This is a genomic window from Flavobacterium sp. LHD-85 (assembly GCF_030929595.1).
Classification (GTDB): domain Bacteria; phylum Bacteroidota; class Bacteroidia; order Flavobacteriales; family Flavobacteriaceae; genus Flavobacterium.
The window spans coordinates 230,685-346,027 of the sequence record NZ_JAVFVR010000004.1 but is presented as its reverse complement, the minus strand read 5'-3'; the positions used below and the strand labels follow the sequence as shown (position 1 = coordinate 346,027).

The window sequence follows — 115,343 nt, the reverse complement described above, 5'->3', positions numbered from 1 at the left end:
AAAATGTAGGTACAGACAGCCGTATGTACGCATTTATGCTTGAACAGGGAGTTCCCGTATCTCAAGCGCAGGATTTTGTTTCGGGAATGCCAACGTATTGGGGAGATCAGCCAATTGTTTCAGCACCAGCTTATATTGGAGCAGTAGTTTTCTTTTTGGCAGTTTTAGCTTTATTTATAGACGAAGGAAAAATTAAATATGTTTTTCTTACTGGAGCACTTTTTACTTTAGTGCTTTCTTGGGGGAAAAACTTCTCTTTATTGACAGACTTTTTTATTGAATATGTTCCGCTTTACGATAAATTTAGAGCTGTATCTTCAATTCAGGTTATATTAGAATTATGTTTCCCTGTTTTAGCTGTTATGGGATTACAATCATTTTTTAAAGCTAAAGACGAGCCGAAATTACAGCAGAAAGCATTAGTGCAGACAGGAGTTTTTGGTCTAGGAGTACTTGTTATTCTTTTAATAGCAAAAAGCTTTTTCCATTTTACAGGAATGAACGATAATGTTTATTTGGAAAGCTACGGCCCAGGATTTGTTGATGCTTTAAGAGAAGACAGAATGACCATGTACTATGCAGATTTGCTAAGATCTGGATTCTTAATTATAGTGACATTTGTGGTTCTTTGGATGTTTGTAAAAAACAAATTCTCTCAAACTACAACTTTAATTGTAGTTGGAATCGTAATGATTTTTGATTTGTTTTTTGTGGATAAAAAATACGTTTCTGCAAAAGATTTTGTAAGTCCGGTTCAAATTGCGGCTCCGTTCCAAGAAACGCAGGCAGATGCACAAATTTTAAAAGATACTTCTGTTTACCGTGTATTTGATCTGCAAGGACAATTGCAAGGAAGATCTTCTTATTTCCATAAAACAATTGGAGGTTATAGTGCTGTACGACCAAGAAGAATGCAGCAATTGTATGATTATCAAATTGCTAAAAATAATTTAGAAGTGCTTAATATGCTTAATGTTAAGTATGTGATTCAAGTGGATAAAGACGGAAACCCAATTCCTGCTGTTAATCCAGATGCTAATGGAAATGCGTGGTTTGTGGGTGCAGTAAAACTGGTAAACAAACCAGACGATGTAATGAAAGCGTTGAATACTTTGGATACTAAAAAAGTAGCCGTTTTCAATGTTCACGAACATGAAAGTAAATTCCAAAATGCGAGATTAAAGAAAGCTTTCGATACAACAGGAACTATCAAAGTTGTTACTTACAAGCCAAATTATATCAAATACAAATCAGAAAATAATGGAGATGGTTTAGCTGTTTTCTCTGAAATGTATTATAAAAATGGTTGGAACGCTTATATTGACGGTAAACTAACAGATCATTTCCCAGTTGATTATGTTTTAAGAGCAATGGAAATTCCTGCTGGAAAACATACTATAGAATTCAAATTTGAACCTCAGATTATTAAAACAGGAGGTACAATTACTTTAATAAGTTCAATTGGAATGTTGTTGCTTTTGGTTGGAGGGATTTATTTTGAGAATCGAAAAGCTAAAAAAGAGTAATTGCGATATAATTGGTCAATTATATATTGGTAAATCGTTTTGTATCTTTGTGTTAGTTTATTTTAAAAATTAAAGTGATGAAGAATATTGTGTTTAATTTTGGTGACCCAAAAGAATTGGAAGCTAAGAGAATAGCAGAAATTAAATCACTTTCTTATTTAGAAAGATTGGAGCGATTAATGGCTTTGATAGAAGTTTCTTACGCATTAAAAACAGCCAAAATTATTAAATCTAAAAAACGATGAATGAGCAAATAGTTGCCATTTGGAATAGTTTTTTTGAGAACAAGGTTAAGTATATAACTATTGGTGGATTTGCTGTTAATATATATGGATACAATAGAAGTACTGGAGATATTGATATCTATTTAGAAGACACAATAGAGAATAGAATTAATTTAAGAAAAGCATTAAAGTCAATAAATTTGGGTGACTTCGAAACTATCGAAACGATGCAATTTATACCAGGCTGGACCGATTTCACTTTAAGTTATGGTTTAAGGCTTGATATTATGACTGCTGTAAAAGGTTTAGAAGATAAATCTTTTTCTTCTTTGTTAGAAGATGCCACGATCGTAATGATTGGAGAAACCCCAGTTTATTTTATTGATTATGAAAGTTTAATTGTTGCTAAAAAAGCTTCTAATCGCGCTAAGGATATTCTGGATATTGAAGAATTAGGAAAATTAAATAACGAAAATGAAGAAAACTCTTAATTCAATTTCGAGGTTATTTTAAAGAAATTAATAAAAATTGGAACAAAAAAAACTTTTAATAATTACCTATTACTTTCCGCCTGCGGGTGGGCCAGGTGTACAGCGCTGGCTAAAATTTGTAAAATACCTTCCTGAATTTGATGTTCAGCCAATAGTTTACGTTCCAGAAAACCCGACTTATCCAATTGTTGATGAAGGTTTGGTAAGTGAAATATCAGATAAAGTAATTGTTTTAAAGAATAAAATTTGGGAGCCTTACCAATTGGCTTCCATTTTTTCGAAGAATAAAACTAAGAAAATTAGTTCTGGCATTTTTCCGCAAAAGAAAAAACAGACTTTTTTGGATAAGACATTTCTTTGGGTTCGTGGAAATCTTTTTATTCCAGATGCTCGTGTTTTTTGGGTAAAACCATCAGTTTCTTATTTAGAAAAATACATTCAAGAAAATAATATTGATACGATTGTAACTTCTGGGCCACCACATAGTTTGCACTTAATTGGTCTTGAATTACAGCAGAAATTAAAAGTAAAATGGTTTGCCGATTTTCGTGATCCATGGACAACTATTGGTTATCACAAAGCACTTCGTTTGTCTTCTTATGCTGAGAAAAAACATAAGAGCTTAGAGCATAAAGTGCTTAATGCTGCAGACGAAATTATTGTAACAAGCAAAACTACAAAAGCCGAATTTGAGGCGATTACCAATAAGCCAATTACAGTAATTACAAATGGTTACGATGTTGAAACTGTCGAGAAACAGACTTTAGATGCTAAATTCACTTTAGCTCACATTGGCTCATTCTTATCAGATAGAAACCCGCCATTTTTATGGGAAGTTTTAGTTGAATTGCTGCAAGAAGTTCCAGAATTTAAGACTCATTTAGAAATAAAATTAATTGGAGCAGTAAGTCAAGAAGTTTTAGATGCTATTCAAGAACATCAATTAAAAGAGTATTTGAATTTAGTGGGTTATGTTTCTCACAAAGAAGCTGTGGCGCATCAAAGAAAATCTCAGGTTTTGCTTTTAATAGAAATTAATTCTGAAGACACGAAAAGCATTATTCCAGGAAAATTGTTCGAGTATATGGTATCAAACCGTCCAATAATCGCGATTGGTCCTCAAGGTTCTGACTTTGCCGATATTGTTACACAGACCAATACTGGAGTATTTTTTGATTATTCTGAAAAAGCGAAATTAAAAAGTGTAATTTTGGACTTTTTTAATCAGTTTTTGGAAGGGAAATTACAATCGCATGGGATTGGTTTACAGCAATATTCTAGAAAAAACCTAACCAAACAATTAGCACAGCTGATTAAAGGATAATCATTAAAAACAAAATACAATCTAAACTCAAGAAATGGGTATTGTCTTAAATCAGTCTTTTAAAAACACTATAATTACATACATTGGTTTTGGTATCGGAGCCATTAATACATTATATCTTTATCCTGTTTTTCTTGGAGCAACTTATTATGCATTAACAAATTACATTACTTCTGCGGCAAACGTAATCATGCCTTTGTTTGCAATTGGAATGCAAAATACCCTTGTAAAATTTTATTCGCAATATAAAACAGAAGAAGAAAGAGAGCAGTTTTTGTCCTTTACGGCGCTGTTTCCCATTTTGATGTGTATTCCGTTAGGACTTATCGGAATCTTCTTTTACGATGACATAACCGATTTTGTTTCTAAAGAAAACCCAGTTGTTCGTGAGTTCATGCTTCTTATTCCGTTTATTGGAATCTGTATGGCTTATTTTGAAATTTTTTATGCCTGGGCGAGAGTGCATATGCATTCCGTTTTTGGGAACTTTATCAAAGAAGTTGGTTTAAGGCTGCTTTCTACATTCGCCTTAATTGGATTGTATTTCAATTGGATCAGTTTGGTTCAGTTTGTTTATGTTACTGCAGGGATTTATTTCTTAGCTTTTATCGTAACCATGTTTTATGCATTTTATATCAAAAAGCCTAATTTCCAGATTACAATACCAGAAAATGTAAAAAGTGTAATGGAGTATACTTTTTATATTATCTTATCAGGAAGCGTTGCCAATTTGCTTTTGGATGGTGATAAGCTGATGTTGAATCAATACATGAAGATTGAGAATATCGCTTATTATTCTGTGGCAACGTATATTGCTTTGGTTATTTCTGTGCCGAGCCGTGCAATGCATCAAATCGTGTATCCAATTACAGCTAAATTAATGCATGAAAACAAACATGACGAATTAAATCAGCTATACAAAAAAACATCGATCAATCTACAGATTGTCGGTGGATTTGTAATGCTATGTATTTTTGTGAATATCAGACAATTATATGAATTGGTTCCGAAGGAATATAGTGGCGGTATCTCAGTTGTATTTATGATTGGGCTTTCTAAATATTTTGATCTGATTTTAGGGAATAATAACGCCATTATTTTCAATACCAAATATTACCGAATGGTATTATATTTAGGACTAATGTTGGTTGTTTTAACCGTGATTTTAAATATGCTGTTCATTCCTGATTTTGGAATTATGGGGTCAGCATTTGCAACACTTTTATCTATTACGTTATACAGTTTGGCAAAATTGCTTTTTGTGGTTAAGAAACTTGATTTGTATCCTTTTACCAAACAGACGATTCATTCGATGATTCTGACATTTGCATTGTTTTTACTATTTTATTTCTGGGAATTTCCATTTTTCCAGTTAATCAGTATTGCTTTAAAATCGATATTAGTAACCATTTTATATTTGTATTTGAACTATAAATTCAAGATTTCGTCAGATATCAATAATGTTATTGATTCCATTTTCAAAAAAATAGGTTTTAAAATTTGATCTGATTTTTCTGTAAAATAGAAAGTAATTTAAAAATCATAGCTTTTTTGTTTTTATATTTGTTAGAAAGGATAACTAATTTTTTTCTTATAGAATATGAAAATAAAAGTACTTAGGTTATTAGCTTTCTTTTTTGTCTTGTTTTCTTTTTCGGTAATTGCTCAGAAAAATAATCTGAAAAGCCCTGAAAAAGAACCTTCAGCAGTAAAATTAAAAGGGTATCCGGTAACTCCTTTTAAAGACACACTTTTTTTGGTTTACCACAATGTGGGATCTTTTTCTGCAAAAGAACGAGCAGAATACATTACCAATAAAATTAAGAGACTTTATAATGAATCTTTTTTTGAAAAAGATTCCATTAAAATTATTCCTTCAGATGCTTCTATGGATATTGTTTACCAAGACGATTTGGTGGTGATGTCTGTTTTTGATGCCGATGCAAAAGCTGAAAATAGCACCGTAAGTGCTATTGCAAATCGTAATTTATCTAAAATTAAAAGCGCGATAGCCTATCAGAATGAAAATTATTCGCAATTGCCAAAACGAATAGGATATACAGCATTATTGGTTCTTATAATTGGCTTGATCTTATTCTTGACGGCAAAAATATTTAATTTCATAAAAAACTATGTTGTAAAAAATCGAGCAAAGTATTTTAAAGGAGTACATTATAATTCCATAAAAATATTGTCTCCAGAGAAACAGCTGGTTTTATTGCTTCGAATCTTTGGTGTTATAAAAATAATAGCGCTTATTTTAATCGTGTATCTTTCGCTGCCTGTTTTATTCAGCATTTTTCCAGCGACAAAAGAGTATACAACAACCTTGCTTAGATGGATTTTAACGCCTGCAAAATCTGCTTTTATGGGATTTGTTGGTTTTCTTCCGAGTTTGTTTACCATAATTGTAATCATCATCATTTTTAAATATTCGCTCAAAATAATTAAGTTTTTCTTTTATGAAATAAAATCAGAGAACATTAAGATTAACGGTTTCTACAGCGATTGGGCATTGCCAACTTTCAATGTTATTCGTCTTTTGATGTACGCCTTCATGCTCGTGATTATTTTTCCGTATTTGCCAGGTTCAGATTCACCGATTTTTAAAGGAGTTTCGGTATTTGTAGGGGTTTTGTTTTCACTCGGTTCTTCTAATGCAATTGCCAATATGGTGGCAGGTTTGGTTATTACCTATATGCGTCCGTTTAAGATTGGAGATTATATAAAAATTGGTGATGTAAGCGGAGAAGTAATTGAAAAAACAGCTTTGGTTACCAGAATCAGAACTCCAAAATTTGAAGATATTACAATTCCAAATGCTACCGTTTTGTCGAGTACTTCTACAAATTATTCGGCAAACACAAATCAGTCGACCAACGGATTATTAATTCATACCACAGTAACAATTGGATATGATGTGCCTTGGAAAGACATTCATGCCGCTTTGATTGATGCAGCTTTAAAGACTGAAATGACAGAAAAAGAACCTAAACCGTTTGTGCTTCAAACTAGTTTGGACGATTTTTATGTTTCGTATCAAATCAATGTTTATACTAAAGAACCAACGAAACAGCCTAGGATTTATTCTTCGCTTCATCAGAATATTCAAGATTCTTTTAATGCCGCAGGTATCGAGATCATGTCGCCACATTACAGTGCTTTACGAGAGGGAAACACCACGACTATTCCGCCAAATTATCTGAAAGAAGATTACGAGGCGCCTGTCTTTAATATTAAAAACAAAGGTTAAATAATTGATAACGAGTGATTAAATTTAAAACTTTAACACTTGAATACTTTGTAATTAATTTTATAAAAATTAACTTTATCCTGAATGTTTAGCAGTACTTTACTCAAAATGCAGTTTTTTTTCTAACTAAACGATTAAATGCAGGCATTTTTTTAATTTTTTAGAACTAAATAATTTTGCAGTAAATTACGATAAAAGTGTAACCAGAATTAATTGTAGATTAGTAATTATGAAGTACAATCATCTCAGCCATGAACAAAGCATGCAAGTATTTTCTAATATGATATCAAACAAAGTTCATAACGGATTTACTTTGGAAGAAAGGAATGATGAGCTTCTTTTTGCAGTCTTATCTAAAGGCGGAAAAGTGGTGAATCATAGTTTAAATTTTTTGATTTTCTGTTTAACTCTAGGTCTGTGGTCGTTTGCATGGCTTTATCTTACTTTTGAGGCTTCAAAACAGAAAAAGATTTTAGTAGCTATTGACGAAGATGGTCTTCCCTTTGAGGAAAGATGTTTAGTAGCTTAAGAACAGTAAAAAAGAGAAATAAAATATAAAGCCATAAATACAAACTAATCAATTGTATCTATGGCTTTGTTATTTGTAAAACAGGTTGGGTTACAATTTGTCTCTTAAATAAACCCCCGTTACAGATTCTTTTACTTTTACAATGTCTTCTGGAGTTCCAGATGCCAATAAATGACCTCCGTTTTCTCCACCTTCAGGCCCTAAATCAAGAATCCAGTCGGCACATTTTATTAAATCCAGATTATGTTCGATTACAATTATCGAATGTCCTTTTTCTATTAAAGCATCAAACGAAGCCAAAAGTTTTTTAATGTCATGAAAATGAAGACCAGTTGTAGGTTCGTCAAAAACAAATAAGGCTTTATCTTTTGTGGCGCCTTTTACTAGAAAAGAAGCCAATTTTATACGCTGAGCTTCTCCTCCAGAAAGAGTAGAAGAAGATTGTCCTAATTGAACATATCCTAAACCAACATCCTGTAAAGGCTGTAATTTTTGAGTGATTTTGGCTTGCTTGTTTTTTTCGAAAAAAGCAATCGCATCATCAATGGTCATCGTAAGAATGTCGTTGATGTTTTGATTGTCAAAAGTAACTTCTAGAATCTCTTTTTTAAATCGTTTTCCTCCGCAGGTTTCGCAAGGCAGTGAAACATCGGCCATGAAAACCATTTCGACATTGATAGAGCCTTCTCCTTTACAAGTTTCGCAACGTCCTCCATCAACATTAAAAGAAAAATGCTTGGCTTGATAGCCTCTTATTTTTGATAATTTTTCTTTGGCATACAAATCACGAATGTCATCGTAAGCTTTAATATACGTCACTGGATTTGATCTCGAACTTCTTCCGATCGGATTTTGGTCGACGTACTCAATATGCTTAATCTGCGAAAATGATCCTGAAATCTCGGTAAATTGCCCTGCTTTTTCAGCAGCGCTTTCCAGTTTTTTCTGAACAGCAGGAAATAAAATTTTCTTTATTAAAGTACTTTTTCCACTTCCAGATACTCCTGTTATAACTGTTAGGACATCTAAAGGAAAAGTAACATTGATATTTTTTAAGTTGTTTTCGCGTGCACCAATAATATCAATATGATTTTTGTATTTTCTTCTTCTTTTAGGAACAGAAATTTCTAAATCGCCATTAAGATATTTTGCTGTCAAAGAATCTGACTTTAGGATTTCATCATAAGTGCCTTGTGCAACCAATTTTCCTCCAAAAGTTCCAGCTTCTGGACCAATATCGATAATCATATCGGCAGCTTTCATAATGTCTTCATCATGTTCGACTACAATTACAGTGTTGCCAAGATCTCGAAGAGAAAGCAATACTTTGATTAATCTTTCAGAATCTTTAGGATGCAGACCAATACTTGGTTCATCTAGAATATACATCGATCCAACTAAACTACTACCAAGAGAAGTAGCCAAGTTAATTCGCTGCGATTCACCTCCAGAAAGAGTTGCAGAATTTCTATTTAAAGTAAGATAGTCTAAACCAACTTCAGATAGAAAAGACAAACGATTATTAATTTCGATCATTAATCGTTTTCCAATTTGCTGCTCGTATTGATTTAATTCGATGTTTTTGAAGAAAGTTACCAAATGTTTAATTGGTAGATCAACTAAATCAGAAACTGTTTTTCCATTGATTTTTACATAAGAGGCTTCTTCGCGCAGACGTTTGCCTTTACATGCATGGCATTTGGTTTTACCGCGGTAACGTGATAACATTACACGATTTTGAATCTTATAGTTTTTTTCTTCAAGTTCCCTAAAGAAATCATTAAGCCCTTGAAAATATTGATTTCCAGTCCAAATTAAATCTTTTTGTTCATCGGTTAATTGGAAATAAGGCTTATGAATCGGAAAATCAAATTTATAGGCATGTTTTACCAATTCATCTTTATACCAGCTCATGCTGTCGCCGCGCCAAGGATAAATGGCGCTTTCATAAATAGACAAAGCAGTGTTTGGAACCACAAGGTCGGCATCAATACCGATTATATTTCCATAACCTTCACAAACAGGGCAAGCTCCGTACGGATTATTAAAACTGAATAAATGAACGTTTGGCTCTAGAAAAGTTATTCCGTCAAGCTCAAAATTATTCGAATAAGAAAATCTTTTTTCTGCATTTAATTCTTGTAAATAACAGATTCCTTTTCCTTCAAAAAAAGCAGTCTGAACGGCATCTGCCAGACGATTGTAAAACTCTTCTTCTTCCTTTACAACGATACGATCAATAATTAGAAGAATATCTTTATTATCAAATTGATGCAAATCTGAAGCTGAAAATTCATCTAAACGAACCATTTCGTTATCAACCAAAATACGAGCAAAACCTTGCTGTAAAAGTACTTTTAGTTTGTCTTCAAGCTGCCTTCCTTCTTCAAGATGAATAGGAGCAAGCAACAGCCATCTGCTATCAAGAGGAAGACTCTTAACATCAGAAATAACATCTGTAACCGTATTTTTTTTGACTTCCTGTCCAGAAATAGGAGAGTAAGTGCGTCCAATTCTGGCAAACAAAAGTTTGATATAGTCATAAATTTCTGTAGAAGTTCCGACAGTCGAACGGGCATTGGTCGTATTTACTTTTTGCTCAATAGCAATTGCAGGAGCAATACCTTTAATATATTCTACTTTTGGTTTGTCTAAACGGCCTAAAAACTGACGCGCATAAGACGACAGACTTTCTACATAACGTCTTTGTCCTTCGGCATATAAAGTGTCAAAAGCTAAGCTCGATTTTCCTGATCCTGAAAGACCTGTAATAACAACCAGTTTATTTCTCGGAATAACCACATCTACATTTTTTAGATTATGTACCTGCGCTCCTTTAATTATAATATTTGATTTTGGATCTATTTTAGAAAGGTCAATTTGCATAAAAAAGTCAATTTTTACAAAAGTAATCAATTTTGGATTGGATTTAGTTAAGGATTTAGTTCCAAATCTTAACTATTTTATCATAATTAAAATGTTTTCAGATCAATTTTTTTAGCCCCAAAAAATCTGTTTTGAATATGAAAAGATGTAGTTTAAAGGCTTTTTTAGAAAAATATCGATTAATTGTCAATTTATTTCAAGAAAAATTGTAATTTAAATTCAGATTTAAAGAAAGAAGTACATATTATCTCGTTAATTGTAAGGGATTTACGTGTGTTTTTAAACATTTTTTGCAAACTTCTGTTTTACAGATTTTTAGCTGTTTTCGGGTAAATTTTATGTTTATTACACATTAATAAAAGTTTTACTAATAATAATTAATGATTTTATTTGCTTTTTAAAACTAAAATTTGTTAAATTTGGTCGCAATATTAACATAACTTAAAAAAGATACGCCTATATAAAAAAACTACTTTTTAGAAAATACTCCAAATTTTAAAATTAAAACTAAAAAAAAGTAGTTATTATGGCTGATCTGCATACTCCAGACGCTCTATTAGTAAAAAATTATGTTGACGGTAGTGAAGCTGCACTTGCAACATTAATAAAAAGGCACGAGTCTAAGATATATGGATTTATATATTCTAAGATTGCTGATAGAGATATTTCAAATGATATTTTTCAAGACACATTTATTAAAGTAATCAAAACTTTAAAAAGTAATTCTTATAACGAAGAAGGGAAATTTTTGCCTTGGGTAATGCGTATTTCTCATAACTTAATTGTAGATCATTTTCGCAAAACAAAGAAAATGCCCATGTACAGAGAAACCGAAGAGTTTTCTATTTTCTCTATCATGTCTGACGATGCATTGACAATTGAGGGCAAAATGATTGTAGATCAAGTAGAGCTTGATTTAAAAAAGTTAATAGAGGAACTTCCAGATGATCAGAAGGAAGTATTGGTAATGCGTATGTATCAAGATATGAGTTTCAAAGAAATCTCAGAGATAACAGGCGTTAGCATCAATACAGCACTTGGAAGAATGCGTTATGCACTAATGAATTTGAGAAAAATTATAGATAAACATCAAATTATTTTAACCAACTAATACTATTTTGATAATAACCTCGTTATATTAGTATAAAACATTCTGATAGTATGGGGAAAATTTACTCAAAAAAAGCATTAGCTTCTAAAAATCTTAAACCTAAAAAAGAAGTCGTTTCTTTTTTATTGAATTATTCGAAAGCCTTGACTGTTGTTAAGATAGACGATAAAAATTTTGAGATTATAGCTAACTAAACAGCCCACTGCTCCTGTCGGATGTTTATTAAAATAAACCAAATGGTCGTTTTGGTTTAAGAGCTCACTGTTTGTATGTTTTATATGCAAGTAGTGAGTTTTTTTTATTTCATTTTTTTTGATAAGAGAAAATATAAGGTTTTTACATCATTTTTTTGCTTGTTTTGTTAAAATTTAATGTTTTGATGGAAATTTATGTGTTTGTTTAGTTTTTAATTCTATTTTAGTTAAAAAACTAATTTTTTATTCGTTAAAAATGCTTTTGATGAGTGTTATTCGTATTTAAAAGTTGTTTGAGCTAGGAATTAGAAAATAATATATTAAAAATTAAATATTTAACCCAAAAACAAATCGTTTATGAAGAAAAACTACCCTGCTTTATTTTGTTAAGTTTGATGCTCATTTGATTTTTGAGAAAATATTTGGACCAGCAAATGTTTGCTCACAAAATGGTAATGGATAATTTTTAAACCAGTTTAATTATCTCTTTTACTATGCCTCAAAAGAACTAAGAAAATCATTTAATCACCAAAACTTAACCGCAAAAATGAAAGAGAACATTAAGATGTTGTCATGTTTATTACTGATTAGCATTGGCGTATTTGCCCAAAAAGACAAAATTAAAGAAGCGCAGTCTTTATTTGATAAAGGAAATAGCCAAGATGCTTTGGCAATTTTAACAAAAACAGAATACCTTATTCTTAACGCATCAGATGAAGATAAGTCTGATTACTATTTCTTAAAAGGAAATGTCTTAAAAGATTTAGCTGTAAAAAACATAGATGCGGCCAATAATTTTACTTTGGCATCGCAATCGTATCAAGATGTGTTTTTATACGAGAACGAATCAGGAAAATTTAAATGGACTGTAAAAGCAAATATGGCTTTAAAAGATATGAAAGCCAGCCTTGTAAATGGCGCAATGGCAGATTTTAAAGCCGGAAATTACAAAGAAAGTGCAGAAAAAAGTTATAAAGTGTATCTGTTTGATAAAAAGGATACTTTGAACTTGTACAATGCTGCTTCTTCATCTATAAATGCTAAAGATTACAATGCCGCTGTGACTTATTATGAGCTTTTGAGGAAAATTAATTTTTCTGGAAAGGGAGTTTTGTACTATGCGACAAACAAGAAAACCAAAGAAGAAGATGTTTTTATATCTCCAAAAGCTAGAGAATCGGCTATAGAGCAAGGTCTTTACGAAAAACCAAGAACAGAATCTGTGCCTTCTAAAAAGATAGAAGTAAATAATAACTTGGCTTATGCATACCTTGAAAAAAAGGATTACACTAAAGCCGAATCTATTTACAATTATGTTTTAGAATTAGATCCAAATTATATCGATGCTTATATTAATTTGGCATACTTAAAATTGCAAATTAAGAAAGACTTGGCCGATGAAATATCTTCATTAGGGACAACTCCGGCCGAAATGCAGAAATATGACAAACTTAATGCTAGAAAAGACGATATTACAAGAAGTGCAATTCCGTATTTGAAGAAAGTGCTTGCTATTGAACCAAAAAATCAAGATGCAACCAAAACATTATTAGGTGTTTATAGATCGCTTGATATGAATGCAGAATATAACGCTTTAAAAGCGGGAATGTAAATAAATTAGGTAATTAGGAAATTTGATAATTAAAAAAATTGATAATTGGAAAATTTCTACAGATTCCGAACACATTGCCTAGTTTTCTAATTGGCACATTATAGCACAAAGATCTTTAATCTTTGTGCTTTATTTTTTTGATGCTGTTTTTTCCAATTCAGCAATTAGTGATTTCTTTCCAACAGTTTTGGTAATAATGTCTTTTTCAAGATTCCATCCGCGAGCTGGAGAATATTCTCGTCCGTACCAAATAATCTGCAAATGCAGGTCATTCCATAATTCTCTTGGGAATAATCTTTTTGCATCTTTCTCAGTCTGCGCTACATTTTTTCCGTTTGATAAATTCCATCTGTACATCAATCTGTGAATGTGTGTGTCTACAGGAAAAGCAGGAACACCAAAAGCTTGCGACATTACTACACTTGCTGTTTTGTGACCGACAGCAGGTAAAGCTTCAAGCGCTTCAAAACTCTGCGGAACTTCGCCATTGTGTTTTTCAATCAAAATTTCAGATAAACCATGAATTCCTTTCGATTTCATTGGAGATAAACCGCACGGACGAATAATTTCCTTGATTTCCTCCACCGACATTTTAACCATATCATACGGATTATCAGCCTTTGCAAACAAAAGTGGTGTGATCTGATTCACGCGAACATCTGTACATTGCGCTGATAATAAAACAGCGATCAAAAGTGTATAAGGATCTTTATGGTCAAGAGGAACTGGTATAGTTGGGTAGAGTTCTTTTAAGGTGTCAATAACAAATTGTACGCGAGCTTCTTTGTTCATTTCGGTGATTTTAATGTCTGTAAAAATAAAGAATTATTAGTTATAAGTTATCTTTGTTAAATCTAAAATCAACATTCTAAAATAAAAGATATGACAACATTAAAAGCAGGAGATAAGGCACCAAATTTTTCAGGAACAGACCAAGATGGAAAAACACATAAACTATCAGACTATGCTGGAAAAAAACTGGTTGTTTTCTTTTATCCAAAAGCAAGCACTCCAGGGTGTACGGCTGAGGCGTGTGATTTGAGAGACAATTTTCATCGTTTTCAGGCTAATAATTATGAGCTTCTGGGAGTAAGTGCTGATAGTGCAAAAGCACAAGTTAAGTTTAAAGAAAAATACGAATTACCTTTCCCGTTAATTGCAGATGAAGACAAATCGGTTATTAATGCATTTGGAGTTTGGGGACCAAAGAAATTTATGGGAAGAGAATACGACGGAATTCATAGAACGACTTTCGTAATTAATGAAAAAGGAATTATCGAAGAAGTAATCGAAAAAGTAAAAACTAAAGAACACGCTTCTCAGATTTTGAAATAGTTTTTTTGTTTCAAGTTTCAGGTTTCAAGTTTCAAGTTGCCTGTTGGGATTTAATTTTAACGTAAAGTTCGCAAAGTTTTTTCGTAAAGCTCGCAGAGAAATTATAGAAAGCTTTGTAAAAGTTTTTTAAGTCCTCAAAGTAGTATAATCTATAAGCTTTGAGGACTTTAAAAAAAAACTTTGCGAACTTTGCGGTAATAAAAATACCCGCTCCAACAATAACCTGAAACCTGAAACAAGCAAAACCTGAAACAAAAAAAAAGTCCCAATAAAGGGACTTTTTTTTTTATTATGTATTTTGTTCTAATTCTTTCTGTGGATGATATCCAAAAAGATGATGTTCTTTAATGATTTCTGGAATACCAGGAGGAAGCATTGGTTCCCATCCTGTTTTACCTTGATTGATCATTTTTAGAATTTCTCTAGAGAAAACATCTAGGATATTTGGATCGTAATCTTCAATATCAACCACTTTTCCGTTGAATTTAAAGAATTTGTATAATTCTTTCATTCTAGGATGAACCTTTAAGTTGTTTGAGTTCATTAATGAGCCATCTTCATCTAACATTGGATATAAGAACACTTTCATATCGCGATAGAATAATTTTCCGAAAGCTTCTAGAATTCCACCGCTTAAATGACGGTAGTATTTCTCGTCAAAAATATCCACAAGGTTATTTACCCCCATTGCCAATCCCATACGGGCTTTGGTGTAATTTGCGAAGTATTCTACAACTTTATAATATTCTTGGAAATTCGAAATCATAACAGTTTGGCCAAGAGAACAAAGTAATTCTGCTCTGTCCATAAAGTCACGTTCGTCAATTTCACCATCAGAGCGTAAATTCGAAAGTGTAATTTCAAAAATTACCAACGTATTGTTTTTTTCAACCTTGTTTTCTTTGAGAAACATTTCTAAAGATTTCTCATACATGTCCATATTTACCTTAGTAACTGGACGGAAACTTCCTCTTAAAGCTAAAAGGTTCTTTTTGTATAAGATAGCAGCTGGCAGAATGTTCTTTCCTTCAGGGTTAAACATTACGGCATCTGTCATTCCGTTTTTAACCAATTGCAAACTCATCAAACGGTTGTCTACATCAGCAAAACGTGGTCCAGAAAAGTTAATGGTGTCAATCTCTAATTGATCTTTATCTAAGTGATCGTATAAGTAACGAAGTAATCGTTTTGGATCGTTGTATTTATAAAAAGCACCGTAAATTAAGTTTACCCCTAAAATACCCAGTGTCTCTTGTTGTAATCTTGCGTCGGTCTCTTTAAAACGAATATGCAGAATAATTTCGTTGTAAGCTTCGTCTGGTTCAATTTGGTATCGAATTCCAACCCAGCCATGACCTTTAAATTGTTTGGCAAAATCTATTGTGGCAACAGTGTTGGCGTAACTAAAAAAAAGTTTTGTAGGATGTTTTTCACGGCTTAATCGCTCTTCAATGATTTGCCCTTCGTGAGTAAGCATTTTTTTTAATCGCTCTTCGGTAACATATCTTCCGTCACTTTCCGTTCCATAAATGGCATCGCTAAAATCTTTATCATAGGCAGACATCGCTTTTGCAATAGTTCCCGACGAGCCTCCAGATCTGAAAAAGTGCCTAACGGTCTCTTGTCCAGCGCCAATCTCAGCAAATGTTCCGTAAATATTCTCGTTTAAATTAATGCGTAACGCTTTGTCTTTTATAGAAGGAATCTGTTCGATGACCTTGTCACCTTTGAGTTTTATTTCTGTACCCATTTTGTTTTAAATAGATTTGTTACAAAGTTAGTAAATTAGCAGTCTAATGAAAGAGAAATAATCCTATTTTTGTAAAAAAATTAAGTTCAATTGAAGGTTTATTTTTTAGGTACAGGTACTTCTCAAGGCATTCCAATTATTGGAATCGATCATCCAGTTTGTAAAAGCACTGATGCTAAGGATAAAAGGCTTCGTGTGTCCATTTGGATAACATGGGATGATCATTCTTATGTTATAGATTGTGGACCCGATTTTAGACAGCAAATGCTTTCTTGCGGATGCCGAAAACTAGATGCGATTCTTTTTACTCACGAACATGCTGATCATACTGCTGGTTTGGATGATATACGTCCGTTTAATTTCCGACAAGGAGAAATTCCAATTTATGGGCATAAACGTGTTCTAGATAATTTAAGACGCCGTTTCGATTATGTTTTTGAAACCGTAAATAAATATCCAGGAGCTCCAAGCGTAAAAACAATCGAAGTGCAGAACAATGCGCCTTTTGCTGTTGGTGATAAAATGGCTATTCCGATAAATGCTATGCATGGTGATCTGCAGGTTTTTGGATATCGAATAGATGATTTTGCCTATTTGACAGATGTGAAAACAATCGAACAAGAAGAAGTTGAAAAACTGAAAGGAATAAAAGTTCTGGTAGTAAATGCTTTGCGTGTCGAACCTCATGACACTCATTTTAATCTGCAAGAAGCACTTGATTTTATTAATCTCGTTAAGCCTGAAAGAGCTTATTTAACTCACATCAGCCATGTTTTAGGTTTTCATGAAGAAGTGCAGCAACAGCTTCCTGAAAATGTTTTCTTGGCATACGATAATTTAGAAATTACAATTTAATTATACCACACAATGAAAAAATCTTTAATGCTTTATCTTTTTATTCTTGCGATTTTAATGAATGTGTTTACCTATGCATTTTACAGCGGAGAAGTAAAATTTGGACAAGCACGATATGATAAAACAACTAAGAAATTAAGAGACAGCATTAGCCTTATGAAAAATAAATTGGCAGAAGCGGACTATTTTTCTTTAGAACACAATGAAAATGCACAAAATTACTTTGATAACAGTGCTTCTGGAGGAAAAGTAATTTTGTATGAAAAACTAATTCCGGTTGTAACTGAAAAACTATTAGATTTCAATTCAAATCCAAAAGGGAACCCTTATACAGGACAAGATCAGATTGGTCCAAACAAATTTATCATCAATAAAGTAAAAATCTTAAACCACCGTTGGATCATTGCAGATTATAGCAATGGTGAATTATGGGGAGAAGTCTTGTTAAAATACTTTGTTGATAACGATGATAATATTACCTTTGAAGTAAATCAAACTTGGTTATATCAAAAATAGGATTTTATAATCCTATTTTTTTTGACCTTTAAATAAATTTAGGATTATGAAAAAGATGTTTTTGTTTTTGATTATGGCAAGTGCAATTTCTTGCGGAAAAAAAGTTTCTCAAGAAAGTACAAGTACAGCTCCGAAGGAACCTAAAAAGGAAGCTGTAGTTGGAGGAGATTCAGATTCTCATGGCTGTAAAGGTTCAGCAGGATACACTTGGTCAGTTTTGAAAAAAGAATGTATTCGAGTTTTTGAAAACAGCACAAGATTAAACCATGCTGAAGATGGAAAAACGTATTCTACGGTTTCCTATGTAATCTTTGACGGAAACAAAGCAGAGCTTTTCTTAGATACTCAAAAAGAATCCATCATTTTAGAAAGAAAATCTGAAGGAGATTCTTGGGTTAACGGCGATTGGCAATTAATTCCTTGGAAAGGATATGTTCTGAAAAAAGCAGGGAAGATTCTTTATACGGGAGAATAAAGTTTACAGTCACAGTCTCAGTTTTCACTTAGAACTTTGTCATTTTTTTTGCTATTCAAAACTGAAAACTGCGACTGCGACTGAATACTAAATAATCTCTTTAATAAACTCAGAATCTACTACCTGGGCAAATTCTTCATTTAAACTTGCTAAAGCAGTCTGATGTATTAATTCAGCAGAGAAATCTTCTCCGTTTAAACCTTTTTTATTGAAAGTTGCTGTTGCATCTGAAACTAGATAAACTGTATAGCCAAAATTTCCAGCCATTCTTGTTGTGGTAGAAACACAGTGATCTGTAGTTAAACCAACAATTACCAGATGAGTGATTTTGGCAGTATCAAGAAGCTCTTTTAAATTGGTTCCAATAAAAGCACTATTGACATTCTTTTTGATTATTGTTTCGCCTTCGAGAGGTTTCACAACATCTTGAAATTCATTTCCTGGATTTGTTTCGTTTAGAATCGAATTCGGATTTGAAGAGCAATGCTGTACATGAAAAATAGGCAGATTTTTACTTCTCCAAATTTTCAAAAGTTCTCCAGCTTTTTCTTCTGCCGTAACATTATTGCGGTCTCCACCCCAGTAGGCAACATCATGAAAACCTTTCTGAATATCAATTAAAATTAATGCAGGATTATTAAGTTTTGTTGAGTTCATTTATAAAGTATTGTAGTTATAAAAGAGTGAAATTTATTTATCTAAACCGATCGTTAAGTCTTTTAGTTCTATTTGAAATTTGACTGTAGCTTTTAGTGCTGTAAAAACTTTTATTACTGTTTCCAATGTTACATTTCCGGCATTTTTTTCAAGTTTAGATATCTGTGCTTTTTGAACGCCAATAAGTTTTCCTAATTCTTCTTGGGTTAAATTACGCTCTTTACGAGTTTGTTTAATGGCATTTCCAATTAAATCCATTTGTAAATCATGTTCAAATTGATCTCTTGCAGGAGTTCCAGTTTTGCCAATGATCTCATCTGTTACTTGATTTAAAGTATATGTTTTCATGTTTTTAAATTGAATCTTTATCTTTAAAATATTCGAATCTCAGTTCTTGCGCTTTTGATATTTCTTTCTCAGGTACTTTGCGTTGCTTTTTTATAAAGCCGTGCGTAGAAATTACTAGAGTGTTTTGGACATTGGTTTTGTCCCAAAACGCTAATAAGCGATAATGATTTCCTTGATATAAAGTTCGAAACTCCCAAATGTCATTGTTTAACTTTTTAAAAAGTTCAGGGTCATTTTTTGTTTGCGATTTTCGAATGTTATAAAGTATTTTTTCTGAATGTTTTGGTTTTATTTCTTTTAAAAAGTCAAAGACTTCTTGCAGAAAGATTACATCAAAATTTTTTTCCATTCTTTTACTATTACAAAAATACCCAAAAGTTTCCTTTTGAAGAAACTTTTGGGTATTTAATTATTTTTAATCTCTGTTAGTAAACTAGGTTTAGTTTGTTAAGACTAAAATACAATATATATTTTGCAAAAGATTAAAAAAAATAGGTTTTTTCTTTCTTTTTAAAGAATTATAAAGCTAACCAATTCTTAAAATCAAAGAAATTCTGAGGAGCAACTCCATGCCCAACAGGATATTCCTTATAAGTAAGCGGAATATTTAGTTTTTCTAAAGCAGCTGGTGTTTTTCTTGCCCATTCAATTGGGATAACTTGATCTACAGTTCCGTGTGAAGCGAAAAATTTTAAGTTTTTGAAATCATTGTTTTTAAAACCTTCTTTGATGATTTCTTCATTAAAATAACCGCTCATGGCAACCACTCGCTGAATTTTTTCAGGATAAGAAAGTGCTGTTGCATAACTTAAAATAGATCCTTGGCTAAATCCGATTAATGTAACGTTGTTAGCATCAATTGGATAATTTGCTACTAATTCATCAATAAACGTTGCAATTATATCTCTAGAAGTTCTAGCTTGTTCGTTGTCTGAAAATTTATTCTGATCAGCATCAAAGTTAATGGCGTACCAAGCGTAAGCGCCATATTGCAAATCGTAAGGAGCTCTCGCAGAAATGATGTAATAATTATCTGGAAGTTCAGAAGCAAAAGAGAATAAATCGGCTTCGTTACTGCCGTATCCGTGCAATAAAAGCAATAACGGATTTTTATCTAAAATTACTTTAGGTTCTCTTATTTTATATTCTAAAGATAGATTCATTTTTTAATTATGAATTGTAAGTTGTGAATTGTAAATTTTTAGTCTCAGTCTCAGTCGCGGTTTTCAGTTCTTAACTTTGACAAAGTTTTGACGTTTTTTAGTTTGGAATTTGGTACTTAAAAATTGGGATTTTAAAAATTTATCCAATTTTACGGAACCATTTTTGAAATAAATTTCCAACTAAAGGAATTGGCCTCATTTGTCCTTGGATAGCATTAAAAATACCAAAAGTCCATAGAATTGAAATACAGATCCACATTGGGAAAGTAATTAAAAAACTATCAAAATTACTGATGATTGCTCCTAAAGAAATAAAGGTTAAGGATAGTCCTAAAGATTGACGGATATGAAAAGAAGCAAAACTGTTTTTGTTCTCTGAATTCATACTCATGGCGATTAAAACACCAATGATAAGAATATAACTGGTAATGGCAATTGGTTTTCCTTCTTCGATTGAATTATTCATTTTATTATTTTGTAACTAATTGATTTTGATTTAAAATTCCGTAAACAGAACCTTTAAGCTCGGTCCCTAAGAAAGCAGAATTTTTAGATTTTGAAAGAATATTTTCTTTTGTAAAAATTGATTTTCCTTCTGTTGTAAACAAAGTTAGATTAGCTTTTGTACCTTCCTCGATTGTGTAGTTTTCAAGACCAAAAACAGTTCTTGCAGCTGTTAATTTTGCTACAATCGTTTCTGCAGGTAAAACCGTTAACAAAGCTCCGAAAGCACTTTCTAAACCAATAGTTCCGTTTTTGGCCGTATCAAATTCCATTTTTTTGAATTCAATATCAATAGGGTTGTGGTCAGAAGTAATCATGTCGATAGTTCCGTCAGCAATTCCGTTAAGTAAAGCTTGTCTGTCAACTTCTGTTCTTAACGGTGGCGTCACTTTAAAACGAGTATCAAAACCGTCCAGTTTTTCATCCGTTAAAACCAAATGATGGACAGAAGCACTTGCAGTAACTTTTAAACCTTTTGCTTTAGCTTCTCTAATCAATTCAACCGATTTTGCAGTAGAAATTGTTGGAATATGAAGTTTTCCACCAGTATATTCTAACAAAAATAGGTTTCTTGAAATCTGAAGTTCTTCGGCTAGATTCGGAATTCCTTTTAATCCTAATCTGGTAGAAACAATTCCTTCGTTTGCAACACCATTTCCTTTAATGTTTGGGTCTTGCGAATATGCAATTACCAATCCGTCGAAGTCTTGTACATATTGCAAAGCAATTTTCAGGATGTTAGCATTATCGATGCTTTTGTTGTAATCTCCAAAAGCGATTGCACCAGCATTTTTCATGTCAAAAAGCTCTGCCATGTCTTTCCCTTCACTAGCTTTAGTTAAAGCACCGATTGGAAAAATCTCTGTTGCAGAACTATTTGCTTTATTTTTTACAAAATTAACCTGAGATTGATTGTCAATAATTGGTAACGAATTTGGCTGTAATGCGATGGCTGTAAAGCCACTTTTTGCTGCCACATTCAATCCGTTTGCTATGGTTTCTCTGTCTTCATAACCTGGCTCTCCAAGAGAAACACTACTGTCAAACCAGCCTTGAGAAACATGAAGACCATCAAATCGTACGACTTCTGCATCGTCGTTTGGAAGCGAAACGCCTATTTTTTCTATTAAACCATCTGCAATTAAAAGATCAACGGTCTGATTGTGAAACGGACTTTTTGAGTCGATAATTTTGGCGCTTTTGATGATTATTTTCATATGTAGATATTTTTTTGTCGTAAAATGATTTTTGTAAAAAGTAAAATGCCTTTAAAACAAACGCGAATTCTATTTCACAAATTTTATAATTGCCATTTCTAATGCTAAAAATAACAGTGCAAAGATAACAAACCATTTCCAAATTTGGCTGTCTGTTCGTTCTGTTTGTAGTGTGTTAAAAATAGTTGAAATGGTATCGGCAGTTTTAAAATCAGAAACCACATTGGTGTTTACCTGGCTCAAATCGCTTTCGGTTCTTTTGTAATTAAAGCTGATGTTTTCTATCCATTCTTTTTTGTCAAAAACACTATAATTTCCAGCTGTTTCAGGAAAATCATTAAACGTTAATTTGACTTTATTGTTCAAAATCTGCTGAATCGGAATAAATGAATCGTCTGTTCCTTTTACTTCCAAAATGGCGTCTTTCGTCAATAAAACATCAACAAAATAAGGCTGATTGTTTCCCATTATCAAAGCATTTACACCAGTTTTCTGGTTGTTTTGAGCAATTTTATAAAATAATGGAACAATTAAAGGAGATTGCTGAAAATTAGAGTTCGCGCTATTAATTGGAGCAGTAAAGACAGTTATTCCAGAAACCTGATTCTGAACAGCAGTTACAAATGCAGTCTGATCTTCAAACGAAAGAACGGCTGGATACGAACTCGAAACGGCAAACGAACTGTTTACTTTCGGATATTGGAAATTCGTGATTTTGTTTTCGAAAACGCCTGAAAATAAAGGATGATCAAAATTAATTTTAGTGATTAGTTTAGCGTTGGTTTCTAAATTTCCGAATTGGATTTTTCCAAAATTCCCCAATAATGCATTTAAGCTCGAAAGAGATGTTTTCTCAGACGGAATCACGACCAAATTTCCTCCTTTAGAAACAAAAGCTTTCAAAGTGGTTTGCAATGCTTGCGGAATATCAACCAATTCATTTAAAATAATAGTGTTTTGTTTTTCTAAACTATTATAATCTAAAGCGCTGATTGGATAATTGTTGTAATTGAATTCTGCAGAGGTATAAATTCGAGACAAGAAATTACTTTTTTCAGGTTCACCAATGCTGATAACGTTTGTTTTTTTGTTTTTTGAAATGCTGAAAAACAGTTTATTATCATAAGTTAAACCGTTGTCTTCAATTGCCACATATCCATGGAAAGCTTCTTTAGGAATAGTGAAATTGATTTTCTTTTTCTTGGTGTCAAAATTGACAATGGTCTTAGCAATCAATTTGTTTTGATTGTAAAGCGCTGTAGAAACCGGTTTAAAATCTTCGCCATAGGCCGATAGATTAATTCCGATTTCATAAAAGTTTTCTAAAGTCTGATTAATGTAAACGCTGTCAATTGAAACATTGTTTTTCTGTTCTGCTTCTGGAACGATGAAGTATGGTTTTTCGTCAAAATCTATAGTTGCAATAGCAGCTTCTTTTAAACCAACGGCATCTGTAATAATCACAATATCTTTTTTATGAGCCGATTTGTGCGCTTTTATTTTAGCTGCAATTGCTGAAAGGTCAAAAGGAGAAGCACTGTATTTTAAGTTTTGTAAAGCACTTTTAGATGATTTAATATCGGTATTCCAGAAATTTTCGGTGTTGGTTAAAAGCGAAAATTGTGTGTTTTCTGGAGTGTTTTCAAGCAATTCCTGAACGGCTCTTTTTAATAATTCTCCCTTTTTACCTTTTGCCTGCATGCTGAAAGAATTGTCCAATACAATATACATCTCATTTGACGCGTTCTTACTGTCGGCAGCTTCAAAAAAAGGTTGGGCAAATGCGATAATGGCACAGGTAAGCAATAATAAACGTGTCGCTAATAATAGGCGTTTTTTGATTTTGGAACTCTTACGAGTCTGAATTGCAAGTTCTTTTAAGAATCGAACGTTGGTGAAATAGGAAGTTTTAAATCGTCTTAATTGAAATAAGTGAACCAAAATTGGAACGATCAATAAAAACAGAAAGTATAGAATTTCGGGATGTTTAAAATGCATTCTGGCTTCGATTTACTTCACTACGTTTTGTTTTTCGCGAAGATGCAGGTCAAAAATACAAATTAAAATTATTAAACCATATAAGTAGGAGAATTATGAATTGTAAATTATAAATTGAAAATGTATTAATGGACAATCAGGTAGTGGAAAAATATCAAAAAATGTAACTTTTGTAATTTCTTTGTAACTTAGAAGCTCCTTCAAACAGATATTATTACTTATTTTAGCTAATTCAAAAAACAAAAATAGACTATGAAAAAAATATACCTAGTATTATTTTCAGCTTTATCATTAACCGCGGTTAAAGCTCAAAACAAATTCAATTTACTGGTAGGAACTTATACCAATACTTGCCAAAGCAACGGTATTTATGTATATGAATTTGATGCTTCTACAGGCGATTATAAATTAAAGAGTTCTTCAGAGAGTGTTGTCAGTCCGAGTTATTTGTCGGTTTCTGCAGATAATAAATTTATTTATGCTGTAAATGAAAATGGCACCCAAAGTACAGTAAGTTCTTTTTCATATGATTCGCAAACGGGCAAGATCAGCCTTATAAATAAAAATGATGCTTTAGGAGCAGATCCTTGCCATTTAATTAATGATGATAAAAATGTAATTGCTGCCAATTATTCTGGTGGAAGTATCGTTGTTTTTAAGAAAAATCCAGATGGCAGTATTACAGAAAAACAACAGCTTATTCAGCATGAAGGAAAAGGGCCAAATGTAGCGCGTCAGGAAAAAGCGCATGTGCATATGGTTATGTTTTCTCCAGACAAAAAGTTTGTATTGTCAAATGATTTAGGCTTAGATAAAGTGTTTATCTATAAATATAACCCAACTTCAAAAAATGAAATTCTGACTTTAAAAGGAAGTGTTGATGTAAAACCTGGAAGCGGGCCAAGACATTTAACTTTCAGTAAAGACGGAAAATTTGTGTATTTGGTTCAGGAATTGGATGGAACTTTAACAACACTTAGTTGGGATAAAACAGGAAGTTTAAAAGTAGTTGCTGAAACAAGCATTCTTCCAAAAGATTTTAAGGGAGGAACAGGAGCAGCAGCAATCAAACTTTCGCCAGACGGAAACTTTTTATATGTTACTGATCGAGTAGATGCCAATGCTATTTCAGTTTACAAAATTCTTAAAACAGGAGCTTTGGAATTGGTAGAACAGCAAAGCACTTTAGGAAAAGGGCCGCGTGATTTTGCTATTGATCCAACAGGAAATTACCTTTTAGTAGGACATCAATATACTAATGATATCGTTATTTTTAAAAGAGATAACGCAACAGGAAAGATTGTAGATACTGGTAGAAGAATACAAATGTGTTCGCCAGTGGGACTAGTTTTTACCAAAATTTAGTAAAAAAAGATTCTAAGGTTCTGAGATGCTAAGCTTCTAAGCTTAAAAAAGGGTAAAGATTCAAAGAATCTTTACCCTTTTTTAGTGTTTTATAAAAACTTAGAAGCTTAGCAACTTAGAAGCTTAGCATCTAAAAAAAACTTATTTTTTCTTTTTCTTCTCGTTTCTTGTCTTCAACATATTTCTGTTGACAGAACCATGAGTTTTCTTTTTGGTTTTTGAAGGACCACCAAGATTAACTTTTTTGTTCTTTTTAGATTTTTCATGAAAAGCTCCATCACCTTCTAGTTTTACTTTTTTCATTAAAAACTTTCTTGGCAATTTGTCTTTTTCAGCTTCGATTAGTTTTTCTGAGATTTCAACTTCTTCAGGGAAATCAGCAATATCAAGTTCCTGATCCATTAAAAGTTCTGTTGCAATTTTGAATTCTTCTTCTCTTGGAGTAACAAAACTAATTGCTGTTCCCGTTGCATCTGCACGACCTGTACGACCAATTCTGTGCATGTAAAGCTCAGGTTCTTCTGGAAGTTCAAAGTTTATTACGTGTGTAATGTTAGAAATATCCAAACCTCTTGCCATAACGTCTGTTGTAATTAAACCGCGAAGATTTCCTTCTTGAAATTCGGCCATTGTATTCAAACGGTAATTTTGAGATTTGTTGGAGTGAATAACCCCAAATTGTCCGTCAAAAAGCTCATCAATGCGATTGAAAAGCATATCTGAAATCTTTTTGTTGTTCACGAAAACCAGAATACGACTCATGCTTTCATCGGTTTCCAATAAATGTTTCAGTAAATTTACTTTTGTATTGAAATTCGGGACATTATAGGTAATCTGCGTAATTTTTTCAAGAGGAGTTCCTGATGGTGCCAAAGTAACTTCTTCAGGAAAATCAAAATAATCATTTAAAAGATCATCCACTTCATCTGTCATCGTTGCCGAGAACAAAATGTTTTGACGCTTGGTTTTCATCATCGCAAAAAGCGAAGTCAGCTGTGGTCTGAAACCTAAATTCAGCATTTCGTCAAACTCGTCAATAACCAGTTTTTGCGTTTCATCAAAACGAACTACAGCATCAAGAGCCAAATCCATTGTACGTCCAGGAGTTCCAACTAAAATATCAACACCTTCGTAAACGGCTTTTTTCTGTGTATTGATGTTTACACCTCCATAAATTCCAAGGGTTTTAACCGACATGTGTGTAGTCAGTTTTTCTACTTCTTCAACCACTTGAACTACTAATTCGCGGGTTGGAACTAGAATTACAATCTTTGGAGTATTGGTATGTGTAAATTTGTACAGCTTTAAAAGAGGCAATAAATAAGCAAATGTTTTACCGGTTCCGGTTTGCGCAATTCCCATCATATCACGTCCAGACATGATTACAGAAAAAGATTTTTCCTGAATAGGAGTAGGCGTAACAAATCCTAATTCGTCAACTGCTTTTTGTAATGATTTTGGAAGATTAAATTTTTCGAAAGTGCTCATTTGCTTTAAATTTTGTGCAAATGTACGTTAAATTCATGGTTTTTTGTTGAATTTGTAATTTTTGATGTCGCATTACCACTTTGAATGTCACTCTGAGCGAAGTCGAAGAGCGTAACGATTGGAACTTGGGCTTCGACTTCGCTCAGCCTGACAGGTGTATATTTTTAGATTTTAAAAAAATTAAAACCCTTCAAAAACTCCTAATCCAAACAAAGCAAAATCATATTTTACAGGATCTTTTGCATCCATTTCTCTTAATTTGGTATCTAATTCCAATAAAGCTTTTGCATCATTCTGCTTTCGCGAAAGAATGCCAAGTTTGCGGGCAACATTTCCTGAATGAACGTCAAGAGGACAAGATAAAACAGATGGTGAAATGCTTTTCCAAATTCCTAAATCGACTCCTTTAGCGTCTTGGCGTACCATCCAGCGCAGGTACATGTTGATTCTCTTCGCAGCTGAATTATTTAACGGATCTGAAATGTGTTTCTGAGTTCGAGCTAAATGATCTGTTTCGAAGAATACTTTTTTGAATTCGCTGATACTTTTCTGCAAACTGTCTTTTTCCTGATTTTTAGCAAAAACAGATTCTAGTCCGTTGTGGTTTTGGTAGATGTGTTTTAAGCCTTTTATAAAGCCTGCAAAATCATGTCCGTTGAAAGTTCTGTGTACAAAAGTTTCAAGTCTTGCCAAGTCTTCGTCAGAATGTGACATAACGAAATCGTAAGGTGTGTTGCCCATTAATTCCATCATTTTATGCGAATTTTTTATAATCATTTTGCGGTTTCCCCAAGCAATAGACGCACTCAGAAAACCTGCGATTTCGATATCTTCTTTTTGGGTAAAGAGATGCGGAATCTGAACAGGATCGCTTTCTATAAAATCCTGATTGTTATATTGAATGACTTTTTCGTCTAGAAATTCTTTGAGTTCTTTTTGGTTCATTTTGAAGCGAATGCTTAATTACTAATCTGACCGTCAACCATAACTAATTTTCTATCAGCCATGTTTGCTAATTCTTCGTTATGAGTTACAATAACAAAAGTCTGCCCAAATTCGTCTCGAAGCTGAAAAAATAATTGATGCAGATTTTCGGCAGAATGTGTGTCTAAGTTTCCAGAAGGTTCATCGGCAAAAATGACATCTGGTTTATTGATTAAAGCTCTTGCGACGGCAACACGCTGTTGTTCTCCGCCCGAAAGCTCGCTAGGTTTATGATTGATTCTATGCGAAAGTCCTAGATAAGAAAGAAGCTTTTTTGCTTCTTCTTCTGTTTCTGCTGTTTTTTTGCCTGCAATATGAGCTGGAATACAAACGTTTTCTAAGGCAGTAAACTCAGGTAAAAGCTGATGAAATTGAAAAATGAATCCTAGATTTAAGTTTCTAAAGTCGGATAAAACTTTGTCTTGTCTGCTTTTCTTTTTAAAGTAACGGTTGTAGTAAAACAGTAATAAAAGAGTTGGAGTGAGTATTACTGCCCATGTACCGTAGCCGAAAATATCGTTTTCTATTTTACTTTTAAAAAACAGCACAAAGACAGCCAGCAAAATGAAATAAAGGGCTCCTAACCAAGTAATGATTTTGAATGCTTTTTCCTGATTAGAGCTTTCGTTTTTGATGTTTTGCAACTCCAAAACATTTTTGCCGTTAATGGTCAAAGATGAATCTGGATTATGGTCCGGTTTATCTAAAGTTCCTAAAATTTGTAATAATGTTGTTTTACCAGCGCCTGAAGCGCCTACTATAGAAACAATTTCACCTTTTTTAATATGTAGATCGACTCCTTTTAAAACTTCAAGTTTGTCGTAGAATTTATGTATGTTTTTTGCGTGTATCATGTACAGAAACTGTTTTTACAAAGAAACGAAGATTATGGTCAAAATCAAATTCCAATTTATAAAATCCCAAATTCCAAAAGAGAAAAAAGGGATTTTAGAAAATCTAGAAAAAATCGGTACATAAATTGATATGGGAATGTTGGAAATTAAATTTAGTAATGAAATAATATAATTTCATGAATTATCTTTAATTTCGATTAACTTAAAAGTGAATGTGTTATGCAAGATTTAGAAGCTGCAGAAGATGATAGAATGTCAAAACTGCTTATTGGATTGGTTTTGGACGGAATTGGCATGATTTCTTTCTCGATTCCGTTTCTGGGAGAGTTTTCGGATGTGGTCTGGGCGCCGATAGCTGCAATAATTATGGCAAGAATGTATAAAGGAAGAGTAGGGAAAGTTGCTGGGGTTTTGACATTTCTGGAAGAGATTATTCCTTTTACAGATGTTATTCCTTCGTTTACCTTAACATGGATTTATACTTATTTTTTTGCAGAAAGAAATAAATAGCTTAAAGTTTAAGAAAATGAAAAGGTCTTTTCAATCACAGAAAAGACCTTTTTTTTGTTTTATTGAATGATAACTTTTTTGAGGTATAATATTTTTTTTGTGTCAGGATCTGTCACTTTTAAAATATAAATACCTTTTTCAGTTATGGAGATATTTTCTTGTGTTTGTCCGCTTATTGTACGTTTTTGAACTTCTCGACCAAAAATATTGTAAATTCTAAGTTCGGCTTGCTCTACATCAACATCAAGTAAAATGGAAAAATTTCCTGTGTTTGGCACTGGCCATACTTTGAAGTTGTCAATTAGTTCCTTAATAGTTTCGTTTATTGGCGAAGTTGTATAACCGCTAAGTATATTTACTTTTCGAGTCATTGTTCCTCCTTCAGCATCTGTAACTGTAAATTTAAAAGAGCATAAACCTTTTGCATTTGGCTTAAATTCTACCGTATTTCCAGACAGCGTTGCATTTCCGTTTACAACTTGGGATAACGAATACGATACTCCGTTTGTAAAACCTCGTGATAATTTCTGAATGTCAATGTAGGTTTTGTTTCCTAAAACAGCGTCATAATGAGGTTCAGACATCCATTGTAGATATTTATCCAGATTGGTGTAGCCATCTAAATCTGGATCAGCATTGGCATCTGAGAAATCTCCAATTGCAGAGTTTACATTTGTTCCAATGATATTTTCCCACCAGTTTGGCAGTCCATCTTGATCGGTATCCCAATTTTGATGTCTTACTACGGCTGGATAACTTTCAAAACCTCCTACATCGGCTTCGTTATCAGGGAATCCAGGTTTTCCTGTTACACTTCCAACTGCAGAATAGGTTCCGTTTAATGTCTCTGAAATGATTCGCTGGTCATGATCATCAAATTCAGGCTGTGTGCATCCAACATCAGAAAGAACAATTTTATAAGCATTTTTTGCAGACTGAGTTGTTACATAAGAAGGGAAAAATGGTGTGTTTACAAAGTTGTCATAAGGAACCGTGTTCCCAGAAGCTTTTCTGCCTAGTGTCTGATTATTTTCATCGAAATAGCCGGGCATTACATTTCCGTTAAAATAGCATCGCTGCATTCCAGTTCCGACACCTTCATTTTGCTGATTAAAAGCAACAAATATTTTTGATCCAGCTCCCGGTTTATAATAGTTGTTTACGAAGTTAACTTCTTTTGTTCCTCCGTCAGTTGTTCTTCCTCCCCAGTTGTAAACGACATTATTGGTAATGTCCATTCGTCCTGTATAAGCGCCACTTCCGTCCAATCCACCGCCTAGACTCCAGTTGCGGCCATAACAATGTGCTAATAGATTATGGTGGAAACTTCCAATATCACCGCCAATTGTGGCAGCATAACCGTGTTCTGTTCCTGCTGGGTAATTTTGATGGTTTGCGGCGTTTAGAGCTTCAGAAATAAGAGTTCTCTGAAGTGTTATATTTTTTCCAGATCTTGAACTGAAAGATTCGTCAATAGTCCAGCTGATAGAACAGTGGTCAATAATGCTATTGTCAGCACCTGTAAGTCCCATTCCGTCATAAGTAGGTCCAGCGCCAACTCTAACTCTTAGATTTTGTACAACGGCATCATTTCCTGTTACGCCAAAAGGAGCAGAACGAATGCAGATTCCTTTTCCAGGAGCTGTTTGTCCAGCAACAGTTACATAAGGCTGGCTTAAAACCAGACGAGATTGCAATTGAATCACTCCAGAAGTATTAAAAACAATGGTTCTCGGGCCTATATCATTTGTAACGGCTTCACGGAAACTTCCCGGGCCACTGTCGTTTAGATTGGTAACGGCAACTACTTTTCCTCCGCGCCCTCCACGTGCAAAACGGCCATATCCTTCAGCTTCAGGAAAAGCAAGTTGTGCAGGACGAAAACGCCAAACATTTCCTTTTTCAACCCCGTTTGCTAAAACTTCATCAATACGCCAGTAATAGGTTGCACCAGTATACAATCCGTTTACTTGATAAGAATTGCTGGCTAAAGCTTGATTTCCTTTAAATTCTGGAGAAGATGTTGTCGCATTGTCAACAGCTGTTTGGTCTGTTCCAAAATAGATATTATGAGAAACAGCATTTGCTGCGGCTGCCCATTGCAGTAATTTTCCACCAGAGGTTAATTCAACATGTTCGTCATTTTGTTTTGGACTTGGATTTGTAGCCTGATAAAAAATATTAGGGGTGTTTAATTCAAAACCATTAAAAATGAAATTTTTGATATTTTCTGTTCCTGAAGTTTTGGCTGCCATTAAAATGACAACATCAGTTCCTGCTGTAGCTTGAAATTTTAAATAAGCTGATTTGGCATCTGCGGTTTTGGTTGCTCGTACGGAAGGAATCAAATTGTCTACTACAAGATTTCCGTTGACAGAAATGTCGATTGGACTAAAGGTATTGGTTGTTGGACTATCGACATTATTAAAAAAAGCTAATACGGTATGTTCACCTGTTGCTAAACCGCTTATTTTAAGTTCGATTTGCGCACCAAGATTTGCAGTTGTGCCTTTTACGGTAAGTCCGTCGCAGACTAATCGCGCATAATAAGGAGCCTGAATTCCTGCTTTGTACCAATTGGTTCCCAGGTTATCTCCATTGTTTCCAACACGAGTAATGGTAAAGGTAACTCCATTTTCGGTATAAGTGCTGGTGTTGCCAGAAGCGATTACCCAAGCGGTATAATCGGGGTCGTTTACTTCTGCTTTAGGTCTTCCTGATTGATCAAAATCAATTTTTACAATCGGATTTTGGGCAAAAATCTTGTTTACCGGCGTAATAAGGCAGATTGCTGCCACTACTACGGATAGTTTTAAGTAATTTTTCAGCATGTCAAATTGTGGTTTGGTTAGTAAGTAATAATTTTGTCGAATAAATTAAACGGCTGATTACCAATTAATAATGATTGATTTCGACTATTGTAAAGTTTGTTATTACTTAAAACAAAACTATCCTGCACAATGCTGTTCTGCTTAATGTATTATCGTTAAATATGATTAAAATAATTGTATTCTCTTTTTTTATACTAACATTTTTTGGCGCTCGACATCTAATAAATGCGGGGATTGATCGCTATGAAATTTATAAAGTGTAATTGATTGAATAAATTGAAAAGAAATTTAAAAAAAATGAATAAAGGAAAATCTTAACCAGAACGGTTTTTGAAAATTAAAACAGAAGAAGAAGGGAGTTAATCTTTAAACAAAAAACCAAGTCCCATATTTTTAAGCATTTTCTTTTCGAAGTTCCAAAAGAATTTAAACTGCCCAAAAATAGTCCCGATAGCAACCAATAAAACCTGATAGATTGGGAAGATAACAATAAGACGAATAAGTGTAAACCAGCCACCAAAATCTTCTTTAGTAATTCCAAGCCAAACGCAGAAAGGTTTAGACAGCCACGCAGATGCCGATCCTGTGATGGCAAAAACGATAATTATAATTATGGCTTGTAAGTTGGAGGTAATTCCCCAGCGTTTTTTTAATCTGTTCATTGCTATTTGTAATGATTACAAATATAGTATATTATCTTGAAGGAACGTTACCCCAAAGCTTTTGTTTGTAAGTATTTTGGAAATAAATCATGTAATTGTAAATTAGGTAATTTACTTCATAGCCGTAATGAATGTCAGGGCGGTAGTCAATTGACATTTCGTACAAATTTGGATTGTAACGCTGTGGCTGTGAAAAACGATTATTCCATTCTGTAACGTACAAATAGTTTTTGTTTTCAAGATATTGCAATGAATAATAGTTTCTTGGATAAGCGCGAGAAGCAAGCCAAGTTGAGAATCCATTGTCGATTATAATAACTTCGTATTCCAATGAATCATTTGCAATTCTAACGGTATCGCTTATTTTTTTATTTGACGCAGATGCAGTATCTGTGCTCGCAATATTCTGAGAAGCAGAAGAGCATGCAATAATAGTAAGTAAAACAATTAATATGGAAATGCATTTTTTCATAGCATAAAATTACGATATTTTTTCTAGGTTCAGGGGGGCAAAGGTTCAAAGTAACAAAGGTTTAACATTCTTTTGAAGGTTCTAAGTTGCTAAGCTTCTTAGCTTTCTTTTTGGTTGTGTGCATAAAAGTAAAAAGCTGTTTGCGAAGCAAACAGCTTTAAAAACTTAGTAACTTAGAAGCTTAGAATCTTAGTGTCTTTTATTTACTTGCTCCCAAACAGTTTTCCAATAAAACCTGCAATTCCTCCTTTGCTTTTGGTAACTACAAGAACATCAGCGACATCAACTTTTCCGTCGTTGTTTTGGTCAAGGCCAAATTGCGTTCCATATTTTGAGATGGTATCCATTATTCCAGAAGCTTGTCCGCTGTTTCCTGAAATAGAATTGATAATATCCGAAATTTGAAAACTGCTGTCATTTGGATCTTTTGCTTTGTTGACTAAAGAGCCTAAAATCTGTGGAATCAAATTAGAAGCTACTCCATTTGAATCAGCACTGCTCAATCCGAATTTTTCGCCAAGATTTCCGCTCAATTGCTGTTGAATTTGCTGAACAACAGGATTTGAGCTGTCGATTGGAGAATTTCCATTAAATAATCCAGCAATCTGATCTGTGTTTCCTTCAGAAACAATCTTTTTTAATCCCTCAAAAATAGAACTGCTTGTTTCGCTTATTACGGCGTCGTTATGTTCATTTGGGACAGCGTTATTGTTTACCACAGCATCGCCTCCGTATTGCTGCACTAATTGGGTTAATTGTTCAAACATGATATTTAGGGTTTAGATTATAAATCAAATTTAAACAAAAAAAGAAAGGGATTTATTAAACGGTGTTAATAAATCCCTTCTAAGTAATTTAATTATAGTTAATTAGCTTAACAAAGTAATGATTTGTGATGCTAATTCAGTACCAATTCTGTCTTGTGCTTCTCCAGTTGCAGCTCCGATGTGAGGAGTCAAGGAGATTTTAGAGTGCATTAAGATTGCCATTTCTGGTTTTGGCTCACTTTCGAAAACGTCTAAACCAGCAAAAGCAACTTTTCCTGAATCTAAAGCTTTTACTAAAGCTACTTCATCAATAACACCACCACGAGCACAGTTTACGATTCCAACGCCATCTTTCATGATTTCAAGTTCTTTCTCTCCAATGATGTATCCATCTTGAGCAGGAACGTGTAATGTAATGAAATCTGATTCTTTAAATAAAGATTCTAAAGATTGAGAAACGATTTTAGTTGTGATTGACTGTCCATCAAAAAACTCAACTTTTACGTCTACTTCAGGAATAAAGCTATCAGCAGCGATAACTTTCATACCTAAACCAAGAGCCATTTTTGCAGTAGCTTGTCCGATACGACCAATGCCAACAATACCTAAAGTTTTTCCTCTTAATTCTGTTCCGTTAGCGTAAGCTTTTTTCAAACCGTCAAAGTTTGAATCTCCTTCAAGAGGCATATTTCTGTTAGAATCATGTAAAAAACGTACACCAGAAAATAAGTGCCCGAAAACTAATTCTGCAACAGACTCAGAAGATGAAGCAGGAGTATTAATTACATGGATTCCTTTGCTTTTTGCATAATCCACATCGATATTATCCATACCAACACCACCACGACCGATGATTTTGATACCAGGACAAGAATCGATAATATCTTTACGAACTTTAGTTGCGCTACGAACTAAAATTACGTCAATATTGTTATCATTTATATAGTTAGCTACTTGTTCTTGAGCTACTTTTGTAGTGATAACTTCAAAACCGCCTTTTTCTAAGGCTAGAATTCCGCTTTTAGAAATTCCGTCATTTGCTAATACTTTCATTGCAGGGTTTATTTTTTTTATTTGGTTTAATCGCTTAACCGTTTATTTGTTTAATCGATAAACCAACTATTTGATTTTTCTTTTTTTGTAAACTGAGACTGAGACTGAGACTGAGAACTAAACTTTAGTTTCTAGTGCTTTCATTACGTCAACCAAAACCTGAACGCTTTCAATTGGCATAGCGTTGTAGATAGAAGCTCTGTATCCGCCAACAGAACGGTGTCCTGGCAATCCAGAAATGTTTGCAGCTTTCCATAAAGCGTCAAAAGTTTCAGTGTGTTCAGGATTGTTCAATAAGAAAGTTACGTTCATATTTGAACGGTCTTCAACTTTTGCAGCTCCTTTAAACAATGGGTTTCTGTCGATTTCAGCATAAAGTAATTCTGCTTTTGCGTTGTTTAATTTTTCAACAGCAGCGATTCCGCCTTTTTCTTTAATCCATTGTAAAGTTAAAAGAGAAACGTAAACAGCAAATACAGGTGGAGTATTGTACATACTTTCGCCTTTAATGTGTTTAGCATAATCTAGCATGCTTGGAATAGTTTTTCCGTTTTTGCCCAAGATTTCTTCTTTAACCACTACTAATGTAGTTCCAGCAGGCCCCATATTTTTTTGAGCTCCAGCATAGATTAAATCGAATTTAGAGAAATCTAATTCGCGTGAAAAAATATCAGAACTCATATCGCATACAACAGGTACATTTGTTGCTGGGAATTCTTTCATTTGAGTTCCAAAGATGGTATTGTTACTTGTGCAGTGGAAATAATCAGCATCGGCTGGAATTTCGTAACCTTTAGGAACATAAGTATAATTGTCTTCTTTTGAAGAAGCTACGACAACAGTCTCACCGAAAAGTTTAGCTTCTTTGATCGCCGCGGTTGCCCACGTTCCAGAATCTAAATAAGCAGCTTTTCCGTTTTCTTTCATTAAGTTATATGGTGCCATCAAGAATGCTGTACTTGCACCACCTTGTAAAAATAAAGCCTGATAACCTTTTCCCTGAAGACCTAATAATTCTAAAGCAAGGGAACGAGCTTCCTCCATAACTGCAACGAAATCTTTGCTTCGGTGCGAGATTTCAAGGATAGATAACCCTGAATCATTAAAATTTAAAATTGCTTTTGATGCCTTCTCAAAAACTTCCTGAGGTAAAATACTTGGTCCTGCGCTGTAGTTGTGTTTTTTCATGGTTGTTGTTAATAGTCGAAAATTTTAAAGACGCAAATTTCGGCAATAAGAGCCGAAAAAGCGTTAAAATATTCGAAATAATTAAACAATTTATCACTTTGTTGTTAACAAAAACGTTATAGTATCCACATTATCTGCGTAATCCCACAATTGAGGTTTTTGGGTTTCTCCAAATGCAATACTATTTGCCGTTAAATTGTTGCTAACAATGCATTGAATTTGGTCTGTGTCTTCCTGAAGACGTTTTTGCAGTTCTTCAAGGTTTTCATAATATTCATAAAAAACACTTGAAATAGGAGAGGCGTAACTTGAATCTTCTTTTAAAGTCAAAAAACCGTTATCCAATAATTTGAAATTACTCATTAAAAATACCGCTTTATTATAGTCATAATTATTAGCGTATTTTTCATAGTGAATAACATCCTGGTATTTGAACATTGCCTGAAAAAATGTTTCAAAAGAATAGTCTTTCGGAATAAAAAGTTTAGAAACATTTCGGCATCCTAAACCAAAATATCTGAAAATATCTTCTCCAAGTGCTTCTAGATTTTCGCTGGTTTCTTTTCCTGTTAAAATCGCAGCCGAATTTCTGTTTTTGCGAATAATTGAAGGTTTATCTTTGAAATAATATTCAAAATAACGGGAAGTATTGTTGCTTCCTGTAGCAATTACAGCATCAAAGTTTTCTAGTTTTCCTTCTGCAAAAGTGATTTTTTCTTTGAAATTTCCATCAACAGCGATTAAATATTTAGCCAAAAATGGCAATAAATGCTGATCGTTTGATGAAGTTTTAATTAAAGCTTTGTTTCCTGTGATTAAAACCGATAAGAAATCATGAAAGCCAACGAGTGGAATATTTCCAGCTAAAATCAAAGCAATGGTTTTTGGATTGTCATTGTTTTCCTCAATTTTATAAGTCGAAAGCCATTTGTCGATATTCTCTTTTGTTAAAGCTTCAGCCCAAGATTGTATAGAAAAATAAACCTGTTCAGGAGTATACCATCCATTATGAGATTGTGATAAACGAATTAGATTTTCGAAATCTTCAAAAAAGATATCGTTATATAAAACGTCAGATTTTTGTGCAGAAGCGTCTTCAGAAAACTGACTTAAAAATTTTCCTAATTCAACAAAAACACTTTTTTTTGTTTCTAATGTCATAATGTTTGTTTATGAATTGTTTTGATTGTAATTTTGCACAAAAATAAGCATAATTAAGTCGAAAGTCAAAAGTCATAAAGTCAAAAGCTATGCTTGTCTTTATTTTGACTTTAGAACTTTAAGACTTTTAACTTTAAGATTAATAAACGATGGCAATTATTATAACTGACGAATGCATCAATTGTGGGGCTTGCGAACCAGAGTGCCCAAATACAGCAATATATGAAGGAGCAGATGATTGGAGATATAAAGACGGAACTAGTCTTTCTGGAAAAATAGTTTTACCTGACGGAACTGAAGTTGACGCTGATGATGCGCAAACTCCAATTTCTGATGAAATTTATTATATCGTACCAGGAAAATGTACAGAATGTAAAGGTTTTCACGATGAGCCGCAGTGTGCTGCTGTTTGCCCTGTTGACTGTTGTGTACCTGATGACAATCACGTTGAAGACGAAGAAACTTTATTAGAAAGACAAGCTTTCTTGCATAATGAGTAAGAATAGCTGTAGAAATAGTATGGAATCCTGAGTCGAAAAACTCAGGATTTTTTTTACCCTGATTTCAGGTATTTGTAAAAGTTAGTCTCTTGATAGCGAATGTTTTGTTTTTTTGGCTGTTGCTTTATTGTTAGAAAAACAATACTTTAGTTGAAAAAATAACAATGCCTATGAAGAAATTGCTACTTTTATTTATCGTTTTACTCAACTATCTAAGCGTTTTTGCACAAAAGGAGGAATATTCTATTATTGTTAAGGATATAGAAACCTTGGAGCCAATACAAAATGCTACAGTTAAAATAATGAAAACTCAGCAGATTTTATTGAGCAATGAAGAAGGAAAAGTTACTTTTATGCTCACTGGGGGATCTAATGTTCAGGTTTCTGAAACTAATTATGAAGATTTGACTGTACGCTGGACTTCTTTAAATGGAGATCAAAAATTTGTTATTTATTTAAAGAGTAAAAACAATAAATTAGATGAAGTGGTTTTGTCTAAGGAATCTCCAGAAAAAATACTGCAGAAATTGGTTAACAATTCTACAAAGAAAATTAGCATCTCCCATAGACAGAAGGTATATGTGAGAGAGTTTTTTATGCTCGACAATCAGTATACGTACTATAATGATGGATTGGTGAATTTTCAATTTGATAAAGATAATAATGCTACAACTTTACTAGTTGAGCAAAATCGCTCCTACGGACTATTGGAAGCAGATGTAAGTGCAGATTTAAAAGGATATAATTTGAATGATATAATGGAGAATTATTCGAATTTTAAATACTTAGAACCTTTATTGAGTCCAAAAGCCAAAAAAGAATATGATTTTACAACCAAAGGACATTCAAAAAACAAAGATTATTATGTAATGTCTGTTGTTCCCTTGGATAAAGCTAAAGAAGCAATTGATAATTTCGAAATCATTTATGATCCTTTAAAAAAGATTATTGTAGAATATACAATTTCAGTTACTCCTACAAATCTTGATAAGGTTGAAGAAAAAACAAATGTAGGCGATAAAAATATGACAAAATCGTTTGTTAAAGTGAATTACAGATGGGACGGAACGGATTACTACTTGCTGAGTTCTAATGAAGAAATAGGCTATAATGTTGTTTTAAAAGATAAAACTAAGAATGTTCAGGTAAGAAATAGTTTTGTCACAACAGGTTTCAATAAACAGAATTTTACTTATAATGAAAGTGATGTCTTTAAAGAAAAATCACTTTTCAATAAGAAAAACAAAATCCTGACCCATTATTGGGATATTTCAGGATTTACAGCAACCGATGAAGAAAAAGCTATCATCGCTTCTCTAGAGTTTAAATTGTAATTATAAATAGAAATGAAAAATCCTGAACATTATGTTCAGGATTTTTTTGTTTTATGTCAGGCTAAACAGAGTCGAAGCCCTTTATAATCATAATTAAAAATTAAATCCAAGTCTTGCATAGTAATAAGCTCCGCTGAAACCCATTTGTACAGCATCCCAATAACCTCCGGCTTCTGTGTTTCCTTGTTCGTCTTGTTTGGTTGGATATACATTAAATAAGTTGTTGCTTCCTAGAGTCAATTTTAAGTTTTTGGTAAATTGGTATCCAACAGTTAAATCGGTAATTAATCTCGGATTGTAAACATCATCTTCATCAGCATAATCAACCAAAACTACTTTGCTGAAACGAGTAAAAGCTAATCCTGCATCAAATTTGTTTTTAGCATAAGTTAGATTTAAGCCAAATTTATTGTCTGGAGCAGAAGCCAATAAAAATGCTTTTTCACGTTTTCCGAAGAAAATAGATTCGTCAAGAGTGCCATTTTTTACTTTGTCGATTTTCATATCGTTGATGTTTCCAACTAAAGTTGCACCAAATTGGCCGAAATCAAAGTTTTTCTTCCAAGAGAATACCAAATCTAAACCATGTGTGCTTGTGTCAACTCCATTCACAAAAAATTGAGCTTCAGAAACGCCAAGATTTAAAGAGCTGGCATCAAAATATCCTGTCAAAACGATACGGTCTTTTACCTGAATATAATATCCGTCAACTGTAGCTGTAAAATCGCCGAAAGATGCCGTAAATCCTAACGAAGCATTTACTGCTTTTTCTTCATTCAATTTCTCAATTCCAAAAGCTCTTGTGACTGGGCTGTCGTTTGGAGCCAATAATACTTCCGTTGCTCCGCTAGCATTAAAGTTGGTAAAACGCAAATTATAATAAATTTGAGCTAAAGATGGCGCACGGAAACCTGTACTTATAGATCCTCTAGCATTGATATGATCTGTAATTTTAAGTCTCGACGCTAATTTTCCGTTTAGTGTGCTTCCGAAATCGCTATAATTTTCAAAACGTAAAGCTCCGCTAACCATTAAAGCTTCTGTGATATCCAATTCACCATCAGCATATAGCGAGAAGTTGGTACGATCTTTATTTACTTCGTTGGCAGGACTGTATCCCGGAAAACCTTGTGAGCCTCCAGGTCTTGGTTCTCCAGTTACAGGGTCAATAGGAGCACTTTGAGTTGTTGGGTCTGTAATTGGCACTCCATTAGTGTCATAAGTTGCGTATGAGCCTTCTTCGCCAGCAAATATTTCAAATTGTTCTACTCTGAATTCTGCTCCAAAAGCAATATTAAAACCTTTTAAAACATCTCCATAATTTTTTGAAATATCAAAATTTGTAGTGTTTTGAAGTAAACTATGGCCTCCAGCATCAAACTCGTGAGGTGATTTTTCTTCTAATGAAGCATTTATAGTTCCTTTGATATCGTATTGGAATTTGTTTTTACCAAAAGTATTGCTCAAATCAAATTTCCATCCGCCAGAAGATTCAGTTCTAATTCCTGCTGCGATAGAATTATCATTGATTTTAGAAGTAATTCTTGGCGTATATCCACCTGGATAAACAGATTCTACAACTCTTTCTCCATCATTTCTAGTAAAAGCATAAGCATCTGTATCTCTGAAATTGCTTCCGCCAAACGCATAAAATTCTGTTTTTTCTGAAATAGGAATTGCTAAATTGGCAAACAAGTTAACACCTGTCATTTCAGCATCTCCAAAACCTTTTCTAAAATCGTAAGCAGGTCTTAGTGTTTTGTTTTTGTTTAAAAACTCACCAGTAACATTTACATAACCGCCTTTGCTTCCAATTTTAGTTCCATAGTTGGCAGCAACTCTTACAGAACCTCCATCAAAATCTTGATCTTTTCCGTATGAATTTCCATTTCCATTTTGATCTAATCTGAATCCTTTAGTGTTAGGAGTTCCAGGCAGGAAATCTCCTTTTGCATTTGTGTTAAAAACACCATAAGTTACAGATCCAGTTAGTTCATCTACATTGTCATTGGTCACAATATTGATAACGCCGGCAATAGCGTCAGAACCGTATTGAGCCGAAGCACCATCGCGTAGAATCTCAATTCTTTTAATAGATGCAGCAGGAATCGCATTCAAATCTGTTCCTGTGTTTCCACGTCCGCGAGTTCCAAATAAGTTGATTAAAGAAGATTGATGTCTTCTTTTTCCGTTAATCAAAACCAAAGTCTGATCGGGTCCCATACCTCTTAAAGAAGCCGGATCAACGTGGTCGGCACCATCAGCCCCCGATTGTTTATTTGCATTAAATGAAGGAGCTACATATTGTAAAAGCTGATTAATTTCGATTTTACCGCTTTGCGTTGTAACATCTTTTACATTGATTACATCAATAGGGACAGCAGAGTTTACAACCGTTCGTTTTGCATTTCTAGAACCAACGACTACAACGTCATTTAAAACCTGGCCATCATTTTCACTTAAAATAACATTTATTTTATCTCCAGAAGCTGTTTTTTCTACTGTTGTAAATCCTACATAACTGAAAACCAAAGTCGCGCCTTCTTTAACTTTTATTCTAAAGCTCCCTTCAAAATCGGTTGAAACACCATTAGAAGTTCCTTTTTCGACAATATTAACGCCCGGAAGTGGGTTTCCAGTTTTATCTTTTACAAGACCCGAGACCTCTTTTTGCGCAAAAAGAAATGCTGAATTCAGCAGAAATAGTAATAATGCAATCTTTTTCATAGTTGTTGGTTTATTGGTTTGTTTTTTGTTGATTAGTTTTATAAAAGTAATGTTTTTTAACAAAAATTTAATAAAATGTTTAAAAATTTCATTGCATATCTCTAAAATTATATTATTGGCCATTTTTACTTCGTGCAAGAGCTATTAAATCTTATATTTGCAAAATTTTAAAGCCAAAAAATAGTATTTTGGCAGAAAATGATAAAAGCACATAAATCATAAGACATTAAATCACAAGGTTTAATGTGAAGGGTTTAAATTTGAAAACCCGCATAAAATAAATAGAAACAAACAGATGAAAGCAGGAATTGTAGGATTGCCAAATGTTGGAAAATCAACATTATTTAATTGTTTATCTAATGCAAAAGCGCAGAGTGCAAACTTTCCGTTTTGTACAATCGAGCCAAATATTGGTGTTGTAAACGTTCCAGATCCAAGAATCAACAAATTGGAAGAGTTGGTAAAACCAGAGCGCGTTCAAATGGCAACTGTAGATATCGTTGATATTGCAGGTTTGGTAAAAGGAGCAAGTAAAGGTGAAGGTCTTGGAAACCAGTTTTTAGGAAACATTAGAGAGTGTAATGCTATCATTCACGTTTTACGTTGTTTTGACAATGATAATATTGTACACGTAGATGGAAACGTAAATCCAATTCGTGACAAAGAAACTATCGATATCGAATTGCAGTTAAAAGATTTGGAAACAATCGAAAAACGTTTGGAAAAAGTAAAACGTGCTGCAAAAACAGGAAATAAAGAGGCTCAAACAGAAGAAGCTTTATTAAACAGAATTAGAGAAGCTCTTTTGCAGGCAAAATCTGCGAGAACAATCGTTCCTCAAAATAATGACGAAGAAGTTCTTATGGAAAGTTTCCAATTAATTACTGCAAAACCAGTTTTATACGTTTGTAATGTAGATGAAAGTTCTGCGGTAAACGGAAATAAATATGTGGATCAAGTTCGTGAATTAGTAAAAGATGAAGAAGCTGAAGTTATTGTGCTTTCAGTAGGAGCAGAGGCTGATATTACAGAATTAGAAAGCTACGAAGAGCGTCAGGTTTTTCTTGAAGATATGGGATTAGAAGAGCCAGGAGCTTCAGTTTTAATTCGTGCAGCTTACAAATTATTAAAGCAGCAAACGTATTTTACAGCTGGTGTAAAAGAGGTTCGCGCTTGGACAATCAATATTGGAGCAACTGCACCACAAGCGGCAGGAGTTATCCACACTGATTTTGAAAAAGGATTTATCCGTGCAGAGGTAATTTCATATGATGATTACGTTCAATACGGTTCTGAAGCTAAAGCAAAAGAAGCTGGAAAATTCAGAGTGGAAGGAAAAGAATATATTGTGAAAGATGGTGATGTAATGCATTTCCGTTTTAACGTTTAGTCTTTTTTTCTTGAGATAAAAGAGTAAAGAAGAAAGGTAATAGATTAAAACTGCTGGAGAAATTCAGCAGTTTTTTTGTTTATCACGTGATTGCTAGTATTGTCAGACTGAACGAAGTTGAAGCCCGCGCAAAGATTGGAAATACTTTAGGGAATTTCTAACATGTCCTTCGACTTCGCTCAGGAGGACAAAAAAATGAGAATAAAAGATCCGTTTAAATCCGCGCTTTCGCGAAAGCGAATCAGTAAAATCCGCGTCCTAATTTTAGCAACTTAAAAATTTTGGCTCAAAAATTGGTTACAGAAAAATTAACCAATTACTAATCTAAAATCAACCAATCAAAATGCTAAAAAAATCATTCAAAATTCTAGGCTGGACGCTTTTCGGAATTTTCAGTTTTCTTGCTTTGTATATTTCTTCTGTTTTAATTATTTCTAAAATTACTGTCAATTCAGATATTGCAAAGGTGGAAGAGCAAGATGCAATTCCGATTTACATTCTTTCAAACGGAGTGCATACCGATATTGTAGTTCCCGTAAAAAATGAAATTAAAGATTGGCGAAATGAAATTCAATTTAGCCAGACACAGTCAAAAGATTCATTAATGAATTATATCGCTTTTGGCTGGGGAGATAAAGGTTTTTATTTAGAAACGCCAGAATGGTCAGATTTAAAGGCAAGTACAGCTTTCAAAGCTGCATTCGGGATCAGTTCTTCTGCTGTTCATGCTACATTTTTTAAACAGTTAAGAGAAGGTGATGATTGCAAACGAATTTTAGTTTCAAGAGAAAACTATCAAAATCTAGTCAATTATATCTCTAATAGTTTTAGTGATCCAATTCATCCACAATGGATTGAAGGTCACAGCTACGGAAGAAAAGATGCTTTCTATGAAGCTAAAGGAAGTTATAGTCTTTTTTATACTTGTAATACTTGGGCAAATAACGCCTTGAAAGCTGCCAATCAAAAAGCAAGTTTATGGACAGTTTATGATAAAGGGATTTTTTGTCACTATAAATAAATATGGGAAAAATATAAAACCTAAGTAAAATCCAAGAAGTCAAAAAATTTCATTAATGCTTAAATTTGAGTGAATATCAAAAAATAAGCAAATGAAAAATCATAACATCTTTTCAAAAACTTGGTATTTATTAAAAACAACATTTTTAGAATTCAACGATGATAATGCTATAAAATTAAGCGCGGCATTATCTTATTATACCATTTTTGCTTTGCCTCCTTTGTTGATTATTATAATTACCATTTGTGGCTTCTTTTTTGGGGAAGAGGCAGTCACAGGTCAGTTATATGGTCAGATAAATCGATTGGTCGGGAATAATGCTGCAGTACAGATTCAGGAGGCAATCAAAAATGTTCAATTATCAGACAGTAATGTTTTTGTGACTGTTTTTGGCGTTGTCATGTTGCTGATTGGGGCGTCAGGAGTTTTTGCCGAAATTCAGAGTTCAATCAATTATATTTGGGGACTTCGAGCAAAACCTAACAAAGGTTTGAAAAAGTTTATTCAAAATAGGTTGATGTCTTTTTCTATGATCGTTTCAGTTGGATTTTTGATGCTGGTCAGTTTAATGGTCAATGCCACACTCGACGTTTTAAATGCACGTTTAAAACTTTATTTTCCAGACACAACAGTTTACTTTTTTTATGTGGTTAATTTGGTGATTGTTTTTGCCACTATTACATTGCTTTTTGCTATTATATTCCGAACTTTACCAGACGGCATTATCAAATGGAAAGATGCTTTTATAGGAGCGTCAAGCACCGCGATTTTGTTTATGATAGGTAAATTTGCAATTGGCGTTTACTTAGGAAATTCAACTGTTGCAAGCGTTTATGGCGCAGCGGGTTCTGTAATTATAATTTTGGTTTGGGTGTATTATTCGGCTATAATTTTATATTTTGGAGCAGAATTTACTAAAGTCTATGCAAAAGCTTTCGGCGGAAGTATTTCGCCAAATGATTATTCTGTAGAAATACAAAAAGAGATTTTTGAAATAGAAAATTAATACTAAACCATATAAGTCATATAAGAAAATTTAAGTTTGTCTTATTTAGTTTAAAGACAAAGCTTTTTAAATGAACTTACATTACTTATATGGTTGAAAAAAACAAATACCACAAATATGAAAATAGTAGCCTTTGGAGGAAGTAACAGTAAGCAGTCAATCAACAAACGTTTTGCGACTTATGCATCTAGTTTGTTTGAAAATGCAGATGTTGAAGTTTTAGATTTAAACGATTTTGCAATGCCAGTTTTTAGTGTAGATCTAGAGAAAGAAATTGGCCAGCATGAAGTGGCACAAGCATTCTTGAATAAGCTTAAGGAAGCTGATATTCTAGTGGTTTCAATGGCAGAAAATAACGGAAATTATTCTGTTGCTTTCAAAAATGTTTTCGATTGGAGTTCTAGAATCGAAAAAGATGTTTTTCAGCACAAACCAATGTTATTACTAGCGACTTCTCCAGGCGGTAGAGGAGGTGCGTCTGTTTTAGGAATTGCGCAAAATCTTTTCCCGCGTTATGGTGCAGAAATTAAAGGAAGTTTCTCATTACCAGCATTTGGCTCGAATTTTGATTTACAAGAAAATAAAATCTCTAATCCTGAATTAGATCAAGAACTGAAAGATATTATTAAATCAAATTTTTAAATGCCACAAAAAAAGATTGCCCTTATTTTCCTTTTATTAAATAGTATTTTCATCAATTTCACTTTTGCTCAAAAGGTTAGTGAGGTTGATAAGATAGTTGCAAAATACCCTAAAAGCTTTGATAGCACTGAAAAATTAGCCAACAGAATCGAAAAAGATTTTGATTCGGATTATGATCGTGCGCGTGCTATTTACAGCTGGATAGCCTTCAATATAAGATACGATTACAATGCATATTTGAATCCTCCAAGAACGCAAGGTTTCAGCTATTCTTCAGAAGCAGAGAAACAGCGAAAAATAAAACAGCTGAATGATAATCTGATTCAGAAAGCTTTTAAATCTAAAAAAGCGGTCTGTGAAGGTTTTACGGCTCTGTATCAGCATTTGGCTTCTTTGATGGGAATTAAATGCGAAATCATTCGTGGCGATTCTAAGATTTCAGTGCGGGATATAGGTAGAAAAACTACTTCATCCAATCATGCTTGGAATATAGTTTTAATTGATAAAAAATGGCGTCTTTTGGATGTGACATGGGGGCAAGGTTATTACGACAGCAGTAAAGGCAGAATGGTAAACGATTTTAATCCGGCTTATTTTGATACAGATCCCGATTATTTCTTTGCAAAGCATTTTCCAGATTCAGGTTCTTATTTGGGAAACAGATTGAGTAAAGAAGATTTTTTGAATGGCCCTTTAATTTACAATACTACAATCGAAAAAGATTATAAAATTAAATCGCCTGATTCTGGAATAATTGAAGCTCGAAATGGGGATAAAATTACAGTTGAAATCAAAAACCTCTCAAAATCGAATCAGGTTTTTTATTTGAATAAATACAATAAAGCTGTTAAAGTTCAGAACCCAAAAGAAAAACGAGGGGGACTAGAATTTCAAATGGGTATTGATAATAATATTGGAGATTATATTACTGTTTTTGTGGATGGTAATAGCGTTGTCTCTTTTAAAGTAGTTTCGAAATAACTTATTTAAGGATTATTCAATTTTCATCTTTTCTGAAATTGCCGTATCTTAGCAAGAATGATCCGAATTTGAACACTATGGAAGCGACTTTTCTGAAATCAATCTTAGATAATGATTTCTATAAATTTACAATGCAGCATGCTGTAATTAAACTTTTTCCAAAAGCAAAAGTTCGTTATGGATTTATAAACCGCGGAAAACATGTTTTTCCAGAAGGTTTTGCAGATTTACTTCGAAATTCTGTTGATGCAATGGCAGATTTACGTTTAACAAAGGAAGAAAAGAATTATCTCGCTCATTATTGCCCTTATCTCGATCCCACTTATTTAGATTTTCTGCAAGGATATAGTTTTGATCCGTCTGAAGTTCAGATTAGTCAAGAAGGTTCAGAAATTACAGTAACAGTTGAAGGTTTTTGGTATAGAACCATTTTATGGGAAGTGCCTTTAATGGCTTTGATTTCGGAACTTTTTTACAAAGCAAATCATTTAATTCGTTTAAATGATGAAGCTGTAAAAAGTCTTACGAAAGAAAAAATAGAGAATTACAATAAACTTGGTGTTTCTATTTTGGAGTTTGGAACAAGGCGACGTCACTCTTATGATGTCCAAAATCTTGTAAATGAGACTTTGCGTACTTATGGCGGACAAAGCTTCATTGGTACAAGCAATGTGCATTTTGCAATGGTAAATAATCGAAGACCTTTAGGCACGCATGCTCATGAATGGTTTATGTTTCATGCGGCGCAATATGGCTTTAAAATGGCAAATTCTATCAGTTTGGAACATTGGACACAAGTTTATAGCGGAGATCTCGGAATAGCTTTAACAGATACGTACACGACAGAAATATTTTTCAATCAGTTTGATAAAAAATATTCCAAACTTTTTGATGGCGTTCGACATGACAGTGGTGATCCGATTGAGTTTGCCCAAAAAGTGATTTCGCATTACATCAAAATGGGAATTGATCCAAAATCAAAAGCCATTGTTTTTTCAGATTCACTCAATTATGATAAAGTAAAAAAGATTGTCGATTTCTGTCAGGACAAAATAAAAATGTCATTTGGAATTGGAACCAATTTTACCAACGATGTGGGACTTCCTCCCATGAATATGGTGATTAAATTAACTGATACAAAACCCGATAATCTGCATTGGCAAGGCGTTGTGAAACTTTCTGATGAAAAAAACAAAAATACGGGAACGCCCGAAATGATTGCTTTGGCAAAAGAAGTGCTCGGAATCAAATAGCACTTTTTTGTTGAAAAAGCAGTTTTTGCATAATTTTAATGCCCGTTTTATTTTAAAATCAATTTAAATAGATTTTAAACTGTTATTATTCGTAACAAAAAGAAAATACACTTTCATTTTTTGTTAAGAAATGGTACATTAGCAAAAAATCCTAAAATCATATATGCTAGAGCAAAATCAATATACCGAAGATAATATTCGTTCGCTTGATTGGAAAGAACATATCCGTATGCGTCCGGGGATGTATATCGGAAAACTTGGAGACGGATCTGCGCCGGATGATGGTATTTACATTCTTCTAAAAGAGGTTTTAGACAACTGTATCGATGAGTTCGTAATGGGCTCAGGAAAAACTATTGAGGTAAGTATCAAAGAAAAAACAGTTACCGTTCGTGATTACGGACGTGGTATTCCGTTAGGGAAAGTGGTCGATGTAGTGTCTAAGATGAACACGGGAGGAAAATACGATTCCAAAGCTTTCCAGAAATCAGTTGGTTTAAATGGTGTCGGAACAAAAGCGGTTAATGCGCTTTCTACTTTTTTTCGTGTAGAATCGGTTCGAGATGATAAACAAAAAGGAGCAGAGTTTTCTGCTGGAAATTTAGTTCTAGAAGAAGATATAATCGATACTACAAAACGTAAAGGGACAAAAGTGACTTTTACGCCAGATGAAACGATTTTCAAAAATTTTAAATTCCGTTTAGAATATGTTGTAAAAATGGTTAAAAACTATTGTTACTTAAACAATGGTTTGACGATTATTTTTAACGGAGAAAAATACTATTCAGAAAACGGACTTCGTGATTTGTTAGAAGAAACTATCAGCGAAGAAGATTTAGAATATCCAATTATTCATTTGAAAGACCACGATATTGAGGTGGCATTGACACATAGTAAAACGCAGTACAGTGAAGAATATCACTCTTTCGTAAACGGTCAGAATACAACACAAGGAGGAACGCACTTAGCAGCTTACCGTGAAGCGGTTGTGAAAACAATTCGTGAGTTTTACAACAAAAATTTCGATGCGTCTGATGTTCGAAAATCGATTGTAAGTGCGATTAGCATTAAAGTGATGGAACCTGTTTTCGAGTCTCAGACCAAAACAAAATTAGGTTCTACCGACATGGGTTCTGATGACGGAACACCAGCGGTTTCTGTTCGTACTTTCGTTAACGATTTCATTAAAACGAAACTGGACAATTACCTGCATAAAAATCCGCCGACAGCTGAAGCTTTATTGCGTAAAATTCTTCAGGCAGAACGCGAAAGAAAAGAATTATCCGGAATTAGAAAACTGGCGACAGATCGTGCTAAAAAAGCAAATCTTCACAATAAAAAATTAAGAGATTGCCGTGCGCATCTTCCTGATACTAAAAATCCTAGAAATTTAGAAAGCACGCTTTTTATTACCGAGGGAGATTCGGCTTCTGGATCGATTACAAAGTCGCGTGACGTAAACACGCAAGCGGTTTTCAGTTTACGTGGTAAACCTTTGAATTCGTACGGAATGTCTAAAAAGATTGTGTATGAAAACGAAGAATTCAATTTATTGCAAGCTGCACTTGATATCGAAGACGGACTAGAAAAATTACGTTATAACAATATTGTAATCGCAACCGATGCCGATGTCGACGGAATGCACATTCGTTTGCTTTTGATTACTTTCTTTTTACAGTTTTTCCCTGAGTTAATAAAAGAAGGGCATTTGTATATTTTACAGACACCTCTTTTCAGGGTTCGAAACAAAAAAGAAACGATTTATTGTTATTCTGAAGAAGAAAGAAAAGACGCGATTGAAAAGCTGAAACCAAAGCCAGAAATCACCCGATTTAAAGGTTTGGGAGAGATTTCGCCAGATGAGTTCAAGAACTTTATTGGAGATACTATTCGTTTAGATCCTGTTATGATGGATAAACATACGTCGATTGAGCAGTTATTGTCTTTCTACATGGGTAAAAACACGCCAGACAGACAAGAGTTTATTATCAAGAACTTGAAGGTGGAGATTGATGAATTGGAGGAGGTTTAAATAAAAATCCGCGACAATGTTGTGGAATTTTTTAAGTTTTGAAAAGCGCAGTCACTGTCTGCGGTTTTCAAAATATAAAACCCAGTCAGTGACTGGGGAATTGAAAAAACTTCCGTTAAATTTAAAATAGAAAGAATACTGAAATAATTCAGCATATAAAAATGAAAGACGAAGAAGACGATAACATAATTCCAAACGACGACGAGAATAATCAAGATGAAAACCTGATGGATGACAATCAGGATGGAAATGACGATGAGATTATCGATGTAGATGCAAAGCATTTTGAAGGAGCGCATTTTTACGAAAATCAGGAAGAAGAAGGCGAAGACGTTATTACCAAAGTAACCGGAATGTATAAAGACTGGTTTTTGGATTATGCTTCGTATGTAATTTTGGAACGTGCAGTTCCTGCTATCGAGGACGGATTTAAACCTGTTCAGCGTCGTATTATGCACTCTTTAAAAGAGTTGGATGATGGTCGTTATAACAAAGTTGCCAATGTTGTTGGTCACACCATGCAGTATCACCCTCACGGAGATGCGAGTATTGGTGATGCTATGGTGCAGATTGGTCAGAAAGATTTATTGATTGACTGCCAAGGAAACTGGGGAAATATTCTAACAGGCGATGGTGCGGCAGCGCCTCGTTATATTGAGGCACGTTTATCTAAATTTGCTTTGGAAGTTTTGTATTCTCCAAAAATTACCGATTGGGGTGTTTCGTATGATGGTCGTCGTGCAGAGCCAAACAATCTTCCTGTAAAATTTCCATTACTTTTAGCACAGGGAGCAGAAGGTATTGCGGTTGGACTTTCTACAAAAGTGCTTCCTCATAACTTCAATGAATTAATTGACGCTTCGATTAAAATCTTAAAAGGAAAACCGTTTACGCTTTATCCTGATTTTATGACGCAGGGTATTGCTGATGTTTCGAATTACAATGACGGTATGCGTGGCGGACGTGTTCGTGTTCGTGCTAAAATTTCGCAGTTAGACAAAAATACCTTGGTGATTACGCAGATTCCGTTTTCTACCAATACGTCGAGTTTAATTGACAGTATTTTGAAAGCCAATGATAAAGGCAAAATCAAAATCAAGAAAATTGAAGACAATACCGCTGCTGATGTAGAAATTTTAATTCATCTCTTTCCAGGCGTTTCGCCAGACAAAACGATTGATGCACTATTTGCATTTACTGCTTGCGAAACTTCTGTTGCACCTTTAGGATGTGTTATTGAAGACAATAAGCCTTTGTTTATAGGGGTTTCAGAAATGTTGAAGATTTCAACTGAAAGAACAGTTGATTTGCTTAAGCAAGAGCTTGAAATTCAATTAGAAGAATTAAAAAATAAGTGGCATTTCTCTACTTTAGAAAAAATCTTCATTCGTGAAGAAATGTATATTGACTTCAAATTATACGGAGACAGAGAATCGCTTTACAAATATTTATACGATCGTTTTGAGCCTTTTAAAAAATCATTTGTTAGAGAAATCAATGATGAGGATTTACAGCGTTTGACTCAAATTCCGATGATTCGTATTACGCGTTTCGACTCTGATAAAGCCGATGAATTGATTTCAAGGTTAGAAGAAGAAATGAAAGAAGTGGAGCATAATCTGGAGCATTTAACAGATTTTGCTATTGCATATTTTACCAAATTAAAAGAGAAATACGGAAAAGGACGTGAACGTCAGACAGAACTTCGTGTTTTTGATAACGTTGAAGCTACAAAAGTAGTTTTAAGAAACACAAAACTATATGTAAACCGCGAAGAAGGTTTTGTTGGAACGAGTTTAAAGAAAGACGAATACGTTGGTGATTGCTCGGATATTGATGATGTTATCGTGTTTTTGCGAGACGGAACCTTAATGATTACAAAAGTAGATGCCAAAACCTTTATTGGGAAGGACATTATACATGCCGCCGTTTTTGACAAAAACGATAAGCGTACCATTTACAATATGATGTATCGTGATGGTAAATCTGGGCCATCTTATATCAAGCGTTTTAATGTTACTGGTGTAACCCGTGATAAAGCATACGATTTGACAAATGGAACAAATGGTTCTCAAGTAGTTTATTTCTCGCACAATCCAAATGGAGAAGCTGAGGTTGTGACTATTTTATTACGCCAAGTTGGAACAATCAAGAAATTGAAATTTGATATTGATTTTGCTAAGTTAGCCATTAAAGGACGTGGTTCTAAAGGAAACTTAGTGACCAAATATCCAATCAAGAAAATCGAATTAAAAGAAAAAGGAATTTCGACTTTATTGCCAAGAAAAGTTTGGTTTGATGATACCGTAAAACGTTTAAATGTTGACGCAAGAGGAGAACTGTTAGGTGAATTTAAACCGACAGATAAAATCTTAGTAATTAATCAGTCCGGTAAATTAAAAGTGCTCATTCCAGAATTATCTACGCATTTTGATGAAGATATGATTGTTCTGGAGAAATGGAAACCTAAAAAACCAATTTCCGCAATTTATTATGATGGAGAAAAAGAACGCTATTTCTTAAAACGTTTCTTGGTTGAAAATGAAGGAAAAGAAGAAAGCTTTATTACCGATCACCCAAATTCACAATTGGAAATTGTCTCGACAGATTACCGTCCAGTTGCGCAATTGGTATTTGCGAAAGTAAAAGGAGTTCAAAAAGACGATTTACATATAGATGTAGAAGATTTTATAGCCGTAAAAGGTTTTAAAGCTCTTGGAAATCAATTAACAACTGATAAATTAAGACAAGTCAATTTATTAGAACCACTTCCTTATGAAGAGCCAGTTGAAGAAGTTCCTGAAAAACCGGAAATTCCAGAAGATGATTCTGTGGAGACAGAATTAGATGATGATGGCCAAATAGGTTTGGTTTTAGAATAAAAACTAAAAACGCTAAGATTGATTTCTTAGCGTTTTTTTTTGTGATAAGGAAAAACTAATTCTCAACTGAAATAGTTTCTGCTATAATCCATTTTACTTCATTGTTTTCAATAATTACTGAGATGCTGTCGTTGTCTTTAACTTCTCCAGAAATTATCTTTTTTGCAAGTGGTCTTCTTAAATGTGTCCTAATGATGTTTTTGATAGGTCTAGCACCATATTTTGCATTGTATCCATTTTCGGCTAGATATAGTTTAGTTTCTAAAGGAATTTCTACTGTTATTTTACTATTGTGTAATAAATCAACGAATTCTTTTTTAAGATGGATTTCAAATATTTTTAGAGCATTTTCTTTATTGATTGGTGCAAAAGGTACAATTTCAGTCAAACGTCCTAAAAATTCAGGCCTGAAATAATTTGCCATAATTTCCATTAACGAACTCGATGCTGGAATTTCACCATTATTAAATGTATTAACGATATGATCTGCACCAATATTTGACGTAAAGAGAATTATTGCATTAGAAAAATCACCTTCTTTTCCTAAACGATCATGCAATTTACCTTCGTCCATAATCTGAAGAAATACATCAAAAACGGAAGGATGCGCCTTTTCAATTTCGTCAAATAAAACAATAGAGTAGGGTTTTTGTCTTATCTTGTTTACTAGTAGCCCACCTTCTTCGTAACCAACATATCCAGGAGGTGCACCGTAGAATGGGATTATTTGTGCGAAAGTTTTATAAGGAACTTAAAAAACAGGTCATCAAATGTATTTCCTTATCGCCTTTTTATAGAAGAATAAAAAATGAAAAAACGCCGAAAAATTACTTTTCGGCGTTTTTGTTTAATTGAGGATTTATTTTGGTTTTATTGGTATTTCTTATCCGTAAGCGTTTTCATAAAAGCAACGAGAGCTTTTTCTTCTTTTACAGTTAAATTAAGTTTATCAAAAGGAAGCGTTTGGTTTTCTACTTCGTAACCTAAACCAATTCCGCCACCTTTGTTGTAAAAAGAAACCACTTCTTCTAGAGTTTTGAAAACTCCGTTATGCATGTATGGTGCAGTAACCGCAGCATTTCTGACAGTTGGTGTTTTAAATGCACCAATTAACTGTGGCATTTGATTGTAGATATAACGGCCTTTATCTGGGCTTAAAGATTTTCCTGAAGGATCATTTGGAGTTCCGATAACTTCGTGTTCGGTTTTGGAGTAACTCGGGGGAACAGTTCCGTTAAATAAAGGCGTAAAATGGCAAGTGGCGCATTTTGCTTTTCCCATAAATAGGTTCATTCCTTCGATTTCCTCATTGTTCAGAACATTTTTATTCCCTCTCATGTATTCATCAAATCTCGAATCAAAAGAGTTTAAAGAACGCACATAACTCGCAATAGCATTTTGAATTTGCCAAGCTTCTGGTTTTGCGGTTTTTGGATAAGCTTTTTTGAATAATTTTACATATTCTTTATCCAGCTGAATTTTAGCGTGAATATTTTCCATAGAACCATGCATTTCGTCTTTATTCTGAATTACATCTACACTTTGTTTTTCTAAATCCAACTGGCGCATATCCCAAAATTGAGCATTCTGTAATGAAGCATAGGTTAGAGTAGGAGTATTTCTTGGTAAATTCATTCCAGTAAGCGAAACATTTGTTTTTAAACCATCTGTAAAAGCTTTTTCGGGATTATGACAAGTTGCACAGCTTCGGTCATTGTTTTTGGAAAGACTTGTGTCATAAAACAATTTTTCGCCTAAAACTGCTTTTTCTTTCGTAAAATTATACTCTTTAGAAAGCACAAAAGCATTTACTTCAAAAGCGTTTTTATCAAATAAAGTTTCAATTGTTGGCTTTAGAGGACTGCTTTTCTTTACATTTTTAATATTCTCTTCTTTCTGAAAAGTTTTCAGTTTTTTCGAAATCGGATTTAGATATTCAGTTATAAAAACGGCACGATTGAAAGCGTTGAAATTATTATTTTCAGAGCAGTATTTTTTTGCGTTTTTGGTTAATTCTCTTAATTCAGATACCGATTTGTTATCAGCATTAATCTTTTCAAGTGTTTCTGGAATTGAGATTAAGCTCTGTCCAGCTTCTGGAATTGAAGACTGTAAAATTGGACTGTCAAAACCAGTTATTCCTAAAGCAATAACTCTAAAAACATTCTGTTGTATAGCATCCAGAACATAATCATCACTAATGGTGATAACTTCAAAAGTGCTTTTGAGCTGTTTAATATTTGATTGAAAAATATTCAATTCTCTCGTTAAATCTTCTTTGCTTTCAAGATTGTATTCAGGATAAATCATTTCTTCCATAACCTGAAAACCATGAGGTTCAAAAGATCGGTTTTCTTCCAATTCCATTTCGTCAAGAGCAGGGCCGTTCATGAATCTGGCAGTTTCAGGAATGAAATATTCAATTGCCCATTCGACTTTTTTGTATGCTAGACGTGACTTTTTAAATTGTTCGACAATTTCTTTTTGTGAAGAATTGCTTTTTACAAGCGTTTGAAATTGAGTAATTTCATTATTAAGTTTACTTAAGTCTACAAGTAATTCTTGTTTGACTGTTGGTTTTGAGGCTTCGCTTTCTTTGCATGAATAGAAAAGAGAAAGTAGTAGGAATAGAAAAGTAAAATATTTTAATTTCATAGTGGAGTTGTAATAGAAACAACCCTTATCGGAAAATAAGGGTTGTCAATAAGATTTTGGTCGAAAATTATTAGCGTTGTACGTTTCTAATAATTACAGTTTGTCCTCCCTCTTTGTTAGTTTGAGTTCCTGAACCGTCAGCATTTTTAAATGCATCACTTTGCCAAGTATGAGGGTGAATATTTACCGTGAAAGTATCTGGAACACCAATGATATCTGAAATGTCTTGCATAGCTCCAAATTCCCAGCTACCAAATCTCATTTCGCCAGTTTGGTTGTAAAGTGTGTTCCAAGCTGTATCTGTTCTTTTGTGGTTCATGTTTAACCACGCTTTATTTTGTTTTGTAGCAATATTGTACTGCCAAATGTATGAATCGTGTTTTGCATCTGCATAATAGCTATCACCATCTTCCTGAATGTAAACGTAGTTTTCAGTTACGCATAAGTTATCAGGATTGATGATTCCGGTTCCAGGAGTACTGTCACCTTCAACAGCCAATTCTAAAGTTCCTTTTAATGGGTTTGTTGCATCTAATTTTACTTTATAAACTCTTCCCCACATCGTGTAACCTTCAACAGGAGCATTATTAGTTGCCTGACCAGTTGCTGTAAAATAGATTTCTCTATTGTTGCTTGCGCTTCCTTTTCTGTAATCTACGTCTTCAACTCTTGAAAAACGAATTGCTTTTAAATCATTAACTGTTGTATTGATTACAGCACCAGTTAAGTTTTTAGCATTCGGAATTTCAACAAATTCAACAGGATATGAATTGTTTAACTTCATAGTCGTTTCAACCTGATTTCCATCAGTTCTTTTTAAAGCGTATAATTTTCCGTTAGACAAATCACCAACTGTACTAACATACATAATTAACTGACCAGCACTTACGTGAGAAGTTGCATACGATTGATCTTCTCCAATAAGAATAACTGTTTTTCCAGGATAAGCCTCTTTAGGAAGCGGAACAGCGTTTTCCATACTTGCTTTTCCTAAAGCTGGTAAAACTCTATCAGTTCTTGCTTTGTCAGTTGATAATCCAAGAGGATTAATTCCGTGAACCATACTTTCCTGACCGCTTTCTCCTGCAGTTAAAAAGATTGGTCCAAATCCGTGGATTTCTGGAGTTGCCAAAGTAGCAGAACATAAACGAGTAAGACCTCCAACACCATCAACGATATAATCTCCTTTTACAGGTTTGAATGTTTTATCTAAATATACTCTTGATACAGATTGGATAATTTCGTGGTTGGTAATCATAATGTATCCGTCACCATTTGGATCTTTCATTAATCCAGCTCCGTCTGGCTGTGCTCCGTAAACAAAAGATGGTGAATTTGGAAGAACATCTGCACTTGTGATTAAAGTGCTGATTTTTAAGTTTTCAAAACCTGTCTGTGCATAAACAAAAGGAGGTACTTTTGAATTTGAAGTAAAATCGATACTTGCATTTACACTATTCGAATCTTTGTCATCATTTTGACAGCTTATTGCAGAAAGACCTGCAAGTCCAAGCAAGGTAATTGATTTTAAAAAGTTAGCTTTCATAAAGTGTTTTTTATTTTTTTTGATTAAGGCAAAGCTATCTCTCCAAAACAAATTACACGTTATGTTAATTTTTTCTTAATGCTAATAAATGTAAGTCTTGTATTATGAAAAAGTAAATTAAAGGTTTCGAATGTAAATTTAAGATTCATAAAAAAATCTTAAAACTATTTAAAGAGCTGATTTAAATTGGTTGCTTTCTTCTCTTTCAGTTTTTTAACAATCTTGAGAAAAGCAATCGCAGTAATATAAGCATCGCCCAAAGCAGTGTGACGGTCTTTCTTTGAAATATCAAATTTATCAGCTAAGTCATCTAAAGTATAATGATCTTTTCGTTCAAATAAATGCGACTGAATCAAAGTCTTTTTATACAAATAAGCGGTATCTAAAGTTTTATTGCTTAAATGAGGAAGCCCATTTCGTTCTAAAGCTCTATTAATCATTGTAATATCAAAAATGGTATGATGCGCAATGATTATGGAATCTCCTAAAAACTCCAAAAACTGTTGCAAAGCTTCTAATTCTGTCGGACGTTTGAGAAGCAGATCTTTTAAAATACCATGAATCTGAGCTGTCGATTTATCATAATGATCTTGTTCTAGATAAACTTCAAAACTTTCCTGAACATTAATAATTCCGTTTTGAAGAACCAATGCGCCAATGCACAAAATGCGGTCATTATCGTAATCAAATCCTGTAGTTTCGGTATCTAAAACCACAAAACGAGTTTCTTCGATCGTAATATTATCATCGAATAGATTATTTTCTTCTTTCTTCCAAAAATTGAATAAACTCATTATTATACCAGATTTGAGATATTAAAACGCACCGAAATAAGTTCCTGAAGTTCTTTAATGGTTTTAAAAGTACGTTTCAGTTTAATTTTTTCCATTTTGGTTAAAGATTCCAGTTCGATAAACTGACCAGAATCATGATGCAACAATCCTTGTTTGGTTCTAAATTTCAGTAAAGCTTTAAACGAATACGAACACGATAAATACAATTCTCTATTATTAGGTTCCAATTCTGCCAGTTTCTCAAAACGCTCTGCTGTATTGCTGATTCCTTTTACCGAATGGGATAAAATTAAAACACGTGCAGCATCGGTTAGAGGCATTAAAGCTCTACGTTTAATATCGAAATTATCTTTGTTTGCACCGTCTTGTTCAACCAAAAATTGTCTAAAGAAGCCAGTAGGCGATGGGCTTTGCAAAGCGCCACTCACCAAATGCATATAAAAAATCGGATTTGCTTTTACGTTTTCAAAAATAGAATCAGACAGTTCATTAACGATTTCAGAATCGCCATAAGTTTTGCTATAATCAAAGAAAATAAACGAAAGCAAAACCTCATTTTTCCCAGGATTTGTAATCCAATGATGCACTTGAGATTTCCATTCGTCCAAACTCATGCACCATTTCGGACTCGAAGCCATCATATCGGCAGGACAATAATCGTTGCCAATATCAAAAAGACCTTTATTGACAAGTCCGGCAAATTTTAAGAAATAGATTTTAGTTTCATCCCTAAAAACTTCATTGACATTTTCGTAAACAATCGCATTATCTTGATCGGTATGTAGCATTTGCTCGCCGCGTCCCTGGCTTCCAAGCGCCAGCCAAGCGAATTTTACAGGTGGCGGACTGCTCATTTTTTCCAAACAAATTTCGATAACTCGAGTTGTGCAAGCTTCATTCAATTCTGTAATGATTTTGGTAATCAAAGTCATCGGAATATTTTGATCCAAATAACCTTGAAGCAATTGCATAATTCGGTTACGGATTGGTTTTATTTCCTTGATTTTTTTAGTGCGTTTCAGCGCTTTTATCAAAACCGCGGGATTATTTCCAAGCGCGACCATAACATCGTGTTTCGATAAAATCCCGACTGCTTTAGTATTTACAGTTCCATCTTTGGTCAAACATAAATGACTGATATTACTTTTCATCATCGCCATTTGCGCTTCGGTAACTGTCATTTTTTTTGAATATGTAATAACCGGTTTGGTCATGATCGTTTCGGCGGTGGTTGTAATAGGAAAATCTCCTGTAACAATTTTGTTTCGAAGATCTTTATCAGTCAGAATACCAATCGGAAGCATTTCATCTACAATCAATATCGCACCAACTTTCTTTTTATTCATAATCTTTGCCACTTCCTTAACTGTTGTTGACGGACTGCAGGTAACGATTTTTTTAGAATATTTGATTGGCGCTAAATCAAAAGAATGATTGCTCGAATGCAGGTTTTCATTCAACTGATCATCACCATATAATTTGTCTTTATGAATATCTGAATACGGATTGCGAGTATTCGAAGCATAACTCTCAATAAGGAAATTGCCAATGTTTCTGTTTTCCAATGCGTAAGGCTTAAAAACGGCAATTGGAATAGCGTAAAGAATACTTTCTTCGTGCGCTACAGCTTCCATAATATAATTTTCTTGTGCCAAAAGCGGACGAAGTCCAAAAATATCGCCTTCATCACACATGTCCAAAACTGTATTTTTAGTGCTTTTTTTCAAAGCGACAGCACCTTTGTGAACCACATAAAAAGAATCGTGTGTTTTGTCATTTTCGGCAAAAATCACAGCATCTTTTTCTTTATATATAATTGAAATCTGTTCAGATAGTTTTTCTAAATCTCTCTGATGCAAAAAATTAAACGGCGGATATCCTTTTAAAAAGTCTGCAACTCTTTGCGAAATGGTATTTTTCATTTGGTTAGATTAAAGTCCTAATGTACTATTTAAAATAGAAATGTAAAAGAAACACATTATAATAATTTGCCACAAAGGCACAAAGGCACAAAGTCGCAAAGAAATAAGTCCTTAGCGTCTTTGTGCCTTTGTGGCAAAAAAGCTTAATTATTTAATCAACCTTGTAAACGGTTCCTCTTTGCTTTTCTTCAGAACCAACCAAGCCAAATTCAAAAGTATAAGAATCTTTAGAAGTCGTAAGGATCTTCATGCTGATGGCTTTTTCTTCAGCCATATTTTTTGGATGCTTTTTCTGTAGCACATATTCGCAGTCACTTACCCAACGAATGGTTGCGGTATCTGTTTTTCCTTCAAAAGTTTCGATTTCGATATCGTCTTTGCGTTCAAAATAAGTTGTTTTTTTCTCGCCGTTGACTTCTGTCTCAAATTTGAATTTTCCAGTTTTAAAATCCTTGCAATTGTGTTCAGCATTATAACAAGATACTAAAGCCAGCACTGGAAATAAGAATACTATTTTTTTCATTTTAATTAAGTTGTTTTTTAGGAGCTAATCCCGCTTTCCATTTCAATCTTTTTATTTTTAAAGAAAAAATAAAAAGGATTTCCATTTCAATCGGGGCTAGGGCATTAGGATAACAAGAAACACTTGAATATAATTTAAACTTTTTGAATATAAAACTCTTTCAGTTTTTTAGATTCTTTGACTTCTTCTCTCATTTCTTCTTTAGATTCACTTTTGTTTGCTTTTGGCCAGATATGAAAACCTCCCTTTGTCATCGCTTTAATTTGTTGAAGAACGTTTGGCGAAAAATCAGAAAAAAAACTCAAGTCCTCTGGATTATCCCAAATACCCCAAATGCCGTTTTCGTCTATATCTCCAGCATAATTAATGATATGTGTCGGATAAGTTTTGACCATTTTAAGTTTAAAATTTTCCAAATTATAAGAGCCGTTCCATCGAAATGAATCTACATCATCAATTCCAGAGCCTGTAATAATTGAATTTGCAAAACTCAATTCAATAGACATTTTATGTTGTGAGGACGAATTAGAATAGCAATAAAATCCTTCCCATTCTCCGCTTGGTAAAAAGTGATGTGTTTCGTTATCTTTTGATTTCATATTTAGAAAGATAGATTATTTCAACCTCTTTAATTCATCATCGGTAAAGTTCTTGATTTCTTTTTCTTTGGCAAACTTTTCGGCATTATAATTTCCCGATTTATTCTTCGGAATCGATAAACTATTCCATTCGCTGTTTTTCAATTGTTTAGCATAAAAAACAATCTGCCCGACATGATAAGGATAATGTGCCAATTGACGATTGATGGCTTCAATAACCGTATGGCCTTCATTTCTAATGTAAATGATGTCAGAAAGCTGTTCGGAGTTTAAACTTTCTAGAGTATTTTCAAGACAATTCCAGCCTTTGTTCCAAATTTCCAGAACTTCTTCTTTAGATTGTATATCGTTTTCAAATTCGGAATCACGGTTTCGCCATTCTTTTTCTCCGTCGGAAGTTAGAAAATCTGTCCATCGAGAAAGCATATTGCCCGAAATATGTTTTATGATTGTTGCAATGCTGTTGGTGTCGTCATTAAAAGAAACAAAAAGCTGTTCAGGTTCGATCTGATCGATTGCCTTTTCGCCAAGCATTTTATAATATAAAAATTGCTTTTTGACACTTTCTAGATAAGATTCAGATAATTTCATAGCTATTTTTTTTGCCACAAATTGCACAAATTTTCACAAAATTTTAGTTGTATCGCAAATTGATCGAAATCTCAATTCGTGTTAATTGGTGTAATTCGTGGAGTTTTTTTTTAAACAATCTTGATATCATATTTATCCAATAATCCAACAATTCCATCGGTAGAAAATTGCGCTTTTTTCATCGGATTAAATTCAGGATCGATTTTGTAATTGTAAGCTGTTTTAAAGTTAACTCCCGCCAATTGCGTTTCGTTAAAAATAGCGCCGTCAAGATTGCAATTGTCAAAAATAGAACTCGTTAAATTAGTTCCAATAAAAGTCACTTCTCTTACTGACGAATTGATAAACTTGGTTTTAGGCATTTTTTTATTCGAAAAAAGAGCATAATCTAGAACACAATCTTCAAAATAAACCTGAAATAAGAAATCGTCACATTCGTTAAAAGCAATTCCGAGAAGTTTGCAGTTTTTAAAAGTGACGTTTTTTAAACTTGTTCCTGCCAAACTTGTCATAGAAAGATTGCAGTCAATAAACTCGCAGTCAAGAAAAGTATTAGAATTGAAATTGCTGTTAGAAAAATCACAGTTTTTAAACACACAATCTTCAAACTCCCGATTGTTTATTTTCTTATCAATATAAACAACTTTCTCAAATGTTTTCTGAATGTGAATTAGACTTTCCATGAATGTTTTTTAGGTTTTTGCGCATTGTGACGCACTCGAAGTATATAGATGTTCTCTTTTGTTATTTGATAAGAAATAGCATAATCGTAAACAGAATAAACTCTAAAACTACCATCATTGTTGGCTTTTTGTTTGTCAAGTTTATAAATTTCAGGTTGTGTTTTAAGTATTTCAGCACTTTCAAAAATAGTATTAACTACTTTATCAGCAATCGTAAGTGATTTACTTTCAAAGAAAATGTAAAAATGAATGTCTTCTAATTGGCTCAAAGCATTGTTTGTCCAAATTATTTTCTTCCCCATTTTTTTGCAATTTCTTTAGCTTCATCTTCAGTATAAAAATTACCTTTTTTAATATCATTTAAGGCATTTTCAATATCTAAATTATAAGCTGCATCCGAATCAATTGCGGTATTATTTATTGATTGTAAGAGGTGTTTTAATTTTTCTACAAAAGAGGGGTCTTTTACTTTATCAATTTCTTGATGAATCCAGTTTATTTCTGCTTGTATATCCATAACAAAGAATTTTAGTAAAGATACAAATTAGTCATTAAATATACCTTTCATAATGATTTTCAATCCCAAAAAGATCAAAAGCATAGAAGAAAGACAAGCCACAATTCCGATTCCTAAAACAAGATAGTGCCAGTTGTTGCCTTGATTTTGAAAAGCATTATAAATCAATGTTGGCCCAAGAAACATAAGAGGCAGAGCGCCTGATAGATATTTCACTCCTTTTTTTAGTAATTCTTTATTTGTTGCCATCTTTTTTGTTTCAAGTTTAAGGTTTCAACTTGTTGGTTTGTTTTTAACCGCAAAGTACGCTAAGTTTTTTTTATATGCTAGATTTTTATAATCGCAAAGTTCGCAAAGTTTTAAATAAAAACCTTACGAACTTTGCGTAATTCTTAGTGTGCTTTGTGGTTAAACTTCCAAGCAGAAAACTATTATTTCTTATAATTGTCAACAGCATTTCTCACGCTGCCGTATTTTTTCAATAATTCAGAAGCTTCGTCATACGAAACTGAAATTTCATCCATAATCATTTTTACACCGCGATCAATGAGTTTGACATTGCTTAATTGCATATCGACCATTTTGTTGCCTCTCACTTTTCCAAGCTGAATCATTGCGGCAGTCGAAATCATGTTTAAAACCAATTTCTGTGCAGTTCCAGCTTTCATTCTAGAGCTTCCCGTAACGAATTCTGGTCCAACAACAACTTCAATTGGAAATTGTGCAGTTAAAGCTAACGGACTTCCAGCATTACAAGTAATACATCCTGTAACAATGTTGTTTTGATTGCAAGCTTCTAAACCACTAATAACATATGGAGTAGTTCCAGAAGCAGCGATTCCAATAACCACATCATTCGAATTGATATTATGGTTTTGAAGATCAATCCAAGCATTTGTTGTACTGTCTTCGGCATTTTCTACAGCACGTCTTATAGCTGTGTCACCACCAGCAATAATGCCATTTACTAAATCAAACGGAACACCAAAAGTTGGCGGACATTCAGAAGCGTCAACAACACCAAGTCGGCCAGAAGTTCCTGCTCCAATATAAAACAATCTGCCGCCAAGCTTTAATTTGTCGACTATCTGCGGAATCAAAGCTTCTATTTGTGGCAAAGCTTTCTCGACTGCATAAGGAACAGTTTTGTCTTCTTGGTTTATATTAGATAACAGTTCATGAACAGACATCTTCTCTAAATGTTCATATTTTGAGGCTTGTTCAGTAGTTTTCGTAAATGTCATTTTATCGTTATTTAGACTCGTCAAAATTAATATATTTTATATCAATCTTGCAAAGTCTCAGAGATTTAAAATCATTTTTTTTCTTCTATTTTTTCTGCATAAAGACGGTTAAAATGTGACTTTGTTACATAAACTAAAATATTATATTTGTTTAATATTCATAAAAGATAAATGGACAAATTAGGATTTTTAGATAGCGTTGCTCGTATTGCAGTCTTTGTTTCGTTATTATTGGCACTTTTTTTACTTACTGTAAAGACGGAGAATAAATTGGCCAATCGACTTTTTGCTTGTTTTATTATTTTGTCAGCGATTGATTTTAGCGGATTAATGGATTATTCATTTCCTATAGAATACATAAATATAGATTTGTTTAGAAGTACGGTGTGTTTGTTAGAAATGCCTTTGATTTATCTCTATGTTTTGGCAGTTTGTTATTCTGATTTTAGATTAAAATGGAGGCATTTAATCTATACACTTCCATTTATAGTGATGAATTTTGTTTTAATACCGAGAATTTATTTGAAATCGGGTGCTGAAAAGCAGTTTATTTTAGAACATTACAGTACAATGTTTGAAATTTACTTTTTTCAAATTCTAATCGAATTTCAGTATTGGTTTTATATTGTGAGTATATTCTTGATTTTAAGAAAATACAAAAGAATTTATCTGGAAAATTATACCAATCCTAGTACGTCTACCTACAAATGGCTTTTTCAGATGAATTGTGTTTTTGTAGTTATGCATTCGATTACAGCTTCAAAAAATTTATTGCGCTATACCGCTTCCAGAGATATTTTTCTTTGGGGAAATGTTTTGATGATCGTTATGGCTTTAAGCGTAATATGCTGGTTTGTCTTGAAAGCATTAAATCATCCTGAACTTTTTAGAGGAATCAATTCTCGATTAAAATTAACGAAAGAGATTCTTCCGCAAAATGAAAATGAAGTAACTGAAAAAATAGAAAATGAAAACGAAGAAATTAAGACCCAGATTTCAACTTTAAAACAATACATGATAGAGAAAGAGCCTTTTCTTGATCCGTCATTAACAATACAGGAATTAAGTAATCAAATTAATATTCCGGTTCGCGATTTGTCGGTTTTGATTAATCATCATATGGATCAGCATTTTTTTGATTTTGTAAACGAATATCGCATTCAGAAAGCTATGAACATCTTAAAAGATAAATCGAAAAATCAGCTTACAGTTCTGGAAATTTTGTATGAAGTTGGTTTTAACTCCAAATCTTCTTTTAATACTTCTTTTAAAAAATATACAAATTTAACGCCTACTGCATATCGAAATGCTTTATAATTAAGGTTTTGTAAAAAGTCGTACTTTTCATCTTATAAAGTCGAACCAATTTCTTTAAGAGAAAATGGTTCGACTTTTTTTGTCGGTCGCATACTCAAAATTTCTAAGGCAACTTTGCTTCAAATTAATCGAACAAGTTAAAATTAGAAACCATGAAAAAATTACATCTCCTTATCTTTTTAGTATTGCCTTTATTTTGTTTGGCACAATCAACATTAAAATTAAAAGGAAAAATCACAAGCGAAACAAAACCTTTAGAATGGGCAGAAATAACAATCTCAAATTTAGAAGGAAAAATTATTGAAGGAACAACTTCAAGTCAAGATGGTTCTTTTGAAATCAATCTTAAAAATGGTTCTTATAAAATAGGGATAAGTCTTTTGGGTTTTACTGATTATGAAAATAAAATTTCCTTAGAAAAAGATACAGATTTAGGGGTGATGACGCTTAAAGAAAACGAAACAAAATTAGTTGAAGTTGTGATTCAGTCTAAAAAGAAAACCATCGAGCAAAAAACGGATCGTTTGGTCTATAATTTTGAAAATAATGTAACCAATGTTGGAGGAGATGCTTTAAGCGCCATTAATAGCGCGCCTGGTGTTGTAGTGCAAAACAATATGATAAATATATTAGGAAAAGGAACTTCGAGAGTTATGATTGATGGAAGAATTATTGAATTAACGGGCGAAGAATTGAATAATTTTTTAAAATCAATTTCTGCAAGCGACATCAAGAATATTGAAATTATCAGTAACCCTCCGGCAAAGTATGAGGTTGAAGGAACTGGTGGATTGATTAATATTATTATGAAAAAAGGGACTCGTGATTCTTGGAAAAATACCACTACAGCTTCTTACGATCAAAACAAATACGGAATTTTTACTTTGAGAGATAATTTCTTTTATAACAAAAATAAGTTTCGTCTTTCGGCAAGCGTCAACGGAAAAACGGGATATATGAATATAGATGAAATTTCAAAAGTATATTTTGAAGACGGAATTTCAAATATGAGCGCGACGACAAAAATGAAAAATGAAAATCTATCAGGAAAATTTGCTTTAGATTATGATTTTTCAGAAAAAACAACAGCGGGTTTTCAATTTATAAACGACAGAAATAATCCGGATTTTCAATCGGATATTGTGATAGACAGATATGATACTCAGAATCAATTAAAAAATTATACAATCAATAACAGTTACGCAGACAGAGCATCGGGAAGTTTAACGTATAATGCGCATTTGATAACAAAACTGGATTCGCTGAACCGAAAATTGTCTTTTGATGTGGATTACTTTAATTACAATTCAAAATTTGATCGTGAGTTTATCGCAAACGACTATTTAGCAGATGGAACTTTTGTTTCTGTGAATCAGTCGGGGCGAAATATCTCAAACCAAGATATTGATAACTGGAGTTTTAAGGCTGATATGGAACATCCGCTTCAAGTGCTGAATTTATCTTATGGTGCGAAAATGAGTTTTACAAACAGTGTGAGCGATTTGGTTTATTACAACACGATTACAGGAACTCCAGAATTAGATCCTTTACAATCAAACCGATTTAATTACACGGAAAATAATCAGGCATTTTATGTTAACGGAGATAAAAAAATCAATGAAAAATGGAATTTTCAAGTTGGTTTGAGACTGGAAAATACGCAGACAAAAGGTTTTTCTGAAACTTTAAATCAGGAAACGGTTAATAATTATTTGAAATTGTTTCCAACGGTTTTTGCATCTTACAAGAAAAACGACAACAATGCTTTTACCTTAAATTATGGAAAAAGAATCAACAGACCGCGTTTTGATTTATTGAATCCGTTTCGAATTTATATAAGCAGTAATAGTTATTCAGAAGGAAATCCGTTTTTACAACCTTCGTTTAGTGACAACTTTGAGTTTGGATATTCTTATAAAGAAATTTTGAGAACTACTGTTTTTGTCAATGCAATTACAAACGGCTATGGCGTTTTGTTTACCTCAAACCCAGAAACAAATACACAGATTGTAACAAGAGATAATTATTTCAAAAGCTTGACTTATGGAGTTGGAGAAACATATTCGGCAACTTTTGCAGATTGGTGGACAAGCGAAAATTCTTTGTATTTTTTAGGCGCAAAAACAGAATTTATAAAAGATATCAATGCAACTCCGTCAAATAGTTTGGAAATAGATTTTTCTACAAATAATACTTTTGTATTAGGGAAAAATTCTAAGCTTCAAATTGATTTTAGTTACACGCCGCCTTATGAAAGCGGTTTATACAAAATAGGGTATACGTCAAGTTTTGATATTGGTTTTAAACAAGATTTGCTTAATAAAACGATGCAAATCGCATTTTTGGCAAATGATATTTTTAATACTTCTTACTTAAAAGATTTTACTTCGGTTGTAAATGGGGTAAAACAGGTTTACGATCAAAACAATAGTAACTGATTTGTTCGTTTGTCTGTGGTTTATAATTTTGGAAATAAAAAGATAAACGTAAAAGAGCGTGCTTTTGGAAATCAGGATGAGAAAAAGAGAGCTAACTAAATTAGATAATTAGAAAATGTGCCAATTAGAAAATTATCATTATCTAATTGGCACATTTTCTAATTGACACATTTTCTAATTGACACATTTTCTAATTGACACATTATAAAAAGAATGCCAATAAAATTCCGAGAACGATCATCGAGACTTTAGCAACGTTGAATTTGTGTCCTTCGCTACTTTCAAAAATAATTGTTGATGAGATATGAAATAAAATACCAATTACGATTGCCGTTATTTCGGTGTAATATTTACTTAAAAAAGGCAAATATTCAGATGCTACTGTTCCTAATGGCGTCATGATAGCAAAGGTCAGCATGAAGGCAAAAATGGCTTTTTTATTTAAATCGGCATTGATGAAAAATGTTGTTAATATAACAGCAATAGGCAAGTGGTGAATAGCAATTCCGACAGCCAAACCGTGATGATGGCTTACGGGAAAACCTTCTAAGAAGGCGTGAATGCAAAGACTAATAAACAAAAGCCACGGGATTTGAGACATTTTTGCGTGTCCGTGTACGTGTCCGTGTTCGGCGCCTTTTGAGAAAAATTCAAGAACGATCTGGAATAAAATCCCGACCATGATGAAGATTCCGATATTATGATTGTGTGATTCGTAAACATCGGGTAGCAGATGCATTACGGTTAGCGACAATAAAAAAGAACCGCTGAAAGCCAGCAGTAACTTTAAATTGGTTTTGTTTTCGGGTTTAATAAACAAAGCCACGCTATATCCTAAAAGTACAGAAAATAAGGGTAGTAGATAATTCATCTTTTTGTTTAATCGTTTTTTTGTTTAATCGTTTAATCGAATTTCTTGTTAGTTTGTTTAGCGATTAAACAAATTAACGGTTAAACGATTAAACCTATTTAAAAATCATGATTAATCTTTCGCTTTCAGTTTTATGGAATTTTTTAAGCTTATAGTCTCCAAAAATGTCCAGAAGGAAAATTCCAGCTTCGTCCATTAAATCCTGAAAGTCTTTCAAAGTTAGTGCTTTTACTTTTTCTGTAAAATGATATTTTCTGCCTTGGTCTTCAAAATCAATTTCTTTGAAAATATGTCCGTCTTCAACGTATCTTTTGATATGAAAATCAATTTCATCAACCGTTTTTGTTTCTTCAGGAACAAGATTTTCAAGAACGTTTGGCACGTTCATAAAATCGATAACGGCAAAACCGTATTCAGATAGGCTTTCTTTAATTGCTTTTAAAGTAGTAAGATTGTCGTCATCACTTTCAAAGTAGCCGAAACTAGTGAAAAGGTTGAAAATGGCATCAAATTTTTCTTCAAAAGGTTCGCGCATATCGTGCACTTTAAAATGAAGCGTTTCGTTGCTATTTTTACTAGCTTCTGCAATACTATTTTCAGACAAATCTGCTCCTAAAACATCATAGCCTAATTGATTTAAATAAATAGAATGACGACCTTTTCCGCACGCTAAGTCCAATACTTTTGCTTTTTCGGGCAAGTTAAGGTAATGCGTTAAATTGTCCATGAAAACCTGAGCTTCACGATAATTACGATCCTTATAAAGAATATGATAATATGGCGTGTCAAACCATGAAGAATACCAGTTTTGATTGTCTTCTTCTTGATTCGGGATTGATGCGTTATGTTTTTCAGACATTTATTCTATTTCAATTAATTCAAAAGTCCGGCAAATTTAGTGTATTTTTGCCGAAAAATAACTATTTCGCTTCGATACGTATTTATACCAGTATAATAAAATGTTATAGCGATTGGCTTTTTTTAATTGAAAAAGAAATGGAAGAAAATTTTAAAATGATTGCCAAATGCTTTTTTGGCTTTGAAGAAATATTAGAAAAAGAATTACGCACACTTGGCGCTCAGGATGTTGAAAAAGGTGTGAGAATGGTGAGCTTTAAAGGAGATAAAGGTTTTATGTACAAAGCCAATTTGTCTTTGCGTTCTGCGCTTAAGGTCTTAAAACCAATTTATTCTTTTAGAGCTAACAATGAACAAGCTTTGTACAAAGGGATTTTGGGTATAAATTGGTCTAAATACTTAAATGCGAATCAGACTTTTGTGATTGATAGCACAGTGCATTCTACTTATTTCAATCATTCTGAATTTATTTCTCAGAAATGTAAGGATGCGATTGTAGATCAGTTTAGAGAAAGAACTGGACAGCGTCCAAGTATTGATAAGCAATATCCAGATTTGCGTATTAATATTCATATTGACAAAGATCAGGTTTCGGTAGCCTTAGATACTTCTGGGGCTTCACTTCATCAGCGTGGTTACAGAACCGCTACGAATATTGCTCCTATTAACGAGGTTTTGGCAGCTGGAATCCTTTTATTATCTGGTTGGGATGGGCAAAGTGATTTCCTAGATCCAATGTGCGGTTCTGGAACTTTCTTGGCAGAAGCGGCTATGATTGCCTGCAACATTCCAGCAAATATTAACAGAAAAGAGTTTGCTTTTGAAAAATGGAAAGATTGGGACAACGATCTGTTTGATACAATTGTTGACAGTTTAATGAAAAAAACAAGAGAGTTTCATTATACAATTAAAGGTTTTGATAAAGCGCCAAGTGCAGTTAGCAAAGCCAAAGACAATATCAGAAACGCCAATTTAGAGGATTATATTAAAGTTTACGAAGAAAACTTCTTTGATACAGAAAAAGAAACAGAAGGTAAGCTTCACATTGTTTTCAATCCGCCTTATGATGAGCGTTTGGATATTCACATGGAAAGATTCTATGCTAGTATTGGTGACACTTTAAAGAAAAACTATCCAGGAACAAATGCTTGGTTTATTACAGCAAACCTAGAAGCATTAAAATTCGTAGGATTAAAACCTTCAAGAAAAATCAAACTTTTCAATGGAAGTCTTGAAGCACGTCTTGTAAAATATGAAATGTACGAAGGAAGCAAGAGAACGAAGTTTCAGGTTTCTGAATAGGTACAAAGTAATAAAGGTTCAAAGGGACAAAGTGAAATACTTTGTCATCAAGAAAATTAAAACTTTAACCTAGAAAAAGAGTATTAAAAATATAATTTGATTATCAATTCAAAGAAAAAGCTTCGAAACCGCAAACTGAAAAACTTTGCTCCTCTGAACCTTTGCAACTTTGAACCTTAAAAAATAAAAAAATGTCAAAACTACAACTACGAGCTTTTTTATACCAATTGGCAGCTTTTGCAGTCTTATTTCTTATATTTAGATATTTGATTGCTGCTTATACAGGATTAACTGGAATTTGGATTCCGATGACAGCGTTTGTGATTGGAACTATTATTGGCCCTAAATTTCAAGCTGTGAGAACCAAAGACGGCGAAAAACTTTTTATGAAATGGCTTTTTATAAAAGGAATTAAAGAAATCGGATAACTTGAAAAACATATGAGGAAAATTGGACTTATTGGAGGAATCAGCTGGGTTTCTACATCAGATTATTATACTTTGATTAATAAAGGAATTAATAAAAAACTCGGCGGACTAAATTTTTCTGAGTGTCTGATCTACTCTTTTAATTATGCCGATATAAAAAAGAATAATGATGCCAACGATTGGGATTCTACTTTTAATATGCTGTCTAAAGCAGCTGAAGTTTTAAAATCGGGCGGGGCAGAAGCGATTCTTTTATGTGCTAATACGATGCATTTAATTGCTGATCGATTACAGCAGGTTATTGATATTCCTCTCATTCATATTGCAGAAGAAACAGCAATTGAAATTGAGAAAAAGCAGCTGAAAAAAGTAGGTTTGCTTGGAACAAGATTCACAATGGAATTAGATTTTTTTAAAGATAAACTTGCAGAAAAAGGAATTGAAACTATAATTCCTGCAAGTGAAGAAGTAAAAGATTTTATTCACTACACTATTTTCGAAGAACTGGGAAGAGGAATCGCAACAGAGGAAACGAAAAAACGTTATTTGGAAATTGCAAACGAATTGATAAAAAATGGAGCAGAAGGAATCATTTTAGGATGTACCGAAATTCCGCTGGTCATAAAAGAAGGCGATTTAAATGTTCCTATTTTTGACACTACTTTAATACATACACAAGCGGCAATTAATTTTCAGTTAACTTAGTTTAGGTGCTGAGATTCTTAGCTACTAAGGTTCTAAGTTTTAATTTTAACAATATAAAAAAGCGGTAAATTCAACTTGAATTTACCGCTTTTTTTCCTTAGTACCTTAGTATTTCAGAACCTTGGCATCTTAAAAAGAAACTATTTTTTCTTCTTAGGCTCTTCTTGTTTTACTATTTCTGATGCCATTGTTTTTTTCTTGTAAATAGGAATAAAGTAAGAAACTGTGTAATTAAAGCCAATTCCAAAATTTCCATCATAGGTCCTGTTAAATCCTGGGATATAAAGATTTTCAAAGTTATTTGGTTCTTTGTTAGAAGCCAGAAGCTTAAGCTGAACACCAAAACCAAGAAATACGTTTTTAAGAACTTGTGCTTTTAATCCTAATGCAACTTCAATCCAAGCGGCTGTAAGACCACTATATTTTTGATCTGTTGCTATTGGAGGTAATTCGCCCCAATACGGATTCGGATTATAGATTTTATAGCTATGCAATTCTTGGCTAAAAGAACTAAAACCTCCACGCATTCCTATTGTAATTAGATTTTCCATATCTAACCAGTTTTGATAAAAATTATAATCAAAACCTGCTTTTATGTATGTTCCATTTGCAGAAGAAGTTAAACGGTCGTCTTCTGTGGTTTTATCTTCGTAGCCTAATTCTGCGGCTAAATAATATCTTTTTGTTAATCGCCAATCTCCAACAAACTCGACTCCTTTATAATCTTTGTCATAAAGTCCACGAGTTAATTTGTACAAGTCAACACCAACACGAAGACCGTAGCGGTCTGTTTTTACGACGCTATCTTTTACAGCTTCCTGAATTTCTGGTTTTGCCGTTTTTACAGTTTTTTCTGTTTGAGGCTTTTTAGTCGTTGTTGTGTCTTTATTTTTAGAAATTTCAGGCACATCCTGAGCATAACCTAAAAACATTGAAAACAATAATGAAAGACTAGAAAAAAACTTTAATGTGTGTTTCATTTTCAGATTCAATGTTAGGGTTTAGTAAATCAATTCCGGACATCCAGATACTACCATCTGGATCAGTTTGAACAATAGGAAGAACGTTTCTTAACTGAAAAATGGTTTTAAATCCACAAGCTCTCGAAACATACACATTTTGTGTTGTGTATCTAAATTTAATAACATCAGTATTAATAGATGCCGCATTTAAAGAATTGTTGATAAATTTGAAGGTCGATGTAGTGTCATTTACCTTTAAAGGAATCGATACAGAGCTGCCACTAGTTACATATCTTAATGAATCGTCTTCTGCAAGACTTTCGTTAAAAACAATTCCCTGTTCCATTCCATCGCCAATGACTTTTAAGTTGCTTACATTTCTAGTTTTTGTCGGATTGGAAATATCATAAAACGTAATAACCAATCTTGGTGTAGTTGGTGTATTCGCATCGCAAATATCATCTTTCTCGCAGCTGGATAAGCCGAAAGTAAAGAGCAGTAAAAGAGAGATTATTTTTTTCATTTATTTTTTATCGAAGTTCTAAAAGTACAACATTTTCAACATGATGTGTCTGTGGAAACATATCTACAGGTCTCACTCGTGTTACTTTGTATTTTTCATCCATTAAAGCCAAATCACGCGCTTGAGTCGCAGAATTACAGCTTACATAAACTACTCTTTTTGGTGCAATTTTTAAGATTTGTTCTACCACATCTTTGTGCATTCCGTCACGAGGCGGATCTGTAATAATAACGTCTGGTTTTCCGTGTTGTGCAATAAAAGCTTCATTAAAGACCACTTTCATATCACCAACAAAAAACTCACAATTTGTAATATTATTGCGTTCTGCATTGGCTTTAGCATCTATAATAGCTTCAGGCACACTTTCTACTCCAATTACTTTTTTCGCTTTTTTAGAAACAAACTGAGCGATTGTTCCAGTTCCTGTATACAAGTCATAAACTACTTCATTTCCTGTAAGATCAGCAAAATCGCGTGTTATTTTGTACAATTCATAAGCTTGGTCAGAGTTGGTTTGGTAGAATGATTTTGCATTAATGCTAAATTTTAAACCTTCCATTTCTTCTAGAATGTAGTTTCTTCCTTTATAAAGAATAACATCCTGATCGTAGATTGTGTCGTTTTGTTTTCCGTTTACCACATATTGCAATGAGGTAATTTCTGGGAATTTTTCGTGTAAATGGTCAAGAATTAATTCTCTATTTTCTTTATCCTCTTCAAAAAACTGAATTAAAACCATAATTTCTCCAGTAGAAACCGTACGAATCATAACAGTTCTTAATAATCCAGAATGTTCTCTCGGATTAAAAAACGCTAAATTATGCTCATTTGCAAAAGCTCTGATTTCGTTACGGATGGCATTTGAAGGATCTTCTTGTAAATGACATTTGTTGATATCAAGAATTTTATCCCACATTTTAGGAATATGAAATCCTAATGCATTTCTGTTGCCTAAATCTTCGGTGCTTGTAATTTCTTTCTCTGTAAGCCAACGGCTGTTAGAAAAAGAAAATTCCATTTTATTTCTATAGAAAAACTGTTTCTCAGAACCTAAAATATCTTCAAATTCTGGAAGTTCAATTTTTCCTATTCTTTGTAAATGATTTTTAACTTCATTTTGTTTAAATGCAAGTTGCTGGCTGTATTTCATATTTTGCCATTTGCAACCTCCACATACTCCAAAATGTTCACAGATTGGCTCTACTCTATATTCAGATAATTCGTGAAATTTTACTGCTTTACCTTCGTAATAAGCCTTTCTTTTTTTTAATGTCTGCACGTCTACAACATCTCCAGGTACCACATTCGGAATAAAGATTACTTTTCCGTCAGGTGCTTTGGCTACCGAAACTCCTTTTGCACCAGCATCAAGAACTTGAATTTGATGAAAGACAATTTTGTCTGTATTTTTTCTTCCCATAGCGCAAAAATAAGCCTTTGAAAACTTTTACAAATTTAATTTTAGAAAAAATTTAGAAATTCTTCAAAATATTAGTTTAATTGAGTATAAAAGCTAATTTTGTTTTTGTAATAAACCCAATAAAATTACATATTAACCTGCTATTTCTATCTTTTTATGAAGTTGTACCACAAACTCTCGCAAATCAGCTTTCTTAAAAAAAGTTATGCTTTCAAATTTTTATTTGTCGCTTTTGTTGGTATTCATATTCCCTTAATCGGAATCTTATTTTTTGTTTTATTTTTTGAGCATCAAGTCTCATCGGCTTCCATTCTTATTTTTTCTCTAGTCATGACATTGCTGGCAACAGCAATAACGCTTTTGGTCTTAAATAAATTGATAAAACCCATTGCTACGGCTTCAAAAGCTTTGGATGACTATAGAACTTCGCGAAAATTGTCTGATTTGCCAACAGAATATACAGATGAAGCAGGATTGCTTTTGTGCAACATACAAGAATCCATTAATGAAGCTGAGAATTTTATTAATGAAAAACAGGATTTAATCTATATGCTTTCGCACGATTTGAAAAATTTTGCTGGAAATCCGCAGGGTTTGGCTCACTTGATTATAAGTGAAAACCCATCAGAATCGGTTAAAAATCTGGCTGAATTGATTTGCGAATCGACCGATCTTCAGTTTAGATATATAGAGAATTTCATCAAGCTGCTAAAAGAGCAAGACGATGTTGCAAAAGTGAACCAAGAAGCTAAGATTATTTTATTTCACAATATTCTTCCTTTTGTTAATGAACAAATAGAACAGCGTTTGTTGGATAAAAATATTAAATTGGATTTAGTTTTAGAATGTTCAGAAGCTAAACTGAAAATAGATGAAGGGCTTTTGATTCAGGTTTTAGTGAATTTAATTAGCAACGCGATTAAGTTTTCTTATTTTGAAAGTGAAATTAAAGCAAGAATCTTTTTAGAAAATTCAAAATTGATTGTAACGGTAAGAGATAAAGGAATAGGCTTTGATAAAAATCAGATTGAAGAATTATTCAAAAAGTTCACCAAAATGAGCCGACTTGGAACAGCGAGCGAAGGTTCTACGGGAATCGGATTATATTTATGCAAAAAAATCATCGAAAGAAATAAAGGAAGATTAACTGCGTCAAGCGAAGGAAAGAATAAAGGCGCTGAGTTTAGAATTGAATTTGACATCTAAGTTTCAGAAAAAAATAAGGCTGTTAAGATTTTTATTCTTAACAGCCGTAATATTTTAATAGAGAACAAAATCAGAAGATAATTGAGGTTTATTGTCAACGCATTTTACTCCATTAGGAATCGTTTTTAGTCCACAAATATCTTCTCCTTCATTTTCATGTCCCCATTTTCTGTGGAAATTTTCTTTTACTTTATTATACTGATCAATTTTTTTCTGGAGTGTTAAGAGATCTATTTTTTTAGAATATACAATGTAACCGTTTTCAGGACAGCCAGATTTATCCATTTTAATAAAACCCCATTCGTCTGCATTATTGCAAGCTTGGCTATTGGCCTGAGAAAATGCAATTACATCATTATAAGATTCCAGAAGTTTAGCAGAATCTTCTTCTTTGGTAGTTTCATCATTATCACAAGATCCGATGATCAGGCAAAAGACAAATAATATAAAACTTAGTTTTTTCATGGTTAATGATTTATGATTAGTTTTATTATTAGATGTGCTAATAAAGAAAAGGTTGCGTAAAAGTTGTAAGAAAAATTCTCTTTAGTTTTTTAGGCTTTAAAGATGCTAAGATTATAACAATTTTAGCATCTCAAAAAGACTTTTATAGGTTTTACCAAAGCTGATGAACAGAAGGCTTGATCAGATCGCTATAAATTTTATTCATTGCCGCAATCTGCTCTGAAGTCAATTTTGGAGTATCATAAACTGATAAATTAGATAAAACATGTTCTGTTTTTGATGCGCCTGGAATAATACAGCTTACTTCATTAAAACTCAAAATCCATTGAAGCGCAATTGAAGCCAGATTTTTTGATTCAGGAAACAAAGCTTTTAATTCTTCAACGGCTTTTAATCCTAATTCATAATCAATTCCAGAAAAAGTTTCGCCTTTATCAAACGCTTCTCCGTTGCGATTAAAATTACGGTGATCCTGAGGATCAAAAGTAGTTTTTGAATCAAATTTGCCCGTTAAAAGTCCGCTTGCCAACGGAACTCTTGCGATGATTCCGACATCTTTCTTTTTAGCTTCTGAGAAAAATAACTCAGAAGGACGCTGACGAAACAAATTGAAGATAATCTGAACTGTATTTACATTAGAATATTCAATAGCTTTTAAGGCTTCTTCGACTTTTTCAACGCTTACGCCAAGATTAAGAATTTTTCCCTGATCTTTTAATCGGTCAAAAAGTTCGAATATTTCAGGACGATAGTAAACGTCAGTTGGTGGACAATGTAGCTGAATTAAATCCAATGTTTCTAATCCAGTTCTTTTTAAGCTGTCTTCAACAAATTTTTGAAGCACTTTTGGAGTATATCCTTCATTAACATGCGGATTTATTTGGCGTCCGCATTTTGTGGCAACAAAAATTCGTTCAGAACGAGAACGAACCACTCTTCCTACAGCGGTTTCACTTAATCCATTTTCGTAAACATCGGCAGTGTCAATAAAGTTTACGCCATTGTCAATAGCCGTATTCAAAAGTTCATCGGCCGTTTTATCATTAAAACCCGATCCCCATTTTCCGCCAACCTGCCAAGTGCCAAGCGAGATTTCAGAGATATTGAAGTTTGTTTTTCCTAGTTTTCTGTAGTTCATTTTTTTTTAAGATTCTAAGGTTCTAAGATGCTGAGATTCTAAGTTTTTTTTGTAGAGACGCACTGCTGTGCGTCTTGTATGCAGTTGTAAGGGTTTATGATCGGTTTCTAAAATCTTAGCATCTTAGCACCTTTTTTAATCAAATAAATCTGAAGACAAATAACGATCGCCTCTATCGCAGATTACGGCAACCACAACTCCAGATTCTAATTGTTCTGCAATTTTAAGGGCAACAGCAACAGAACCTCCGCTGCTCATTCCTGCAAAAACGCCTTCTTCAAGAGCCAATCTTTTGGTCATGGCACGAGCTTCTTCTTCGCTTACATCGATAACAGTATCTACTTTAGAAGCATCAAATATTTTCGGTAAGTATTCCTGTGGCCATTTACGGATTCCTGGAATCTGAGAACCGTCGCTTGGTTGTGCGCCAATAATCTGCACATTCGGATTCTTTTCTTTCAAATAAGTCGAAGTCCCAATAATGGTTCCTGTTGTTCCCATTGCAGAAACAAAATGCGTTACTGTTCCGTCGGTATCATTCCATATTTCTGGTCCAGTTGTTTTATAGTGCGCTTTCCAGTTGTCATCATTTGCAAACTGATTCAGCATCAAATATCCGCCTTGAGCCACTTTTTTATCAGCATAATCTCTAGACCCTATAATTCCTTCGCTGGCAGGCGTAAGAATAACGGTTGCGCCATAAGCACGCATTGTCTGAGTACGTTCTTTTGTTGAATCTTCTGGTAAAACCAATTCGATTTCGATGCCAAATAATTGCGCGATCATTGCTAAAGCAATTCCCGTGTTTCCGCTGGTTGCCTCAATTAGTTTATCTCCTTTTTTGATGTCGCCTCTCTCCAATGCCGCGGCAATCATGTTGTATGCTGCTCTGTCTTTTACGCTTCCTCCAGGATTATTTCCTTCCAGTTTCAGTAAAAGTTTTACATTTTTATTTTTAACTAGATTGACCGTTTCCATTAAAGGGGTATTGCCAATTAGATTTAATAATTTATGTGAATTCATGTTATTTTTTTTCTTTTATTTTAACTTCGGTAGTTGTGGTGTTTAAAACGATAGAATCTTCAGGAATAGATTTAGTAACCCATGCATTTCCTCCAACAACACTGTTTTTTCCAATCACGGTTTCTCCGCCCAAAATTGTGGCATTGGCATAAATGCAGACATTCGCTTCAACAGTTGGATGTCTTTTTGCATTTTTCATTTCTTTGCTTACGCTTAATGCACCAAGTGTAACCCCTTGATAGATTTTTACATGTTTTTTAATAACAGTAGTTTCGCCAATTACGATACCTGTGGCGTGATCTATAAAGAAAGGTGATGCAATATCGGCTCCTGCGTGAATATCTGTACCCGTAATTCTATGCGCATATTCGCTCATTAATCGTGAAAACAGTAATAAATCAAGATGATATAATTCGTGGCTTAATCTGTAAATTGCAATAGCATAAAATCCGGGATAGCCCAGATAAACTTCATCGATGCTATTTGATGCAGGATCGTTTTCAAGAATATATTCAGCATCTTGATTTAGCTTTTCTAAAACTCCTGGAAGTTTTTCTAAAAAGCGATCCCAAATAGATTCGCACAAATTTTGAGGTTTTTTGCAAGCCAAAACAGCAATTTCTTTAAAACGAAACTCCAATTCATCAATGCTTTCATCTAATGCCGCATTTGAATCAAACAGAGTGTAAAAAAGCTTTTCTGTAAAGTCTTCTGTTTTGGTTTTAATGCCGTAGTTTATGTGTGAATGGCTTTTTAAAGCTCTTATGTTTTGTATGATATTTTCTTTTGTCACAATGGTAAAAATGAATGAATAATTTTGGAACGTTAAAAGTAAGGCGTTTTTTGGAAATAAAATCACGATTTAACGAAAGAAATTTTGTTTGCAAAGTTTGATTTGTGATAAAAAACGAATTGTAAACTGTTCTTTTTTATACAATTCTTAAGAAGTTTATTGCGTAAATTAGCTCTTAAAATATACTAAAATGAAAAACAATCAAACATTTAAGAGTGACATTTCGGGGATTTCTTTTCCTGAAAATGAAAAAATATACGGAAGAGCAATTCACGATCCAATTTTAGGATTAATTAAGAAGGAATATCCTGATTTTGGCACTGAAGATTGCATTTCTATAAATGAATTAAATGTTTATCGTCAAAAATATATTTCAAATTACCTTTCTACTGAAATCGGAGCGCTTTCTGCAATGGAGAAGAATGTAATTTCTTCATTGAAAGAAGATAAATCGATTGTAAGTATTGTCGAAGATGAAGAGGAAATAAGAAGCTTAGGGCAAAAAGTAGCTGATAAAGTGGCTGATTTTGGAGGAAGCTGGACTTTTATTATTTCGTTCGTGGTTTTTATTTCGGTTTGGATTGGTGCAAATGTTTATATTTTTTTAAACAAAGGCTTCGATCCATATCCATTTATTTTACTGAATTTAATTCTTTCGTGTGTTGCGGCTTTGCAAGCGCCTGTTATTATGATGAGCCAAAATCGTCAGGAAGAAAAAGATCGCAATCGAGCTAAAAAAGATTATATGATTAATCTAAAATCGGAATTGGAAATTAGATTAATTCATGATAAAATTGATCATTTGATTATGCACCAGCAGCAAGAATTAATCGAAATTCAGAAAGTTCAAATCGAAATGATGAATGATATTTTGAACCAAATTAAGAAATAAAGATTGGTTAAGTTTTCAATTTTTTAAAATTCCAAATTCCAAAAAGGAGCAAAGCGACTTTTAGAAAATCTAAAATCTAAAAATAAAAGTGTTTGAAATAATATCCGCCAAGCATAAAAAATAAATTTATAGCGGCCATTCTCCAGATTAGTTTTTTATAATTTCTTGATTTATCTAAGAAATGAAATGCCGAAAAAATGAAGAGTAAAAGACAGGTGTAAATAGCGGGATACATTTTAAAAGCAGCTAAAAAATCACCCTGAAAAAGTAAGAATAGAGATCGCTGAAATCCGCATCCCAAACAGTCGTAACCAAACAAGGTTTTGAACATACAAGGGATCATATATTTCTCTAAGCTCATAGCAGATCTTTTTTGCAATTTTACTAAAAAAATATGACAAACGTTTGGAGGAGTATAGAAGTTGTACTTGAAAGTTTTATACTTTTGAAATCTTAAAATACAGAAAGGATGAAAACTTTTAAAATTATAATAATGATTCTTGCGATTTCGGTTGCGTTATACGAGCAGGTTTCGGAGGAAAAAAATATCTATATCATGATTGCTGCAATTGTTGTTTTCATGTTCGGTATGATGCAGCTGAGTGCAAAAACGCCAAGTAAAAATAACGATAAAGAAGAGTAGGATGCTTGCAAAAGGAGATAAGGTTTCAGTACTCGATGAAGCCATAAACGGAACGGTAGTTTCGGTTAAAAATAACGAGGTTTTGATTGAAACTGAGGATGGATTTATGATGACATTTTTAGTCAACGAGTTGCTTAAGATTCAAGAAACCAGTAATTTAATGAATTCTATTAAAAGAATTGATTTAGATGAAGTTTCGAAAGAGAAAACAGAGCCAAAACCGCGAAGTTTTGTTAAAGAAAAGAAAGATAAGCGCGATGTTGGCGTTCCAGAATTTGATTTGCATATCGAAAAATTGGTTAAAAATAAACGCGGAATGTCAAACTATGACATTTTAACATTGCAGACGGAAACGGCAAAAAGACATATCGAATTTGCGATGAAAAACCGCATTCCGAAAATTGTTTTTATTCATGGTGTGGGTGAAGGAATTTTGAAAGCTGAACTTGATTTTTTATTGGGTCGTTATGACGGAATTGATTTTCAAGATGCCAATTATCAAAAATATGGTCTAGGTGCGACCGAAGTTTATATAAGGCAAAACTCTAAATAATTAAGGCTTTTTTAAAGTCAAAAAGCTTCAATTTAAAGCATAAAAAAACGTCTGTTTTTGTTCTGATTTATTTGTAAAATCATCTCAAAAAACAGACGTTTTTTTGTAAGAATTAGTTTGGTTGATTTCTTTTTGGAAATCTACTTTTTTAGTTTGTTGCAGGTCTGGTAATTTTTCCAAGAACGAAACTGCTTCCCAATTTAAAGCTACTATTTCCTTTTTTCAAAATCACATTTTTAAGTACTATTGTATGCTCAAAAACTTGTCCGGTTTTTGTAGTGGTTACTTCAATAATTCCGCTTTCATTTGGCTTGCCGAGCTCTCCTGTCCAAGTTTCTTCAATGACAGGTGCTGACGGTTGTAATTTGGCACAAATAAAAACTGGTGTTATAGATCCAGTTCCTTCTTTTGCAGTTTTATAAAACACTTTATTTTGTGTTTCTGTAATTAAACTTGTACGAGGCTGATTGCTTGGAGTAATGTCATTAACAAACAATGCAGGATCGATATCATCAATAGATAAATAAAATGTATTGTTGTAATTGTAAACTCTAGCAACTTCGTCACACTCATAAGCCGAACCATTCGGATTAGTTTTGAAAGTTAAATCGGCTGGAGTTACGTTAGTATTATATGTCCCAAATATAAACTCCGCTTCAGTTTGGTTCCCTGCTGGTTTAGCAAACGTAATATTTCTAAAAACAATTGTGTGTTCATAACCTGTAATTCGGGTTCCTCCATCATTATTACTGTTGGCTGGGTCTATTTGTTTAGTTGTAATTTCTATTATTCCATCAATTCCATTCCATTCTTCGGTTACTTTAGGAATGCTTGGCGGTATCGTACCACAAATGTTTTCTTGCGCAACAGTTCCATCATAGGCTCTGTAAACTACTCGATACGCACCAGTGCCTTTTGAATCTATTGTGTATATTTTGGTACCGTTGTCATTGATGATTGCTCCTTCTGGCATTTGAAGTAAAAGAGCTTCCTGAGGTTTTAATTTATAAATTAAAGCATTAGTTGTAGGATCACAGGCTTGTGACGTTTCAATATCCGCAAAGTCTATTTCGTCTACAGTTAAATCTCCATCATCGCATCCGTTCAAAAAAAGAGCAAATAATAGGAGGGCAGCATATTTTTTCATCGTAAAATTTATTTGGGTCAAAAATAGTGAAAAAATTGCCAAATGATATTTAAGATTTGACAATTGATATTTCTTAACTTTGCAGCAATGAAAAAAGTATATCTAGATAATGCCTCAACAACAGCAATGCGTCCTGAAGTAATTCAGGAAATGACCAAAATAATGCTTGAGGATTATGGAAATCCATCGTCTACACATAGTTTTGGGCGAAATGGTAAAACAATATTAGAACTTTCAAGAAAGAGCATTGCAAAGCATTTAAACTGCACTGCTCAAGAAATCATTTTTACTTCTGGCGGTACTGAAGCCGACAACTGGATTCTGCGTTCTGCCGTTGAAGATTTAAAAGTAGAAAGAATCATTACTTCAAAGATTGAACATCATGCTGTTCTCCATACCGTTTGGGCGCTTCAGGAAGAATACAATATTCAGGTTGATTATGTGAATGTAAATGCAGATGGAAGTTTAGATTTAACGCATTTATCTAATTTATTGGCCGAAGAAAAAAAGACTTTGGTTAGCTTGATGCATGTAAATAATGAAACGGGAACTATTTTAGATTTAGATCGCGTAGGCTTGATTTGCAAGCAATACAATGCTTTGTTTCATTCAGATACGGTTCAGTCTGTAGGGAAGACAGAAATCGACCTGCAAAAGACTCCTGTTGACTTTATTTTAGCGAGTGCGCATAAGTTTCACGGACCAAAAGGAATTGGTTTTGCTTTTATCCGAAAAAATTCTGGTTTGCAGCCATTGCTTTTTGGAGGCGAACAGGAAAAAGGGCTACGGGCGGGAACAGAAGCCGTACATCAGATTGCCGGAATGGCAAAAGCGTTATCTATTTCTTATGAAAAGCTTGATGAAGAAAGAGCTTATATTTCAAGTATAAAAAAATATCTGATTGAGCAGTTGGAAATTCATTTTCCAGATTTTAAAATCAACGGAAAGAAAGATGATTTCTATAACATCATCAATATTATTCTTCCGTTTTCATCAGATAAAACATCGATGCTGCTTTTCAGTTTAGATATGAAAGGAATTGCAGTTTCCAGAGGAAGTGCTTGCCAGTCTGGAAGTATAAAACCTTCGCATGTTTTAAATGAAATGCTTTCGGAGACCGATTTAAAATTACCAAATCTTCGAATTTCATTTAGTCACTACAATACCAAAGAAGATATCGATTGGCTTATTGAAAGTTTGAAAACGGTCTAAGATGCTAAGATACTAAGGTGCTATGTTTTTTTAACCGCAATCCCGATAACTATTGGGAAAAAAGAATTACGAAAAGGGCGCTAAGATTTTTTAAGATCCATTAAAATGAAAAAGTTCGCAAAGTTTGTTTTGATAAAGCTTTGCGAACTTTTTTTAACTCTATTTAGATTTTCAATAAAAGCTTCTTTATGTGCTTTGCAGTAAAAACTATATTCAAAGTTTTTTCAAAAACCTGAAACCTGAAACAAAAAAAAAGCTATTTACGAATTACTTTTACTTGCGAATCGTTAGTTAATTTAATTATCGTAGAGGATTTTCCGTTTATTTTATCTTGATTTAATTTCACAACATAATCAACGCCGTTGATAATTTCAGGACTAATGTCTTTGAAAGCAATTGGAGTAGGTTGTCCCGAAATATTGGCAGAAGTTGAAACCAGAGGTTTTTTCATTCTTTCCATCAATTTGTAGCAGAAAGGTTCTTTTACCAAACGAACTCCCAATGATTTGTCGGCAGCGATAATGTTTGGTGCTACGTTTCTGGCGTCGTCAAGAATTAATGTAGTTGGTTTGTCTGATAAATCCCAAATTTGCCAGGCAACTTCAGGAATGTTTTTAAATACATTGTATATCATCTTTTCGCCATTCATTAAAACAATCATGCTTTGTGTTTCTGCGCGCTGTTTTAATTTATAAATTTTAGCAACAGCATCTGGGTTTGTAGCATCACAGCCAATTCCCCAAACGGTATCTGTTGGATATAAAATTATGCCTCCGTTTTTGATTACTTCGTATGCGTTGATGATTTCCTCGTTCATTTTACAATTATATATACTCTATTAAGATTGCAAAGTTATGCATTTTACTTGTAAAAGCTTTTTAGAGTTTTTTGAGATGTTGAAGGAAAAATTCTATTGTATAACATTCTGAAGGCTTATTAGGTTGTATAACAATAATTTAGTTTTAAATATTAAATGTATTGTTTTTGAAAATTACATTATCAATCCAGCCTTCTACAGTGTATTTTTTATAAATCGATTCTGGGATTTTTTCATACTCATTTTCAAAAAAAGAAGCGGGTATAACAGGATTGTTTTCGTCTATTATGAGGATATTATTTGGATTGTAAAAATCGTAGTTTTTAATATCGTAATTTGTTGTAATAAGCTTTTTTTCGAGCCCTATGCTTTCAAAAATTCTAAAAGTCAATCCAATCTGGCCATCTCTATGGATGTCTAATAATACTTTTGAACGGTCTGCGTAATCATTTACTTCAGGCAAAGGCACATGTTTGTTAATATATGTAATGCCTTCAGTTCCTGTTTTAGGCTCATTTTTTTTATCGTAAACAATAAATTTGAAGTTTATATTTTTAGATTTTAATTCGTTAGCAATTCGAATTAAGGTAGAAAGCCTTTTGTCTATTGTACTAATATTGAAAACACCATATTCTGCGGGAATTTCTTTATTAGATATCTCCTTTGTGTAAATCCAGTTAGGAGCAAAATTCATATTAAAGTTGGCACAATCTTCTTTTTCAAATGAATAAGCTTCGTCAAAACTAGGTATAACTCGTTTGATTTTTGGACAGCGGTAAATGTTGTCATTAAAAAAACCAATCGATTTTTTAGTGAATTTTTTAAATTTTAAAATACTGTCAGAATCAATAAAATCGCCTTTTATGGTTAGAATTACATCTTGAATCTCATGGTTTTTTTCTAATTCTTTCAGTATTTCTTTTCCGTGATGTATGGTTTTTAGATTCTTTTTAAAAAAAGCTTTCAAAATAAAATTATAAACCCTGTGAAAAATAGAAGGATATTTGTACTTATAATCTCTGAAGTTTATATGGCGTACGTTATGTCCTCGTTTTTTTAGAGCTGACGAAATGGGTTCGTTCATTCCTAAATTATCTAGGGTTATTAGGGTTATATTCATTATTTATTTCTAATGCAATTTATAGGTTTAATTTATGTTATTTGGCTTAAAAGCAACTGATTGTTTTTTTTATGATTTTACATCAAAATCTCATTGTAGACTTTTAAGTACTCTGCTGCAGCTGTTTTCCAATTAAAACTTGCAGCCCTTTGCTTAAATAGCGATTCTTTTTCGGCTTTATTGTTTTCAAAACTATTTAATCCGTCAAATAATACTGTTTTCATATATTCAGGATCAAAATCTGACCAGTATTTTGCTGCATCTCCTCCAATTTCAGGCAATGAAGTTTTGTCAGATAAAAAAGTTGGTTTTCCAAAACTCATTGCTTCGATAGGCGGTAGGCCAAAACCTTCTCTTATCGAAGGGAAAAGAAATGCTGTGCAATTTTTCATAAAAAACTGCTTGCCTTGATCGGTTACTTTTCCAGTTAAAAAAACCTGATTTGTTAAGCCATTATCACTTATAAGCTGTTTTATTTTTTCGCCGTATTTTTTATCATTATTACCAGAAATAATTAAATTGTAATCTTTAATCAGTTTCATCATATTGATAATAGATTCAAAGTTTTTTCTTTCAATAAAATCACCAATTGTATAAAAGAAAGGCTTGTCGGTAGGAACATTTGGTGCGTATGAAGATAGGTCTAGAAATTCAGTGATTGGATTTCCGTTATGAATGACATATTCAGGAACGTTTGGAACATCAAAATATTGATGTGTTTGTTTTTTTGCAAATTCTGAAATGTAAGTAACAGCAGTTGCTTTATTTAGTTTTTCTAAAAAAAGTTTGTTTCTTTTATGATTAATGTCTGAAGATATTTCCTCGGCAAAATTCACATCGTGAATCGTAAGCAAATACTTTGTTTTTGTAAAAGGTTCAACTTTTATGTTTTGATTTACAGAATGCCATAAGTCATATTTTTTACGAATTCTAAAGAATTTCATTCTTGATAAATTGCTGTACTTGTTGTAATTGAATTTGTTTCCAAACTCGCTTTCAAGAAGTTTTGTATCTGTAGCGTTTAAGGTTAGTTTTAAGTTTTCAAACTCTAACTCAGATAAACCTTTTATTAGTTCATAATTGAAAGTTCCTAAACCAGTAGCTCTATTATTTATGTTGTGAGTCTCTAGAAAAACAGTCTTTTGTTGTGACATCCTTTATTTTTTTTACGAAAATACAATATTAATTTGAAGTGTTAGATTGTATATGTATTTTTGTAGTTAATAAAAATATACTGATGAATTTTAAAGTAAATCCAATTTTCAAGAACAATACAGACTCTATTCTAAACAGTATTAGAGGTTTTAATAATACAGGAATTCTTTTTGGAAATGGTGATCGAAATAGAATAAAATTGTTTGAACTGAACGAAAAGACAATCAACATAAAGTCTTTCAAGATTCCTAATATCGTAAACAAAATTGCTTACAAATATTTTAGAAAATCAAAAGCCAGACGTTCTTTTGAATATGCTACTATTTTGTTGGAAAAAGGAATTGGTACGCCAGAACCAATAGCTTTTCTTGAAAATTTTAGTTTTATTGGTTTAAAAGACAGTTATTATGTGAGCGAACATTTGGTAACTGAATTGACATATAGAGAGCTTGTAGAAATTCCAGACTATCCAAATCATGATGTTATTTTAAGGCAGTTTTCTAAATTTTGTTTTGAGCTTCATGAAAAAGGAGTGGAATTTTTAGATCATTCGCCAGGAAATACTTTGGTAAAGAAACTAGAAGACAATAAATACGCTTTCTTTTTGGTTGATTTAAATAGAATGAACTTTCATCCGCATATGACTTTTGAGCAAAGAATGAATAACTTTAGCCGTTTAACGCCAAAGAAAGAAATGGTTGCGGTAATGAGTAATGAATATGCTAAGTTCTATAAAGAAAAAAGCGAAGCTGAAATCTTTGAGAAAATGTGGCAGGCAACAGAAGATTTTCAAGAAAGTTTTGCCAAAAAGAAAAGATTAAAAAAGAAACTTAAATTTTGGAAGTCACAGTCTTAGATCTTATTTTTTTTAGTTCTTGAAAACGAACGCTTACGCTAAGTGCATTTAAATAACAGATAATTAATCCTGATTTTCCGTCAAGAAAGCCTAAACGAATGATGTATTGATGTAAAAATTGATAGGCTGGACGAATATAGAAATGAAAGAAATTTGGCTTTGTGTTTTTAGCCAATTCTTCTTGAGCTTTTAGTTTTCCGTAAAGAATCATTTTTTTCTTGTAATCTTCAAAAGCAGAGTAAGAAAAATGAATAAGTTTGGTTTTTAATTTGCCTACTTCGCCATTTATAATCAGTTTTTCGTGAACGATTTTTTCCTCATTATAAAATGCATTTTCTTTCTTAAATAATCGAATAATCTTGTCAGTTTGCCACCCGCTGAATAGCAATCTTTTGTTTTTAAACATAAAGGTTCGATAGATGAAATAAGCAGAAATGGTGTTTTTTTGATTAATAGCTACTTCAATTTCTTTTTGTAGCTCAGGAGTCAGTCGCTCATCTGCATCTATAAAAAGAATCCAAGAGTTTGAAGCTAGGCTTAGGGCATAATTTCGTTGTGCAGCAAAATTTTGAAAAATATGCTGAACAGTTTTTACATTTTTAAAGGAAGATGCAATCTCAAAAGTTTTATCAGTGCTAAATGAGTCTACAACAATAATCTCATCAGCAAATGAAAGATTTTCCAAAACAGGATTAATGTTTTGTTCTTCATTATGCGTAATGATTAATGCTGTGAGGTGCTGCTTTTCTGAGAAAATCATTTTGTTAATTAAAATCCGTTTTGTTTTAAGAACAATTTAATTCTGTCTTCGAAAAATTCGGGTAAAAACTTTTGATATAGAGGTAAAGCTTCTTTTTTAAGCATTTTCTCTGTTTTATTTTGAAATAGTACGGGACAATAATCTTTTAAATGAACAGAAAGATGCTGAATTCCATCTTCAAAAGTTGCCCAGATTTTCTTTTCAATCCAAGGAGAAAAAATAATGAAGGAAGGTTTGTCTAGTGCTTTTGCCATATTTATTGCACCACCATCATTTCCGATTATAGCATCACATTGATTCACTAAACCTATAAAAGATCTTAGATCGCCTCCTAATAAATCAAAATAAATCTTGTTTTGCGTAGAAGGTTTGCAAGTATTAAAAACAATTTTTGCTTCTTCTAATTGTTTTGGGAAATAATTAAAAAGAATATTCACATCTGCGTTGTCGGCAATGTAATCAACCACTTTAGCCATAAACTCCAAAGGATAGGTTTTAAGTTTTTCACTGCCTAAAAGACTAATCATGATTGTTTTTTTGTCTTTTCGAACCTGATGTTTTTCAAATAATGCAATAGCCTCTTTGTTTTCTTTTTCAGAAACAAATAATTTAGGAATGGGATCTATCTCAATTGTGAGATTAAGAGGTTCTAATAAAGAAAGTCTTCTTTCGATTGCTAAACCTAAATTGGTTTTAGGAAAAGGTTCAAACGGAACATTGTCGGTATATAAAAATGTTCTTCCTGGTTTTTTGTATGAAATTTTTCTTTTAGCGCCACTTAAAAGAACTAGTATCCAGCTTTCTAGTTTTGAATAGGCATCAATTAGTACATCATAATTTTCTTTTCGAAGCTGTAGTCCCAATTTTAAAAGTTCCTTTTTACTTTTTCGGTGTTTTTCTTCAAACAAAACAATATTGTCGATGCTTGAATTTCCTTCTAAAACCGGTGTTGTTGAGGCATAAACCAAATAGTCGATTTGTGCATCTGGATATGCAACTCTAAGGTTGTTGCAAATAATGCTGCTGACCAAAACGTCTCCAATCATTTTTTGCTGGATTACAAGTATCTTCATGAAAAATAATATTGTATTAAGAGACTACAAATTGAAGCAAAAAAAATCCAAATTCCAATATAAATAATCAATTGGAATTTGGATTTTACTATTTAGACTTTCTAAAACTTATACAGCAACATCGTATTCACGAAGTGCATTGTTTAAAGAAGTTTTTAAATCTGTAGATGGTTTGCGAGTTCCAATGATTAAAGCACAAGGAACTTGGAATTCTCCAGCAGCAAATTTCTTAGTGTAGCTTCCTGGGATAACTACAGAACGAGCTGGTACGTAACCTTTCATTTCAACTGGCTCATCACCCGTAACATCAATAATTTTAGTAGATGCTGTCAAACATACGTTAGCTCCAAGAACTGCTTCTTTACCAACGTGAACACCTTCAACAACAATACAACGAGATCCAATAAAAGCACCGTCTTCAATAATTACTGGAGCAGCTTGCAATGGCTCAAGAACACCACCAATACCAACACCACCGCTTAAGTGTACGTTTTTACCAATTTGAGCACAGCTTCCTACAGTTGCCCAAGTATCAACCATTGTTCCTTCGTCTACGTAAGCACCAATGTTTACATAACTTGGCATTAAGATTACACCGCTTGAGATGTAAGCTCCATAACGCGCAACCGCGTTTGGCACCACACGAATTCCTTTTTCAGCATAATTTCTTTTTAGCAACATTTTGTCGTGGTATTCAAAAATACCAGATTCCCATGTTTCCATTTTCTGAATCGGGAAATACATTACAACTGCTTTCTTAACCCATTCGTTTACCTGCCATTTGTCACCAACTGGTTCAGCAACACGTAATTTTCCTGCGTCTACCAATTCGATAACTTCTCTAATGGCATCTGTAGTTGTAGTTTCTTGCAATAAAGCTCTGTTTTCCCAAGCTTGTTCGATTATAGTCTGTAAAGAATTCATACGTTTAATTTTTTGGCAAAGATAACGTATTTGTAGAAATGCAAAAAAGCAAAACAGCTTGAAAATGTTACAGATTTAACTTTTTGTTTCTTATTTGTAAGACTAATGGAACCTATAGGTTTTTTGGGTTGATGTTATTACCGCTAAAAGTTTTTTTTATATCAAAATATGACAAAAGTCAGGATTTCTGCTTTTTCTTCGCTTTAATTTCGCAGTGTTGATCAACATTCCATTCCATAAATAATCATATAAGCAGTAAAATATGAATCAAGAAAATCACCTTCAAAACAGAGTAATTATAGATAAAGAAGTAAGCTGGGACAAAACTCAGGTTATCATGAGTAAAACAAATGCATATGGTATTATTGAATATGCCAACGAAGTATTTGTAGATGTTTGCGGTTACGAAGACTATGAATTAATGGGGCAGCCTCATAATATCATACGTCACCCCGATATGCCAAAAGTAATTTTTAAAGTGCTTTGGGAAAATCTTAAAAATGGGAAAAACTTTCACGCTATTGTAAAAAACCTTGCAAAGTCTGGAAGATACTATTGGGTAATTACAGATTTTGAAATTGCCCGCGATGAAAACGACGTTATTGTAAATTATTTCGGAAGAAGACAAGCCGTACCGCAAGAAGTAATTGCGCTGCATATTGAGCCTTTGTATAAAAAGCTATTACAAATCGAAGCAGCAAGCGGAGTAGAATTTAGCGAAAAGTATTTGATCGGATTCTTAGAAGAGAAAAAAAGAACTTACGTTGAATATATTAAGGAGCTGATTTACGAACATGAAAAGTCACAATCTAAGTTTGCTAATTATTCTGAAGAGGAGGATGCAGGAGAGGAAGAAGAACACAGAGGTTTTTTCAGCCGCTTGTTCGGAAGATAAATTGAGTTATTTTTTAGGTTTGAATATTTGGATAAAAGTCCGTCTTGAGTTTTCAGGGCGGATTTTTGTTTTTAAGTTTAATTTAAAAAACATGAATCTAAAAAGGTTTATATTTGTATTGTAAAATGAAAGCATTATGGAAGCGATTAGATTAGAATTTCAGCCAGAAATAAGAGAGAAAGTACTTAAGTTGTTAAGTGAGTTTTCTCCTAGTGAATTGACAATTATTGAAGAAGATTCTGATTTTGAAAATGATAAAAGAAAAGTGCATGCAGCTTATGCTAAATTAAAAAGTGGTAATGAAAAGTTGTTTTCAATAGATGAAGTGGATTCAATTTTAGACAATACATTTTCGGAATATGACAATTAAAATTTCGAATGAATTTTTAAAATTATTAAAAGAACAAGTTCATTATATTTATAAAGATAAACCTAGAGCAGCGCTAAAGTTTAGAAAAGATTTGTTAAGAAATATTAAAAAAGATTTAAAACATCCTTTTCTCTTTAAAAAATCAAGATATTTTGATGATGAAAATATTAGGGATTATGTTTTTAAAGGTTACGTTTCTGTTTATGAAGTTGATACCGATAAAAACATTGTTTTCATTTTCGGTTTTATAAAATATAAAGACTCTCTTTAAAAGATTATAATTTTACTTTCTAATCTTTTATAAAAACTTCAAAACATGCCAAGAATCCTCTCAATAGATTACGGACAAAAACGCACAGGAATTGCAGTTACAGACGAAATGCAGATTATTGCTTCGGGCTTAACTACGATTCCTACTCATACTTTGGTTGACTTTTTAAAAGATTATTTTGCTAAAGAAAAAGTAGAAGCGGTTTTGATTGGCGAACCTAAACAAATGAATGGCCAGCCATCTGAAAGTGCTTCTGTGATTAATGGTTTTGCAAAACACTTTTCGAATATCTTTCCAGACATGAAAGTGATTCGTGTTGATGAGCGTTTTACTTCAAAAATGGCATTCCAAACCATGATCGACAGTGGTTTAAGTAAAAAACAGCGTCAGAACAAAGGTTTAATAGACGAAATTTCTGCCACAATTCTGCTTCAAGATTATCTTTCCGCAAAAAAATAGCGCTCTTTGTCGTATTTTTTATTTATAATTTAATGGTTTTTAGAAAATCCTAACTTTTATCATCTAAAAATTAGTTTTTTTTTGCAATTAAAAAAGTACCTTTGCACTTTAAATAAAAATACTGTTATGCCTGACGAAACCATACGTTCAAATAGTGATGTAGTACTCATTGGCGCTGGAATAATGAGTGCCACTCTTGGGGTAATTTTGAAAGAATTACAACCAGATATAAAAATTGAAATTTACGAAAGATTAGATGTTGCCGCAGCAGAAAGCTCTGATGCTTGGAATAATGCCGGAACAGGACACTCTGCTTTTTGTGAACTAAATTATACTCCAGAAAAGGCAGACGGAAGCATAGATCCTAAAAAAGCAATAAGTATCGCAGAATCATTTGAGATTTCTCGCCAGTTTTGGTCTTACTTAGTACAGCAGAATAAAGTGCCGTCTCCGGATAATTTTATTAAAAGCGTGCCTCATATGAGTTTTGTGTGGGGAGATAAAAACGTAGATTATTTAAAAAAGAGATTCGAAGCGCTTCACAGCAATCCAATCTTTGCCGAAATGACTTTTAGTACCGATTTTGAACAGCTTCAAAAATGGATGCCATTGGTAATGGAAGGTAGAACTGCCGATGAGAAATTAGCAGCGACACATATGGAAATTGGTACCGATGTTAATTTTGGTGCTTTAACAAGAAGTATGTTCAATTACTTAGAAAAATTAGACGGTGTTTCGTTGTTCTTTAATCACGAAGTTAAAAAACTAAGACAGCGTGAAGATAAATCTTGGAGAATTAAAATTAAAGATTTGTCAACAGGAAATACTCGTAAAGCATATACTAAATTTGTGTTTATTGGTGCAGGAGGAGGTTCTCTTCCTTTATTAGAAAAAGCAAATGTTCCTGAAGGAAATGGATATGGCGGTTTCCCTGTAAGCGGGCAATGGCTGAAATGTACAAATCCAGAGGTAATTGCAAAACACCAAGCAAAAGTATACGGAAAAGCAAGTGTTGGAGCTCCTCCAATGTCTGTTCCTCATATTGATACTCGTGTAATTGATGGTGAAAAAGCACTTCTTTTTGGCCCATTCGCAGGATTCTCAACGCGTTTCTTAAAAAATGGTTCTTATTTAGATTTGCCATTATCTATTAAACGTAACAACTTAATTCCGATGTTGGCGGCAGGATATCACAATATTCCATTAACGAAATATTTGATAGAGCAGGTGCGTCAGTCTCCAAAAGATAGAATGAAAGCTTTGCGCGAATATTTGCCAACAGCACGTTCTAAAGATTGGAAATTAGAAAAGGCAGGCCAGCGTGTTCAGGTTATCAAAAAAGATGAAAAAGAAGGTGGCGTTTTAGAGTTTGGTACAGAAGTTATCAATACGCACGACGGAACTTTAGCAGTTTTATTAGGTGCTTCTCCTGGTGCTTCAACAGCTGTGGCAATTATGGTTGATTTGGTAAGCAGATGTTTTACCAATCAAATTAAAACACCAGAATGGCAAGCAAAATTAAAGACAATGATTCCGTCTTACGGACAGACTTTAAACGATAAGCCAGAACTTTTGGAACAGCTTAGAAAACAAACAGCAGAAGTTTTAAAATTAAATTAAGCTTCTACATTTCAATAAAAAAAACAAATCCAGATGAATTAATCTGGATTTGTTGCTTTTAGGTCGGTTGTATTTTTTAGAATCTTTTCTGCTAGATTGCTCATCCAGATTAATTGTTCAATAACCATTTGTGCTTCCTGCATTTTGGCCTGACGTGTTTCTTTGTCAAGGTCGTCATCTTCTGCTAAACGTGTAAAATGCCTGCGCTTTAACTCTTCAAACTGTAAAGTCACATCTTCTTTTTCAAAAAAAGTATCCTGTACCACAACTTCATTTCTCAGAACAGAAATAGAATGATCTAAATTGGCTAAAATTGTTTTAATAATATAATTAAAAGAATCAGACGCTGAAGTGGTCTGATGTGACTGAATGTAAGTTGATAATGATGCTAGAGCGGATAATAAAGAGTGGTTTAAAACCACTAACTTATTTACTAAAGGCATTGTCTTTTGTTTTGACTTAGGCTCTTGCATCATACGCTGAAAAGAAGTCATTAAATTTCCTATTTCTACAAAGGCATTTTTTCGTGCTAAACGATATGAAGTAGGAACTTCTCCTTTTTTATTATAAAAATCCGCAATCTCTTTTAGGTAATTTCTATTGGCTCGAATGGTGTTCTCAATATGGATAGGGGTATTGATGAATTCCCAAGCTGGCCACAGAAACTGATTGGCAATAAAGGCTAAAATTGCCCCTGCAAGTGAATCTAATATTCTGTATTGGATTACTTCATTAATGTCTGGAGTTAGAATTCCGTAGATAAAAACAACATACATCGTGACGAATGTTGCACTTATCTTATAATTGATTTGTGTAAATGAAATTCCAAGAAGCATACATATAATAGAAAAAATGCTCAGCGCAACGTGATTCTGAATAACAGACACGATTCCGAAAGCTAAAATTCCTCCTAAAACAGTTCCAAACATTCTATTGTAAGAACGTTCTTTTGTTAAACCATAACCAGGACGCATGATTACTACAATGGTGAGTAGAATCCAATATACGTTTTGAAATGGAAGCACTTGTCCGAGAAGAAAACCAATCAAAATAGTAATGGTTAACCGTATCGAATGTCTGAAAATCGAAGAAGAATAACTTAAATTTTCAATTAAAGTTCGAAGCGGATAATATTGTGGCGTTAAGAATTTTTCAAGCTCTTTGTCTTGATCTTTTAGTTTGTAAGATTGCATTGCCAAAGAAAGTGCACGCTGAATGATTTTAATTTTTCCAACCTGATTTTTAGCGTATTTCAGCATATTGGTTAGCATTAAAACACCTTCTGCGGCATCTTCTTTTCCTAATGATTTTTCGTAATCGAAAATGGCAAATTCAAGTGCATCCAATTCATTTTTCAAATCATGTTTGTCAACATAAACACTAATATGACTGACATTTTTTGAGAGTTTTTTTAGAGTTGAGGCCAATTTGTAAGCCACATTTTGATACGTTCTTAAAACATCAGGATGCTTGGCAAATTTTTCATGAAGCTTGCTGTGGTCGAAAGAAGTATATAGTGCTAATTCTTGAATTTCAACTAAAGTGATAAAAACCAAAAGCATTTTTCGATTCTGGCTTGTAGTTCCCGATGCATTCTGGTTTCCGATAAGCATTTTTCTTAAATCTTCGTGAATAAGATTCAATTCTACCTGTACAGCTAGCTGTTTCTCGATAATGGCTCTTCTGTTGGCTTCGGGACTCCATAAGTCACCTCTAAGTTTTAGGTATTTGGCAGTAAGTTTTATTCCTTCGGCAATTTGTAATTCTACATATTTATAAGGCTGTACAAAATGGAAAACTAGAGACACTATTAAATATAGGATTCCACCAATAAAAATAAAGCCTGAATATTCAAAAGCCTCCCAGCCTTCATGCAAATGCCCAAATGATAGAGAAATTGATAATAGGGCAGAGAAGGAAATCAAAGTTGCTCGTTGTCCGTAAACCGAGATCATAGAGCATAAAAACAACAAAAATCCTAAAAATATGTAGAAAAGTATAGGAAATGGATAAACGAGATTCACCAAAAGGTTAACACCAGAAACAATAAATGAAGCGGCAATTAATCCTTTTATTTTATGGCTGAGAGAACTCGGAATATCACTGGGATAAGTATAAAATGCGCCAAGCGCAATTGTAAATCCGATTTCAAAATGACCAAGAAAATTTAAAACTAAAACAGGAACAACAGAAGCAATAGTTACTTTAGAGGCGTTGAGGAAGGAAGTACTGTTAGTAAATTTCGAAATTCTATCAATCATAAAAAGAGGTTTACTAACAAAGGTAAGAATTGTAGGAATGATTTTGGCATAATTATGGATGAGATTTTTAGCATCGAGTAAAAAATGCGAATAATGCTGTATAAGAATTATTCATTGACTATTTTTTACTATTTTTGCCAGCTGAAATATCAGAACTTTAATTCTGTTTTTGCAGCACATTAAAACATAAATAAAAACAAATGATTTTACCAATTGTAGGATACGGTGATCCTGTTTTAAGAAAAGTAGGACAAGATATTACACCAGAATATCCAAACCTAAAAGAAACGATCGCAAACATGTACGAGACCATGTACAATGCGTATGGAGTTGGACTTGCAGCACCGCAGGTTGGACTGCCAATTCGTTTGTTTGTGATAGATACAACGCCTTTTAGTGATGATGAGGATCTTCCTTCAGAGGAACAAAAAGATTTGAAAGGCTTTAAGAAGACTTTTATCAATGCTAAAATCGTTAAAGAAGAAGGAGAAGAGTGGGGATTTAATGAAGGCTGTTTGAGTATTCCAGATGTACGTGAAGACGTTTACAGAAAACCAACTGTTACAATCGAATATTGTGAAGAAGATTTCGTTATGAAAACGGAAGTATTTGACGGATTAATAGCGAGAGTTATCCAGCACGAATATGATCATATTGAAGGAATATTGTTTACAGATAAAATTTCTTCTCTTAAAAAGCGTTTGATCCAAAAGAAATTGAAAAACATTACTGAAGGAAAAACGTCTCAAGAATATAGAATGAAATTTTTTGCAGCTAAAAAAGCAAGATAAGTTTTCTAAATCCTTAGAAACAAAAAATAAATAAAATTCTTAATACTAATTTTAATAAAAATGAATTTAACGAAAATTTTAGCCATTTCAGGAAAACCAGGTTTATACGAATTAAAAGTACAAACTCGTACAGGTTTTGTGGCGGAATCATTAATTGATGGGAAGAAGATTACTGTAAATCTAAAAAGCAATGTAAGTTTATTGTCTGAAATTTCGATTTATACTTATGAAGGCGAAAAACCGTTAACTGAAGTAATGCAGCAGATTGCCGTTAAAGAAAACAAAGGACAAGCTATCTCTCATAAAGAAGATAATGCTACTTTGTCTGCTTATTTTAAACAAATTCTTCCTGATTACGACGAAGAAAGAGTTTACCCATCAGATATCAAAAAAGTATTAAACTGGTACAACACGCTTCAAGCAAAAGGTTTAGTTACAGATTTAGCTCCTGCAGCCGAAGAACCTAAAGAAGAAGCTCCAGTTGCTGAAGAAAAACCAAAAAAAGCTCCAGCAGCTAAAAAAGCAAAAGCTAAAAAAGAAGAATAGTAATTTTCTTTAAACATAAAATAATCCTGTTGAGATGTTTTCTTGACAGGATTTTTTAATTTTACAGAATCGAGTTTAAATCAAAAGAAACTTCAAAATGAGCAGAGAAAACCAGTTAAAAGCATTTGAAAGATTATTGAATATCATGGATGAACTTCGTGAACAATGTCCTTGGGATAAAAAACAAACCCTTCAGACATTAAGACATTTAACGATCGAAGAAACGTATGAGTTGGGAGATGCTATTTTAGATAATGATTTAAATGAAGTTAAAAAGGAATTAGGAGATTTACTCCTTCATATTGTTTTCTACGCCAAGATAGGCAGTGAAACCAATGATTTTGATATTGCCGATGTTTGCAATGAAATCTGCGATAAATTGATTCATCGCCATCCTCATATTTATGGAGATGTAAAGGTGGAAAATGAGGAAGAAGTAAAACAAAATTGGGAAAAACTGAAGCTTAAAGAAGGCAAGAAATCTGTTTTAGAAGGCGTTCCAAGAAGTCTTCCGGCAATGGTCAAAGCAAGCCGAATTCAGGATAAAGTAAAAGGAGTGGGTTTTGATTGGGAGGAACCTCATCAGGTTTGGGATAAAGTCCAAGAAGAATTGCAAGAATTGCAAGACGAAGTAAAATCTGGAAACCAAGACAAAATCGAAGATGAATTTGGAGATGTTTTGTTTTCTATGATTAATTACGCAAGATTCTTAAATGTAAATCCAGAAGACGCTTTAGAAAGAACCAATAAAAAATTCATTAAACGTTTTCAATACTTAGAAAGTAAAGCAAACGAATTAGGAAAACCTTTAATGGATATGACGCTTACAGAAATGGATGTTTTCTGGAATGAGGCTAAAAAACTTTAGTTATCGGCTAATTTCTTTAATGCTCGAACATCTTTTAGCATGATTTTTTTACCAACTAACTCTATTAGTCCCAGTTTATTAAAATCAGATAATAAACGAATACAGCTTTCTGTAGCGGTACCAATAATACCAGCAAGTTCTTCTCTTGTTAGTTGAACTTTAAGTGTTTTGTCAGCATCTTCGCCAAATTCATCATGCAAGTGCAGTAAAGTTTCAGCAAGTCTCTGTTTAACAGTTTTTTGAACTAAGGCAATTTTTTCGTTCTCAGATTCCTTTAAATCTTCGCAGACAGACTGCATCATATTTAAAGAAAATTGATTGTTAGTATTAAAGAAATTGATGATTTCAGTTTTAGGAATAAAACAAACCTCCATGTCGGCAATCGCTTTTGCGGTTAAGTTTGCCGGCTCATTGCTAATCATAGAGCGCTGTCCAAGAAGTTCGCCAGATTTAACCAATTTTACAATTTGATCTTTTCCGTTTGCACTCAATTTTGAAAGTTTTCCAACGCCGTCTTTTACACAGAAAACGCCATTGGTTACTTCACCTTCTTCAAAAAGAGCTTCGCCTTTTTTAATTTTATAGGTCGTTTTACTGCTGGCTAATTTAATAACTTCTTCTTTATTAAGGGCTTTTAATGAGCTTAGCTGGCGTACAATGCATTGATCACATTTATTCATGACAATATTTGTTTGCTGCAAAAATAAGGATATTTAAGGGTTTTAACCACCTTTATAAGGTAAATTTATTATAAATTAGGGTTAACTCTAATTTGAGCTTTTTATTTTATAAATTTAGGAATCTGATTTCAAAATAACATGACAATTATCATCTTAATAATTGTGCTTTAATTGGAAATTTGCATCAAATAAAAACAAGTTTATGAGGGAGCAAAGTTGTTTTCATTGTGGTTTAACTATTGAACAAAATGAAGAAATTGATTTTGATGATAAGAAGTTTTGTTGCACAGGCTGTAAAACAGTTTACGAAATTTTCAGCATCAATGACCTAACATCTTATTATGATTTTGAAAAGTCTCCAGGCGCCACTCCGCAAGACATCAAAGGGAAATATGATTTCTTAGAAAATGAAGCCATACTTGCAAAGGTTTTAGAGTTTCAAGAAGGAAACACATCGATTGCTTCATTAAATATTCCGCATATCCATTGCAGTTCTTGTATTTGGATATTAGAAAATCTAAATCGTCTTCAGTCAGGAATTAGCACTTCTCAAGTTAACTTTCATGAGAAGAAAGTTAGAATTACCTTTAATTCTGATGAGGTTTCTTTAAAAGAAATAGTTTATCTCCTAAGTTCTATAGGTTATGAACCTTACATTAGTTTAGAAAATTACGGAACTGCAAAAGCAAAAGTTGACAGAAGTTTAACTTATAAATTGGGTGTTGCATTTTTCTGTTTTGGAAATATTATGTTGCTTTCATTTCCAGAATATTTTGAAATGAAAGAGTTTTGGCTCGATAGTTACAAGCCGTTTTTCAGATTGCTTATTTTCCTTCTGGCATTGCCAACATTTTTATATTCAGCAAGCGGATATTATGTTTCTGCTTATCATAGTATTAGAACTAGAATGCTTAATATTGATATTCCGATTGCTTTGGGGATTATCGTGATGTTTATTCGTAGCACATACGACATGCTGATGGATCATGGTCCAGGATTTTTTGACAGTTTGGCCAGTTTGATATTTTTTATGCTTCTTGGCAAAATGTTTCAGATTAAAACCTATAGTTTTTTAAGTTTTGAAAGGGATTTTAAATCCTATTTTCCCATCGCCGTTACCAAAATCAATAAAGATGCTTCAGAAGAAAATGTAGCTATTTACGATGTTCTAAAAGGAGACCGATTGCTAATAAGAAATCAGGAGCTTATTCCTGTTGATGGAATTTTAATAAGCGAAAGTGCCGAAATAGATTATAGTTTTGTTACAGGAGAAGCAGTGCCGATTACCAAAAAGTCTGGAGATAAAGTTTTTGCGGGAGGCAAACAGATCGGTAAAGTGATCGAAATGGAAGTTTTGCATTCGGTTTCTCAAAGTTATTTGACTCAATTGTGGAGTAACGAAATCTTTCAGAAAAAAGTAGACCAAAAACACAAAACCATAACAGATGCGATAAGCCGATATTTTACCCCCATATTATTGCTCATTGCATTTGCTGGTTTTGTTTATTGGATTTTTATAGATGCAAATACTGCTTTTAATGTTTTTACAGCGGTGCTAATCGTAGCTTGCCCTTGCGCGTTGGCTCTTACTGCTCCTTTTACTTTTGGAAACATATTACGAATTTTGGGTAAAAAGAAAATTTACTTAAAAAATGCTATTGTAATTGAGCAACTTGCTAAAGTTGATACGATTGTTTTTGATAAAACAGGAACCATTACAACCAATAAAAAGTCGAATATACGATATGAAGGAAACTTTATTTCAGATTCAGATATTATATTGATTAAAAATGTATTGCGAGGTTCGAATCATCCGTTAAGCCGAATGCTTTATGATTTTCTTCCAGAAGCTAAACGAATTAATATAGAAGATTTCCAAGAAATTACGGGAAAAGGAATTTTAGCGGTTGCTGAGGGTAAAGAAATTAGAGTTGGTTCAGGACAATTTGTAGATGATATAGTTGCGGATGGTTCAGAAATTGAAAAAACAGCATTGCATATTAAAATAGGAGGAGTGTATTTTGGAAAATTTACTTTCCAGAATCAGTATAGAGAAGGTTTAGAAAAACTTTTCACCAATCTGAGCAAAGATTACCAAATAAAAGTGCTTTCTGGTGACAATGATGGCGAAAGATCAAATTTAGAAGCTATTCTGCCAAAAGGTACCGAATTGATATTTAATCAAAAACCGGAGCAAAAACTTGAATATATAAAGAAACTTCAGGAAAAAGGGCAAAATGTAATGATGGTAGGAGATGGATTAAATGATGCCGGAGCGTTGGCTCAGAGCAATGTTGGGATTTCGATATCAGAAAATGTAAATGTCTTTTCGCCTGCATGTGATGCCATTTTGGATGCAACAGAATTTTCACGTCTCAATTACTTTTTAAAGCTTTCTCACAAAGCAATTTTGATTATAAAAATGAGTTTTGCGTTGTCATTGCTGTACAATGTTGTCGGACTTGCATTTGCGGTTACAGGAAATCTGCTTCCGTTGGTTGCGGCAATCATTATGCCGTTGAGTACAATTACGATTGTAAGTTTTGTGACTTTTATGTCTAACTATTTCAGTAACAGAAATTTAGAATGATTATAAATTATTAAAGGACATATTTTATTAAATTTAACATAACTAATCGTCTATGATAATTATCATATTTTATGCGCCTTTAACAAACTAATTTTGTTAATATAAATCCAGGGTATGAGTGTTATTTATCTATTAATTTCAGTAAGTATTTTTGTGGCAATCTGTTTTTTTATTGCCTTTATCGCAGCTGTCAAGTCTGGACAGTATGATGATGATTATACACCTTCAGTCAGAATTCTTTTTGATGACGAAACCAAAATTAATTCCCAAAATAATAATTCAACAATCGAAGAAAAACAAGTATAATTATGGAAATGGAACAGTTTTATTACGACAACAAAATTGTAAAAAAATTCATTTACGCCACAATACTCTTTGGTGTTGTGGGTATGTTAGTGGGGCTTACCTTAGCGGTAATGTACCTTTTTCCCAACATGACAGATGGGATTTCGTGGCTTAGTTACGGCCGTTTGAGACCGTTACACACCAATGCAGTTATTTTTGCTTTTGTGGGTAATGCCTTCTTTGCCGGTATGTACTACTCGCTGCAAAGATTGCTAAAAGCCAGAATGTTTAGTGATTTTTTAAGTAATCTTCATTTCTGGGGCTGGCAGCTAATTATTGTGGCTGCAGCAATTACACTTCCGTTAGGTTATACTTCTTCTAAAGAATATGCAGAGCTAGAGTGGCCAATTGATATTGCAATCGCTTTAATTTGGGTTGTAATGGGTATCAATATGATTGGTACAATGCTCCGTCGTAGAGAGCGTCACCTATATGTTGCAATCTGGTTTTATTTGGCAACATTTGTAACGGTAGCGGTACTGCATATCTTTAATAATATAGAAATTCCTGTTTCAGGTTTAAAAAGTTACTCTGTGTATGCAGGTGTTCAAGATGCGCTTGTACAATGGTGGTACGGGCACAATGCGGTGGCATTCTTCTTGACAACTCCATTCTTGGGATTAATGTACTATTTCGTTCCAAAAATTGCAAACAGACCTGTTTATTCATATAGATTATCTATTATTCACTTTTGGTCTTTAATCTTTATATACATTTGGGCTGGGCCACACCACTTACTGTATTCTGCATTGCCAAACTGGGCTCAGAATTTAGGGGTTGCATTTTCAGTAATGTTAATTGCTCCATCTTGGGGAGGTATGATTAATGGTCTTCTTACATTAAGAGGGGCTTGGGATAAAGTTCGTGAAGAACCAGTTTTAAAATTCTTCGTAGTAGCGATTACTGGTTACGGTATGGCAACGTTCGAAGGACCAATGTTATCTTTAAAAAATGTAAATGCTATTGCGCACTATACTGATTGGATCGTAGCGCACGTACACGTAGGAGCTTTAGCTTGGAATGGTTTCATGTCATTTGGTATTATCTATTGGTTGATTCCAAGAATGACAAAATCGGAGTTATTCTCTAAGAAATTAGCAAACTTCCATTTCTGGATTGGTACCTTAGGTATTATTGTATATACAATTCCATTATATGTAGCTGGTTTCCAGCAAGCATCAATGTGGAAACAGTTTAATCCAGACGGTACTTTAACTTATGGAAACTTCCTTGAAACGGTAACCGCTATTATGCCTATGTATTGGATGAGAGCTATTGGAGGTAGTTTGTATCTTATAGGTATGCTGACATTGGTTTATAACATTATTATGACTGTTAAAGCAGGTAATACAATCGAAGATGAATTGGCTCAGGCTCCAGCATTGCAAACAATAAAAAGCGGTAGATTGAGCGGAGAGAAATTCCATTCTTGGTTAGAAAGAAAACCAATTCAGTTAACTATTCTTGCTACAATTGCAATTTTAATTGGTGGTATTATTCAGATTGTGCCGACAATTATGGTGAAATCAAATATTCCGACAATTTCAAGTGTAAAACCATATACACCGTTAGAGCTTGAAGGACGTGATTTATATATCAGAGAAGGTTGTGTTGGATGTCACTCACAGTCAGTTCGTCCTTTTAGAAGTGAGGTAGAACGTTATGGAGTTCAGTCAAAAGCGGGAGAGTTTGTTTACGACCATCCATTCTTATGGGGATCTAAACGTACAGGACCAGACTTATTGAGAGTAGGTGGTAAGTACAATGATAACTGGCACTTTAACCACATGTGGAATCCGCAAAGTACATCTGCTGGATCAATTATGCCAGGTTATAAATGGTTGTTTGATAACAAACCGATGGACATTTCATTGACACAAAAGAAAATGCAGGCAATGATTTCTTTAGGAGTGCCATATTCTCCAGAAGATGTTGCAAATGCACAGAGAACTTTAAGAGAGCAGGCTGTTAAGATAGAAAAAAGCTTAGAAAGCGATCCTGATTTCGTTAAGAGTTATGAAGACAGCCGTAAAAAAGCTGCGGCAAAAGGCGAGAAATTCATTCCGATGAACGAAAGAGAAATCGTTGCTTTGATCGCTTATATTCAAAGACTTGGTACTGATATTAAAGTAAAAGAAACTAAATAACAGCATTATGTTTGAACAGATAAAACACAATATGGAAACCATATCGGGTATAGAAATTTACCCGATTATTTCCCTCTTAATTTTCTTCTTATTCTTTGTAGGATTAGGCATTTGGGTGTTCTCTTATAAAAAAGAAAAAATTCAAGAAATGAGTAATATACCTTTAGATGAAGGACTTAGTGTAATCACAAAAGATAGATAAAAATGAAAAAGTTTTTCCCAGTATATGTTAGAGTACCGTTGATTTTCTTCATCGTATTTGCTTTGATGGAATATTTTATAGATTCAGGTGACAAGCCAGCTTTTATAAAGTATCCTATGGTATCACTCTTTTTATTTGTCTTTTTGTTTATTCTAATTGCTATTGAGATTACGCTTAGTGCTGTAAATCGAGTAATGTTCCAATTATTGTCACCAGAAGAAAAAGCACAAAAAGAACTTGAAGAAAGTTTAAGCTTCAAAGAGAGTACTTGGTTTAAAAACCTAATGCATAAATTGACTAAAACAGAGCCAATTGAAAAAGAAGGTGACTTATTAATGGATCATGATTATGACGGAATCAAAGAGTTGGATAATAATTTACCGCCTTGGTGGGTATATTTATTCTACATCTGTATCATTTTCGGAGTAATTTATGTGGTACGTTATGATGTTTTAGGAGCTGATGATCAGGAAATGGAGCTGAAAAAAGAATTGGCTCAGGCAAAGATTGACGTTGCAGAATACATGAAAACAGCACCAGATTTGATGGATGAAAAAACAGTTGTTTTACTAACTGATGCACCAAGTTTAGATGAAGGTAAAACAATCTTTACAACCAATTGTGCTGCCTGCCACCGTGCTGATGGAGGAGGTCAAATTGGACCAAACCTTACAGATGATAAATGGATTTTAGGAGGAGGAATTAAAAATCTATTCCACACTATTACAAACGGAGGTAGAGACGGTAAAGGGATGATTGCTTGGAAAGGAACCCTTAAGCCAAAAGAAATACAAAAAGTGGCAAGTTATATTCTGTCTTTACAAGGAAGTAATCCGAAAGATCCAAAAGAAGCAGAAGGAGAAGTTTGGGTAGATGATAGTGCTCCTAAAACCGATGCCGCTGCAGCAACCACAAAAGATACCACACAAGTTAAAAAATAATTAGAATATCATGTCAAATTTACCAGACGAAGCTTTTAGAGATACCATTGGAACAATAGATGAAGGTGGTAAACGAAAATTTATATTTCCTAAAAAACCGTCTGGTAAATTTTATGATTATAGGAAAATTGTCAGTTATGTTTTATTGGCAATTTTATTCATAAATCCTTTTATCAAGGTTAATGGAAACCAGTTTATGATGTTCAATATCTTGGAACGTCGTTTTAATATTTTTGGATTCCCTTTCTGGCCTCAGGATTTTTATCTCTTCGTAATTTCAATGCTTGTTGGCGTTGTATTCATAATTTTATTTACTGTTGTTTTTGGAAGAATATTTTGTGGTTGGATTTGTCCGCAGACTATTTTCCTCGAAATGGTTTTCCGCCGTATAGAATACTGGATTGATGGAGATCGAGGTTCTCAGTCTCGTTTAGCAAGAATGGAATGGAATGCTGAAAAAATTAGAAAACGTGTTCTAAAATGGACTATATTCTTCTTGATCTCTTTCCTTATTGCTAATGTCTTTTTAGCTTATTTAGTAGGTAGTGACGCTTTATTCTTAATGATTGAGCAAGGTCCTGTAAAACAAGCAAGCAATTTTATTGCGCTGTTAATATTTACGAGTGTTTTCTATTTTGTTTTTGTTTGGTTTCGTGAACAGGTTTGTATTATCGCTTGTCCGTACGGAAGATTGCAAGGTGTTCTTTTAGACAATAAATCAATAAATGTCGCCTACGATTTTGTTCGAGGTGAAAAAGAAGAAGGGCGTGCAAAATTCAAAAAAAATGAAGATAGAGCGTTAACGGGAAAAGGTGACTGTATTGATTGCCTTCAATGTGTTCATGTTTGCCCAATGGGAATCGACATTAGAAACGGAACACAGCTAGAATGCACAAACTGTACAGCTTGTATTGATGAATGTGATCATATTATGGAATCTGTTGGTTTGCCAAAAGGTCTTATTCGTTATGCTTCTGAAGATGAAATTGCAAAAAAAGAACCTTTCAAGTTTACATCAAGAATGAAAGGTTATACAGCGGTTTTATTTATTTTATTGAGTATTTTTGTTGGAATGCTATTTTTAAGAACAGACGTTCAGGCAGTTGTTTTACGCTTACCAGGTCAGTTGTTCCAGCATGATGGTGAAAAAATCAGTAATGTTTACACCTATAAAATTGTAAACAAAACAATGAAAGATTATAACGATATTCATTTTGAATTAATCGATCAGAAAGGTGAAATTAGAAATGTTGGAAAAAAACATTTTAAAGTTCCAAAAGAAGGAATTTCACAAGGAACGTTATTCATAGAAATTAATGAAGTTTTATTAGAAAGTGATAAAACAAAAGTAAAAATTGGGGTTTATAATGGTTCTGAACTCATAGAAACAACAACAACAAATTTCTTAGGGCCACGCAGTTTTAATTAAAAAATATACATCATGAAATTTAATTGGGGTACCGGCATCGTCATTGCATTCGGATTGTTTATGACATTTATTTTATATTTTGTTTTTGAAGTGCAGTCAAATTCTAAATACGATAATGATTTGGTTGTGGAGGAATATTACAAACACGACACACACTTTCAGGAAGAAATGGCAAGGATTCAAAATGCGCACGATTTACAACATAAACCATTAATAAAATATACAGAAAATGGTGTGGCAGTAATTTTTCCCGCAGGATTTGAAAGTGATAAAGTGAAAGGAAATATTCAATTATACAGACCTTCAAACAAGAAATTTGATTTTAATACTCAAATTGCTTTAACCAATTCAGAAATAGTTATTCCTCAGAAAAAATTATTAAAAGGACGCTGGGATGTTAATATGGAGTGGCAGTATGAAGGTAAAAAATATCTCACTAAAGAGGTTATTTACGTAAATTAAAAATAAAATGTTATTCTCTGCTTTCTTTTTAGGTTTAATCAGCAGTCTGCATTGTGTTGGTATGTGTGGGCCAATTGCTATGATGCTTCCTGTAGACAGGCAAAATGAAGCTAAAAAGGCAACGCAGATTATGACGTATCATTTTGGCCGATTAACAGCTTATTCAATAATCGGGTTGATTTTTGGATTACTGGGAAGAGGCTTTTTTCTAGCAGGATTGCAGCAGAAAATGTCAATAATTATTGGTGTAATTATGATTATTGTGGTTTTGATACCGGAGAAAAAATTTGCCCAATACAATTTTTCTAAACCTGTCTATAAAATCATTTCAAAAATTAAATCGAATCTGGGAAGCCAGTTTAAAAACAAGAGTTATAAATCTCTTTTTACAATTGGCCTGCTAAATGGATTTCTGCCATGCGGAATGGTGTATGTTGCTTTATTTGGAGCAATTGCCATGCAGAGTGCAGGTTTTGGTGTTCTCTACATGCTTTTATTTGGAATAGGAACGATACCGTTAATGACTGTTGTGGTTTATGTCAACTCATTATTAAAATTGCCTTTCAGAAATAAAATCCAAAAGGCAATTCCGTATGTTGCAGTTATAATTGGTGTTTTATTTATCCTTCGCGGATTGGGATTAGGGATTCCTTATATTTCTCCTTCAAATATGAGTTTATTTGTACAGCAAACTCCAAACTGTCATTAAAAAATATAATTTAAGATTTATTATACAGTCATCGAGAACAGATTTGTTTCCGGTGACTTTCTTTTTAAATGTAAATCAAATGCCATACAGATATTACGGACAAAAGGTCTTCCTTCTTCTGTAATCTTGATTTTATTGTCTTTAATAATAATTAAATTATCGTTTTTTATTTCTTCTAAAGCGGTTAAAACTTCAGGAAGTTCAGTGAAATTTAAAGATTCTGCTGTCCAGGAAGTTTCTAATTCGCAACTTAAATTTAGAATGTGTTTTCTAATGATAAGATCTTCATCAGTTAAAATATGGCCTTTTACAACAGGAATATTATTCGATTCTAAAATCTCATAATATTCCTCTAAACTTTTGGTGTTTTGCGCAAAACTGTACCAACTGTCGCTAATTGAAGAAACACCTAGACCAATCATAACTTGAGTTTTAGAAGCACTATAGCCCATAAAGTTTCTATGAAGATTTCCATTGTGCGCAGCTTTATATAAATTGTCATCTGCTAAAGCAAAATGATCCATTCCAATTTCGTGATAGCCATTTTGAATAAGAAGCTTTTTACCAATTTCGTATAGTTTTCTCTTTTCGGCATCTTTTGGTAGATTCTCATCATTAAAACCACGTTGTCCGTTTCCTTTTATCCAAGGCACGTGTGCGTAGCTGTAAAACGCCAATCTATCGGGTTTTAAAGAATTGGTTTTTTCGACTGTATCAACTACATCTTCAATGGTTTGAAATGGAAGACCAAAAATAATATCGTGTCCAATTGAAGTATAGCCAATTTCTTTAGCCCAAAATGTTACTTTGGCAACATTATGAAACGGCTGAATTCTATTGATTGCTTTTTGAACTGTAGGAGAATAATCTTGTACACCAAAGCTTACTCGGCGAAAACCTAAATCATATAGTTTTTTAAGCTGTTCGTGAGAGGTGTTATTTGGATGTCCTTCAAAACTAAATTCATGTTTTTCTGCTTTTACAGCATGATTAAAAATTCCGTTAATAAGGCACTCTAAATTTTCTTTTGAAAAGAAGGTCGGAGTTCCTCCACCTAAATGAATTTCTTTGATTCTGGGTTTTTCAGGAAGCAAATCACAATACATTTTCCATTCTTTCAGAACTGCCTGAATGTATTTTTCTTCTACTGAGTGATTTTTTGTAATGCGTTTATTGCATCCACAGAAAGTACACATGCTTTCACAGAAAGGCAGGTGAATGTATAAACTTATTCCGTTTTTTGAATTGCTTTCAGAAAATGACTGCTTTAAAGTAGTAATCCATTTTTCTGCGGTAAAGTCTGCCTCATTCCAATATGGAACTGTCGGATAACTAGTATATCTAGGACCTGGAACATTGTACTTTTGAGTCAAAGAAATTTTCATAACGACGGATTTAGTTTTCCTCAAAATTAAAACTTAAGCCGAAGACATAAAATGACAAATATCATATAACCCATAAAAAAAGAGACTCAATTTGAGTCTCTTTTCTGAATTAAATAACTAACGTGATATAGAATCTTGGATGATTTTAAGCCATTTTTTCGCAAACTGATGATCTTGATATACGCTAATCTGTTTGATGCGATCATCGTCAAAATCATAGAATGGAATTATTATTTTTTTGCCAGTTTCTTTTTCCTGAAATTCAAAATCTATTTTAATAATAGTATCTGAACCTGAATCTGTAGTCGGAATTAATTTGCACGAAGCAATAGTATTTAAATCAACATACATTGACTCTTGCTGGTTTGGATTGAAATTCATCAAAATAAACTTATTGTTTTTCTGATCAATAGTTAAAGTCTTATTATTGATTGATTCTGTCAAATCAAAATCTTCCGGATGAGTTGGATTGAATCTTTTTTTGATATTTAAAATTCTTGATTTGCTTGCAGCTGATGAACGCGCAGAAAAGTAAATAGGGATAGCAACAATAATTAAAATCACAATGCCCATTATTGTGGTAGTAGTTTCCATAATGTTTTTAATGTAATAAATAAATGATATGCATAACAGTTTTCGGTTTGAAAACGGCTAAGTACGTACTGAAGAATAAGTCTTTTAAAGAAAAATCAAGTATTTATTTACCAGAAAAAATGGAAAGCATAGAGTATGACTAATACCTTTTTACTTTGAGTTGTAAAAAGTTTGGTGTATGCTGTAGTAAATGAAACTGTTTGATGTTGTGGAATAAGCGGTAAAAGGGTGTCAAAACATTTAATTATCCCAGCTGGATTTGTTTTGATGTTTGCCGCAAGCTGATAACTTCCCTGTGGCTGTATAAATGCAGACGAATCGGGAATGTCTTTACAGAAGTTGGTGTCTGATTTTTCCGTTTCAATTACGTGTACAGAAACTTGGTCTGCTTGATAAGCAAACAGTCCTGCAAGTATAAGCGTAATAAGAATAACGGTTTTACGAATCCAATTCATGTCGGCGAATTTAAGTCATAAAACGCAATTAAAGAAATTTTATAGAATTAATTAACAACTCAAAAAAAAGTCCTCAGCATAACTGAGGACTTATGGTCTTATTGTTGCATTTTAAAATAATAATCTGCAGAATGTTTGCCACTTCCATAAAAAAGGAAAAATACACAGACTAATAAAACGATTATAGCCAAAACTAAACTTTCAGAATGCATTCTTCCCAAAGAGTTGACAAGAACGGCACCAAATAAAATAGGTAATTGAGCAGCAATTGCCCATCTGGTCAAAAGCCCAAAAATAATCATTATACCACCAATCATGTGGGCAGGAGCAATGTAATGCAGCATAAACATGCCTCCGCCATACTTATCGATAGGGGAAATCAAATCATGCAGGTATTGAATATTGGTGACGAAAGAGACACCTTTCATAAATAAAAATCCACCCAAAACAATACGTACTAAATCAACTGGTAAATAAGTGTGCGAATTTGCCCATTTATTCAAACTTTTTACATTTTCCATGATGTTGTGTGATTAAAAATTATATTACTAAGTTACTAATTTTTAATCAGATATTTATTTTTAACATCCTGAAAATAAGTTTTTTACTTTTTATTTAACGCATTATTGAGAATTCTTAAATCCTTAGACCTGAATGACTCCTAAATTGAATGGTTTTTGAATAGGAGCGTGGTTGGCAGCTTCGATTCCCATAGAAATCCAATTGCGGGTTTCTAGTGGATCTATGATAGCATCTGTCCACAGTCTTGAAGCTGCGTAGTAAGGCGAAGTCTGCTCATCGTAACGTGCTTTTATTTTATTGAATAGTTCTGTTTCTTTTGCTTCATCAACTTTTTCTCCTTTTGCTTTAAGTGAAGAAGCTTCAATTTGTGCCAATACTTTTGCGGCTTGAGTTCCGCCCATAACGGCAAGTTCTGCACTTGGCCAGGCAAATATTAATCGAGGATCATATGCTTTGCCGCACATAGCATAATTTCCTGCTCCGTAGGAGTTTCCGACAATAACTGTAAATTTTGGAACAACTGAATTACTTACAGCATTTACCATTTTAGCACCGTCTTTAATAATTCCGCCGTGTTCTGACTTTGAACCAACCATAAAGCCTGTAACGTCTTGTAAAAATACTAGAGGAATTTTTTTCTGATTGCAGTTGGCAATAAAACGAGTTGCCTTGTCGGCACTGTCAGAGTAAATTACGCCTCCAAACTGCATTTCACCTTTTTTGGTTTTTACCACTTTTCTCTGATTGGCAATAATTCCGACAGCCCAGCCATCAATTCTGGCGTAACCTGTAATAAGAGATTGTCCGTAACCTTCTTTGTAAGCTTCAAATTCTGAATTATCAACCAAACGTTTGATGATTTCCATCATATCGTATTGTTCAGTTCTGGCTTTTGGGAGAATTCCGTAAATGTCATTAGGCTCTAAGGCAGGCTTTTCAGCTTTGATTCTGCTGTAGCCAGCTTTGTCAAAATCGCCAATTTTATCTACAATATTTTTGATTTTATCTAAAGCATCTTTATCATCTTTGGCTTTATAATCGGTCACACCAGAGATTTCGCAATGCGTTGTAGCTCCGCCAAGAGTTTCATTGTCAATTGTTTCTCCAATTGCAGCTTTTACCAAATAACTTCCCGCAAGGAAAATACTGCCTGTTTTATCAACGATTAAAGCTTCATCACTCATAATCGGTAGATACGCACCACCAGCGACACAGCTTCCCATAACGGCAGCGATTTGGGTAATTCCCATGCTGCTCATTTGAGCATTGTTTCTAAAGATGCGTCCGAAATGTTCTTTATCTGGAAAAATTTCATCTTGCATTGGCAGATAAACTCCTGCACTGTCTACAAGATAAATAATTGGAAGTCGATTTTCCATAGCGATTTCCTGCGCACGAAGGTTTTTCTTTCCTGTTATCGGAAACCAAGCTCCGGCTTTTACTGTAGCGTCATTGGCAACCACGATACATTGTTTTCCTCTGATATAGCCAATTTTTACCACAACACCTCCCGAAGGGCAGCCTCCATGTTCTGGATACATTCCTTCTCCGGCAAAACCTCCAATTTCAATACTTTTAGAATTTTCATCCAATAAATACGCAATTCTTTCACGCGCAGTCATTTTTCCTTCAGAATGCAGTTTCTCGATTCTTTTTTCGCCTCCGCCTAATTTAACTTTTGCTAATTTTTGTTTTAATTCAGAAAGAAGTAATTTATTGTGATCTTCGTTTTTATTGAAGTTTAAATCCATGATATAGTATTGATTTGATAAAATAGTGTTGGCTAATTTACAAAATCAATTGAAATAAATGAGTTGCTTTATGAATTAAGAAAAAGTATTAAATAAAAAAAACATCCATTTTAGAGGATGTTTCTTTTTTAATGTTTTAAGTGAGATTATTTTTTAGGGCCACAAACCATTTGCTTTAACAAAGCCCATTGTTTTAAGGCATCACGAGCTTCGACCGCAGGATATCCTAACATTGTTTTTCCGGCAGGAACATCTCCAGTAACGCCAGATCCAGCGCCAATTATAGCGCCATCTCCAATTGTGGTGTGATCTTTTATAGAAGCGCTTCCGCCAATAATAACTCCATTTCCTAAAGTTACTGAACCTGCTAAACCACTGTTTCCAGCCATAATACAGAACTTGCCTAATTTGCTGTTATGTCCAATCTGAACTAAATTGTCTATTTTGCATCCGTCTCCTAGAATTGTAGAACTGAATTTTCCGCGATCTACACAAGAATTTGCTCCAATTTCTACACCGTTGCCAATAATAACATTTCCGATTTGTGGAATTTTCACCAAACCTTTTTCTGTACAAGGACGAAATCCGAAACCATCTGCTCCAATTGTTGCGTTGGGGTGAATGATGCATTCGCTTCCAATATGGCAACGTTCGCGAATAACCGTCCCAGACCAGATAGTTGTGTTTCTTCCGATTGTGCATTCGTCTAAAATAGTCACATTTGGATAAATTACTGTATTCGCGCCAATTTCAACTTTTGGGCCAATGTAACAGCCTGCGCCAATTTTAGCACCTTCGCCAATTATAGCAGTTTCGTCTATAGTGGCTGTTTTATGAATATTGTTATGAAAGATTGGGGCGGGGGGAGCAAAAAGGGCAAGGATTTGTGACATGGCCAAATCGGCATTTTTTACTTTTATAAAAGCACGGTTTTCTCCTGGCTCTATTGAAATATCTTCGTTTACAACTGCAATTGAAGCATTAGAAGTCGACCAGTATTTTTCGTATTTTTTGTTTCCGATAAATGAGATTTCCGAAGTTGTTGCTTTTTCTAATTGTTCTGTTGCAGTTATGCTTTGTGAAGTGCTGCCGTAAATTACGCCATTAATAACTTCGTTAATTTCTTGGATAGAATAGGATCTCATTGACAAATTTTAATCGACTAAAAGGTTATTTTTTGCCAAATAAAATGAATTAGATTTTAATTACCTAATTATTTTTTCTCGTTTCTTAATAAATGTTTAAAATAATACGGGGATTTTTACAAAATTAACATTTTGGATATTAATTTAGTGAGTTTTTTTTAATGAATTGAATAGCAGTAGCTTGGTGATTTTACCTAAAGTAAATGAAAATTTAGATAGAGAAAATAAATAATTTAATTGCTAAGTTATAGCTTACATTTGTTTTGTTAAATAATTTGTTGAGAGAAGATTAAAAAAAAAGCGATTCATTTTTATGAACCGCTTTTTATGTATTATTCTTTAATTTTTGATAATGAAACTGCGTTAATACAGTAACGTAAACCGCTTGGCGGCGGACCGTCAGGAAAAACGTGGCCTAAATGAGCATCGCAAACATTGCACACTACCTCAACACGAATCATTCCGTACGATTTGTCGGCATGATAACCAATCGCATTTTCTTTAATTGGTTGTGTAAAAGAAGGCCAGCCGGTTCCTGATTCAAATTTTTCGCTTGCATCAAAAAGAACTGTTCCGCAGCATTTACATTCATAAATTCCAGGATCAAATAAACTGCACAATTCAGAGCTAAAAGATCTTTCAGTTCCTTTTAAACGTGTAACTTGAAATTCTTCTGGAGTTAGAATCTGTTTCCATTCTTCCTCCGTTTTCTCCACTCTTTTATCTGGAGTTGGATTTCCCTTATTTGTAAAATGAATTACATCTGCCCATTTTATCATAACTTTTTTGTTTTAAAGTTTCAAGTTTCAAGTTTCAAGTTTACTGTGACCGTCAACTGTGACTGATCACTAAAAAACTGAAAACTATTCCTCTTCTTTCTGTCCCATCATCATAAGATAAGCTTTCAAGAATGGATCGATATTTCCGTTCATTACGCCGTCTACATCACTTGTCTCGTAACCTGTACGAACGTCTTTTACTAATTTATAAGGCTGCATTACGTAATTACGAATCTGCGAACCCCATTCAATTTTCATTTTTCCGGCTTCAATATCAGCACGCTGTGCTTGCTGCTTCTTTAACTCAATTTCATACAATTGAGAACGAAGCATTTGCATAGCACGCTGTCTGTTATCTTGCTGAGATCTCGTTTCAGAAC

General features: G+C 33.4%; 112 protein-coding genes and 3 pseudogenes (2 of these 115 cut by a window edge). 53 read left to right on the top strand and 62 right to left on the bottom strand.

What is annotated here, in order from left to right; genetic code table 11:
• The 7 genes from RB618_RS09320 to RB618_RS09290 all read left to right on the top strand — a co-directional run.
• Nucleotides 1-1,526, top strand: the 3' portion of a protein-coding gene (locus tag RB618_RS09320; protein ID WP_308068496.1) for a YfhO family protein. 904 nt of this gene lie to the left of the window's left edge; only the last 1,526 of its 2,430 coding nucleotides appear in the window; its start codon lies beyond the left edge, outside the window; its stop codon occupies nucleotides 1,524-1,526.
• Nucleotides 1,527-1,603: 77 nt separating this feature from the next.
• Nucleotides 1,604-1,771 (top strand): hypothetical protein, encoded by a 168-nt coding sequence (locus tag RB618_RS09315; protein ID WP_308068495.1) that lies wholly within the window; start codon nucleotides 1,604-1,606, stop codon nucleotides 1,769-1,771.
• Nucleotides 1,768-2,241 carry a nucleotidyltransferase gene (locus RB618_RS09310; RefSeq protein WP_308068494.1) on the top strand — a complete coding sequence of 158 codons (474 nt, stop codon included), beginning with the start codon at nucleotides 1,768-1,770 and terminating at the stop codon, nucleotides 2,239-2,241. The genes RB618_RS09315 and RB618_RS09310 overlap by 4 nt, the downstream gene beginning before the upstream one ends.
• A 37-nt stretch (nucleotides 2,242-2,278) precedes the next feature.
• Nucleotides 2,279-3,565, top strand: a complete 1,287-nt coding sequence (locus tag RB618_RS09305; protein WP_308068493.1) for a glycosyltransferase family 4 protein — start codon at nucleotides 2,279-2,281, stop codon at nucleotides 3,563-3,565.
• Between the two features lie 34 nt (nucleotides 3,566-3,599).
• Nucleotides 3,600-5,069 carry a polysaccharide biosynthesis C-terminal domain-containing protein gene (locus RB618_RS09300; RefSeq protein WP_308068492.1) on the top strand — a complete coding sequence of 490 codons (1,470 nt, stop codon included), beginning with the start codon at nucleotides 3,600-3,602 and terminating at the stop codon, nucleotides 5,067-5,069.
• Between the two features lie 96 nt (nucleotides 5,070-5,165).
• Nucleotides 5,166-6,818: a mechanosensitive ion channel family protein gene (locus RB618_RS09295; RefSeq protein WP_308068491.1), complete on the top strand. Its 1,653-nt coding sequence runs from the start codon at nucleotides 5,166-5,168 to the stop codon at nucleotides 6,816-6,818.
• Between the two features lie 229 nt (nucleotides 6,819-7,047).
• Nucleotides 7,048-7,347 (top strand): hypothetical protein, encoded by a 300-nt coding sequence (locus RB618_RS09290; RefSeq protein ID WP_165352478.1) that lies wholly within the window; start codon nucleotides 7,048-7,050, stop codon nucleotides 7,345-7,347.
• Nucleotides 7,348-7,437: 90 nt separating this feature from the next.
• Here the strand turns inward: RB618_RS09290 and uvrA are convergent, their stop codons facing one another.
• A complete protein-coding gene (gene uvrA / locus RB618_RS09285; protein WP_308068490.1) occupies nucleotides 7,438-10,233 on the bottom strand; it encodes an excinuclease ABC subunit UvrA in 2,796 nt (931 codons plus the stop codon).
• Between the two features lie 526 nt (nucleotides 10,234-10,759).
• Between uvrA and RB618_RS09280 the strand changes: the two genes are divergently transcribed.
• From RB618_RS09280 to RB618_RS09270, 3 genes are all read left to right on the top strand, one after another.
• Entirely contained in the window at nucleotides 10,760-11,344 is a 585-nt protein-coding gene (locus RB618_RS09280) for an RNA polymerase sigma factor (protein ID WP_248726140.1), read from the top strand.
• Between the two features lie 50 nt (nucleotides 11,345-11,394).
• A complete protein-coding gene (locus tag RB618_RS09275; RefSeq protein WP_008462533.1) occupies nucleotides 11,395-11,538 on the top strand; it encodes a hypothetical protein in 144 nt (47 codons plus the stop codon).
• Nucleotides 11,539-12,085: 547 nt separating this feature from the next.
• The gene (locus tag RB618_RS09270) at nucleotides 12,086-13,150 is read left to right on the top strand and encodes a tetratricopeptide repeat protein (RefSeq protein ID WP_308068489.1); all 1,065 of its coding nucleotides are present in this window, start codon (nucleotides 12,086-12,088) and stop codon (nucleotides 13,148-13,150) included.
• A 129-nt stretch (nucleotides 13,151-13,279) separates the two neighbouring features.
• Here RB618_RS09270 and nth read toward each other — a convergent pair whose 3' ends face one another.
• Nucleotides 13,280-13,942 (bottom strand): endonuclease III, encoded by a 663-nt coding sequence (gene nth, locus RB618_RS09265; protein WP_308068488.1) that lies wholly within the window; start codon nucleotides 13,940-13,942, stop codon nucleotides 13,280-13,282.
• Between the two features lie 90 nt (nucleotides 13,943-14,032).
• Here nth and bcp point away from each other — a divergent pair, with 90 nt between their 5' ends.
• Nucleotides 14,033-14,485, top strand: coding sequence for a thioredoxin-dependent thiol peroxidase (bcp, locus tag RB618_RS09260; protein ID WP_308068487.1), 453 nt, complete (start codon nucleotides 14,033-14,035; stop codon nucleotides 14,483-14,485).
• A gap of 289 nt (nucleotides 14,486-14,774) precedes the next feature.
• On the opposite strand, the gene RB618_RS09255 is transcribed toward bcp, so the two are convergent.
• Nucleotides 14,775-16,235: a TonB-dependent receptor gene (locus tag RB618_RS09255; protein WP_308068486.1), complete on the bottom strand. Its 1,461-nt coding sequence runs from the start codon at nucleotides 16,233-16,235 to the stop codon at nucleotides 14,775-14,777.
• A 90-nt stretch (nucleotides 16,236-16,325) separates the two neighbouring features.
• On the opposite strand from RB618_RS09255, the gene RB618_RS09250 reads away from it, so the two are divergent.
• From RB618_RS09250 to RB618_RS09240, 3 genes are read left to right on the top strand one after another with little or no spacing between them, the layout of a single operon-like run.
• Nucleotides 16,326-17,090: an MBL fold metallo-hydrolase gene (locus RB618_RS09250; RefSeq protein ID WP_308068485.1), complete on the top strand. Its 765-nt coding sequence runs from the start codon at nucleotides 16,326-16,328 to the stop codon at nucleotides 17,088-17,090.
• Nucleotides 17,091-17,102: 12 nt separating this feature from the next.
• Nucleotides 17,103-17,606: a hypothetical protein gene (locus RB618_RS09245; protein WP_308068484.1), complete on the top strand. Its 504-nt coding sequence runs from the start codon at nucleotides 17,103-17,105 to the stop codon at nucleotides 17,604-17,606.
• A 46-nt stretch (nucleotides 17,607-17,652) separates the two neighbouring features.
• Nucleotides 17,653-18,081, top strand: a complete 429-nt coding sequence (locus tag RB618_RS09240) for a hypothetical protein (protein ID WP_308068483.1) — start codon at nucleotides 17,653-17,655, stop codon at nucleotides 18,079-18,081.
• Between the two features lie 87 nt (nucleotides 18,082-18,168).
• Here the strand turns inward: RB618_RS09240 and RB618_RS09235 are convergent, their stop codons facing one another.
• The 7 genes from RB618_RS09235 to RB618_RS09205 all read right to left on the bottom strand — a co-directional run bounded on the left by RB618_RS09235 (nucleotide 18,169) and on the right by RB618_RS09205 (nucleotide 23,968).
• The gene (locus RB618_RS09235; protein ID WP_308068482.1) at nucleotides 18,169-18,738 is read right to left on the bottom strand and encodes a cysteine hydrolase family protein; all 570 of its coding nucleotides are present in this window, start codon (nucleotides 18,736-18,738) and stop codon (nucleotides 18,169-18,171) included.
• A 33-nt stretch (nucleotides 18,739-18,771) separates the two neighbouring features.
• A complete protein-coding gene (locus RB618_RS09230; RefSeq protein WP_308068481.1) occupies nucleotides 18,772-19,086 on the bottom strand; it encodes a helix-turn-helix transcriptional regulator in 315 nt (104 codons plus the stop codon).
• 4 nt (nucleotides 19,087-19,090) lie between these two features.
• The gene (locus RB618_RS09225; protein ID WP_308068480.1) at nucleotides 19,091-19,435 is read right to left on the bottom strand and encodes a type II toxin-antitoxin system RelE/ParE family toxin; all 345 of its coding nucleotides are present in this window, start codon (nucleotides 19,433-19,435) and stop codon (nucleotides 19,091-19,093) included.
• 169 nt (nucleotides 19,436-19,604) lie between these two features.
• Nucleotides 19,605-20,249, bottom strand: coding sequence for an alpha/beta fold hydrolase (locus tag RB618_RS09220; RefSeq protein ID WP_308068479.1), 645 nt, complete (start codon nucleotides 20,247-20,249; stop codon nucleotides 19,605-19,607).
• Nucleotides 20,250-20,388: 139 nt separating this feature from the next.
• Entirely contained in the window at nucleotides 20,389-20,715 is a 327-nt protein-coding gene (locus tag RB618_RS09215) for a hypothetical protein (RefSeq protein ID WP_308068478.1), read from the bottom strand.
• A gap of 4 nt (nucleotides 20,716-20,719) precedes the next feature.
• Nucleotides 20,720-21,970: a dihydroorotase gene (locus tag RB618_RS09210; RefSeq protein WP_308068477.1), complete on the bottom strand. Its 1,251-nt coding sequence runs from the start codon at nucleotides 21,968-21,970 to the stop codon at nucleotides 20,720-20,722.
• 69 nt (nucleotides 21,971-22,039) lie between these two features.
• Nucleotides 22,040-23,968, bottom strand: a complete 1,929-nt coding sequence (locus RB618_RS09205) for a BatA and WFA domain-containing protein (protein ID WP_308068476.1) — start codon at nucleotides 23,966-23,968, stop codon at nucleotides 22,040-22,042.
• A gap of 252 nt (nucleotides 23,969-24,220) precedes the next feature.
• Between RB618_RS09205 and RB618_RS09200 the strand changes: the two genes are divergently transcribed.
• Nucleotides 24,221-25,333, top strand: coding sequence for a lactonase family protein (locus tag RB618_RS09200; RefSeq protein WP_308068475.1), 1,113 nt, complete (start codon nucleotides 24,221-24,223; stop codon nucleotides 25,331-25,333).
• A gap of 141 nt (nucleotides 25,334-25,474) precedes the next feature.
• Here the strand turns inward: RB618_RS09200 and RB618_RS09195 are convergent, their stop codons facing one another.
• From RB618_RS09195 to RB618_RS09180, 4 genes and pseudogenes are all read right to left on the bottom strand, one after another.
• The gene (locus tag RB618_RS09195; RefSeq protein ID WP_308068474.1) at nucleotides 25,475-26,821 is read right to left on the bottom strand and encodes a DEAD/DEAH box helicase; all 1,347 of its coding nucleotides are present in this window, start codon (nucleotides 26,819-26,821) and stop codon (nucleotides 25,475-25,477) included.
• A 180-nt stretch (nucleotides 26,822-27,001) separates the two neighbouring features.
• Nucleotides 27,002-27,766, bottom strand: coding sequence for a TIGR02757 family protein (locus tag RB618_RS09190; RefSeq protein ID WP_308068473.1), 765 nt, complete (start codon nucleotides 27,764-27,766; stop codon nucleotides 27,002-27,004).
• 14 nt (nucleotides 27,767-27,780) lie between these two features.
• Nucleotides 27,781-28,230: pseudogene (locus tag RB618_RS09185) on the bottom strand (ABC transporter ATP-binding protein); the annotation flags it as partial.
• A gap of 216 nt (nucleotides 28,231-28,446) precedes the next feature.
• Nucleotides 28,447-28,659, bottom strand: a pseudogene (locus tag RB618_RS09180) (ATP-binding cassette domain-containing protein); the annotation flags it as partial.
• Between the two features lie 219 nt (nucleotides 28,660-28,878).
• Between RB618_RS09180 and RB618_RS09175 the strand changes: the two are divergent.
• Nucleotides 28,879-29,169 carry a hypothetical protein gene (locus RB618_RS09175; protein WP_308068472.1) on the top strand — a complete coding sequence of 97 codons (291 nt, stop codon included), beginning with the start codon at nucleotides 28,879-28,881 and terminating at the stop codon, nucleotides 29,167-29,169.
• A gap of 59 nt (nucleotides 29,170-29,228) precedes the next feature.
• Here RB618_RS09175 and RB618_RS09170 read toward each other — a convergent pair whose 3' ends face one another.
• The 7 genes from RB618_RS09170 to RB618_RS09140 form a co-directional block, all read right to left on the bottom strand.
• Nucleotides 29,229-32,000 (bottom strand): T9SS type A sorting domain-containing protein, encoded by a 2,772-nt coding sequence (locus RB618_RS09170; protein ID WP_308068471.1) that lies wholly within the window; start codon nucleotides 31,998-32,000, stop codon nucleotides 29,229-29,231.
• A gap of 359 nt (nucleotides 32,001-32,359) precedes the next feature.
• Nucleotides 32,360-32,662 (bottom strand): DUF6787 family protein, encoded by a 303-nt coding sequence (locus RB618_RS09165; RefSeq protein WP_308068470.1) that lies wholly within the window; start codon nucleotides 32,660-32,662, stop codon nucleotides 32,360-32,362.
• Between the two features lie 31 nt (nucleotides 32,663-32,693).
• A complete protein-coding gene (locus RB618_RS09160; RefSeq protein WP_308068469.1) occupies nucleotides 32,694-33,134 on the bottom strand; it encodes a DUF6146 family protein in 441 nt (146 codons plus the stop codon).
• Nucleotides 33,135-33,337: 203 nt separating this feature from the next.
• A complete protein-coding gene (locus RB618_RS09155) occupies nucleotides 33,338-33,901 on the bottom strand; it encodes a DUF937 domain-containing protein (protein ID WP_308068468.1) in 564 nt (187 codons plus the stop codon).
• A 102-nt stretch (nucleotides 33,902-34,003) separates the two neighbouring features.
• Nucleotides 34,004-34,954 (bottom strand): D-2-hydroxyacid dehydrogenase, encoded by a 951-nt coding sequence (locus tag RB618_RS09150; protein WP_111378598.1) that lies wholly within the window; start codon nucleotides 34,952-34,954, stop codon nucleotides 34,004-34,006.
• Between the two features lie 117 nt (nucleotides 34,955-35,071).
• Nucleotides 35,072-36,142 carry a 3-phosphoserine/phosphohydroxythreonine transaminase gene (serC, locus tag RB618_RS09145; protein ID WP_308068467.1) on the bottom strand — a complete coding sequence of 357 codons (1,071 nt, stop codon included), beginning with the start codon at nucleotides 36,140-36,142 and terminating at the stop codon, nucleotides 35,072-35,074.
• 93 nt (nucleotides 36,143-36,235) lie between these two features.
• Nucleotides 36,236-37,303 carry an acyl-CoA reductase gene (locus RB618_RS09140; protein ID WP_308068466.1) on the bottom strand — a complete coding sequence of 356 codons (1,068 nt, stop codon included), beginning with the start codon at nucleotides 37,301-37,303 and terminating at the stop codon, nucleotides 36,236-36,238.
• Nucleotides 37,304-37,452: 149 nt separating this feature from the next.
• Between RB618_RS09140 and RB618_RS09135 the strand changes: the two genes are divergently transcribed.
• Complete coding sequence (locus tag RB618_RS09135; RefSeq protein ID WP_111366760.1) at nucleotides 37,453-37,803, top strand: 4Fe-4S dicluster domain-containing protein; 351 nt, start codon at nucleotides 37,453-37,455, stop codon at nucleotides 37,801-37,803.
• 170 nt (nucleotides 37,804-37,973) lie between these two features.
• Nucleotides 37,974-39,137 carry a hypothetical protein gene (locus RB618_RS09130; RefSeq protein ID WP_308068465.1) on the top strand — a complete coding sequence of 388 codons (1,164 nt, stop codon included), beginning with the start codon at nucleotides 37,974-37,976 and terminating at the stop codon, nucleotides 39,135-39,137.
• A 93-nt stretch (nucleotides 39,138-39,230) separates the two neighbouring features.
• On the opposite strand, the gene RB618_RS09125 is transcribed toward RB618_RS09130, so the two are convergent.
• Complete coding sequence (locus RB618_RS09125) at nucleotides 39,231-41,864, bottom strand: TonB-dependent receptor (RefSeq protein ID WP_308068464.1); 2,634 nt, start codon at nucleotides 41,862-41,864, stop codon at nucleotides 39,231-39,233.
• 295 nt (nucleotides 41,865-42,159) lie between these two features.
• Between RB618_RS09125 and ychF the strand changes: the two genes are divergently transcribed.
• From ychF to RB618_RS09085, 8 genes are all read left to right on the top strand, one after another.
• Nucleotides 42,160-43,254 carry a redox-regulated ATPase YchF gene (gene ychF, locus RB618_RS09120; protein WP_111424099.1) on the top strand — a complete coding sequence of 365 codons (1,095 nt, stop codon included), beginning with the start codon at nucleotides 42,160-42,162 and terminating at the stop codon, nucleotides 43,252-43,254.
• 343 nt (nucleotides 43,255-43,597) lie between these two features.
• Entirely contained in the window at nucleotides 43,598-44,275 is a 678-nt protein-coding gene (locus RB618_RS09115; protein ID WP_308068463.1) for a TIGR02117 family protein, read from the top strand.
• Between the two features lie 91 nt (nucleotides 44,276-44,366).
• Nucleotides 44,367-45,281: a YihY/virulence factor BrkB family protein gene (locus RB618_RS09110; RefSeq protein ID WP_308068462.1), complete on the top strand. Its 915-nt coding sequence runs from the start codon at nucleotides 44,367-44,369 to the stop codon at nucleotides 45,279-45,281.
• 117 nt (nucleotides 45,282-45,398) lie between these two features.
• Complete coding sequence (locus RB618_RS09105) at nucleotides 45,399-45,923, top strand: NAD(P)H-dependent oxidoreductase (protein ID WP_308068461.1); 525 nt, start codon at nucleotides 45,399-45,401, stop codon at nucleotides 45,921-45,923.
• Complete coding sequence (locus RB618_RS09100; protein ID WP_308068460.1) at nucleotides 45,924-46,904, top strand: transglutaminase domain-containing protein; 981 nt, start codon at nucleotides 45,924-45,926, stop codon at nucleotides 46,902-46,904. It abuts the gene before it with no gap.
• Between the two features lie 77 nt (nucleotides 46,905-46,981).
• The gene (gene pncB / locus RB618_RS09095) at nucleotides 46,982-48,157 is read left to right on the top strand and encodes a nicotinate phosphoribosyltransferase (protein ID WP_308068458.1); all 1,176 of its coding nucleotides are present in this window, start codon (nucleotides 46,982-46,984) and stop codon (nucleotides 48,155-48,157) included.
• A gap of 163 nt (nucleotides 48,158-48,320) precedes the next feature.
• The gene (locus tag RB618_RS09090; RefSeq protein ID WP_308068456.1) at nucleotides 48,321-50,189 is read left to right on the top strand and encodes a DNA topoisomerase IV subunit B; all 1,869 of its coding nucleotides are present in this window, start codon (nucleotides 48,321-48,323) and stop codon (nucleotides 50,187-50,189) included.
• 161 nt (nucleotides 50,190-50,350) lie between these two features.
• Entirely contained in the window at nucleotides 50,351-53,071 is a 2,721-nt protein-coding gene (locus RB618_RS09085; RefSeq protein ID WP_308068455.1) for a DNA gyrase/topoisomerase IV subunit A, read from the top strand.
• A 55-nt stretch (nucleotides 53,072-53,126) separates the two neighbouring features.
• On the opposite strand, the pseudogene RB618_RS09080 reads toward RB618_RS09085, so the two are convergent.
• The 13 genes and pseudogenes from RB618_RS09080 to murQ form a co-directional block, all read right to left on the bottom strand.
• Nucleotides 53,127-53,786 (bottom strand): annotated as a pseudogene (locus RB618_RS09080) (AAA family ATPase); the annotation flags it as partial.
• A gap of 155 nt (nucleotides 53,787-53,941) precedes the next feature.
• Nucleotides 53,942-55,726, bottom strand: a complete 1,785-nt coding sequence (locus RB618_RS09075; RefSeq protein WP_308068454.1) for a cytochrome c peroxidase — start codon at nucleotides 55,724-55,726, stop codon at nucleotides 53,942-53,944.
• Between the two features lie 70 nt (nucleotides 55,727-55,796).
• On the bottom strand, nucleotides 55,797-57,272 hold the full coding sequence (locus RB618_RS09070; protein ID WP_308068453.1) for a hypothetical protein: 1,476 nt from the start codon (nucleotides 57,270-57,272) through the stop codon (nucleotides 55,797-55,799).
• A 164-nt stretch (nucleotides 57,273-57,436) separates the two neighbouring features.
• Entirely contained in the window at nucleotides 57,437-58,066 is a 630-nt protein-coding gene (locus RB618_RS09065; RefSeq protein ID WP_308068452.1) for a 3'-5' exonuclease, read from the bottom strand.
• A gap of 2 nt (nucleotides 58,067-58,068) precedes the next feature.
• Nucleotides 58,069-59,988: a DUF294 nucleotidyltransferase-like domain-containing protein gene (locus tag RB618_RS09060; protein ID WP_308068451.1), complete on the bottom strand. Its 1,920-nt coding sequence runs from the start codon at nucleotides 59,986-59,988 to the stop codon at nucleotides 58,069-58,071.
• 151 nt (nucleotides 59,989-60,139) lie between these two features.
• Nucleotides 60,140-60,511, bottom strand: coding sequence for a DNA topoisomerase IV (locus RB618_RS09055; protein ID WP_111424136.1), 372 nt, complete (start codon nucleotides 60,509-60,511; stop codon nucleotides 60,140-60,142).
• A gap of 134 nt (nucleotides 60,512-60,645) precedes the next feature.
• The gene (locus RB618_RS09050; RefSeq protein WP_308068450.1) at nucleotides 60,646-61,110 is read right to left on the bottom strand and encodes a hypothetical protein; all 465 of its coding nucleotides are present in this window, start codon (nucleotides 61,108-61,110) and stop codon (nucleotides 60,646-60,648) included.
• A 15-nt stretch (nucleotides 61,111-61,125) separates the two neighbouring features.
• Nucleotides 61,126-61,701: a DUF1572 family protein gene (locus RB618_RS09045; protein ID WP_308068449.1), complete on the bottom strand. Its 576-nt coding sequence runs from the start codon at nucleotides 61,699-61,701 to the stop codon at nucleotides 61,126-61,128.
• A gap of 110 nt (nucleotides 61,702-61,811) precedes the next feature.
• Entirely contained in the window at nucleotides 61,812-62,384 is a 573-nt protein-coding gene (locus RB618_RS09040; protein ID WP_308068448.1) for a pentapeptide repeat-containing protein, read from the bottom strand.
• The gene (locus tag RB618_RS09035) at nucleotides 62,372-62,686 is read right to left on the bottom strand and encodes a type II toxin-antitoxin system RelE/ParE family toxin (protein ID WP_308068447.1); all 315 of its coding nucleotides are present in this window, start codon (nucleotides 62,684-62,686) and stop codon (nucleotides 62,372-62,374) included. The genes RB618_RS09040 and RB618_RS09035 overlap by 13 nt, the downstream gene beginning before the upstream one ends.
• Complete coding sequence (locus tag RB618_RS09030; protein ID WP_202000994.1) at nucleotides 62,671-62,901, bottom strand: hypothetical protein; 231 nt, start codon at nucleotides 62,899-62,901, stop codon at nucleotides 62,671-62,673. The genes RB618_RS09035 and RB618_RS09030 overlap by 16 nt, the downstream gene beginning before the upstream one ends.
• A 27-nt stretch (nucleotides 62,902-62,928) precedes the next feature.
• The gene (locus RB618_RS09025; RefSeq protein ID WP_111378576.1) at nucleotides 62,929-63,150 is read right to left on the bottom strand and encodes a DUF6095 family protein; all 222 of its coding nucleotides are present in this window, start codon (nucleotides 63,148-63,150) and stop codon (nucleotides 62,929-62,931) included.
• Nucleotides 63,151-63,332: 182 nt separating this feature from the next.
• Nucleotides 63,333-64,145 (bottom strand): N-acetylmuramic acid 6-phosphate etherase, encoded by an 813-nt coding sequence (gene murQ / locus RB618_RS09020; RefSeq protein ID WP_308068446.1) that lies wholly within the window; start codon nucleotides 64,143-64,145, stop codon nucleotides 63,333-63,335.
• A gap of 171 nt (nucleotides 64,146-64,316) precedes the next feature.
• Between murQ and RB618_RS09015 the strand changes: the two genes are divergently transcribed.
• Both RB618_RS09015 and RB618_RS09010 read left to right on the top strand, forming a co-directional pair.
• A complete protein-coding gene (locus tag RB618_RS09015) occupies nucleotides 64,317-65,462 on the top strand; it encodes a helix-turn-helix domain-containing protein (protein WP_308068445.1) in 1,146 nt (381 codons plus the stop codon).
• Nucleotides 65,463-65,614: 152 nt separating this feature from the next.
• Nucleotides 65,615-67,900, top strand: a complete 2,286-nt coding sequence (locus RB618_RS09010) for an outer membrane beta-barrel family protein (protein WP_308068444.1) — start codon at nucleotides 65,615-65,617, stop codon at nucleotides 67,898-67,900.
• Nucleotides 67,901-68,102: 202 nt separating this feature from the next.
• Here RB618_RS09010 and RB618_RS09005 read toward each other — a convergent pair whose 3' ends face one another.
• Together RB618_RS09005 and RB618_RS09000 are read right to left on the bottom strand one after the other, a co-directional pair.
• Complete coding sequence (locus RB618_RS09005; protein WP_308068443.1) at nucleotides 68,103-68,771, bottom strand: ZIP family metal transporter; 669 nt, start codon at nucleotides 68,769-68,771, stop codon at nucleotides 68,103-68,105.
• A gap of 94 nt (nucleotides 68,772-68,865) precedes the next feature.
• Nucleotides 68,866-69,630 (bottom strand): class I SAM-dependent methyltransferase, encoded by a 765-nt coding sequence (locus RB618_RS09000; RefSeq protein WP_308068442.1) that lies wholly within the window; start codon nucleotides 69,628-69,630, stop codon nucleotides 68,866-68,868.
• 137 nt (nucleotides 69,631-69,767) lie between these two features.
• On the opposite strand from RB618_RS09000, the gene RB618_RS08995 reads away from it, so the two are divergent.
• The 3 genes from RB618_RS08995 to RB618_RS08985 all read left to right on the top strand — a co-directional run bounded on the left by RB618_RS08995 (nucleotide 69,768) and on the right by RB618_RS08985 (nucleotide 72,064).
• The gene (locus RB618_RS08995) at nucleotides 69,768-70,931 is read left to right on the top strand and encodes a THUMP domain-containing protein (protein ID WP_308068441.1); all 1,164 of its coding nucleotides are present in this window, start codon (nucleotides 69,768-69,770) and stop codon (nucleotides 70,929-70,931) included.
• Nucleotides 70,932-71,122: 191 nt separating this feature from the next.
• A complete protein-coding gene (locus RB618_RS08990) occupies nucleotides 71,123-71,359 on the top strand; it encodes a hypothetical protein (protein ID WP_308068440.1) in 237 nt (78 codons plus the stop codon).
• A 12-nt stretch (nucleotides 71,360-71,371) separates the two neighbouring features.
• Nucleotides 71,372-72,064, top strand: a complete 693-nt coding sequence (locus RB618_RS08985) for an aspartate/glutamate racemase family protein (RefSeq protein WP_308068439.1) — start codon at nucleotides 71,372-71,374, stop codon at nucleotides 72,062-72,064.
• A 140-nt stretch (nucleotides 72,065-72,204) separates the two neighbouring features.
• On the opposite strand, the gene RB618_RS08980 is transcribed toward RB618_RS08985, so the two are convergent.
• The 3 genes from RB618_RS08980 to rlmD are packed head-to-tail and all read right to left on the bottom strand — an operon-like array spanning nucleotide 72,205 to nucleotide 74,969.
• A complete protein-coding gene (locus RB618_RS08980) occupies nucleotides 72,205-73,044 on the bottom strand; it encodes a DUF6048 family protein (protein ID WP_308068438.1) in 840 nt (279 codons plus the stop codon).
• Complete coding sequence (locus RB618_RS08975) at nucleotides 73,016-73,549, bottom strand: DUF6452 family protein (RefSeq protein WP_308068437.1); 534 nt, start codon at nucleotides 73,547-73,549, stop codon at nucleotides 73,016-73,018. Before RB618_RS08975 ends, RB618_RS08980 begins: the two co-directional genes overlap by 29 nt.
• Before the next feature lie 7 nt (nucleotides 73,550-73,556).
• Entirely contained in the window at nucleotides 73,557-74,969 is a 1,413-nt protein-coding gene (gene rlmD / locus RB618_RS08970) for a 23S rRNA (uracil(1939)-C(5))-methyltransferase RlmD (RefSeq protein WP_308068436.1), read from the bottom strand.
• Nucleotides 74,970-75,125: 156 nt separating this feature from the next.
• On the opposite strand from rlmD, the gene RB618_RS08965 reads away from it, so the two are divergent.
• The gene (locus RB618_RS08965; protein ID WP_308068435.1) at nucleotides 75,126-76,175 is read left to right on the top strand and encodes a HAMP domain-containing sensor histidine kinase; all 1,050 of its coding nucleotides are present in this window, start codon (nucleotides 75,126-75,128) and stop codon (nucleotides 76,173-76,175) included.
• Nucleotides 76,176-76,229: 54 nt separating this feature from the next.
• On the opposite strand, the gene RB618_RS08960 is transcribed toward RB618_RS08965, so the two are convergent.
• From RB618_RS08960 to epsC, 4 genes are all read right to left on the bottom strand, one after another.
• Nucleotides 76,230-76,640 carry a hypothetical protein gene (locus RB618_RS08960; RefSeq protein ID WP_308068433.1) on the bottom strand — a complete coding sequence of 137 codons (411 nt, stop codon included), beginning with the start codon at nucleotides 76,638-76,640 and terminating at the stop codon, nucleotides 76,230-76,232.
• Nucleotides 76,641-76,791: 151 nt separating this feature from the next.
• Entirely contained in the window at nucleotides 76,792-77,778 is a 987-nt protein-coding gene (locus RB618_RS08955) for an aldo/keto reductase (protein ID WP_308068432.1), read from the bottom strand.
• Between the two features lie 135 nt (nucleotides 77,779-77,913).
• Nucleotides 77,914-78,801 (bottom strand): cysteine synthase CysM, encoded by an 888-nt coding sequence (cysM, locus tag RB618_RS08950; protein ID WP_111378561.1) that lies wholly within the window; start codon nucleotides 78,799-78,801, stop codon nucleotides 77,914-77,916.
• Nucleotide 78,802: 1 nt separating this feature from the next.
• Nucleotides 78,803-79,594, bottom strand: coding sequence for a serine O-acetyltransferase EpsC (epsC, locus tag RB618_RS08945; protein WP_308068579.1), 792 nt, complete (start codon nucleotides 79,592-79,594; stop codon nucleotides 78,803-78,805).
• Between the two features lie 190 nt (nucleotides 79,595-79,784).
• Here epsC and RB618_RS08940 point away from each other — a divergent pair, with 190 nt between their 5' ends.
• On the top strand, nucleotides 79,785-80,486 hold the full coding sequence (locus RB618_RS08940) for a DUF1003 domain-containing protein (RefSeq protein ID WP_308068431.1): 702 nt from the start codon (nucleotides 79,785-79,787) through the stop codon (nucleotides 80,484-80,486).
• A gap of 76 nt (nucleotides 80,487-80,562) precedes the next feature.
• Here the strand turns inward: RB618_RS08940 and RB618_RS08935 are convergent, their stop codons facing one another.
• Nucleotides 80,563-80,817 (bottom strand): DUF2752 domain-containing protein, encoded by a 255-nt coding sequence (locus RB618_RS08935; RefSeq protein WP_308068578.1) that lies wholly within the window; start codon nucleotides 80,815-80,817, stop codon nucleotides 80,563-80,565.
• A gap of 138 nt (nucleotides 80,818-80,955) precedes the next feature.
• Here RB618_RS08935 and RB618_RS08930 point away from each other — a divergent pair, with 138 nt between their 5' ends.
• Nucleotides 80,956-81,129: a hypothetical protein gene (locus RB618_RS08930; RefSeq protein WP_008462622.1), complete on the top strand. Its 174-nt coding sequence runs from the start codon at nucleotides 80,956-80,958 to the stop codon at nucleotides 81,127-81,129.
• Nucleotide 81,130: 1 nt separating this feature from the next.
• Entirely contained in the window at nucleotides 81,131-81,682 is a 552-nt protein-coding gene (locus RB618_RS08925) for a Smr/MutS family protein (RefSeq protein ID WP_308068430.1), read from the top strand.
• 148 nt (nucleotides 81,683-81,830) lie between these two features.
• Here RB618_RS08925 and RB618_RS08920 read toward each other — a convergent pair whose 3' ends face one another.
• Nucleotides 81,831-82,829, bottom strand: a complete 999-nt coding sequence (locus tag RB618_RS08920; protein ID WP_308068429.1) for a hypothetical protein — start codon at nucleotides 82,827-82,829, stop codon at nucleotides 81,831-81,833.
• 87 nt (nucleotides 82,830-82,916) lie between these two features.
• On the opposite strand from RB618_RS08920, the gene RB618_RS08915 reads away from it, so the two are divergent.
• Nucleotides 82,917-84,041 carry a cysteine desulfurase family protein gene (locus tag RB618_RS08915; RefSeq protein ID WP_308068428.1) on the top strand — a complete coding sequence of 375 codons (1,125 nt, stop codon included), beginning with the start codon at nucleotides 82,917-82,919 and terminating at the stop codon, nucleotides 84,039-84,041.
• 256 nt (nucleotides 84,042-84,297) lie between these two features.
• Here the strand turns inward: RB618_RS08915 and RB618_RS08910 are convergent, their stop codons facing one another.
• The 3 genes from RB618_RS08910 to RB618_RS08900 form a co-directional block, all read right to left on the bottom strand.
• Nucleotides 84,298-84,858 carry an L-threonylcarbamoyladenylate synthase gene (locus RB618_RS08910; protein ID WP_308068427.1) on the bottom strand — a complete coding sequence of 187 codons (561 nt, stop codon included), beginning with the start codon at nucleotides 84,856-84,858 and terminating at the stop codon, nucleotides 84,298-84,300.
• A gap of 145 nt (nucleotides 84,859-85,003) precedes the next feature.
• Nucleotides 85,004-85,978, bottom strand: a complete 975-nt coding sequence (locus tag RB618_RS08905; RefSeq protein WP_308068426.1) for a hypothetical protein — start codon at nucleotides 85,976-85,978, stop codon at nucleotides 85,004-85,006.
• Between the two features lie 77 nt (nucleotides 85,979-86,055).
• Nucleotides 86,056-87,132 (bottom strand): glycosyltransferase family 1 protein, encoded by a 1,077-nt coding sequence (locus RB618_RS08900; protein WP_308068425.1) that lies wholly within the window; start codon nucleotides 87,130-87,132, stop codon nucleotides 86,056-86,058.
• 83 nt (nucleotides 87,133-87,215) lie between these two features.
• Here RB618_RS08900 and RB618_RS08895 point away from each other — a divergent pair, with 83 nt between their 5' ends.
• Nucleotides 87,216-87,989 (top strand): Kdo domain containing protein, encoded by a 774-nt coding sequence (locus tag RB618_RS08895; RefSeq protein ID WP_308068424.1) that lies wholly within the window; start codon nucleotides 87,216-87,218, stop codon nucleotides 87,987-87,989.
• Here RB618_RS08895 and RB618_RS08890 read toward each other — a convergent pair.
• The 3 genes from RB618_RS08890 to RB618_RS08880 all read right to left on the bottom strand — a co-directional run bounded on the left by RB618_RS08890 (nucleotide 87,964) and on the right by RB618_RS08880 (nucleotide 90,746).
• Nucleotides 87,964-88,749, bottom strand: a complete 786-nt coding sequence (locus RB618_RS08890; protein WP_308068423.1) for a glycosyltransferase family 2 protein — start codon at nucleotides 88,747-88,749, stop codon at nucleotides 87,964-87,966. The genes RB618_RS08895 and RB618_RS08890 overlap by 26 nt on opposite strands.
• Nucleotides 88,750-88,757: 8 nt before the next feature.
• Nucleotides 88,758-89,822, bottom strand: coding sequence for a glycosyltransferase family 9 protein (locus tag RB618_RS08885; RefSeq protein ID WP_308068422.1), 1,065 nt, complete (start codon nucleotides 89,820-89,822; stop codon nucleotides 88,758-88,760).
• 108 nt (nucleotides 89,823-89,930) lie between these two features.
• Nucleotides 89,931-90,746, bottom strand: coding sequence for a 2,3,4,5-tetrahydropyridine-2,6-dicarboxylate N-succinyltransferase (locus tag RB618_RS08880; RefSeq protein WP_177210156.1), 816 nt, complete (start codon nucleotides 90,744-90,746; stop codon nucleotides 89,931-89,933).
• A 262-nt stretch (nucleotides 90,747-91,008) separates the two neighbouring features.
• Between RB618_RS08880 and RB618_RS08875 the strand changes: the two genes are divergently transcribed.
• The 5 genes from RB618_RS08875 to RB618_RS08855 all read left to right on the top strand — a co-directional run bounded on the left by RB618_RS08875 (nucleotide 91,009) and on the right by RB618_RS08855 (nucleotide 94,361).
• Nucleotides 91,009-91,641, top strand: coding sequence for a PAS domain-containing protein (locus RB618_RS08875; RefSeq protein ID WP_111366666.1), 633 nt, complete (start codon nucleotides 91,009-91,011; stop codon nucleotides 91,639-91,641).
• Nucleotides 91,642-91,777: 136 nt separating this feature from the next.
• Nucleotides 91,778-92,011: a hypothetical protein gene (locus RB618_RS08870; RefSeq protein WP_308068421.1), complete on the top strand. Its 234-nt coding sequence runs from the start codon at nucleotides 91,778-91,780 to the stop codon at nucleotides 92,009-92,011.
• The gene (locus RB618_RS08865) at nucleotides 92,001-92,282 is read left to right on the top strand and encodes a type II toxin-antitoxin system RelE/ParE family toxin (RefSeq protein WP_308068420.1); all 282 of its coding nucleotides are present in this window, start codon (nucleotides 92,001-92,003) and stop codon (nucleotides 92,280-92,282) included. Before RB618_RS08870 ends, RB618_RS08865 begins: the two co-directional genes overlap by 11 nt.
• Nucleotides 92,283-92,327: 45 nt before the next feature.
• Nucleotides 92,328-92,741 (top strand): Holliday junction resolvase RuvX, encoded by a 414-nt coding sequence (gene ruvX / locus RB618_RS08860; RefSeq protein WP_111366660.1) that lies wholly within the window; start codon nucleotides 92,328-92,330, stop codon nucleotides 92,739-92,741.
• Nucleotides 92,742-92,867: 126 nt separating this feature from the next.
• Nucleotides 92,868-94,361, top strand: a complete 1,494-nt coding sequence (locus tag RB618_RS08855; RefSeq protein WP_308068419.1) for a malate:quinone oxidoreductase — start codon at nucleotides 92,868-92,870, stop codon at nucleotides 94,359-94,361.
• A 38-nt stretch (nucleotides 94,362-94,399) separates the two neighbouring features.
• On the opposite strand, the gene RB618_RS08850 is transcribed toward RB618_RS08855, so the two are convergent.
• Nucleotides 94,400-96,622 carry an FUSC family membrane protein gene (locus RB618_RS08850; RefSeq protein WP_308068418.1) on the bottom strand — a complete coding sequence of 741 codons (2,223 nt, stop codon included), beginning with the start codon at nucleotides 96,620-96,622 and terminating at the stop codon, nucleotides 94,400-94,402.
• Nucleotides 96,623-96,822: 200 nt separating this feature from the next.
• Here RB618_RS08850 and def point away from each other — a divergent pair, with 200 nt between their 5' ends.
• From def to mazG, 3 genes are all read left to right on the top strand, one after another.
• Entirely contained in the window at nucleotides 96,823-97,413 is a 591-nt protein-coding gene (def, locus tag RB618_RS08845; RefSeq protein WP_008462650.1) for a peptide deformylase, read from the top strand.
• A gap of 60 nt (nucleotides 97,414-97,473) precedes the next feature.
• Entirely contained in the window at nucleotides 97,474-97,959 is a 486-nt protein-coding gene (locus RB618_RS08840) for a DUF5606 domain-containing protein (protein ID WP_095930921.1), read from the top strand.
• A gap of 97 nt (nucleotides 97,960-98,056) precedes the next feature.
• Nucleotides 98,057-98,827: a nucleoside triphosphate pyrophosphohydrolase gene (gene mazG, locus RB618_RS08835; protein WP_308068417.1), complete on the top strand. Its 771-nt coding sequence runs from the start codon at nucleotides 98,057-98,059 to the stop codon at nucleotides 98,825-98,827.
• Here mazG and RB618_RS08830 read toward each other — a convergent pair.
• On the bottom strand, nucleotides 98,824-99,507 hold the full coding sequence (locus RB618_RS08830; RefSeq protein ID WP_308068416.1) for a Crp/Fnr family transcriptional regulator: 684 nt from the start codon (nucleotides 99,505-99,507) through the stop codon (nucleotides 98,824-98,826). The genes mazG and RB618_RS08830 overlap by 4 nt on opposite strands.
• Nucleotides 99,508-99,709: 202 nt before the next feature.
• Here RB618_RS08830 and RB618_RS08825 point away from each other — a divergent pair, with 202 nt between their 5' ends.
• The 8 genes from RB618_RS08825 (at nucleotide 99,710) to RB618_RS08790 (ending at nucleotide 108,332) form a co-directional block, all read left to right on the top strand.
• The gene (locus tag RB618_RS08825) at nucleotides 99,710-102,097 is read left to right on the top strand and encodes a heavy metal translocating P-type ATPase metal-binding domain-containing protein (RefSeq protein ID WP_308068415.1); all 2,388 of its coding nucleotides are present in this window, start codon (nucleotides 99,710-99,712) and stop codon (nucleotides 102,095-102,097) included.
• A 114-nt stretch (nucleotides 102,098-102,211) separates the two neighbouring features.
• A complete protein-coding gene (ccoS, locus tag RB618_RS08820) occupies nucleotides 102,212-102,403 on the top strand; it encodes a cbb3-type cytochrome oxidase assembly protein CcoS (RefSeq protein WP_111378530.1) in 192 nt (63 codons plus the stop codon).
• A gap of 2 nt (nucleotides 102,404-102,405) precedes the next feature.
• Nucleotides 102,406-104,589: a cytochrome-c oxidase, cbb3-type subunit I gene (gene ccoN, locus RB618_RS08815; RefSeq protein ID WP_308068414.1), complete on the top strand. Its 2,184-nt coding sequence runs from the start codon at nucleotides 102,406-102,408 to the stop codon at nucleotides 104,587-104,589.
• A gap of 7 nt (nucleotides 104,590-104,596) precedes the next feature.
• Nucleotides 104,597-104,791, top strand: coding sequence for a cbb3-type cytochrome c oxidase subunit 3 (locus RB618_RS08810; protein WP_308068413.1), 195 nt, complete (start codon nucleotides 104,597-104,599; stop codon nucleotides 104,789-104,791).
• Nucleotides 104,792-104,793: 2 nt separating this feature from the next.
• Nucleotides 104,794-105,732: a cbb3-type cytochrome c oxidase N-terminal domain-containing protein gene (locus RB618_RS08805; RefSeq protein ID WP_308068412.1), complete on the top strand. Its 939-nt coding sequence runs from the start codon at nucleotides 104,794-104,796 to the stop codon at nucleotides 105,730-105,732.
• 10 nt (nucleotides 105,733-105,742) lie between these two features.
• Nucleotides 105,743-107,161, top strand: a complete 1,419-nt coding sequence (gene ccoG / locus RB618_RS08800; RefSeq protein WP_308068411.1) for a cytochrome c oxidase accessory protein CcoG — start codon at nucleotides 105,743-105,745, stop codon at nucleotides 107,159-107,161.
• A gap of 12 nt (nucleotides 107,162-107,173) precedes the next feature.
• Nucleotides 107,174-107,623, top strand: a complete 450-nt coding sequence (locus tag RB618_RS08795) for a FixH family protein (protein WP_308068410.1) — start codon at nucleotides 107,174-107,176, stop codon at nucleotides 107,621-107,623.
• Between the two features lie 7 nt (nucleotides 107,624-107,630).
• Nucleotides 107,631-108,332 carry a sulfite exporter TauE/SafE family protein gene (locus RB618_RS08790; protein WP_308068409.1) on the top strand — a complete coding sequence of 234 codons (702 nt, stop codon included), beginning with the start codon at nucleotides 107,631-107,633 and terminating at the stop codon, nucleotides 108,330-108,332.
• A 20-nt stretch (nucleotides 108,333-108,352) separates the two neighbouring features.
• Here the strand turns inward: RB618_RS08790 and hemN are convergent, their stop codons facing one another.
• The 8 genes from hemN to prfB all read right to left on the bottom strand — a co-directional run.
• A complete protein-coding gene (gene hemN / locus RB618_RS08785; RefSeq protein ID WP_308068408.1) occupies nucleotides 108,353-109,717 on the bottom strand; it encodes an oxygen-independent coproporphyrinogen III oxidase in 1,365 nt (454 codons plus the stop codon).
• 117 nt (nucleotides 109,718-109,834) lie between these two features.
• Nucleotides 109,835-110,311 (bottom strand): hypothetical protein, encoded by a 477-nt coding sequence (locus RB618_RS08780; RefSeq protein ID WP_308068407.1) that lies wholly within the window; start codon nucleotides 110,309-110,311, stop codon nucleotides 109,835-109,837.
• Nucleotides 110,312-110,418: 107 nt separating this feature from the next.
• Entirely contained in the window at nucleotides 110,419-110,766 is a 348-nt protein-coding gene (locus tag RB618_RS08775; protein ID WP_308068406.1) for a hypothetical protein, read from the bottom strand.
• A 98-nt stretch (nucleotides 110,767-110,864) separates the two neighbouring features.
• A complete protein-coding gene (locus RB618_RS08770; protein ID WP_308068405.1) occupies nucleotides 110,865-111,287 on the bottom strand; it encodes a DoxX family protein in 423 nt (140 codons plus the stop codon).
• Nucleotides 111,288-111,410: 123 nt separating this feature from the next.
• Complete coding sequence (locus tag RB618_RS08765; protein WP_308068404.1) at nucleotides 111,411-113,039, bottom strand: carboxyl transferase domain-containing protein; 1,629 nt, start codon at nucleotides 113,037-113,039, stop codon at nucleotides 111,411-111,413.
• 146 nt (nucleotides 113,040-113,185) lie between these two features.
• Nucleotides 113,186-114,184: a UDP-3-O-(3-hydroxymyristoyl)glucosamine N-acyltransferase gene (gene lpxD, locus RB618_RS08760; RefSeq protein ID WP_111378519.1), complete on the bottom strand. Its 999-nt coding sequence runs from the start codon at nucleotides 114,182-114,184 to the stop codon at nucleotides 113,186-113,188.
• A gap of 332 nt (nucleotides 114,185-114,516) precedes the next feature.
• Nucleotides 114,517-114,963: a peptide-methionine (R)-S-oxide reductase MsrB gene (gene msrB / locus RB618_RS08755; protein ID WP_308068403.1), complete on the bottom strand. Its 447-nt coding sequence runs from the start codon at nucleotides 114,961-114,963 to the stop codon at nucleotides 114,517-114,519.
• Nucleotides 114,964-115,047: 84 nt separating this feature from the next.
• The gene (gene prfB / locus RB618_RS08750; RefSeq protein WP_111424189.1) for a peptide chain release factor 2 occupies nucleotides 115,048-115,343 on the bottom strand; it runs 803 nt beyond the window's last position. Within the gene, nucleotides 115,048-115,343 belong to an annotated coding region that runs on past the window's edge; the region does not span the whole gene.

Coding starts and splice junctions, on each gene's coding strand:
- RB618_RS09030 (WP_202000994.1), bottom strand. CDS start 62,901: ATGGATATACAAGCAGAAATAAACTGGATTCATCAAGAAATTGATAAA.
- RB618_RS08965 (WP_308068435.1), top strand. CDS start 75,126: ATGAAGTTGTACCACAAACTCTCGCAAATCAGCTTTCTTAAAAAAAGT.
- RB618_RS09140 (WP_308068466.1), bottom strand. CDS start 37,303: ATGACATTAGAAACAAAAAAAAGTGTTTTTGTTGAATTAGGAAAATTT.
- msrB (WP_308068403.1), bottom strand. CDS start 114,963: ATGATAAAATGGGCAGATGTAATTCATTTTACAAATAAGGGAAATCCA.
- RB618_RS09025 (WP_111378576.1), bottom strand. CDS start 63,150: ATGGCAACAAATAAAGAATTACTAAAAAAAGGAGTGAAATATCTATCA.
- RB618_RS09000 (WP_308068442.1), bottom strand. CDS start 69,630: ATGTCTGAAAAACATAACGCATCAATCCCGAATCAAGAAGAAGACAAT.
- RB618_RS09090 (WP_308068456.1), top strand. CDS start 48,321: ATGCTAGAGCAAAATCAATATACCGAAGATAATATTCGTTCGCTTGAT.
- RB618_RS08975 (WP_308068437.1), bottom strand. CDS start 73,549: ATGAAAAAAATAATCTCTCTTTTACTGCTCTTTACTTTCGGCTTATCC.
- RB618_RS08825 (WP_308068415.1), top strand. CDS start 99,710: ATGAGGGAGCAAAGTTGTTTTCATTGTGGTTTAACTATTGAACAAAAT.
- def (WP_008462650.1), top strand. CDS start 96,823: ATGATTTTACCAATTGTAGGATACGGTGATCCTGTTTTAAGAAAAGTA.
- ruvX (WP_111366660.1), top strand. CDS start 92,328: ATGCCAAGAATCCTCTCAATAGATTACGGACAAAAACGCACAGGAATT.
- RB618_RS09225 (WP_308068480.1), bottom strand. CDS start 19,435: ATGGAAAAAAATTTTGATGTAATCTTTCTGCAAGAAGTCTTTGACTTT.
- RB618_RS08990 (WP_308068440.1), top strand. CDS start 71,123: ATGTCAAAACTACAACTACGAGCTTTTTTATACCAATTGGCAGCTTTT.
- RB618_RS09075 (WP_308068454.1), bottom strand. CDS start 55,726: ATGAAATTAAAATATTTTACTTTTCTATTCCTACTACTTTCTCTTTTC.
- RB618_RS08890 (WP_308068423.1), bottom strand. CDS start 88,749: ATGATTTTCTCAGAAAAGCAGCACCTCACAGCATTAATCATTACGCAT.
- RB618_RS09235 (WP_308068482.1), bottom strand. CDS start 18,738: ATGAACTCAACAAAACTTAATAATCCTGCATTAATTTTAATTGATATT.
- ccoG (WP_308068411.1), top strand. CDS start 105,743: ATGTCAAATTTACCAGACGAAGCTTTTAGAGATACCATTGGAACAATA.
- RB618_RS08915 (WP_308068428.1), top strand. CDS start 82,917: ATGAAAAAAGTATATCTAGATAATGCCTCAACAACAGCAATGCGTCCT.
- RB618_RS09100 (WP_308068460.1), top strand. CDS start 45,924: ATGCCACAAAAAAAGATTGCCCTTATTTTCCTTTTATTAAATAGTATT.
- RB618_RS09125 (WP_308068464.1), bottom strand. CDS start 41,864: ATGAAAAAGATTGCATTATTACTATTTCTGCTGAATTCAGCATTTCTT.
- murQ (WP_308068446.1), bottom strand. CDS start 64,145: ATGACATTTACGAAAACTACTGAACAAGCCTCAAAATATGAACATTTA.
- RB618_RS08930 (WP_008462622.1), top strand. CDS start 80,956: ATGAAAACTTTTAAAATTATAATAATGATTCTTGCGATTTCGGTTGCG.
- bcp (WP_308068487.1), top strand. CDS start 14,033: ATGACAACATTAAAAGCAGGAGATAAGGCACCAAATTTTTCAGGAACA.
- RB618_RS09005 (WP_308068443.1), bottom strand. CDS start 68,771: ATGAATTATCTACTACCCTTATTTTCTGTACTTTTAGGATATAGCGTG.
- mazG (WP_308068417.1), top strand. CDS start 98,057: ATGAGCAGAGAAAACCAGTTAAAAGCATTTGAAAGATTATTGAATATC.
- ychF (WP_111424099.1), top strand. CDS start 42,160: ATGAAAGCAGGAATTGTAGGATTGCCAAATGTTGGAAAATCAACATTA.
- RB618_RS09065 (WP_308068452.1), bottom strand. CDS start 58,066: ATGAGTTTATTCAATTTTTGGAAGAAAGAAGAAAATAATCTATTCGAT.
- RB618_RS08900 (WP_308068425.1), bottom strand. CDS start 87,132: ATGTCACAACAAAAGACTGTTTTTCTAGAGACTCACAACATAAATAAT.
- RB618_RS09200 (WP_308068475.1), top strand. CDS start 24,221: ATGAAAAAAATATACCTAGTATTATTTTCAGCTTTATCATTAACCGCG.
- RB618_RS09230 (WP_308068481.1), bottom strand. CDS start 19,086: ATGAAAACATATACTTTAAATCAAGTAACAGATGAGATCATTGGCAAA.
- RB618_RS09135 (WP_111366760.1), top strand. CDS start 37,453: ATGGCAATTATTATAACTGACGAATGCATCAATTGTGGGGCTTGCGAA.
- RB618_RS08780 (WP_308068407.1), bottom strand. CDS start 110,311: ATGGAAACTACTACCACAATAATGGGCATTGTGATTTTAATTATTGTT.
- RB618_RS09085 (WP_308068455.1), top strand. CDS start 50,351: ATGAAAGACGAAGAAGACGATAACATAATTCCAAACGACGACGAGAAT.
- RB618_RS09160 (WP_308068469.1), bottom strand. CDS start 33,134: ATGAAAAAATGCATTTCCATATTAATTGTTTTACTTACTATTATTGCA.
- RB618_RS09115 (WP_308068463.1), top strand. CDS start 43,598: ATGCTAAAAAAATCATTCAAAATTCTAGGCTGGACGCTTTTCGGAATT.
- RB618_RS08905 (WP_308068426.1), bottom strand. CDS start 85,978: ATGAATATAACCCTAATAACCCTAGATAATTTAGGAATGAACGAACCC.
- serC (WP_308068467.1), bottom strand. CDS start 36,142: ATGAAAAAACACAACTACAGCGCAGGACCAAGTATTTTACCTCAGGAA.
- RB618_RS08870 (WP_308068421.1), top strand. CDS start 91,778: ATGGAAGCGATTAGATTAGAATTTCAGCCAGAAATAAGAGAGAAAGTA.
- RB618_RS08850 (WP_308068418.1), bottom strand. CDS start 96,622: ATGATTGATAGAATTTCGAAATTTACTAACAGTACTTCCTTCCTCAAC.
- nth (WP_308068488.1), bottom strand. CDS start 13,942: ATGAACAAAGAAGCTCGCGTACAATTTGTTATTGACACCTTAAAAGAA.
- RB618_RS08830 (WP_308068416.1), bottom strand. CDS start 99,507: ATGAATAAATGTGATCAATGCATTGTACGCCAGCTAAGCTCATTAAAA.
- RB618_RS09315 (WP_308068495.1), top strand. CDS start 1,604: ATGAAGAATATTGTGTTTAATTTTGGTGACCCAAAAGAATTGGAAGCT.
- RB618_RS09040 (WP_308068448.1), bottom strand. CDS start 62,384: ATGGAAAGTCTAATTCACATTCAGAAAACATTTGAGAAAGTTGTTTAT.
- RB618_RS08855 (WP_308068419.1), top strand. CDS start 92,868: ATGCCTGACGAAACCATACGTTCAAATAGTGATGTAGTACTCATTGGC.
- RB618_RS09045 (WP_308068449.1), bottom strand. CDS start 61,701: ATGAAATTATCTGAATCTTATCTAGAAAGTGTCAAAAAGCAATTTTTA.
- RB618_RS08935 (WP_308068578.1), bottom strand. CDS start 80,817: ATGTTCAAAACCTTGTTTGGTTACGACTGTTTGGGATGCGGATTTCAG.
- RB618_RS08960 (WP_308068433.1), bottom strand. CDS start 76,640: ATGAAAAAACTAAGTTTTATATTATTTGTCTTTTGCCTGATCATCGGA.
- RB618_RS09170 (WP_308068471.1), bottom strand. CDS start 32,000: ATGCTGAAAAATTACTTAAAACTATCCGTAGTAGTGGCAGCAATCTGC.
- RB618_RS09060 (WP_308068451.1), bottom strand. CDS start 59,988: ATGAAAAATACCATTTCGCAAAGAGTTGCAGACTTTTTAAAAGGATAT.
- RB618_RS09070 (WP_308068453.1), bottom strand. CDS start 57,272: ATGAAAGCTAACTTTTTAAAATCAATTACCTTGCTTGGACTTGCAGGT.
- RB618_RS09270 (WP_308068489.1), top strand. CDS start 12,086: ATGAAAGAGAACATTAAGATGTTGTCATGTTTATTACTGATTAGCATT.
- RB618_RS08955 (WP_308068432.1), bottom strand. CDS start 77,778: ATGAACTACAGAAAACTAGGAAAAACAAACTTCAATATCTCTGAAATC.
- RB618_RS09010 (WP_308068444.1), top strand. CDS start 65,615: ATGAAAAAATTACATCTCCTTATCTTTTTAGTATTGCCTTTATTTTGT.
- RB618_RS09255 (WP_308068486.1), bottom strand. CDS start 16,235: ATGGGTACAGAAATAAAACTCAAAGGTGACAAGGTCATCGAACAGATT.
- RB618_RS09035 (WP_308068447.1), bottom strand. CDS start 62,686: ATGGGGAAGAAAATAATTTGGACAAACAATGCTTTGAGCCAATTAGAA.
- RB618_RS09155 (WP_308068468.1), bottom strand. CDS start 33,901: ATGTTTGAACAATTAACCCAATTAGTGCAGCAATACGGAGGCGATGCT.
- uvrA (WP_308068490.1), bottom strand. CDS start 10,233: ATGCAAATTGACCTTTCTAAAATAGATCCAAAATCAAATATTATAATT.
- RB618_RS09190 (WP_308068473.1), bottom strand. CDS start 27,766: ATGAACCAAAAAGAACTCAAAGAATTTCTAGACGAAAAAGTCATTCAA.
- RB618_RS08840 (WP_095930921.1), top strand. CDS start 97,474: ATGAATTTAACGAAAATTTTAGCCATTTCAGGAAAACCAGGTTTATAC.
- RB618_RS08880 (WP_177210156.1), bottom strand. CDS start 90,746: ATGAATTCTTTACAGACTATAATCGAACAAGCTTGGGAAAACAGAGCT.
- RB618_RS09215 (WP_308068478.1), bottom strand. CDS start 20,715: ATGAATAATTCAATCGAAGAAGGAAAACCAATTGCCATTACCAGTTAT.
- RB618_RS09290 (WP_165352478.1), top strand. CDS start 7,048: ATGAAGTACAATCATCTCAGCCATGAACAAAGCATGCAAGTATTTTCT.
- RB618_RS09175 (WP_308068472.1), top strand. CDS start 28,879: ATGCAAGATTTAGAAGCTGCAGAAGATGATAGAATGTCAAAACTGCTT.
- RB618_RS08765 (WP_308068404.1), bottom strand. CDS start 113,039: ATGGATTTAAACTTCAATAAAAACGAAGATCACAATAAATTACTTCTT.
- RB618_RS09055 (WP_111424136.1), bottom strand. CDS start 60,511: ATGAAAAAAATAGTATTCTTATTTCCAGTGCTGGCTTTAGTATCTTGT.
- RB618_RS09205 (WP_308068476.1), bottom strand. CDS start 23,968: ATGCATTTTAAACATCCCGAAATTCTATACTTTCTGTTTTTATTGATC.
- cysM (WP_111378561.1), bottom strand. CDS start 78,801: ATGAATTCACATAAATTATTAAATCTAATTGGCAATACCCCTTTAATG.
- RB618_RS08995 (WP_308068441.1), top strand. CDS start 69,768: ATGGAAGAAAATTTTAAAATGATTGCCAAATGCTTTTTTGGCTTTGAA.
- RB618_RS09310 (WP_308068494.1), top strand. CDS start 1,768: ATGAATGAGCAAATAGTTGCCATTTGGAATAGTTTTTTTGAGAACAAG.
- RB618_RS09050 (WP_308068450.1), bottom strand. CDS start 61,110: ATGAAATCAAAAGATAACGAAACACATCACTTTTTACCAAGCGGAGAA.
- RB618_RS08910 (WP_308068427.1), bottom strand. CDS start 84,858: ATGAACGAGGAAATCATCAACGCATACGAAGTAATCAAAAACGGAGGC.
- RB618_RS09105 (WP_308068461.1), top strand. CDS start 45,399: ATGAAAATAGTAGCCTTTGGAGGAAGTAACAGTAAGCAGTCAATCAAC.
- RB618_RS08940 (WP_308068431.1), top strand. CDS start 79,785: ATGAAAAACAATCAAACATTTAAGAGTGACATTTCGGGGATTTCTTTT.
- RB618_RS08980 (WP_308068438.1), bottom strand. CDS start 73,044: ATGAAACACACATTAAAGTTTTTTTCTAGTCTTTCATTATTGTTTTCA.
- RB618_RS09130 (WP_308068465.1), top strand. CDS start 37,974: ATGAAGAAATTGCTACTTTTATTTATCGTTTTACTCAACTATCTAAGC.
- RB618_RS08895 (WP_308068424.1), top strand. CDS start 87,216: ATGAATTTTAAAGTAAATCCAATTTTCAAGAACAATACAGACTCTATT.
- RB618_RS09150 (WP_111378598.1), bottom strand. CDS start 34,954: ATGAAAGTATTAGCAAATGACGGAATTTCTAAAAGCGGAATTCTAGCC.
- RB618_RS08805 (WP_308068412.1), top strand. CDS start 104,794: ATGAAAAAGTTTTTCCCAGTATATGTTAGAGTACCGTTGATTTTCTTC.
- RB618_RS08875 (WP_111366666.1), top strand. CDS start 91,009: ATGAATCAAGAAAATCACCTTCAAAACAGAGTAATTATAGATAAAGAA.
- RB618_RS09015 (WP_308068445.1), top strand. CDS start 64,317: ATGGACAAATTAGGATTTTTAGATAGCGTTGCTCGTATTGCAGTCTTT.
- RB618_RS09280 (WP_248726140.1), top strand. CDS start 10,760: ATGGCTGATCTGCATACTCCAGACGCTCTATTAGTAAAAAATTATGTT.
- RB618_RS09110 (WP_308068462.1), top strand. CDS start 44,367: ATGAAAAATCATAACATCTTTTCAAAAACTTGGTATTTATTAAAAACA.
- lpxD (WP_111378519.1), bottom strand. CDS start 114,184: ATGAGATCCTATTCTATCCAAGAAATTAACGAAGTTATTAATGGCGTA.
- RB618_RS08790 (WP_308068409.1), top strand. CDS start 107,631: ATGTTATTCTCTGCTTTCTTTTTAGGTTTAATCAGCAGTCTGCATTGT.
- RB618_RS09165 (WP_308068470.1), bottom strand. CDS start 32,662: ATGAACAGATTAAAAAAACGCTGGGGAATTACCTCCAACTTACAAGCC.
- pncB (WP_308068458.1), top strand. CDS start 46,982: ATGGAAGCGACTTTTCTGAAATCAATCTTAGATAATGATTTCTATAAA.
- RB618_RS08865 (WP_308068420.1), top strand. CDS start 92,001: ATGACAATTAAAATTTCGAATGAATTTTTAAAATTATTAAAAGAACAA.
- RB618_RS08925 (WP_308068430.1), top strand. CDS start 81,131: ATGCTTGCAAAAGGAGATAAGGTTTCAGTACTCGATGAAGCCATAAAC.
- RB618_RS09300 (WP_308068492.1), top strand. CDS start 3,600: ATGGGTATTGTCTTAAATCAGTCTTTTAAAAACACTATAATTACATAC.
- RB618_RS08775 (WP_308068406.1), bottom strand. CDS start 110,766: ATGAATTGGATTCGTAAAACCGTTATTCTTATTACGCTTATACTTGCA.
- ccoN (WP_308068414.1), top strand. CDS start 102,406: ATGGAAATGGAACAGTTTTATTACGACAACAAAATTGTAAAAAAATTC.
- RB618_RS08770 (WP_308068405.1), bottom strand. CDS start 111,287: ATGGAAAATGTAAAAAGTTTGAATAAATGGGCAAATTCGCACACTTAT.
- RB618_RS09210 (WP_308068477.1), bottom strand. CDS start 21,970: ATGAAAATAATCATCAAAAGCGCCAAAATTATCGACTCAAAAAGTCCG.
- RB618_RS08810 (WP_308068413.1), top strand. CDS start 104,597: ATGTTTGAACAGATAAAACACAATATGGAAACCATATCGGGTATAGAA.
- RB618_RS09295 (WP_308068491.1), top strand. CDS start 5,166: ATGAAAATAAAAGTACTTAGGTTATTAGCTTTCTTTTTTGTCTTGTTT.
- RB618_RS08985 (WP_308068439.1), top strand. CDS start 71,372: ATGAGGAAAATTGGACTTATTGGAGGAATCAGCTGGGTTTCTACATCA.
- RB618_RS09240 (WP_308068483.1), top strand. CDS start 17,653: ATGAAAAAGATGTTTTTGTTTTTGATTATGGCAAGTGCAATTTCTTGC.
- RB618_RS09195 (WP_308068474.1), bottom strand. CDS start 26,821: ATGAGCACTTTCGAAAAATTTAATCTTCCAAAATCATTACAAAAAGCA.
- RB618_RS08920 (WP_308068429.1), bottom strand. CDS start 82,829: ATGAAAAAATATGCTGCCCTCCTATTATTTGCTCTTTTTTTGAACGGA.
- rlmD (WP_308068436.1), bottom strand. CDS start 74,969: ATGGGAAGAAAAAATACAGACAAAATTGTCTTTCATCAAATTCAAGTT.
- RB618_RS08885 (WP_308068422.1), bottom strand. CDS start 89,822: ATGAAGATACTTGTAATCCAGCAAAAAATGATTGGAGACGTTTTGGTC.
- RB618_RS09220 (WP_308068479.1), bottom strand. CDS start 20,249: ATGAATCTATCTTTAGAATATAAAATAAGAGAACCTAAAGTAATTTTA.
- ccoS (WP_111378530.1), top strand. CDS start 102,212: ATGAGTGTTATTTATCTATTAATTTCAGTAAGTATTTTTGTGGCAATC.
- RB618_RS09245 (WP_308068484.1), top strand. CDS start 17,103: ATGAAAAAATCTTTAATGCTTTATCTTTTTATTCTTGCGATTTTAATG.
- RB618_RS09275 (WP_008462533.1), top strand. CDS start 11,395: ATGGGGAAAATTTACTCAAAAAAAGCATTAGCTTCTAAAAATCTTAAA.
- hemN (WP_308068408.1), bottom strand. CDS start 109,717: ATGAAAATTTCTTTGACTCAAAAGTACAATGTTCCAGGTCCTAGATAT.
- RB618_RS08795 (WP_308068410.1), top strand. CDS start 107,174: ATGAAATTTAATTGGGGTACCGGCATCGTCATTGCATTCGGATTGTTT.